Source organism: Ruegeria haliotis (genome assembly GCF_013377785.1).
Classification (GTDB): domain Bacteria; phylum Pseudomonadota; class Alphaproteobacteria; order Rhodobacterales; family Rhodobacteraceae; genus Ruegeria; species Ruegeria haliotis.
In genome coordinates this window covers 1-111,131 of sequence record NZ_JABXWT010000010.1, presented here as the reverse complement: position 1 = coordinate 111,131, position 111,131 = coordinate 1, and the positions used below count along the sequence as shown (strand labels likewise).

The 111,131-nt window shown below is 57.9% G+C and carries 116 protein-coding genes, 2 tRNA genes and 1 pseudogene (1 of these 119 running past the window's edge); 77 read left to right on the top strand and 42 right to left on the bottom strand.

Annotated features, from left to right (window positions below):
- From HW561_RS16010 to HW561_RS15985, 6 genes are all read left to right on the top strand, one after another.
- Window positions 1-448, top strand: partial view of an SURF1 family protein gene (locus HW561_RS16010; RefSeq protein WP_176866347.1) — the 3' portion only. 230 nt of this gene lie to the left of the window's left edge; 448 of the gene's 678 nt are visible here — the last part of the coding sequence; its start codon lies off the left edge, out of view; the stop codon is at window positions 446-448.
- A complete protein-coding gene (gene thrC / locus HW561_RS16005; RefSeq protein WP_176866346.1) occupies window positions 445-1,833 on the top strand; it encodes a threonine synthase in 1,389 nt (462 codons plus the stop codon). Before HW561_RS16010 ends, thrC begins: the two co-directional genes overlap by 4 nt.
- On the top strand, window positions 1,830-3,092 hold the full coding sequence (locus tag HW561_RS16000; protein ID WP_176866345.1) for a M16 family metallopeptidase: 1,263 nt from the start codon (window positions 1,830-1,832) through the stop codon (window positions 3,090-3,092). Before thrC ends, HW561_RS16000 begins: the two co-directional genes overlap by 4 nt.
- Window positions 3,092-3,676, top strand: a complete 585-nt coding sequence (locus HW561_RS15995) for a GNAT family N-acetyltransferase (RefSeq protein ID WP_176866344.1) — start codon at window positions 3,092-3,094, stop codon at window positions 3,674-3,676. The genes HW561_RS16000 and HW561_RS15995 overlap by 1 nt, the downstream gene beginning before the upstream one ends.
- Window positions 3,677-3,780: 104 nt before the next feature.
- Entirely contained in the window at window positions 3,781-4,599 is an 819-nt protein-coding gene (locus HW561_RS15990; RefSeq protein ID WP_176866343.1) for an MBL fold metallo-hydrolase, read from the top strand.
- A gap of 38 nt (window positions 4,600-4,637) precedes the next feature.
- Window positions 4,638-6,053: an FAD-binding oxidoreductase gene (locus HW561_RS15985; RefSeq protein ID WP_176866342.1), complete on the top strand. Its 1,416-nt coding sequence runs from the start codon at window positions 4,638-4,640 to the stop codon at window positions 6,051-6,053.
- Between the two features lie 39 nt (window positions 6,054-6,092).
- On the opposite strand, the gene HW561_RS15980 is transcribed toward HW561_RS15985, so the two are convergent.
- Both HW561_RS15980 and HW561_RS15975 read right to left on the bottom strand, forming a co-directional pair.
- The gene (locus HW561_RS15980) at window positions 6,093-6,575 is read right to left on the bottom strand and encodes a fasciclin domain-containing protein (protein ID WP_176866341.1); all 483 of its coding nucleotides are present in this window, start codon (window positions 6,573-6,575) and stop codon (window positions 6,093-6,095) included.
- Between the two features lie 170 nt (window positions 6,576-6,745).
- Entirely contained in the window at window positions 6,746-7,285 is a 540-nt protein-coding gene (locus tag HW561_RS15975) for an adenine phosphoribosyltransferase (RefSeq protein WP_176866340.1), read from the bottom strand.
- Between the two features lie 323 nt (window positions 7,286-7,608).
- On the opposite strand from HW561_RS15975, the gene HW561_RS15970 reads away from it, so the two are divergent.
- Window positions 7,609-7,782 carry a hypothetical protein gene (locus HW561_RS15970; RefSeq protein ID WP_235962943.1) on the top strand — a complete coding sequence of 58 codons (174 nt, stop codon included), beginning with the start codon at window positions 7,609-7,611 and terminating at the stop codon, window positions 7,780-7,782.
- 7 nt (window positions 7,783-7,789) lie between these two features.
- Here HW561_RS15970 and HW561_RS15965 read toward each other — a convergent pair whose 3' ends face one another.
- Window positions 7,790-8,419: a LysE family translocator gene (locus HW561_RS15965; protein ID WP_176866338.1), complete on the bottom strand. Its 630-nt coding sequence runs from the start codon at window positions 8,417-8,419 to the stop codon at window positions 7,790-7,792.
- Between the two features lie 291 nt (window positions 8,420-8,710).
- Between HW561_RS15965 and HW561_RS15960 the strand changes: the two genes are divergently transcribed.
- Window positions 8,711-9,397 carry a hypothetical protein gene (locus HW561_RS15960; RefSeq protein WP_176866337.1) on the top strand — a complete coding sequence of 229 codons (687 nt, stop codon included), beginning with the start codon at window positions 8,711-8,713 and terminating at the stop codon, window positions 9,395-9,397.
- A 34-nt stretch (window positions 9,398-9,431) separates the two neighbouring features.
- On the opposite strand, the gene HW561_RS15955 is transcribed toward HW561_RS15960, so the two are convergent.
- Window positions 9,432-10,304 carry an S-methyl-5'-thioadenosine phosphorylase gene (locus HW561_RS15955; RefSeq protein ID WP_176866336.1) on the bottom strand — a complete coding sequence of 291 codons (873 nt, stop codon included), beginning with the start codon at window positions 10,302-10,304 and terminating at the stop codon, window positions 9,432-9,434.
- A 66-nt stretch (window positions 10,305-10,370) separates the two neighbouring features.
- Entirely contained in the window at window positions 10,371-10,964 is a 594-nt protein-coding gene (locus HW561_RS15950; protein ID WP_235962939.1) for an invasion associated locus B family protein, read from the bottom strand.
- 134 nt (window positions 10,965-11,098) lie between these two features.
- Here HW561_RS15950 and HW561_RS15945 point away from each other — a divergent pair, with 134 nt between their 5' ends.
- Complete coding sequence (locus HW561_RS15945; RefSeq protein ID WP_176866334.1) at window positions 11,099-12,733, top strand: SulP family inorganic anion transporter; 1,635 nt, start codon at window positions 11,099-11,101, stop codon at window positions 12,731-12,733.
- Between the two features lie 31 nt (window positions 12,734-12,764).
- Here the strand turns inward: HW561_RS15945 and HW561_RS15940 are convergent, their stop codons facing one another.
- Both HW561_RS15940 and HW561_RS15935 read right to left on the bottom strand, forming a co-directional pair.
- Window positions 12,765-13,406 (bottom strand): CatB-related O-acetyltransferase, encoded by a 642-nt coding sequence (locus HW561_RS15940; protein WP_176866333.1) that lies wholly within the window; start codon window positions 13,404-13,406, stop codon window positions 12,765-12,767.
- The gene (locus HW561_RS15935; RefSeq protein WP_176866332.1) at window positions 13,406-14,011 is read right to left on the bottom strand and encodes a flavin reductase family protein; all 606 of its coding nucleotides are present in this window, start codon (window positions 14,009-14,011) and stop codon (window positions 13,406-13,408) included. Before HW561_RS15935 ends, HW561_RS15940 begins: the two co-directional genes overlap by 1 nt.
- Window positions 14,012-14,084: 73 nt before the next feature.
- On the opposite strand from HW561_RS15935, the gene HW561_RS15930 reads away from it, so the two are divergent.
- The 5 genes from HW561_RS15930 to HW561_RS15910 all read left to right on the top strand — a co-directional run bounded on the left by HW561_RS15930 (window position 14,085) and on the right by HW561_RS15910 (window position 17,149).
- Window positions 14,085-14,579, top strand: coding sequence for a GNAT family N-acetyltransferase (locus HW561_RS15930; RefSeq protein ID WP_176866331.1), 495 nt, complete (start codon window positions 14,085-14,087; stop codon window positions 14,577-14,579).
- A gap of 53 nt (window positions 14,580-14,632) precedes the next feature.
- Entirely contained in the window at window positions 14,633-15,376 is a 744-nt protein-coding gene (locus HW561_RS15925) for an EcsC family protein (protein WP_176866330.1), read from the top strand.
- 141 nt (window positions 15,377-15,517) lie between these two features.
- A complete protein-coding gene (locus HW561_RS15920; RefSeq protein WP_176866329.1) occupies window positions 15,518-15,979 on the top strand; it encodes an NUDIX hydrolase in 462 nt (153 codons plus the stop codon).
- A 72-nt stretch (window positions 15,980-16,051) separates the two neighbouring features.
- Window positions 16,052-16,507 (top strand): DUF1178 family protein, encoded by a 456-nt coding sequence (locus HW561_RS15915; RefSeq protein WP_176866328.1) that lies wholly within the window; start codon window positions 16,052-16,054, stop codon window positions 16,505-16,507.
- A 3-nt stretch (window positions 16,508-16,510) separates the two neighbouring features.
- Complete coding sequence (locus HW561_RS15910) at window positions 16,511-17,149, top strand: SDR family NAD(P)-dependent oxidoreductase (protein WP_176866327.1); 639 nt, start codon at window positions 16,511-16,513, stop codon at window positions 17,147-17,149.
- On the opposite strand, the gene HW561_RS15905 is transcribed toward HW561_RS15910, so the two are convergent.
- On the bottom strand, window positions 17,143-17,496 hold the full coding sequence (locus HW561_RS15905; protein ID WP_176866326.1) for a hypothetical protein: 354 nt from the start codon (window positions 17,494-17,496) through the stop codon (window positions 17,143-17,145). The two genes, HW561_RS15910 and HW561_RS15905, sit on opposite strands and share 7 nt — an antisense overlap.
- Window positions 17,497-17,661: 165 nt before the next feature.
- Between HW561_RS15905 and HW561_RS15900 the strand changes: the two genes are divergently transcribed.
- The 6 genes from HW561_RS15900 (at window position 17,662) to HW561_RS15875 (ending at window position 26,495) form a co-directional block, all read left to right on the top strand.
- The gene (locus HW561_RS15900) at window positions 17,662-18,900 is read left to right on the top strand and encodes an aspartate kinase (protein ID WP_176866325.1); all 1,239 of its coding nucleotides are present in this window, start codon (window positions 17,662-17,664) and stop codon (window positions 18,898-18,900) included.
- A gap of 46 nt (window positions 18,901-18,946) precedes the next feature.
- A complete protein-coding gene (gene ptsP, locus HW561_RS15895; protein ID WP_176866324.1) occupies window positions 18,947-21,190 on the top strand; it encodes a phosphoenolpyruvate--protein phosphotransferase in 2,244 nt (747 codons plus the stop codon).
- A 162-nt stretch (window positions 21,191-21,352) separates the two neighbouring features.
- Entirely contained in the window at window positions 21,353-22,798 is a 1,446-nt protein-coding gene (zwf, locus tag HW561_RS15890; RefSeq protein ID WP_176866323.1) for a glucose-6-phosphate dehydrogenase, read from the top strand.
- A gap of 2 nt (window positions 22,799-22,800) precedes the next feature.
- The gene (gene edd, locus HW561_RS15885; RefSeq protein ID WP_176866322.1) at window positions 22,801-24,606 is read left to right on the top strand and encodes a phosphogluconate dehydratase; all 1,806 of its coding nucleotides are present in this window, start codon (window positions 22,801-22,803) and stop codon (window positions 24,604-24,606) included.
- A 5-nt stretch (window positions 24,607-24,611) separates the two neighbouring features.
- Complete coding sequence (locus tag HW561_RS15880) at window positions 24,612-25,247, top strand: bifunctional 4-hydroxy-2-oxoglutarate aldolase/2-dehydro-3-deoxy-phosphogluconate aldolase (protein WP_176866321.1); 636 nt, start codon at window positions 24,612-24,614, stop codon at window positions 25,245-25,247.
- Between the two features lie 51 nt (window positions 25,248-25,298).
- The gene (locus HW561_RS15875) at window positions 25,299-26,495 is read left to right on the top strand and encodes a pyridoxal-phosphate-dependent aminotransferase family protein (RefSeq protein ID WP_176866320.1); all 1,197 of its coding nucleotides are present in this window, start codon (window positions 25,299-25,301) and stop codon (window positions 26,493-26,495) included.
- A gap of 22 nt (window positions 26,496-26,517) precedes the next feature.
- On the opposite strand, the gene HW561_RS15870 is transcribed toward HW561_RS15875, so the two are convergent.
- On the bottom strand, window positions 26,518-27,624 hold the full coding sequence (locus HW561_RS15870) for a pyridoxal phosphate-dependent aminotransferase (RefSeq protein ID WP_176866380.1): 1,107 nt from the start codon (window positions 27,622-27,624) through the stop codon (window positions 26,518-26,520).
- A gap of 93 nt (window positions 27,625-27,717) precedes the next feature.
- Here HW561_RS15870 and HW561_RS15865 point away from each other — a divergent pair, with 93 nt between their 5' ends.
- The 3 genes from HW561_RS15865 (at window position 27,718) to HW561_RS15855 (ending at window position 30,005) form a co-directional block, all read left to right on the top strand.
- Complete coding sequence (locus HW561_RS15865; RefSeq protein WP_176866319.1) at window positions 27,718-28,788, top strand: SMP-30/gluconolactonase/LRE family protein; 1,071 nt, start codon at window positions 27,718-27,720, stop codon at window positions 28,786-28,788.
- A 66-nt stretch (window positions 28,789-28,854) separates the two neighbouring features.
- On the top strand, window positions 28,855-29,637 hold the full coding sequence (locus tag HW561_RS15860; RefSeq protein WP_176866318.1) for a crotonase/enoyl-CoA hydratase family protein: 783 nt from the start codon (window positions 28,855-28,857) through the stop codon (window positions 29,635-29,637).
- Window positions 29,634-30,005, top strand: coding sequence for a VOC family protein (locus HW561_RS15855; RefSeq protein ID WP_176866317.1), 372 nt, complete (start codon window positions 29,634-29,636; stop codon window positions 30,003-30,005). The genes HW561_RS15860 and HW561_RS15855 overlap by 4 nt, the downstream gene beginning before the upstream one ends.
- Here HW561_RS15855 and HW561_RS15850 read toward each other — a convergent pair.
- The 3 genes from HW561_RS15850 to HW561_RS15840 all read right to left on the bottom strand — a co-directional run bounded on the left by HW561_RS15850 (window position 30,002) and on the right by HW561_RS15840 (window position 35,275).
- On the bottom strand, window positions 30,002-31,201 hold the full coding sequence (locus tag HW561_RS15850; RefSeq protein ID WP_235962938.1) for a benzoate/H(+) symporter BenE family transporter: 1,200 nt from the start codon (window positions 31,199-31,201) through the stop codon (window positions 30,002-30,004). The genes HW561_RS15855 and HW561_RS15850 overlap by 4 nt on opposite strands.
- Before the next feature lie 106 nt (window positions 31,202-31,307).
- Entirely contained in the window at window positions 31,308-34,466 is a 3,159-nt protein-coding gene (locus HW561_RS15845) for a valine--tRNA ligase (RefSeq protein ID WP_176866316.1), read from the bottom strand.
- A gap of 80 nt (window positions 34,467-34,546) precedes the next feature.
- Window positions 34,547-35,275, bottom strand: coding sequence for a dienelactone hydrolase family protein (locus HW561_RS15840; RefSeq protein WP_176866315.1), 729 nt, complete (start codon window positions 35,273-35,275; stop codon window positions 34,547-34,549).
- Between the two features lie 115 nt (window positions 35,276-35,390).
- Here HW561_RS15840 and HW561_RS15835 point away from each other — a divergent pair, with 115 nt between their 5' ends.
- Together HW561_RS15835 and HW561_RS15830 are read left to right on the top strand one after the other, a co-directional pair.
- A complete protein-coding gene (locus HW561_RS15835; protein WP_176866314.1) occupies window positions 35,391-37,682 on the top strand; it encodes a xanthine dehydrogenase family protein molybdopterin-binding subunit in 2,292 nt (763 codons plus the stop codon).
- Window positions 37,660-38,736 carry a DUF2235 domain-containing protein gene (locus HW561_RS15830; protein ID WP_176866313.1) on the top strand — a complete coding sequence of 359 codons (1,077 nt, stop codon included), beginning with the start codon at window positions 37,660-37,662 and terminating at the stop codon, window positions 38,734-38,736. The genes HW561_RS15835 and HW561_RS15830 overlap by 23 nt, the downstream gene beginning before the upstream one ends.
- Window positions 38,737-38,745: 9 nt before the next feature.
- On the opposite strand, the gene HW561_RS15825 is transcribed toward HW561_RS15830, so the two are convergent.
- Together HW561_RS15825 and HW561_RS15820 are read right to left on the bottom strand one after the other, a co-directional pair.
- On the bottom strand, window positions 38,746-39,390 hold the full coding sequence (locus HW561_RS15825) for an NUDIX hydrolase (protein WP_211198666.1): 645 nt from the start codon (window positions 39,388-39,390) through the stop codon (window positions 38,746-38,748).
- A 6-nt stretch (window positions 39,391-39,396) separates the two neighbouring features.
- Window positions 39,397-39,966, bottom strand: a complete 570-nt coding sequence (locus HW561_RS15820) for a GcrA family cell cycle regulator (RefSeq protein ID WP_176866312.1) — start codon at window positions 39,964-39,966, stop codon at window positions 39,397-39,399.
- Window positions 39,967-40,093: 127 nt separating this feature from the next.
- Between HW561_RS15820 and HW561_RS15815 the strand changes: the two genes are divergently transcribed.
- Window positions 40,094-40,897, top strand: a complete 804-nt coding sequence (locus tag HW561_RS15815) for an ABC transporter permease (protein WP_176866311.1) — start codon at window positions 40,094-40,096, stop codon at window positions 40,895-40,897.
- Here HW561_RS15815 and HW561_RS15810 read toward each other — a convergent pair.
- Both HW561_RS15810 and HW561_RS15805 read right to left on the bottom strand, forming a co-directional pair.
- A complete protein-coding gene (locus HW561_RS15810; protein ID WP_176866310.1) occupies window positions 40,894-42,129 on the bottom strand; it encodes an MFS transporter in 1,236 nt (411 codons plus the stop codon). The two genes, HW561_RS15815 and HW561_RS15810, sit on opposite strands and share 4 nt — an antisense overlap.
- Window positions 42,130-42,242: 113 nt before the next feature.
- Complete coding sequence (locus tag HW561_RS15805) at window positions 42,243-43,127, bottom strand: DMT family transporter (protein ID WP_176866377.1); 885 nt, start codon at window positions 43,125-43,127, stop codon at window positions 42,243-42,245.
- Between the two features lie 300 nt (window positions 43,128-43,427).
- Here HW561_RS15805 and HW561_RS15800 point away from each other — a divergent pair, with 300 nt between their 5' ends.
- Window positions 43,428-44,615, top strand: a complete 1,188-nt coding sequence (locus tag HW561_RS15800; protein ID WP_176866309.1) for an aspartate aminotransferase family protein — start codon at window positions 43,428-43,430, stop codon at window positions 44,613-44,615.
- A gap of 73 nt (window positions 44,616-44,688) precedes the next feature.
- Complete coding sequence (gene argF, locus HW561_RS15795) at window positions 44,689-45,615, top strand: ornithine carbamoyltransferase (protein WP_176866308.1); 927 nt, start codon at window positions 44,689-44,691, stop codon at window positions 45,613-45,615.
- 6 nt (window positions 45,616-45,621) lie between these two features.
- Here argF and HW561_RS15790 read toward each other — a convergent pair whose 3' ends face one another.
- Together HW561_RS15790 and HW561_RS15785 are read right to left on the bottom strand one after the other, a co-directional pair.
- Window positions 45,622-46,233 carry a ferric reductase-like transmembrane domain-containing protein gene (locus HW561_RS15790; protein WP_176866307.1) on the bottom strand — a complete coding sequence of 204 codons (612 nt, stop codon included), beginning with the start codon at window positions 46,231-46,233 and terminating at the stop codon, window positions 45,622-45,624.
- 19 nt (window positions 46,234-46,252) lie between these two features.
- The gene (locus HW561_RS15785) at window positions 46,253-46,741 is read right to left on the bottom strand and encodes a peptidase associated/transthyretin-like domain-containing protein (RefSeq protein WP_176866306.1); all 489 of its coding nucleotides are present in this window, start codon (window positions 46,739-46,741) and stop codon (window positions 46,253-46,255) included.
- 291 nt (window positions 46,742-47,032) lie between these two features.
- Here HW561_RS15785 and HW561_RS15780 point away from each other — a divergent pair, with 291 nt between their 5' ends.
- A complete protein-coding gene (locus HW561_RS15780) occupies window positions 47,033-47,974 on the top strand; it encodes a pirin family protein (RefSeq protein ID WP_176866305.1) in 942 nt (313 codons plus the stop codon).
- 75 nt (window positions 47,975-48,049) lie between these two features.
- Complete coding sequence (locus HW561_RS15775) at window positions 48,050-49,024, top strand: 2-dehydropantoate 2-reductase (RefSeq protein WP_176866304.1); 975 nt, start codon at window positions 48,050-48,052, stop codon at window positions 49,022-49,024.
- A gap of 49 nt (window positions 49,025-49,073) precedes the next feature.
- Here the strand turns inward: HW561_RS15775 and HW561_RS15770 are convergent, their stop codons facing one another.
- The 3 genes from HW561_RS15770 to hrpB all read right to left on the bottom strand — a co-directional run bounded on the left by HW561_RS15770 (window position 49,074) and on the right by hrpB (window position 53,748).
- On the bottom strand, window positions 49,074-50,552 hold the full coding sequence (locus HW561_RS15770; protein ID WP_176866303.1) for an inorganic phosphate transporter: 1,479 nt from the start codon (window positions 50,550-50,552) through the stop codon (window positions 49,074-49,076).
- A gap of 91 nt (window positions 50,553-50,643) precedes the next feature.
- Entirely contained in the window at window positions 50,644-51,102 is a 459-nt protein-coding gene (locus tag HW561_RS15765; protein WP_176866302.1) for an NUDIX hydrolase, read from the bottom strand.
- Window positions 51,103-51,294: 192 nt separating this feature from the next.
- Complete coding sequence (gene hrpB / locus HW561_RS15760) at window positions 51,295-53,748, bottom strand: ATP-dependent helicase HrpB (RefSeq protein ID WP_176866301.1); 2,454 nt, start codon at window positions 53,746-53,748, stop codon at window positions 51,295-51,297.
- Window positions 53,749-53,925: 177 nt separating this feature from the next.
- On the opposite strand from hrpB, the gene meaB reads away from it, so the two are divergent.
- From meaB to HW561_RS15735, 5 genes are all read left to right on the top strand, one after another.
- Window positions 53,926-54,903, top strand: a complete 978-nt coding sequence (gene meaB / locus HW561_RS15755) for a methylmalonyl Co-A mutase-associated GTPase MeaB (RefSeq protein WP_176866300.1) — start codon at window positions 53,926-53,928, stop codon at window positions 54,901-54,903.
- A 145-nt stretch (window positions 54,904-55,048) separates the two neighbouring features.
- On the top strand, window positions 55,049-56,185 hold the full coding sequence (locus HW561_RS15750; RefSeq protein WP_176866299.1) for a Hint domain-containing protein: 1,137 nt from the start codon (window positions 55,049-55,051) through the stop codon (window positions 56,183-56,185).
- Window positions 56,186-56,376: 191 nt separating this feature from the next.
- Entirely contained in the window at window positions 56,377-56,664 is a 288-nt protein-coding gene (gene rpmB, locus HW561_RS15745) for a 50S ribosomal protein L28 (RefSeq protein ID WP_176866298.1), read from the top strand.
- Between the two features lie 367 nt (window positions 56,665-57,031).
- On the top strand, window positions 57,032-57,421 hold the full coding sequence (locus HW561_RS15740) for a hypothetical protein (protein WP_235962937.1): 390 nt from the start codon (window positions 57,032-57,034) through the stop codon (window positions 57,419-57,421).
- 43 nt (window positions 57,422-57,464) lie between these two features.
- Window positions 57,465-57,938, top strand: coding sequence for a copper chaperone PCu(A)C (locus HW561_RS15735; protein WP_176866297.1), 474 nt, complete (start codon window positions 57,465-57,467; stop codon window positions 57,936-57,938).
- Between the two features lie 109 nt (window positions 57,939-58,047).
- Here the strand turns inward: HW561_RS15735 and HW561_RS15730 are convergent, their stop codons facing one another.
- The gene (locus tag HW561_RS15730) at window positions 58,048-58,656 is read right to left on the bottom strand and encodes an HdeD family acid-resistance protein (RefSeq protein ID WP_176866296.1); all 609 of its coding nucleotides are present in this window, start codon (window positions 58,654-58,656) and stop codon (window positions 58,048-58,050) included.
- Between the two features lie 76 nt (window positions 58,657-58,732).
- Window positions 58,733-59,431 (bottom strand): NAD-dependent deacylase, encoded by a 699-nt coding sequence (locus tag HW561_RS15725; RefSeq protein WP_176866295.1) that lies wholly within the window; start codon window positions 59,429-59,431, stop codon window positions 58,733-58,735.
- Between the two features lie 28 nt (window positions 59,432-59,459).
- On the opposite strand from HW561_RS15725, the gene HW561_RS15720 reads away from it, so the two are divergent.
- Complete coding sequence (locus HW561_RS15720; RefSeq protein ID WP_176866294.1) at window positions 59,460-59,903, top strand: low molecular weight protein-tyrosine-phosphatase; 444 nt, start codon at window positions 59,460-59,462, stop codon at window positions 59,901-59,903.
- Here HW561_RS15720 and HW561_RS15715 read toward each other — a convergent pair.
- On the bottom strand, window positions 59,900-60,853 hold the full coding sequence (locus HW561_RS15715; RefSeq protein WP_176866293.1) for a LysR family transcriptional regulator: 954 nt from the start codon (window positions 60,851-60,853) through the stop codon (window positions 59,900-59,902). The two genes, HW561_RS15720 and HW561_RS15715, sit on opposite strands and share 4 nt — an antisense overlap.
- Window positions 60,854-60,921: 68 nt before the next feature.
- Entirely contained in the window at window positions 60,922-61,233 is a 312-nt protein-coding gene (locus tag HW561_RS15710; protein WP_176866292.1) for a hypothetical protein, read from the bottom strand.
- A 179-nt stretch (window positions 61,234-61,412) separates the two neighbouring features.
- Between HW561_RS15710 and HW561_RS15705 the strand changes: the two genes are divergently transcribed.
- The 6 genes from HW561_RS15705 (at window position 61,413) to HW561_RS15680 (ending at window position 66,552) form a co-directional block, all read left to right on the top strand.
- The gene (locus HW561_RS15705; protein ID WP_176866291.1) at window positions 61,413-62,036 is read left to right on the top strand and encodes an RNA ligase family protein; all 624 of its coding nucleotides are present in this window, start codon (window positions 61,413-61,415) and stop codon (window positions 62,034-62,036) included.
- 138 nt (window positions 62,037-62,174) lie between these two features.
- Complete coding sequence (gene lepA / locus HW561_RS15700; RefSeq protein ID WP_176866290.1) at window positions 62,175-63,974, top strand: translation elongation factor 4; 1,800 nt, start codon at window positions 62,175-62,177, stop codon at window positions 63,972-63,974.
- 122 nt (window positions 63,975-64,096) lie between these two features.
- Complete coding sequence (locus HW561_RS15695; RefSeq protein WP_176866289.1) at window positions 64,097-64,960, top strand: hypothetical protein; 864 nt, start codon at window positions 64,097-64,099, stop codon at window positions 64,958-64,960.
- A gap of 305 nt (window positions 64,961-65,265) precedes the next feature.
- The gene (locus HW561_RS15690) at window positions 65,266-65,508 is read left to right on the top strand and encodes a hypothetical protein (protein ID WP_176866288.1); all 243 of its coding nucleotides are present in this window, start codon (window positions 65,266-65,268) and stop codon (window positions 65,506-65,508) included.
- Between the two features lie 162 nt (window positions 65,509-65,670).
- On the top strand, window positions 65,671-65,991 hold the full coding sequence (locus tag HW561_RS15685; RefSeq protein ID WP_176866287.1) for a hypothetical protein: 321 nt from the start codon (window positions 65,671-65,673) through the stop codon (window positions 65,989-65,991).
- Between the two features lie 111 nt (window positions 65,992-66,102).
- Window positions 66,103-66,552, top strand: a complete 450-nt coding sequence (locus tag HW561_RS15680) for a hypothetical protein (RefSeq protein ID WP_176866286.1) — start codon at window positions 66,103-66,105, stop codon at window positions 66,550-66,552.
- Window positions 66,553-66,650: 98 nt separating this feature from the next.
- Here HW561_RS15680 and HW561_RS15675 read toward each other — a convergent pair whose 3' ends face one another.
- The 3 genes from HW561_RS15675 to HW561_RS15665 all read right to left on the bottom strand — a co-directional run bounded on the left by HW561_RS15675 (window position 66,651) and on the right by HW561_RS15665 (window position 68,511).
- Window positions 66,651-67,067, bottom strand: a complete 417-nt coding sequence (locus HW561_RS15675) for a type II toxin-antitoxin system Phd/YefM family antitoxin (protein WP_176866285.1) — start codon at window positions 67,065-67,067, stop codon at window positions 66,651-66,653.
- An 838-nt stretch (window positions 67,068-67,905) separates the two neighbouring features.
- Complete coding sequence (locus HW561_RS15670) at window positions 67,906-68,043, bottom strand: entericidin A/B family lipoprotein (protein ID WP_176866284.1); 138 nt, start codon at window positions 68,041-68,043, stop codon at window positions 67,906-67,908.
- Window positions 68,044-68,169: 126 nt separating this feature from the next.
- Window positions 68,170-68,511 carry an ArsR/SmtB family transcription factor gene (locus tag HW561_RS15665; protein WP_176866283.1) on the bottom strand — a complete coding sequence of 114 codons (342 nt, stop codon included), beginning with the start codon at window positions 68,509-68,511 and terminating at the stop codon, window positions 68,170-68,172.
- A gap of 368 nt (window positions 68,512-68,879) precedes the next feature.
- On the opposite strand from HW561_RS15665, the gene HW561_RS15660 reads away from it, so the two are divergent.
- From HW561_RS15660 to HW561_RS15635, 6 genes are all read left to right on the top strand, one after another.
- Complete coding sequence (locus tag HW561_RS15660) at window positions 68,880-69,506, top strand: ATP-dependent Clp protease proteolytic subunit (RefSeq protein ID WP_176866282.1); 627 nt, start codon at window positions 68,880-68,882, stop codon at window positions 69,504-69,506.
- 130 nt (window positions 69,507-69,636) lie between these two features.
- Window positions 69,637-70,905: an ATP-dependent Clp protease ATP-binding subunit ClpX gene (clpX, locus tag HW561_RS15655; protein ID WP_176866281.1), complete on the top strand. Its 1,269-nt coding sequence runs from the start codon at window positions 69,637-69,639 to the stop codon at window positions 70,903-70,905.
- 67 nt (window positions 70,906-70,972) lie between these two features.
- Complete coding sequence (locus HW561_RS15650; RefSeq protein ID WP_176866280.1) at window positions 70,973-71,344, top strand: Rid family hydrolase; 372 nt, start codon at window positions 70,973-70,975, stop codon at window positions 71,342-71,344.
- 80 nt (window positions 71,345-71,424) lie between these two features.
- Window positions 71,425-71,808, top strand: coding sequence for an NADH:ubiquinone oxidoreductase subunit NDUFA12 (locus tag HW561_RS15645; protein WP_176866279.1), 384 nt, complete (start codon window positions 71,425-71,427; stop codon window positions 71,806-71,808).
- Window positions 71,809-71,820: 12 nt separating this feature from the next.
- The gene (gene mlaD, locus HW561_RS15640) at window positions 71,821-72,270 is read left to right on the top strand and encodes an outer membrane lipid asymmetry maintenance protein MlaD (protein ID WP_176866278.1); all 450 of its coding nucleotides are present in this window, start codon (window positions 71,821-71,823) and stop codon (window positions 72,268-72,270) included.
- Window positions 72,267-72,635, top strand: coding sequence for a DUF2155 domain-containing protein (locus HW561_RS15635; protein ID WP_176866277.1), 369 nt, complete (start codon window positions 72,267-72,269; stop codon window positions 72,633-72,635). Before mlaD ends, HW561_RS15635 begins: the two co-directional genes overlap by 4 nt.
- Here the strand turns inward: HW561_RS15635 and aat are convergent.
- The 4 genes from aat to HW561_RS15615 all read right to left on the bottom strand — a co-directional run bounded on the left by aat (window position 72,590) and on the right by HW561_RS15615 (window position 75,805).
- Entirely contained in the window at window positions 72,590-73,222 is a 633-nt protein-coding gene (aat, locus tag HW561_RS15630; RefSeq protein ID WP_176866276.1) for a leucyl/phenylalanyl-tRNA--protein transferase, read from the bottom strand. The two genes, HW561_RS15635 and aat, sit on opposite strands and share 46 nt — an antisense overlap.
- 48 nt (window positions 73,223-73,270) lie before the next feature.
- Window positions 73,271-74,620 carry an acetyl-CoA carboxylase biotin carboxylase subunit gene (gene accC, locus HW561_RS15625; RefSeq protein WP_176866275.1) on the bottom strand — a complete coding sequence of 450 codons (1,350 nt, stop codon included), beginning with the start codon at window positions 74,618-74,620 and terminating at the stop codon, window positions 73,271-73,273.
- Between the two features lie 9 nt (window positions 74,621-74,629).
- On the bottom strand, window positions 74,630-75,118 hold the full coding sequence (gene accB, locus HW561_RS15620; protein WP_176866274.1) for an acetyl-CoA carboxylase biotin carboxyl carrier protein: 489 nt from the start codon (window positions 75,116-75,118) through the stop codon (window positions 74,630-74,632).
- A 150-nt stretch (window positions 75,119-75,268) separates the two neighbouring features.
- Complete coding sequence (locus HW561_RS15615; protein WP_176866273.1) at window positions 75,269-75,805, bottom strand: LuxR C-terminal-related transcriptional regulator; 537 nt, start codon at window positions 75,803-75,805, stop codon at window positions 75,269-75,271.
- Window positions 75,806-76,020: 215 nt separating this feature from the next.
- Between HW561_RS15615 and HW561_RS15610 the strand changes: the two genes are divergently transcribed.
- The 5 genes from HW561_RS15610 to HW561_RS15590 all read left to right on the top strand — a co-directional run bounded on the left by HW561_RS15610 (window position 76,021) and on the right by HW561_RS15590 (window position 81,949).
- Window positions 76,021-77,316: a helix-turn-helix transcriptional regulator gene (locus HW561_RS15610; RefSeq protein WP_176866272.1), complete on the top strand. Its 1,296-nt coding sequence runs from the start codon at window positions 76,021-76,023 to the stop codon at window positions 77,314-77,316.
- A gap of 78 nt (window positions 77,317-77,394) precedes the next feature.
- A complete protein-coding gene (locus tag HW561_RS15605; RefSeq protein ID WP_176866271.1) occupies window positions 77,395-77,775 on the top strand; it encodes a response regulator transcription factor in 381 nt (126 codons plus the stop codon).
- A complete protein-coding gene (locus tag HW561_RS15600) occupies window positions 77,772-78,080 on the top strand; it encodes a hypothetical protein (protein WP_176866270.1) in 309 nt (102 codons plus the stop codon). The genes HW561_RS15605 and HW561_RS15600 overlap by 4 nt, the downstream gene beginning before the upstream one ends.
- Window positions 78,080-80,758: a sensor histidine kinase gene (locus HW561_RS15595; RefSeq protein WP_176866269.1), complete on the top strand. Its 2,679-nt coding sequence runs from the start codon at window positions 78,080-78,082 to the stop codon at window positions 80,756-80,758. The genes HW561_RS15600 and HW561_RS15595 overlap by 1 nt, the downstream gene beginning before the upstream one ends.
- A 78-nt stretch (window positions 80,759-80,836) precedes the next feature.
- On the top strand, window positions 80,837-81,949 hold the full coding sequence (locus HW561_RS15590) for a FliM/FliN family flagellar motor switch protein (RefSeq protein ID WP_176866268.1): 1,113 nt from the start codon (window positions 80,837-80,839) through the stop codon (window positions 81,947-81,949).
- 13 nt (window positions 81,950-81,962) lie between these two features.
- On the opposite strand, the gene HW561_RS15585 is transcribed toward HW561_RS15590, so the two are convergent.
- From HW561_RS15585 to HW561_RS15570, 4 genes are read right to left on the bottom strand one after another with little or no spacing between them, the layout of a single operon-like run.
- A complete protein-coding gene (locus tag HW561_RS15585; protein ID WP_176866267.1) occupies window positions 81,963-82,394 on the bottom strand; it encodes a TIGR01244 family sulfur transferase in 432 nt (143 codons plus the stop codon).
- A gap of 9 nt (window positions 82,395-82,403) precedes the next feature.
- Window positions 82,404-82,835, bottom strand: a complete 432-nt coding sequence (locus HW561_RS15580; protein ID WP_176866266.1) for a DUF6691 family protein — start codon at window positions 82,833-82,835, stop codon at window positions 82,404-82,406.
- Window positions 82,835-83,263: a YeeE/YedE family protein gene (locus HW561_RS15575; RefSeq protein ID WP_176866265.1), complete on the bottom strand. Its 429-nt coding sequence runs from the start codon at window positions 83,261-83,263 to the stop codon at window positions 82,835-82,837. Before HW561_RS15575 ends, HW561_RS15580 begins: the two co-directional genes overlap by 1 nt.
- A 34-nt stretch (window positions 83,264-83,297) precedes the next feature.
- Entirely contained in the window at window positions 83,298-84,161 is an 864-nt protein-coding gene (locus HW561_RS15570; RefSeq protein WP_176866264.1) for an MBL fold metallo-hydrolase, read from the bottom strand.
- A gap of 245 nt (window positions 84,162-84,406) precedes the next feature.
- Between HW561_RS15570 and HW561_RS15565 the strand changes: the two genes are divergently transcribed.
- Window positions 84,407-84,622 carry a hypothetical protein gene (locus HW561_RS15565; protein WP_176866263.1) on the top strand — a complete coding sequence of 72 codons (216 nt, stop codon included), beginning with the start codon at window positions 84,407-84,409 and terminating at the stop codon, window positions 84,620-84,622.
- A gap of 9 nt (window positions 84,623-84,631) precedes the next feature.
- On the opposite strand, the gene HW561_RS15560 is transcribed toward HW561_RS15565, so the two are convergent.
- Entirely contained in the window at window positions 84,632-84,850 is a 219-nt protein-coding gene (locus tag HW561_RS15560) for a hypothetical protein (RefSeq protein ID WP_176866262.1), read from the bottom strand.
- A gap of 163 nt (window positions 84,851-85,013) precedes the next feature.
- Between HW561_RS15560 and HW561_RS15555 the strand changes: the two genes are divergently transcribed.
- Window positions 85,014-85,280 (top strand): DUF2312 domain-containing protein, encoded by a 267-nt coding sequence (locus HW561_RS15555; RefSeq protein ID WP_176866261.1) that lies wholly within the window; start codon window positions 85,014-85,016, stop codon window positions 85,278-85,280.
- Window positions 85,281-85,311: 31 nt separating this feature from the next.
- On the opposite strand, the gene HW561_RS15550 is transcribed toward HW561_RS15555, so the two are convergent.
- On the bottom strand, window positions 85,312-86,187 hold the full coding sequence (locus tag HW561_RS15550) for a hypothetical protein (RefSeq protein WP_176866260.1): 876 nt from the start codon (window positions 86,185-86,187) through the stop codon (window positions 85,312-85,314).
- Window positions 86,188-86,362: 175 nt separating this feature from the next.
- Between HW561_RS15550 and HW561_RS15545 the strand changes: the two genes are divergently transcribed.
- The 12 genes from HW561_RS15545 to HW561_RS15490 all read left to right on the top strand — a co-directional run bounded on the left by HW561_RS15545 (window position 86,363) and on the right by HW561_RS15490 (window position 96,967).
- Window positions 86,363-86,438 (top strand) — tRNA-Thr (locus HW561_RS15545).
- A 68-nt stretch (window positions 86,439-86,506) separates the two neighbouring features.
- Complete coding sequence (locus HW561_RS15540) at window positions 86,507-87,790, top strand: tyrosine-type recombinase/integrase (RefSeq protein WP_235962936.1); 1,284 nt, start codon at window positions 86,507-86,509, stop codon at window positions 87,788-87,790.
- 8 nt (window positions 87,791-87,798) lie between these two features.
- Window positions 87,799-88,635, top strand: coding sequence for a hypothetical protein (locus HW561_RS15535; protein WP_176866259.1), 837 nt, complete (start codon window positions 87,799-87,801; stop codon window positions 88,633-88,635).
- An 89-nt stretch (window positions 88,636-88,724) separates the two neighbouring features.
- A complete protein-coding gene (locus HW561_RS15530) occupies window positions 88,725-88,934 on the top strand; it encodes a helix-turn-helix transcriptional regulator (RefSeq protein WP_176866258.1) in 210 nt (69 codons plus the stop codon).
- Window positions 88,927-89,352, top strand: coding sequence for a helix-turn-helix domain-containing protein (locus HW561_RS15525; protein ID WP_176866257.1), 426 nt, complete (start codon window positions 88,927-88,929; stop codon window positions 89,350-89,352). Before HW561_RS15530 ends, HW561_RS15525 begins: the two co-directional genes overlap by 8 nt.
- Before the next feature lie 52 nt (window positions 89,353-89,404).
- The gene (locus HW561_RS15520; RefSeq protein ID WP_176866256.1) at window positions 89,405-90,427 is read left to right on the top strand and encodes a site-specific integrase; all 1,023 of its coding nucleotides are present in this window, start codon (window positions 89,405-89,407) and stop codon (window positions 90,425-90,427) included.
- A gap of 58 nt (window positions 90,428-90,485) precedes the next feature.
- Complete coding sequence (locus HW561_RS15515) at window positions 90,486-91,928, top strand: class I SAM-dependent DNA methyltransferase (RefSeq protein WP_176866255.1); 1,443 nt, start codon at window positions 90,486-90,488, stop codon at window positions 91,926-91,928.
- On the top strand, window positions 91,925-93,157 hold the full coding sequence (locus HW561_RS15510) for a restriction endonuclease subunit S (RefSeq protein ID WP_176866254.1): 1,233 nt from the start codon (window positions 91,925-91,927) through the stop codon (window positions 93,155-93,157). The genes HW561_RS15515 and HW561_RS15510 overlap by 4 nt, the downstream gene beginning before the upstream one ends.
- A gap of 38 nt (window positions 93,158-93,195) precedes the next feature.
- Window positions 93,196-93,516, top strand: a complete 321-nt coding sequence (locus tag HW561_RS15505; RefSeq protein ID WP_176866253.1) for a hypothetical protein — start codon at window positions 93,196-93,198, stop codon at window positions 93,514-93,516.
- Between the two features lie 46 nt (window positions 93,517-93,562).
- On the top strand, window positions 93,563-93,856 hold the full coding sequence (locus HW561_RS15500) for a hypothetical protein (protein ID WP_176866252.1): 294 nt from the start codon (window positions 93,563-93,565) through the stop codon (window positions 93,854-93,856).
- Window positions 93,853-96,180: an EcoAI/FtnUII family type I restriction enzme subunit R gene (hsdR, locus tag HW561_RS15495; protein WP_176866251.1), complete on the top strand. Its 2,328-nt coding sequence runs from the start codon at window positions 93,853-93,855 to the stop codon at window positions 96,178-96,180. The genes HW561_RS15500 and hsdR overlap by 4 nt, the downstream gene beginning before the upstream one ends.
- 701 nt (window positions 96,181-96,881) lie before the next feature.
- Window positions 96,882-96,967, top strand: a tRNA-Leu gene (locus tag HW561_RS15490).
- Window positions 96,968-97,062: 95 nt separating this feature from the next.
- Here HW561_RS15490 and HW561_RS15485 read toward each other — a convergent pair.
- Window positions 97,063-97,560: a hypothetical protein gene (locus tag HW561_RS15485; protein ID WP_235962935.1), complete on the bottom strand. Its 498-nt coding sequence runs from the start codon at window positions 97,558-97,560 to the stop codon at window positions 97,063-97,065.
- Window positions 97,553-98,305, bottom strand: a complete 753-nt coding sequence (locus HW561_RS15480) for a helix-turn-helix transcriptional regulator (protein ID WP_235962934.1) — start codon at window positions 98,303-98,305, stop codon at window positions 97,553-97,555. The genes HW561_RS15485 and HW561_RS15480 overlap by 8 nt, the downstream gene beginning before the upstream one ends.
- Before the next feature lie 599 nt (window positions 98,306-98,904).
- Between HW561_RS15480 and HW561_RS15475 the strand changes: the two genes are divergently transcribed.
- The 6 genes from HW561_RS15475 to HW561_RS15450 all read left to right on the top strand — a co-directional run bounded on the left by HW561_RS15475 (window position 98,905) and on the right by HW561_RS15450 (window position 107,704).
- A complete protein-coding gene (locus HW561_RS15475) occupies window positions 98,905-101,247 on the top strand; it encodes a hypothetical protein (RefSeq protein ID WP_176866249.1) in 2,343 nt (780 codons plus the stop codon).
- 130 nt (window positions 101,248-101,377) lie between these two features.
- On the top strand, window positions 101,378-103,318 hold the full coding sequence (locus HW561_RS15470; protein ID WP_176866248.1) for a type I secretion protein: 1,941 nt from the start codon (window positions 101,378-101,380) through the stop codon (window positions 103,316-103,318).
- Between the two features lie 38 nt (window positions 103,319-103,356).
- Window positions 103,357-105,618 carry a type I secretion system permease/ATPase gene (locus HW561_RS15465; protein WP_176866247.1) on the top strand — a complete coding sequence of 754 codons (2,262 nt, stop codon included), beginning with the start codon at window positions 103,357-103,359 and terminating at the stop codon, window positions 105,616-105,618.
- Between the two features lie 2 nt (window positions 105,619-105,620).
- Entirely contained in the window at window positions 105,621-106,973 is a 1,353-nt protein-coding gene (locus HW561_RS15460) for an HlyD family type I secretion periplasmic adaptor subunit (RefSeq protein WP_176866246.1), read from the top strand.
- A 70-nt stretch (window positions 106,974-107,043) separates the two neighbouring features.
- Window positions 107,044-107,421 carry a rhodanese-like domain-containing protein gene (locus tag HW561_RS15455; protein WP_176866245.1) on the top strand — a complete coding sequence of 126 codons (378 nt, stop codon included), beginning with the start codon at window positions 107,044-107,046 and terminating at the stop codon, window positions 107,419-107,421.
- Between the two features lie 94 nt (window positions 107,422-107,515).
- Window positions 107,516-107,704, top strand: coding sequence for a hypothetical protein (locus tag HW561_RS15450; protein ID WP_176866244.1), 189 nt, complete (start codon window positions 107,516-107,518; stop codon window positions 107,702-107,704).
- On the opposite strand, the gene HW561_RS15445 is transcribed toward HW561_RS15450, so the two are convergent.
- A complete protein-coding gene (locus HW561_RS15445; protein WP_176866243.1) occupies window positions 107,705-108,463 on the bottom strand; it encodes an alpha/beta fold hydrolase in 759 nt (252 codons plus the stop codon).
- A 90-nt stretch (window positions 108,464-108,553) separates the two neighbouring features.
- Here HW561_RS15445 and HW561_RS15440 point away from each other — a divergent pair, with 90 nt between their 5' ends.
- The 4 genes from HW561_RS15440 to HW561_RS15425 all read left to right on the top strand — a co-directional run bounded on the left by HW561_RS15440 (window position 108,554) and on the right by HW561_RS15425 (window position 110,679).
- Entirely contained in the window at window positions 108,554-108,928 is a 375-nt protein-coding gene (locus HW561_RS15440) for a hypothetical protein (protein ID WP_176866242.1), read from the top strand.
- 56 nt (window positions 108,929-108,984) lie between these two features.
- Window positions 108,985-109,575 (top strand): TetR/AcrR family transcriptional regulator, encoded by a 591-nt coding sequence (locus tag HW561_RS15435; RefSeq protein ID WP_176866241.1) that lies wholly within the window; start codon window positions 108,985-108,987, stop codon window positions 109,573-109,575.
- Window positions 109,576-109,667: 92 nt separating this feature from the next.
- Window positions 109,668-110,351, top strand: coding sequence for a PspA/IM30 family protein (locus HW561_RS15430; protein WP_176866240.1), 684 nt, complete (start codon window positions 109,668-109,670; stop codon window positions 110,349-110,351).
- A gap of 43 nt (window positions 110,352-110,394) precedes the next feature.
- On the top strand, window positions 110,395-110,679 hold the full coding sequence (locus HW561_RS15425; RefSeq protein ID WP_176866239.1) for a hypothetical protein: 285 nt from the start codon (window positions 110,395-110,397) through the stop codon (window positions 110,677-110,679).
- Window positions 110,680-110,819: 140 nt separating this feature from the next.
- Here the strand turns inward: HW561_RS15425 and glyA are convergent.
- Window positions 110,820-111,131: pseudogene (gene glyA / locus HW561_RS15420) on the bottom strand (serine hydroxymethyltransferase); the annotation flags it as partial.

The following is a 111,131-nucleotide window of genomic DNA, read 5'->3' as shown; positions in this document are numbered from 1 at the left end:
CCTCGTCTCGGTCAAAAAGGTTGGACCCGGTTACCGGGTCATAGCGCCGTTCAGAACCGGTGGGCGCACGATCCTGATCGACCGGGGGTTCATTCGGACGCCGGACAAATTGTCTGACCGTCAGATTGGCGCAATGGATGTTACCGGTAATCTGCACTGGCCGGATGAAATTGACAGTTACACGCCCGAACCCGATATCGACGATAACATCTGGTTTGCCCGTGATGTGCCTGCGCTGGCGGCTAAACTGGGAACCGAGCCAGTGCTGCTGATCGCACGCTCGCAAACCGATCCCGACATAACCCCTTTGCCGGTCAGTGTGACAGGCATCCCGAATGATCACCTGCAATACGCAGTGACCTGGTTTGGTCTGGCCTTGGTCTGGGCCGCGATGACCGGATATTTCCTGTGGCGCAGTCGCGCCCCGTCTGAGAGTGAAGCGCAATGAAATACATCTCGACCCGTGGGCAAGCGCCCGAACTGAGTTTCGAAGAGGCGATGTTGACCGGGCTGGCCCGAGACGGCGGCCTGTATCTGCCCGCCGAAATCCCGGTGATGTCGCAAGATGACATCGCAGCGCTGGCTGGTCAGCCTTATGAGGAAATCGCCTTTCGCGTGATGTGGCCCTATGTCAGCGGCTCGTTTGCCGAGGACGAATTCAAGGAAATCATCGCGCGCGCCTATGAGGGGTTCGGTCATGATGCCCGCGCGCCGCTGAAACAGCTGAACGAGAACCATTTCCTGTTGGAACTGTTCCATGGGCCGACGCTGGCCTTCAAAGATTTTGCCATGCAACTGATTGGTCAGCTGTTTCAGGTCGCCTTGAAACGGCGCGGCGAACGGGTGACTATCGTGGGCGCGACCAGCGGCGATACCGGATCGGCAGCCATTGATGCGTTCCGTGGGCTGGATGCGGTGGATGTGTTCATCCTGTTTCCGCACGGGCGCGTGTCCGAAGTGCAGCGCCGCCAGATGACCACACCAGCCGACAGTAATGTTCACGCGTTGGCCGTGGATGGCGATTTCGACGATTGCCAAGCTGCCGTGAAGGACATGTTCAACGATTTTGAATTTCGCGACGGGGTGAAACTGGCCGGGGTGAACTCGATCAACTTTGCCCGGGTGCTGGCGCAGGTGGTTTATTACTTCTCGGCTGCGACAAGCCTTGGTGCACCACATCGCAAGGTCAGCTTCACAGTGCCCACCGGCAATTTCGGCGATATCTTCGCGGGTTACATTGCCAAACGTATGGGGCTGCCGATCGACCGTCTGGTGGTGGCAACCAACCAGAACGATATCCTGCATCGCTGCCTGTCAGGGCAGGGGTATTTCAAGGGCGATACCATCCCCTCGATCAGCCCGTCGATGGACATTCAGGTGAGTTCGAACTTTGAGCGCGCGCTGTATTATGCCTATGGCGAAGATGGCAGCGCCGTGGCGCAGCTGATGGATGAACTGAAGCAGGGCGGTTTCAACGTCAGCCAAGGCGCGATGGAGGCGCTGAGCGAGAATTTTGACTCGGGCCGCGTGTCCGAGGATGAAACGCTTGCCACGATCAAAGCCACGCTGGCACACAGTGCCGAGCTGGTCTGCCCGCACACGGCGGTTGGTATCAAGGTGGCCGAAGACCACCGTGTCACCGACGTACCGATGATCACACTGGCCACTGCACATCCGGCGAAATTCCCGGCCGCGGTCGAGAAGGCGAGCGACGTACATCCGCCTCTTCCATCCCGCATGTCTGATCTGTATGAACGTCCGGAACGGGTGACCCGCATTGCAAATGATCTGGGTGCCCTCGAGGATCATATCAAAAGGCATATCGCTGAGTGACTGTCAGACAAGATCAACTGAAGAACGGGTTTCGTATCGTCAGTGAACACATGCCGGGGCTGCAATCAGCAGCGATCGGCATTTGGGTATCCGCCGGTGGGCGGCATGAGCGGGTCGAACAGAACGGCATCGCGCATTTCCTTGAGCATATGGCCTTCAAGGGAACCCAACGCCGTTCCGCTTTGAAAATCGCCGAGGCGATCGAAGATGTGGGCGGGTACATCAACGCCTATACCTCGCGCGAAGTGACGGCCTATTACGCCCGCGTCCTCAAGGACGACGTGGCGCTGGCGATGGATGTCATCGGCGATATCGTCCTGAACCCTGTCTTTGATCCGCGCGAGATTGAGGTCGAGCGTGGTGTGATCCTGCAAGAGATCGGCCAAGCCTACGACACGCCCGACGATGTGATCTTTGACTGGCTGCAAGAGCAGAGCTATCACGATCAACCTCTGGGCCGGACCATTCTTGGCCCCACAGAACGGGTCAGCGCCTTTTCGCGCGAGGATTTGTCCGGGTTCGTGGCCGAGCACTATGGCCCCGAACAGATGATCCTGTCCGCCGCTGGTGCGGTGGATCATGACGCGCTGATGAAAATGGCGGAAGAGATGTTTGGTCACCTGCAGCCGCGCAAGGGCCTGATTGCCGAACCCGCCCGCTTTACCGGTGGTGAGGCGCGTCAGGAGAAAGAGTTGGAGCAGGCTCATTTCGCGCTGGCGCTGGAAAGCCCCGGCTATCGCGACGATGCGATCTATACCGCGCAAATCTACTCGACCGCTTTGGGTGGCGGCATGTCCTCGCGGCTGTTTCAGGAAGTGCGCGAAACGCGCGGGTTATGCTACACGATTTTTGCCCAGACCGGCGCCTATGCCGATACGGGCACAACGACGATCTATGCCGGAACCTCCGCCGATCAGGTCAATGAGCTTGCGGCAATCACCATTGACGAGATGAAGCGCGCGGCCGAAGATATGAGCCCTGAAGAGGTTGCCCGTGCCCGTGCGCAAATGAAGGCCGGGATGCTGATGGGTCTGGAAAGTCCCTCGAACCGGGCGGAACGTCTGGCCCGTCTTGTGCAGATCTGGGACCGGGTGCCCTCACTCGAGGATGCGATTGCCAAGATCGACGCGGTCACCACCGAAGACGTGCGCCTGTTCGCCGAACAGATGGCCGTTCAGGCACCGGCGGCATTGGCGTTGTACGGTCCGGTCTCGGGCGCGCCAACACTGGCCGAATTGCAGGAGAGGCGCGCGGCGTGATGCTGTTGGGCAGACGCAAGCTGAAACTCGAGACCGAGCGCCTGAGCCTGCGCCCGCCCGTTCACTCTGATTTTAACGATTGGGTGGCCCTGCGACGATCGTCCAAGGACTACCTCACCCCGTGGGAACCAATCTGGGCCAAGGATCACCTGAGCCGGAAGTCCTTCACCAACCGCGTCTATTGGGCGCAACGGTCCGTGGGTGGCGGCACGGCGATCCCGTTGTTCCTGTTTCGCCGGACCGACGGAGTGTTGTTGGGCGCGATCACGCTGGACAATATCAGGCGAGGTCCCGCACAGGCCGGGACGCTGGGATACTGGACCGGTCAATCCTTTGCGCGTCAGGGATACATGCGCGAGGCGATTGGGGCGGTCCTCCACCATGCCTTTACCCGCCTCGACCTCAGCCGGATCGAGGCCGCCTGCCTGCCGGAGAACGCAGCCTCACGAGGGTTGTTGGAAAGCTCGGGGTTCAAATATGAGGGCGTGGCGCAGTCTTACCTGCAGATCAACGGACGCTGGCGGACACATGTGTTGTATGCAAGCCTTCGGTCCGACCGGCGCGGTAAGACAGACGCAGGTTAAGGCCCCTGGAGAGCCATTGGGGCGCTGCCCCAAACCCCGGAGTACTTTGAAAAAGATGAAGACGTAACGGGTGACTTGTCGCCGGGTTACGCTACACTTCGTCCATGCGCTGGATTGTTGCGGTACTGATGGTGATCTCGGGCGGGGCTGCGGCGCAAGAGCGGCGCCCGAGCCATTGCATTGCCATCGCAGACGCGGCGCCAGGAATTGAATATCTGCACAAGGCGGCGTGGAGTGACCCGGTTCCCGACTTCTCGGTTCGGATCAGCTATATCGCCCACGCCTCCTTTCTGATCCAAACCCAAGGCGGGCTGAACGCGGTGACTGATTTCACAGGTTTCATCGGCAGCGCAGACATGATCCCTGATGTGGTGACGATGAACCATGCCCACGACACCCATTGGACCGCGAATCCCGATCCGGCGATCCCGTATGCCTTGCCGGGATGGGGCGCGTTTGGGCTTGGGATCGATCATCACCTTGATCTGGGTGAGATGTTGGTGCGCAATGTGTCAACGGACATCCGCTCTGCTTATGGCGGGGTGGAGGAGCGCGGAAACTCGATCTTCGTGTTCGAGGTCGAAGGCCTGTGCATCGGTCATCTTGGACATCTGCATCACGTGCCGTCGGACGAGCAATTCGCGGCGCTGGGGCGGCTGGACGTGGTCATGGCGGCCGTGGATGGCGGCACCACCATGCCGCTGCCTGAGATGATCTCGGTTCTCAAGAGGCTTAAGAGTTCGGTTATCATCCCGATGCACTGGTTCTCGGGGTTTTCGCTGGATCGGTTTTTGGTCGATATCCGGAACGATTTCCCAGTCGAGCGGGAAGGCGTCTCGGAAATCACCGTCTCTTTGCGCAGTTTGCCGGACCGCCCCACTGTTGTGGTGCTGGAACCGCGTTATCTGATCGAACTGGAATAGGGCTTGTGGCGGTGGTGTGCCTTGGGCGATGAAGGGCCATGGATTTAAACCCAGCCGATGACCGTTTTGCCGATTTGATCCGCGCTGATCTGGGCGATGATGTGCTGCGCCCCGCGACCGAACGGTACCTTGAGGAACCGCGCAACCGGTTTGCGGGCCATATTGGCCTGTTAGCCCTGCCACGCACTGTTGAGGAGGTCGCGGGTCTGGTGCGGCATGCCTCGGCTGCGCACGTTCCGGTGGTGCCATATGGCGGTGGGACGGGTCTGGTTGGCGGGCAAGTGATGGCCCATGGGCCAGCTCCTCTGGTTGTTTCGATGGAAAGGATGACCGCCATCCGGGCGGTTTACCCAACCGAAAATGTTCTGATTGCCGAGGCCGGGGCCATTCTGGCCGATGTCCGCGCCGCCGCCGATTCCGCGGATCGATTATTCCCACTGTCGCTGGCGGCGCAGGGGTCCTGCCGGATCGGTGGCAATCTGGCCACCAATGCCGGAGGGGTCAACGTGCTGCGCTATGGCAATGCGCGTGACCTGTGCCTGGGGCTCGAGGCGGTTTTGCCCAACGGTGAAATCTGGCACGGCCTCAGCCGTTTGCGCAAAGACAACACCGGCTATGATCTGCGTAATCTGCTGATCGGAGCCGAAGGCACATTGGGGATCATTACGGCTGCGGCATTGAAACTGTTCCCACGCCCTGCGGCTGTAGGAACGGCGATGTTTCAGGTGCCCTCACCCGAGGCCGCCATCGAGTTGCTGGCCCTCGCGCGTGATCAAGTAGGGGAGACTGTCAGTACATTCGAGCTGATCCACCGGCAGGGCCTTGAATTCCTGACCGAAGTTTTGCCAGACGTCCGCCAGCCCTTCGAGGTTCCCCCCGAGTGGTCTGTTCTTATTGAACTGGGGCTGTCAGCCGGTCAATCTCCGTCCGAGGCGTTGGAAGCCGTTTATCAAAGCGCCGAGTCCCAAGGGTTGGTCAGCGACGGGGTCATTGCCCAAAGCGAAGCACAGCGCAGCGATCTTTGGGCTGTGCGGGAGCGCATCCCCGAGGCCAATCGTTTGATTGGGTCCGTCTCGAGCCACGACATCTCAATCCCGATCTCACTTATCCCGGACTTCATTCGCCAAGGCGCAGATATGGTCAGTGCATTAGGTCCGTATCGGATCAATTGCTTTGGGCATTTGGGGGATGGAAACCTGCACTACAACGTGTTCCCGCCACTTGGTCGGTACAGGGCAGATTTCGAGGATCAGCGTGGCCCGGTCAAGCGGGCAGTCCACGATCTTGTGCATGCGTTCAACGGGTCGGTAAGCGCGGAGCACGGGGTAGGGCGACTTAAAGTCGATGATCTGCAACGTTATGGCGACCCTGCGAAGTTGCATGCCATGCGTGCCATAAAGGCGGCCCTTGACCCGAAAGGCATCATGAACCCCGGTGCGGTTCTAAAGGTGTGAACACGGCCCGGGCGATCCGGGCCGTGTCGTGCAATCTGATCAAGACGCAGGCAAGATAACCTTGTCGATCACGTGAATGACGCCGTTTTCAGCTTCGATATCGGCCTGTACCACGTTGGCGTCGTTGACCATTACGCCCGAGTCCAGATCAATGGTGATATCTCCGCCCTGAACAGTGGCGGCCGTCATGTCATCGGACAGATCGCCTGACATCACTTTGCCGGGGACCACATGATAGGTCAGGATCGCAACCAGCTGATCCTTGTTCTCTGGCTTTAACAGGTTTTCAACGGTGCCTTCAGGCAGTGCAGCAAAAGCGTCATCTGTCGGTGCAAACACGGTGAACGGGCCTTCGCCTTTCAGGGTGTCGACCAGCTCGGCGGCCTGAACCGCGGCAACGAGGGTTTCAAAACTCCCGGCTGCGACGGCAGTGTCCACGATGTCCTTGGCGTGACCATCGGCCATGGCGGATGTGCTGAGAAGGATCGATGCGACACCAGCGGCGGCGAATTTGCGGAACATAACGTAGTCTCCCTAAGTTGAAATGCCTCAAGCAGCATCACCAAGGGTACGGACGATCATCGCAAGAAGATCACCGCGCGTGAGCAGTTATCCCTGTTGAAATAGGGCACAGTTGCCCTAAGCTACCGTTGTTTGGAAATTCCAATCACAGATTTGTGACTTCAAACGGGTTAAAGCCCTTCGAAATCGCACAGGACATGAACATCCATGCCCATACCCTCCAGCACCTTGCGACCACCGAGTTCGGGCAGATCAATGATGAACGCGCACGACACGATCTCGCCCCCCAGCCGTTCGATCAGCTTGATCCCCGCTGCCGCAGTGCCGCCGGTAGCCAGAAGGTCGTCGACAACCAGGATCTTCTCGCCAGGTTGGATGGCATCATCGTGAATTTCCACGATCGCTTCACCATATTCCAGTTTGTAATCCTGACTGATCGTGGTCCCGGGCAATTTACCCTTCTTGCGGATTGGAACAAAGCCGACGCTCAACTGGTGTGCGATGGCACCGCCCAGAATGAATCCCCGTGCTTCGAGGCCCACAACCTTGTCGATCCGTTCGCCCGCATAGGGGTGCAGCATCTGGTCGATGGCCATGCGAAACCCGCGCGGGTCGGCAAATAAGGTCGTCACATCGCGAAACATGATCCCTTCATGGGGGAAATCAACGATGGTCCGAATGTAGTCTTTGACCGTCTTGTTTCTGGACATAAGCCAACCCTTTTGCGCCAAAACACGCCGGGCTGTTTGGCCCATTGGGGTCAGTCATGCAAGGAGAGATTGTCAGCTGCGGCCATTTACACCAACCCGACGCAGTCTTGGGCAATCCGAGATAACGATACGGCGTGGCAGGCAGCCCCGGCAGGTGTGGTTTGCACCTACGGAGTTGATGTCACAAAAGAAGCGCCTGGGCACCATGAAGGTTGATTGCCATAATCCCACTTTCTTTGTGAGGTGGTCATATTTACATTTGAGATACTATGTATATGCATTGCATCGCGATCGGAATCGGAAATTTGATGGGAGCAGGGCGCGTGGTAACGAAAGATGGTAAGGGTTCTACCAAGAAAAACAGTCAGTTGGTCTTGCGCTTGGACAAAGACGAGCGGGACGCCTTTGTTGAATTGTGCAAGGAATTGGATACGTCGGCTGCCAGAGAAATCCGGCGCTTTATTCGTGGGTTCATGAAGGACAACGCCGAAGATTGATGCCCCTTTATGCTGGTCGACGCAGGACGGCGGTGGCCACGCCCATTCCAATCAGAGCCAATCCTCCGAACCGGGTCATCGCCGTGATCACGCCCGCCTGTCCGATCATCAGGCGCAGCCGGTCTGCCAGCAAGGCATAGGCCAGGGAATTTAGCCAAGCCAATCCGACGAATGTGGCGATAACGATAGCGAATTGCGGGCCCAGAGGTTCGGCAGGGCGCAGGAATTGCGGCACGAAGGCGATGAAAAAGGCGATCGATTTCGGGTTCAATGCGGTGACGGCGGCGGCATGGCCAAAGACACTGCGTGCTGTCACGTCACGTCTGGTGTCCACGGTGCTCAGCCCACCCGATGGTGCGCTGCGCAGCAGTTTGATGCCCAGCCAGACCAGATAAGCCGCCCCGACCCATTTCAACACGGAAAACAAGGTGGCCGAGGCCAGAACCAGCGCACCAAGCCCCAGCAAGGACGCGGTCATCGCAACCAGATCACCAACCGCGACCCCCGTGGCAGACGCGACTGCCACGCTGCGCCCTTTGGATAGCGCATAGCTAAGCACCAGCAACACTGTGGGCCCCGGTATCAACAGCAGCGCGGTCGAGGCCGCGACAAAGGTCAGCCAGAGTTCAAAAGACATCCTTCAAGCAACTCCCGGATTCTAAGGCGATTTCCTTCAGCTAGGGCACCAGCTGTTTCAAAGTCAATCAAACAAGGGATCGAATGTCGCTGATGCAGGCTCGTTCGCTCGCTTTTTTCCATGTTTTATGTTAATATTGAGTCCTATTTTAATCGGAGTATTTCTTATGAAGTGTTTAGCAACGGGGCTATTGCTCCTTACATTACTCGTTCCCGCAAGTGTTAACGCCCAAGGATGCCCGGATGGCTATTCGGATTGTGGAGGCGACTTGTGTTGCCCAACGGTGCAGCCATGAAACTTTCTGGTATTGGTGACGCAGTGCGGTCACGCGCGGGCTACCTGCTTGCAGTGGTCGGTGTGATCGCAGTTGTGGCCGTTTGTGCGCCCCTCATTTTGGACGCAGACGAGGCCGATTTGCGCTATGATCGCCACAGCATCCCGGCCCATCGGCTGGACAGCCCAAAACCCGGCGACGCGTATGCCTTTGATCATTCAACTGGCGATTTCTTTCCCATCAAACTGTGCAAGCTTCACATGGCCGACACTTATCCTGTTGCCCGGGTCCAGTTCGCGGGTATCAACGATTGGGGGAAGGGTTTTAACGACGCGATCTCTCAGGTGGGACAGTTTGTCGGTGAAAAGATCCTAGTGAACATGAATCTGGACGATGCAAATGTGGTTTGGGAATACAACAAGATCTACCGCAGTGCCGAGCTGAACTCGAAACTTGAACGCGAGTGTCTGGACCGCGTGATTGAGCGTGTACGCATGCCTGATCAGTCGGTGTACATCGTCGATATGGTCTATTTCCCACCAAACGATCCTGACCGGCCTGATTTGGTGCAGCTGTCACGTTCCAGCATCATTCCCAAAGATTGTGGCGCACAATGTTTGAACCCCACGCCGAAGCATAAGGTCCTCAAAATCGGTTGGCTGACGCGTGTAAAAGCCGACTGGGAATTGGTGCGTATCGAGTAAGCGCACCAATACTTCCAGTGGCGTCACAGGGCGGTTACAAAATCCGCCCTGCCACTGCGTCCAGTTTGGCCAGCAACGCCGGGTCGCGTTTTTCAGGTGCGGTCAGGATCGCGTATTCCAGTGCCTGGTCACAGCCATGCGGACAAGGCGCGCGGTCTGTACCCAGTAAAGCCGGAAGACCCTTGATCATCGCGCGGCCTTTTTCGGCATTGCCGGTCAGGGTGGCGATGATCGCGGACACGTCTACTTCGCCGTGGTCCGGGTGCCAGCTGTCATAATCCGTGACCATAGCGACCGAGGCATAGCAAAGCTCGGCCTCGCGGGCGAGTTTCGCTTCGGGCATGTTGGTCATGCCGATCACGTCACAACCCCACTGTTCGCGGTACATTTTTGACTCGGCCAGCGTGGAAAACTGCGGCCCCTCCATCGCCAGATAGGTGCCGCCGCGATGGATGGTGATCCCTGCGGCCTTGCCGGCGGTTTCGCACGCATCGCTCAGGCGCGGACAGGTGGGATGGGCGACGCTGACATGGGCCACGCAGCCGGTCCCGAAAAAGCTTTTTTCACGCGCAAACGTGCGATCGATGAACTGATCGACGATCACGAAATCCCCCGGTGCCATATGCTCGCGGAACGATCCGCATGCCGAGACCGAGATCACATCTGTCACCCCCAACCGTTTCAGCGCATCGATGTTGGCACGATAGGGCACTTCAGTGGGCGAATGCACGTGTCCGCGACCATGACGCGGCAGAAACGCCATCTCGACGCCCTCCAGCGATCCGGTCAGGATCTGGTCCGAGGGTGCGCCCCATGGCGTCTCAACACTCACCCATTTCGCATTTTCCAGCCCGTCAATGTCGTAAATGCCTGATCCGCCAATAACGGCAATCTTGGTTTGGGTCACTGCTTTGCTCCGCCTGAATCTCTGATGTGGAATTTGTGCGGGCTGTGCCCTGGATTGACAAGGGGCCTATTCGGACCGCGCCAGCAGATTGCGCGCTTGTGATTGCGTCTTGAAATCAGCCCAAGCGGCGTCAAACCCATCCAGCCGCCATGTCAGATCCTGAGATTGCCCATGGCGGTCGCGAAACACAAAGCGATACGCGTCGCCTGTCATCATGGCGCCCACCAGGTCATCGGCGGCCTGACCCTCGAATGTGCAGCTCAATCCGGTCAGACACCCCGGTCGCAAGGTCTGCCAGACGATCTGATCACCGCGTTCGATGCGAAAGCCTGACGGACTGAACAAAGTGCCCGCTTCCATGCCGAATTCGATTTTAATCCCCTCTGGCTCAGGCGTGATGAACACGAATTGCGCGCCAAATTTCGGGCGCGGGGAAAAGACATCGACCCGCCGGATGTAACAGCGCTGCTTCGATGCTCCACCTTCTTCACGCTCGTCGCAAATCGTGTTCCAGATCCCGAAAATCTCATGATGCACCACACGCCAGTTTCCGGGCGTGTCATTGCCCTGCAAATCCTGGGCGAACGCAGGCAGAGCGGCAAACAAAATAGGTATGACCCAACGCATGAAACCACAGTTGGCCGCACCCGCGGCGACCATCAAGTCACGTTGTTGCGAGAAAGCCGCTATGCGCACTGCGCATGACTGTATCCCGTCACGTGTAGTGGCTAAACAGCTCGGCGACCGGTAGAAGGTCCCTTTCGCGCGAACATACCGACCCATAGGACTGTCCAATGCCCCGAGCCTTGCTGGCAAGCTTTGCCAATCGCCTAGCCATACCCGATCTGCGTTGGATGCCAGACGAAGGTCTGACTCTGTCCCGCCTGCGGATCGAGCTTCTTTCGGGCCTGACAGTTGCGCTGGCACTGGTGCCCGAGGCTGTGGCCTTTGCCTTTGTGGCCGGCGTGCACCCTCTGGTCGGTCTTTATGCTGCGTTTCTGGTCGGTCTGATCACGGCGTTAATCGGTGGCCGCCCCGGCATGATCTCGGGTGCAACAGGCGCGTTGGCCGTGGTGATGGTGGCACTGGTGGCGCAGCACGGGGTTGAATACTTGTTCGCGACCGTTGTTTTGATGGGCATCCTGCAAGTGATTGCAGGTGCCATGCACTGGGGCCGGTTCATCCGCCTGGTGCCGCATCCGGTGATGCTGGGCTTTGTGAACGGTCTGGCCATCGTGATCTTTCTGGCCCAGATGGGGCAGTTTAAAGTTCCCGGCACCATGGAAAATACCGGCCACGGCATGAGCGGTGGTGAATGGCTTTCGGGCATGCAGATGTACACCATGCTGGGCCTTGTGGCGCTGACCATGGCAGTAATCTGGGTTATGCCGCGTATCACCCGCATTGTGCCAGCGCCGCTGGCCGGCATATTCGTTGTGGCCGCGCTGGTGATTGGTTTTGGTTTGGATGTGCCGCGCGTCGGAGATCTGGCCTCGATCGAAGGTGGGTTGCCTGCATTCCACATCCCGATGGTGCCACTGAACTGGGAAACCTTTGAGATTATCCTGCCCTACGCGGTCATTTTGGCGGCCATTGGCCTGATCGAATCCCTGCTGACCCTGAACCTTGTGGGTGAAATCACCGGCAAGCGCGGTGGTGCTTCGCAGGAATGTATCGCGCAGGGTGTTGCCAACGTAGCCACCGGGTTCTTCGGTGGCATGGGCGGTTGCGCCATGATTGGCCAGTCGATGATCAACGTGAAATCCGGCGGACGGACCCGCGTTGCCGGGATCGCGGCGGCGATGTTCCTGTTGATCTTTATCCTGTTTGCATCTCCGCTGATCGAAAAGATCCCGCTGGCAGCACTTGTGGGTGTGATGTTCATGGTGGTGATCGGTACCTTTGCCTGGAACTCGTTCAACATCATGCGCAAGGTGCCGCTGACCGATGCGTTCGTCATCGTTCTGGTCACCGTCGTGACCGTGATGGAAGATCTGGCCGTTGCCGTGGTTGTGGGTGTGATTGTCTCGGCGCTGGCCTATGCCTGGAACAACGCCAAGCGCATTCACGCAGTGACCCGCGAGTCTGAAACGGAAGAGGGCGCAAAAGTCTATGAAATCGAAGGCCCCCTGTTCTTTGGATCGTCCGAGGGCTTTGTGGAATTGTTCGATGTGCCGAATGACCCCGAAACCGTGATCGTGGACTTCGCCAATAGCCGCGTTGTGGACCAATCCGCCTTACAGGCCATCGAGAATATTGCGGGGAAATACGAAGCTGCAGGTAAGCGCGTAATGCTGCGCCACCTGAGCCGGGATTGTCACAAGCTGCTGAACAAGGCCGGACACTTGATGGTCGATAGCGATGATGACCCGGATTACGAACTGGCCGTCGATTATTCGGTCAAAACCGGCATTCTGGGCGGGCACTGATAGTAGAAGGCGGCTGGTTTGGCCGCCTTTTTTATTCCGCTGCGATGCGTTCAAGCGCGTCGATATCTCCGGACACCAGCGGGGCTTCTGCCGCGGCAATCGTCTCGGCGGGCCAATCCCACCATTGTAAGGCCAGCAATCGGTCGATCACTTCGGTCGGGAACCGAAATCGCTGCACCTCTGCCGGGTTGCCTGTGACGACAGCATAAGGCGGGATGGTTCCACGAACGACAGAACCGGCACCGATGATTGCTCCGGTACCGATCTGTGACCCCGGCAGGATCAGCGCGCCATACCCGATCCAAACATCATGCCCAACAATGGTGTCGCGGATATCGGGCTGAAAGCCTGTCATGCGGTCCGGATTGAACACCTGAAACGGAAAGCAGGTCAGCCCGTCCATCGCGTGATTGGCCGAGGCAGTGATGAACCGCACCCCATGCGCGATCTGGCAGAATTTACCCAGAACAAGCCGCTCTCGGGAGAAGGGAAACAGATACGGCGCAAGCCGCGCTGCCCAATCTTCGGGCGGGTCGAAATCCGAGGCATAGCTATATGCCCCAGCCTTGAAACGCGGATGATCCACCGTCTGTGACAGAAAAACCGTGCCCTTGTGATCTGTCCCATCGGGCAGCGTGATCGGGTAGCGGCGCGTTGGATCGGGCAGGGGCATCAGTCGTCCGGTCTCGACAGACTGAACAGGTTATTCACCACCGAATAATCCCGATACCCCAATCGCGCCAGAGGCCGGAACGAGGTGACATCGAATTTGCCGTCGCGCATGTGGTCGTCATGCAGGTGCACGCCGGTAACCTCGCCGAACACCACTCGATTGGCCTCGCCCGGTAATGTGACAATCTGAGTCAGCTTGCATTCCAGCGCAGCCGGGGCGCCTTGGATACGCGCGCAGGGAATGGTCTCGCATTCCACGGGGACCAGACCTGCGTGATCGAATTCGTCGACATGCTTGGCCAAGCCTTCGGAACTGGCGTTCATCGCGTCCCGATGCGCATGTGCCACGACGTTGACGCAAAAGAAACCTGTCGCCTCGATATTGGCGATACTGTCTTTGCCGCGGTCCTGATCGTGCTTTGTGCCGGTCGAGGCAAACATCACCTGCGGTGGCGTGTAAGCAACCCCGTTAAAAAAAGAATACGGCGCCAGATTATTGACCCCGTTCGCGTCGCGGGACGAAATCCAGCCAATCGGTCGTGGTGTGATAATGGCGTTGAACGGGTTGTGCGGCAATCCGTGACCGTCTTCGGGGCGATAGAACATCCATATCTCCAAGCGTTTGCCCAAGGCGTACCGAAGTGCTAGGGCGAATTCCAGCAAGGAAAAGAGGGCAGGCGTGCAGCAGTTCGGAATCAGGCCGGAAGAGCCGGACGATTGGTGGGAGGTCGAAGCCCTCTATGACCTGTGCTTTGCGCCGGGGCGCGAGGCGCTGTCCTCGTATCGTTTGCGCGATGATGTACCGCCGGTGGTAGGCTTGTCTCTGGTGGCGCGCGACGGGCAGGGTATTCTGGCCGGTGCAATCCGGTTCTGGCCGGTCCATGTTGGCGAGCATGATGCATTGTTGCTGGGTCCGGTCGCGGTTCACCCCACCCATCAGGGCGAAGGGTTGGGCGGCTACCTGATCCACGCCGGTGTCGAAGCCGGGCGGACCAAGGGCTGGGAACGGGTCATGCTGGTCGGTGATGCGCCTTATTATGCGCGGTTTGGCTTTTTGCCGTTACAAGGGGTCGAGATGCCGCCACCTACCAACCCGGACCGCGTTCTGGGACTGGAGTTAACCTCGGGTGTCTGGGCTGACGTCCATGGTCCGGTTACGCGCTGGACACGCTGACCTATTGAAACCATCCTGTTAAATGCCGATGTCTTACAGGCAGGAGGGCGCAGATGCAGAACGTGGTTCTAGTCGAAAAAGTGGACACCGAGGCCGAATTGGATCGGTTGGCTGAACATTATCGCACAGCCGGAGGAGCAGGGATCAAACTGCTGAACCGGATGGGTGGATCGGCGGAATCCCTGCTCGAACAACTGCCCGAACCGGTGCGCCAAGGCCTGACCGGGGCAACCGAGCAAGCGCTCTGGGTCGCTATGCATGCGGCCCAAGGGTCTCGGCGGGCAGTGCCGGACCAACAACCTTGGGTGAATACCGCACTGACAACGGCGCTGGGCGCGGCTGGCGGATTGGGTGGTGTGTCCACTGCTTTGATGGAGCTGCCTGCGACGACAACCATGTTGTTGCGCTCGATTCAGGGGGCAGCGGCACGCGAAGGGTTTGATCCTGCTGAGGAAAACGTGAAATTCGACTGTGTGCGGGTTTTGTCGGCTGCTGGGCCGCTGTCGCACGATGACGGGGCTGATCTGGGATTTTTCTCTGTGCGGCTCACCCTAACTGGACCTGCGATGCAACGCCTGATCGCAGCCGTCGCTCCACGCCTTTCAATTGTTCTGGGGCAAAAGCTGGCGGCACAATCCGTTCCCGTGTTGGGCGCGCTGGCCGGGGGCGGAACCAACTACGTCTATACGCGCTATTACCAACAGATTGCCCGCGTCCATTTCGGCCTGCGTCGGTTGGCGATCGATGCGGATATTCCGCCCGAAGAACTGGTGCGCAAACTGTCTGCACGTATGTAGCTTGTCCTTACTCGTTGCACTGACAGCCTTGGCTTGAACCGCATCATGTGGTATTCTAAGTGTGTTCAACCGCAAAATAACATCAAAACTCAGCGGCTTGGCGGACAGGCATGACTCCCATTCGAAAGGCATCACAACGTGATGGATGCAAGGCTTTCGCCCGATCAGTTGCGTGGCACCGGGAAGCTTCCCATTCTGCCGCAGGCGGCTGCCTTGTGCTATCGGATCCAGCGGGGCCAGCCCGAAGTTCTATTGATCACAACCCGACGGGCGCGTCGTTGGAGCATTCCCAAAGGCTGGTTGATCGGCGGGCTGACTACGGCCCAAACCGCCGCACAGGAAGCGTGGGAAGAAGCCGGTGTCGTTGGACATTGCAACGCAGACAGGTTGGGCCAGTTCTGCTATCTCAAGCATCGCACGGAACGCGGTTCTGCGCTGTGTCTGGTGGATGTTTTCCCACTGCAGGTGCAGTCTTTGGTTTCAAGTTACCCCGAAAAAGGTGAACGCAAGCGCAAGTGGTATTCGCCTGAAAAAGCAGCACTCAAGGTTGCATCACCTGATCTGGCCGAAATGTTGCGCAGTTTTGGGCCCTATCCGCATTGAAGGGGCTTTAGAAAGACTTGATATTACTATTCCGGTCGGTATCTATTCGCCTACCGATATTTTGGACGAAACATGATTCAGTACGCGTTAAAATGCAGCGAAGGTCACACATTCGATAGCTGGTTCCAATCGGCCGAAGCCTTCGACAAGCTGTCAGCATCAAGTATGGTGACATGCATGGTCTGCGGATGTGCGCAGGTGGAAAAGGCGATCATGACACCGCGCGTTCGCCCCGCCCGCAAGGCGCAATCACAGCCCGAGCCCAAACCGCTTGCAGCAGGCGATATCGACGTTGCGACTCCGGCGCCTAACGTTGAAAAGGCGTTGACCGAGTTGCGGCGCAAGGTCGAAGAAAACTCGGATTACGTTGGCAAGGATTTCGCCAGCGAGGCGCGGAAAATCCATCTGGGTGAGGCACCGGATCGCGCCATATATGGCGAGGCTAAACTGGATGAGGCCAAAGCCCTGGTCGAGGACGGCGTGCCGGTCGCGCCTCTTCCATTCGTTCCCAGCAGAAAGACGAACTGAACCATGCATATCTTGATCACCGGGGCCAATCGCGGAATCGGGCAGGCCCTGGCGGATCGATACCGCGACCGGGGTGAGGCTGTCACCGGAACCACCCGCGATAACAGCGCTCAGGTTCGCCTTGATGTGTCAAACCCCGCACAGCAGGCGGCAATGGCCCGGCAGCTTCAGGGACAACCCATAGATCTGTTGATCTGCAATGCGGGTGTTTATCTGGACAAAGGCCAAGGCATCGACGGATACCCCGCCGATATGTGGGCGCAAAGCTTTGCAACCAACGTGACCGGTGTGTTTCTGACGGTTCAGTCGCTTTTGCCGAACCTGCGTGCCGCGCAGGGCAAGATTGCGATCATGTCCTCGCAAATGGCCTCGCACACGCGGGCGCCCGGTGGCAGCTATATCTATCGTGCGTCCAAGGCGGCCGCGTTGAATCTGGGGCGCAACTTGGCCACCGACCTCAAAGGCGACGGCATCGCCGTGGGTATCTATCACCCCGGGTGGGTGCAGACGGACATGGGCGGATCAGGGGCTGATATCGATGCGGATCAGGCCACGACAGGCCTGATTGATCGATTTGATGCGTTGTCACTGGCCACCACGGGCTGTTTTGAAACCTATGACGGCGAAACCCACGCTTACTGAGCCAGCGCGGCTTTGGGAATTTCGTACACCTCGCCGGGATCAATGAAGATCACCAGAAGATCGCCGCGCGTCTCATAGGTCAGTTTCGCGGCAGAGCTGCTGGACTCCGGCACTCCATCGGTAAAATAGATGCTGCGTACTTCACCGTTCCCTAGTCCAACGGCCAGCGTTATGGTGCCGTCGTCCCGGCGACGCAGCTCTGCGTTGCAGCTTTTCAGCGGATCACCGGCATTTACTGCACAAGGCACGGTGCCCAGACCGCTTTGGCCGTCGGTTCCAACAACACTTGCGACCTGCGCAAGGGCAGGGGACGACAGAAGGGCAAAGGCAATGGTAAAGCGGAGCATGAATAACCTCTTGGAATAGCAGCTAACCCTAGGCTGACACTGCAGCTTGGCATTGTAAAGCTGCCCTGCGCCGCAGGTGAAACTTCTTTGCGGTCTTGCCCTTGCGGCCCCCCTCGCATATGAGGCACGGAAGTATAAATCCAAGGCGCGGAGACACTTGCCCCCATGCCCGTACTCGTGATGAAATTTGGTGGCACATCGGTTGCCAATCTCGACCGCATCCGCCGCGCGGCGAAACGCGTGGGCGTCGAAGTGGCCAAGGGCTATGACGTGATCGTCATCGTCTCGGCCATGTCCGGTAAGACCAATGAACTGGTGGGCTGGGTCAACGAAACATCGCCCATGTTCGATGCACGCGAATATGATGCGGTTGTGTCCTCGGGCGAGAATGTCACTGCCGGTTTGATGGCGTTGACGCTGCAGGAAATGGACGTGCCCGCGCGCAGCTGGCAGGGCTGGCAAGTGCCGCTGCTGACCACCAGCGCCCACAGTCAGGCCCGGATCGAAGACATCCCGCCCGAGAACATCACCCAGAAATTCGACGAAGGCATGAAGGTTGCCGTCGTCGCAGGCTTTCAGGGGCTGAGCCCCGAGGGTCGTATCACCACGCTGGGCCGAGGTGGCTCGGACACGACTGCCGTGGCCTTTGCTGCCGCCTTTGGTGCCGAACGGTGTGACATCTACACCGATGTGGACGGCGTCTATACCACCGACCCGCGCATCTGTGAAAAGGCGCGCAAACTGGACAGGATCGCGTTCGAGGAAATGCTCGAACTGGCCTCGCTGGGGGCCAAGGTGCTGCAAACCCGTTCCGTGGAACTGGCGATGCGCTACAAAGTGAAACTGCGCGTTCTTTCAAGCTTTGAGGAACAATCCGACGAGGCCGGCACGCTGGTCTGCGACGAGGAGGATATCATGGAATCCAATGTTGTGGCCGGTGTGGCCTATTCCCGCGACGAAGCCAAGATGACCGTCGTTTCGGTGGCGGACCGTCCCGGCATCGCCTCGATCATCTTCACTGCACTCAGCGAAGAGGGCGTGAATGTCGACATGATCGTGCAGAACATCTCGGACGAGGGGCGCACGGACATGACCTTTTCGTGCCCCACCGATCAGGTGGCGCGGGCTGAAAAGGCGTTGCTGGCGATCAAGGGCAAAGGTGAGATCAACTACGCCGAACTGGTTGCGGACGAAGACGTCTGCAAGGTCTCGGTCGTAGGCATCGGCATGCGGTCGCAATCCGGTGTTGCGGCCAAAATGTTCAAGGTACTCTCGGATGAGGGGATCAACATCAAGGTCATTACAACCTCTGAGATAAAAATTTCCGTTCTTGTTGATCGGAAATACATGGAACTTGCTGTTCAGGCACTGCATGATGCCTTTGAACTGGACAAGGCGGCCTGAGCATTTTAGCCAAGGGTTTTGCCTGACACCAAAAAGCGGTTAGGCCATGGCGGACGGCACTGAAACAGAATCCCGCAAGCTGCTGGGGCGGCTGCGCGAAGAGATGGCGAGCGAAGCCGCCGGTCAAGAGCGTCTTGACCGGATCACGCATCTGATTGCGGACAGCATTCACCGTGAGGTCTGCTCGATTTACCTGTTCCGTGACGATGAGACATTGGAACTTTGCGCGACGGAAGGTTTGTCACCGGAATCGGTGCACAAGACCCGTCTTCGTCTGGGCGAAGGGCTTGTCGGGCGTGTTGCCAAATCCGGCAAGGTTGTGAACACAGCAGACGCGCCCTCGTCCAAAGGGTTCCGGTTTATGCCGGAAACGGGCGAAGAAAAGTACTCGTCTTTTCTGGGTGTCCCTGTGCAACGTCTGGGCGAGAAACTGGGCGTTCTGGTAGTGCAGTCCCGTGATGCGCGCGAGTTTTCGGCCGATGAGGTCTATGCGTTGGAAGTCGTCGCAATGGTTCTGGCCGAAATGGCAGAGCTTGGCGCCTTTGTCGGCGAAGGTGCGGCCCTGTCGCCCCTGCACCAACAATCCGTGCTGTTGCGCGGTGGTCCGGCGCAAGAAGGCTCGGCCGAAGGCCATGTCTGGCTGCACGAACCGCGCGTCGTAGTCACCAATCCCATTGCCGAAGATCCGCATAGTGAGCGCGAGCGCCTGACCGAAGCGGTCGAGGAACTGCGCGTGGGTGTCGACAAGATGCTCGAGATTTCGCAAGGCGGTGACAAGGACCAGCTCAAGGTTCTTGAGGCCTACCGGATGTTTGCCAATTCCAAAGGCTGGATGCGCCGGATGGAAGAGGACATTGCCCTTGGCCTCAGCGCCGAGGCAGCAGTGGAAAAAGAGCAATCGCAGGCCCGCGCCCGCATGGAGCAGGTCACCGATCCGTATCTGCGCGAACGGCTGGCTGATCTGGACGACCTCAGCAACCGCCTGCTGCGTATCCTGACAGGGCAGGGCAAGACCGATAGCGCCGATCTGCCGCCTGATCCGATTCTGGTTGCGCGCAATATTGGCCCCGGTGATCTGCTGGAATATGGCCGGTCGCTCAAGGGCATCGTGCTCGAAGAAGGGTCTGTTGGCAGCCACGCTACCATCGTGGCACGTGCGCTGGCGATCCCATTGGTGGTGCATGTGGGCCGCATCACGACCGAGGCGTTGAACGGTGACCATGTTCTGGTGGACGGTGATCATGGCGTGGTACATTTGCGCCCCGAAGATACCGTCGTCAGTGCCTTCCGCGACAAGATCGCCATGCAGGCCAAGGCGCAGGAACGCTATACTTCGATCCGTGAAACGCCGACGGTGACGCAGGACGGGGCGCGGATCAATCTGGTGATGAATGCCGGGTTGATGGCCGATCTGCCATCCCTTGAAACATCTGGTGCCGAAGGTGTGGGCCTATTTCGGACGGAACTGCAATTCCTGGTGCGCAACAAGATGCCCAAACGTCTGGAGCTGGTCACACAGTACCAGCGTGTTCTGGACGCGGCAGGCGACAAGCGCGTGGTGTTCCGGACCCTGGATATCGGGTCGGACAAGGTTCTGCCCTATATGAAACACGTGGCCGAGCCGAACCCGGCGCTGGGCTGGCGCGCCATCCGCGTCGGTCTGGACAAGCGTGGCGTGATGCGGATGCAGCTTCAGGCACTGATCCGCGCCGCCAATGGTCGGCCTTTGACGGTTATGTTCCCCTTCGTGGCGCAGGCCGAAGAATACCGCGAAGCCCGTTGGGAAGTGAACAAGACCATCGAGCGTGAAAAACGCCTGGGTCATGCGCTGCCCGAAACGCTCGAAGTGGGCGCGATGCTGGAAACGCCATCACTGGCTTTTGCGCCGCAGAAGTTCTTTGACGAAGTGGATTTCATTTCCATCGGCGGTAATGACCTCAAGCAGTTCTTCTTCGCCGCGGACCGCGAGAACGAGCTGGTGCGCCGTCGCTACGACTCGCTCAATGTCAGTTTTCTCACCTTCATCGAGAGCATAGTCGAGCGCTGTGATATCTCGGAAACACCGCTCAGTTTCTGCGGCGAGGATGCGGGCCGTCCGGTTGAGGCATTGTGCCTTGCGGCGATGGGTTTGCGGACCCTGTCCATGCGTCCCGCCTCGATCGGTCCGGTCAAAAGTCTGCTGCTGCGCTCGAACCTGCAGGAGGTGCGCAAGATCATTGCCGATGCCCGCCATCGTGGCGACCAATCCGTGCGCCCGGCGGTTATGGAGTGGTTGCGCAATCAGGCATAGGCCGGAAATCAGCGGTTTTCACTGATTATGTGCTTGATTTTTGCGCAGTCTCTTTCTATTCACACGGTGAATGTTAGCGATAACATGGCGCGTATTGCGTGTTTCGCACTTGTACCAAGCGCCGTGTTTAGCTGACTGTGGGAACTCGAAAGGAGCCTGCTGATGGTTTCACGCGTAATTCCGGTAGAACCGTTCGATCTGGTGTTGTTCGGCGCGACTGGCGATCTGGCGCAACGTAAGATCCTGCCGGGCCTGTATCACCGTTTTGAAGTGGGGCAGATGCCCGAAGATGCACGGATCATCGGTACCGCGCGGTCGGATATGGACAGTGATGCGTTCCGCGAACAGCTGCGCGCGTCAATGCAGGAATTCGCGCCGGGGTTCGAAAAGGACACTTTGGATCGGTTTCTGACCCATGTGGATTACGTGCCGGTTGATGCGTTGGGCGCGGCAGGTTGGGATACGCTCAGCAAGTCCTTGCGCGACGATGTTGTCCGGGCCTTCTACCTCTCGGTTGGTCCGAAACTGTTTTCCGGCATCGCGCAACGCCTGCATGAAAACGGGCTGGCCACGCCCGACAGCCGTATTGTGGTTGAAAAACCCTTCGGCAATGACCTCGCCTCGGCCAAGGCTCTGAACGAAGGGCTGCGCGCCTGTTTTGAGGAACATCAGATCTATCGGATCGATCATTATCTGGGCAAGGAAACAGTGCAAAATCTGATGGCGCTGCGCTTTGCCAATTCCCTGTTCGAGCCGCTGTGGAACTCAACCCATGTCGATCATGTGCAGATCACTGTGGCGGAAACTGTTGGTGTCGAAGGGCGTGGCGCCTACTACGATCAGTCCGGCGCGATGCGGGATATGATTCAAAACCATCTGGTGCAGCTTTTGTGCCTGACCGCGATGGAGCCGCCCTCGAAATTTGCACCCAACGCGGTGCGTGATGAGAAGGTCAAGGTGATCGAAGCATTGGAGCCGGTGGTACAGGCCGATATTGCGCGTGGTCAATACCGCGCCGAAAAAGGTGAGAGTGGCTATGTCGATCATGTCGGCAACCCCGCCAGCCGAACCGAGAGTTTCATTGCGCTCAAGGCCCATATCGGCAACTGGCGCTGGGCCGGGGTGCCGTTTTATCTGCGTACCGGAAAACGCCTGCGGGCGCGCGAATCCGAGATCGCGGTGTTCTTCCGCGACCCACCGCACACAATCTTTCCCAATGTTGGCCCTTTGCACGGCAACGTGCTGGTGATCCGGTTGCAACCGGACGAAGGCATCACTCTGCGCACCACCATCAAGGATCCCGGCCCGGGTGGTTTCCGCTTGTCCGACGTCGCGCTGGACATGAGCTTTGCTGATGCGCTGGGCGCGGATGTCCGGGCACAGGACGCCTATGAACGGCTGATCATGGATGTCATTCGCGGTGACCAGACCCTGTTCATGCGCGGCGATGAGGCAGAGGCCGCCTGGGCCTGGGTCGATCCCATCATTCACGGCTGGGAGGAACGCGGTGACCGCCCCTCGCGCTATGATCAGGGCAGTTCGGGTCCCGAAGAAGCACTGATGCTGATGCATCGCGACGGCCGCCGCTGGCGCCAGATCGGAGGTTAACCATGGTTAACAGCGTTATCACCGACGTCACCCAACGGATCATCGACCGCAGCGCACCCCTGCGCGGCCCCCATCTGGACCGCATGGAACAGGCCCGGTCAAAAGGCCCGGCGCGCGCGCATCTGTCCTGTAGCGGACAGGCCCATGCCTATGCCGGTGCGGGCGAAGACCAGCAGTCGATGGCCATCGGAACAGCCGGAAATCTGGGCATTGTCACTGCCTATAACGACATGCTCTCGGCCCATCAGCCGTTCGAACGCTATCCGGACCTGATCCGCCGCACTATCCGTACCGCTGGTGGAACCGCGCAAGTTGCAGGTGGCGTGCCTGCCATGTGTGATGGCGTCACGCAGGGCGAGGCCGGGATGGAGCTGTCGTTGTTCTCTCGCGACGTGATTGCGCTGGCTGCGGGCGTGGCGCTCAGCCACAACACCTATGATGCCGCCGTGTTCCTCGGAGTGTGCGACAAGATCGTTCCGGGACTGGTAATCGCCGCGCAGAGCTTTGGCCATATACCGGCCGTTTTCCTGCCGGCAGGTCCGATGACCAGCGGCTTGCCGAACGACGAAAAGGCCAAGATCCGTCAGAAATTCGCCGCCGGAGAAATTGGCCGCGAGGAACTGATGGCCGCCGAAATGGCTGCTTATCACGGTCCCGGTACCTGTACATTCTACGGCACCGCCAACACCAACCAGATGTTGATGGAGTTCATGGGCCTGCACCTGCCGGGCTCCAGCTTCATCAACCCCAACACGCCGTTGCGCGATGCCCTGACAGAGGAAGGCGCACGCCGCGCCCTGTCTCTCAGCGCGCTGGGCAACAGTTACACTCCTGTCTATCAGGTCCTCGACGAACGGGCATTTGTGAACGGGATCGTAGGATTGATGGCGACGGGCGGCTCGACCAATCTGTTGATTCACCTGATCGCCATGGCGCGAGCAGGCGGCATCGTTCTGGATTGGGAAGATTTCTCGGACATTTCGGCTGTCGTACCGCTGGTCGCGCGGGTCTATCCCAACGGTCTTGCGGACGTGAACCATTTTCACGCCGCCGGAGGGCTCGGATACACAATCGGCACGCTGCTCGAAAGCGGCCTTCTGCATCCCGATACGCTGACCGTCGCCGGGCAAGGCCTGCATCACTACACGCAGGAACCGAAACTGATTGATGGCGACTTGATTTGGCAGAACGGCGCAGGTCACAGTTTGAACGAAAAGATCGTACGCCCTGCCAAAGACCCGTTCCAGCCCACCGGCGGCCTCTCGCGCCTGACCGGCAATCTGGGCACAGGCGTCATGAAAGTCTCTGCAGTAGCCCCCGAACATCAGGTGGTCGAAGCCCCCGTGCGCGTGTTCCACACGCAGGACGCAGTCAAAGCCGCGTTCAAGGCCGGAGAGTTCACTGGTGACGTCATCGTGGTCGTTCGCTTTCAGGGACCCAAAGCCAACGGTATGCCGGAACTGCATTCGCTGACCCCGATCCTGTCGATCCTGCAAGGGCGTGGGCAAAAGGTGGCGCTGGTCACTGATGGCCGCATGTCGGGTGCGTCCGGCAAAGTCCCCGCCGCGATCCACATCTGCCCAGAGGCACTGGATGGCGGCCCCATCGCCTGTTTGCAAGACGGTGACCTGCTGCGTGTCGACGCCGTGAAGGGCGAGCTGGAAATCCTCACCGAGGGTGTCCTGGATCGCCAACCCGTCATTGCCGATCTTTCGGCCAATCAATATGGCCTCGGGCGCGACCTGTTCGGCGCGTTCCGCAACGCTGTCGGCACCGCCGATACCGGTGCTAGTATATTCGGAGCCTGAAACTTATGTCTGTGAAAACTCAACGCACCCGCGAAATCTGCGCCCTCGCGCCGATCGTGCCGGTTCTGGTCATCGACGACGCCGCACAGGCACGGCCCTTGGCCGAAGCACTGGTTGCAGGCGGCTTGCCCGCGCTCGAAGTCACACTGCGCACACCGGCGGCGCTGGACGCGATCCGCGCCATGGCGGATGTCCCCGGTGGTGTTGTCGGCGCTGGCACGCTGGTCACACCTGAAGATGTCCGCGCCGCAAAAGAGGCGGGTGCGCAGTTTGGCGTTTCACCCGGTGCCACCGACATCCTGATTGCCGCGTGCGAGGCCGAAGGTCTTCCTCTGCTACCCGGTGCCGCCACCGCCAGCGAGGCGATGCGCCTGCTGGAACAGGGCTATGACATGCTGAAATTCTTCCCGGCCGAGGCTTCAGGGGGCGCACCCGCGCTGAAAGCCATCGGTGCGCCCTTGCCGCAAATCACCTTCTGTCCGACCGGTGGTGTGTCGCCCGGCAATGCACGCGATTACCTGTCACTGTCGAACGTGATTTGTGCTGGTGGCAGCTGGGTCGCACCGAAACAGATGGTGGTGGATGGCGATTGGGCTGGCATTGAAACCCTCGCGCGCGATGCAGCCAAGCTGATGGATTGACGCCCAACAAACCTGCGCTAAGGTGGGCGTCAATTCACGTAGGTGGACCTCATGACAAACCAAGTATCTCTCGCGCAGGGGCGCGAGTATCTGGCCATTCCCGGTCCGTCGGTCATGCCCGACGCAGTCTTGCGGGCCATGCACCGCCCGTCGCCCAACATCTATGACGGCGAGCTGATCGAGATGATGCCCACACTGACCGATGATCTGCGTCGCGTCGCGCGCACCCGCCACAACGTTGCCATCTATATCGCCAACGGCCACGGCACGTGGGAGGCGGCGTTATCCAATGTCATCGCCCCGGGCGAAACCGTTCTGGCCCCGGCCTCGGGCCGTTTTACCCATGGCTGGGCGGAGATGGCAGAAGGGATCGGCGCGCAGGTTGAAATGCTGGATTTCGGAACAGCGTCGCCATGGGGTTTTGATCGTATCGCCGAGGCGTTGAGCGCGGATACCGAACACCGGATCAAGGCGGTATTGGCGGTGCACGTGGACACCTCCAGCTCGGTTCGCAACGACATTCCGACGCTGCGGGCACTGCTCGACGATCTGGGTCACCCGGCGCTGCTGATGGCGGACTGCATCGCCTCGCTGGGCTGTGACCGGTTTGAGATGGACGCATGGGGTGTAGACGTCACCGTCACGGCCTGCCAGAAGGGTTTGATGACCCCGGCGGGCGTCGGATTTGTCTTTTTCAACGATAAGGCGCAGGCCAAACGCGCAGCGATGCCGCGTGTGTCGCAATATTGGGACTGGCAACCACGTGCCAACCCTGAGATGTTCTACCAGTATTTCAACGGCACCGCGCCGACGCATCACCTGTACGGCCTACGTGCCGCACTGGACATGATCCATGCCGAAGGGATCGAGAATGTCTGGGCGCGGCATGAACACCTGGCCACAGCGGTCTGGACGGCCTGCGAGATTTGGTCAGAAGGTGGTGCCCTGCACTTGAACGTCGCCGACCGCGCCCATCGCAGCCGCGCCGTCACCGCCCTGCGGCTAACCGACGGCCTTGGTACGCCCCTGCGCAGCTATACCGAAACCCAGCTGGGCCTGACGCTGGGCATCGGCCTTGGAATGGCAGATACTGACGGCTGTTTCCGTCTGGGCCACATGGGCCATGTGAACGGGCAGATGATCATGGGCATGCTGGGGGGTGTTGAAACGGCCATGGCCGCGCTGAACATCCCGCGCGGCAAAGGCGCGTTGGAGGCAGCCGCCGCCGTGTTGGCCGGGCAGGGCTAAGCCCGGTTCGCGCCGGGGGGTATCACCCCTGCGCCGAGGCCAATGCCTTGGGCAAGGCGGCGGCAAAAGCATCCAGATCCGCATCGTTGCCGCAGCTCACCCGGATGCAGCGGTTTTGCGGCGGCGCAAAGGGCATTCGGACGAAAATGCCCTGTTCCACAAGGCTATCAAGAACCACCCTGGCAAACGCCCCGTCCTGCCCGCAGTCAATCGCCACAAAGTTGGTGGCCGAGGGCAGGGGCTCCAGCCCATGTTCCCGGACAATCTGCCCAATACGCTCGCGGGCGTGTTTGATCTGCGCCTGAACCTGTTCCAACCACAGATCATCCTTCAAGGCGGCCAAAGCACCCGCCTGCGCCGCCCGGTTCATCCCAAAATGGTTGCGCACCTTGTTGAAGGCCGAAATCAGCTCTGGCGCGCCCATCGCATACCCGACCCGAGCGCCCGCCATGCCGTAGACTTTTGAGAACGTCCGCATCCGGATTACGCGCGGATCATCCACGGCAATCGGCGCCGCTGTCCCCTCGGGCGCGCATTCCACATAGGCTTCGTCAAGCACCAGCAGGCAACCATCCGGCAACGTCCCCATCGCCGCTAGGATGTCTGCGCCGGGATGCCAGCTGCCCATGGGATTGTCGGGGTTGGCCAGATACACCAGCTTGGCCCCGACCTCTGCCGCTTTTGCAAACAAGGCCGCCGGGTCTTCATGGTCGCCGGAATACGGGACCTTGTGCAGAACCCCGCCAAACCCCGACACATGGTAATTGAAGGTCGGATATGCCCCGTCCGAGGTCACAACGGTATCCCCCGGCTCAACCAGCAGTCGCACCAGATAGCCCAGCAACCCGTCAATGCCTTCGCCTACCACGATGTTTTCGGGCGCGACCCCGTGATGATCGGCCAGAGCATTGCGCAGATCGTGGTTTTCCGGGTCACCATACATCCAGATTTCCCCGGCTGCCTGTTGCATCGCTTCGATTGCACGAGGCGAGGGGCCAAAGACGCTCTCATTCGCGCCCAGCCGCGCCTTGAACGCCGCGCCGCGCTGGCGCTCTTGCGTTTCGGGACCCACGAAAGGAACGGTTGCGGGCAGGGATTGGGCAAGCGGGGTGTATCTGGGACCAGTCATGGTCGCAGATAAGCGCAACAGCTTGATCTGGGCAAGCCTTGCACTGCGCCGCATTCACCGCCAGTCTGCCTACATCTGAAGAAAGAAGATTTCATGCGCTATTTTATTGGTCTCATCCTCATCGGTCTTGCCTATCTGCTGTTCTGGCCCGTCCCAGTCGAACCGGTTGCTCATAAAATGCCAGAAGACCAAGGGTTCACTGGCGATTTTGCCGAAAATAACGCGCTGGATACCCTCGACCTCATTGCTTTGCCTGACGGTCAGATCGGGCCCGAAGATATCGCGGTATTGCCCGACGGAGCGATCTATACCACTAGCCTGTCCGGAAACCTGTACCGGATCGACGGGGCAGAACCGGTTGAGATCGACCAGTTGGGCGGGCGTCCATTAGGTCTCAAGGCGGGCCCAGATGGTGTGCTCTATATTGCCGACAGTTTCCGCGGCTTAATGCGCTGGACCGGGCCGGGCACGTTGGAAAGCGTGGTTTCAGATATCGACGGCGCCCCGGTGATCTATGCCAATCAGTTGGATGTCGCGCAGGACGGCACAGTCTATTTCTCAAACTCATCTGATCGGTTCGATCCTGAAACCATGGGCGGAACCAAGCCGACCTCGGTTCTGACAATCTGGGAACAATCCGATACCGGCTATGTCACCAAACACAGCCCTGATGGAGTGACGAAAAAAATCGCTGATGGCTTTGTCTACACCAACGGCGTTGCGCTTTCACCGGATGAAGATTTTCTGTTGATTGCCGAAACTGGTCGCGCCCGTATCCACAAGCTGTGGTTGTCAGGCCCCAAAGCGGGACGGCGCGAGGTGCTGTTGGACAACTTGCCCGGTTATCCCGACAATATCGAAGCGCAGGGCGATGGGACATATTGGGTTGCCTTTGCTAGCCCACGCGTTCCGGCTGAGGCTTTGATGCCCTATCCATTGCTGCGCAAACTGATCTGGCGCCTCGGACCAATGGTTCGTCCTAAGCCAATCCATCGCGGAATGATGGTGCAGTTTGATGGCGACGGTGACATTTTGCGAAGCCTGCAGGACCCGGATGGTCGTTTGGGCATTACAACGGGGGGCAAGATCGTCGGGGATCAGTTCTACGTCATGACGCTCGACTCGCCATGGTTCGGTCGGATGGCCGTGACACAGATGCCCTGACGTCGCAGTGGAACTGCGCCAACCTTTCGGGGCATGGTTGACGAAACAAGCTTCAGGAGACCCCGCATGGCGCGCGTATCTGTCGAGTACAAAGACCACATTGCCCACATCACTCTGACGCGCGGTGACAAGATGAACGCGCTGGACGATGCGATGATCAAGGCGATCCTGTCGGCCGGGCAAGAGGTTGCCGCCTCGGACGCGCGTGCCGTGGTGCTGTCGGGGGAGGGCAAAAGCTTTTGCGCCGGGCTCGACATGGCCAGTTTTGCGACGCTGGCGCAAAAAGACCCGAGCGAGTGGCTGATGTCACGCAGCCACGAGGACGCCAACGAGATGCAAGAGGTCGCCCTGATTTGGCGGCGCGTGCCGGTTCCGGTGATCTGCGCCATTCAGGGCGTAGCCTATGGCGGAGGATTGCAGATCGCGCTGGGCGCCGATATCCGCATTGCTCATCCTGAAAGCAAACTGGCAGTGATGGAAATGAAATGGGGCCTGATCCCCGATATGGGCGGCATGGCCCTGCTGCCAAAACTGGTTCGCTCGGACGTTTTGCGGTTGCTGACCTATACCGCCCGTCCAATCGGCGCGCAGCAAGCCGCCGATTGGGGGCTAGTGACCAAACTCTCGGACGATCCACTGACCGAGGCGTTGGCCTTGGCCGAGAACATCGCGAACCAAAGCCCCTCGGCCATCCGCGCCGCCAAACGTCTGATCGACGTGGCCGAGGCCCAATCCCGCGCCGACGTTTTGCTGGCCGAATCCGCAGAACAGGTCGAACTGATCGGCAAGCCGGACCAGATGGAAGTCATCACCGCGCAGATGCAGGGCCGTACACCCGAATTCAAATGACCTCGCCAGCCATAACGCGTTTGATTTTGTACACCAAACGTATCGACGAAATGGTGCGCTTTTACGAAACTCATTTCGGGTATACAGCGCACCGGATCGAAGGTGACAGGATCATAGAATTGAAGCCCTGTTCAGGCGGTGTGCATCTATTGTTGCATCCCGCAGGCAAAGCTGCGCGCGAAGGTCAGGCCGTTGTAAAGCTGGTGTTTGACGTTCCGGACGTGCCAGCCTTTTGCGCCCAGGCGCTGAAGCAAGGTTTGGTATTCGGGGCAATCCACAAAGCGGACGGCTATCAATTTGCCAATGCAAAGGACCCGTCAAGGAATTCGATTTCCGTTTCAAGCCGGGCTTTCGTCCACCGCGACTAGCGCACCCGGTTCGTCACCAGATAGGCAATGCCGCCTGCGAGCAAGCCCCAGACTGCTGCCCCAAGACCAAACACAGTGATCCCGGATGCAGTGATGGCGAACGTCAGGATCGCGGCCTCACGCTCTGCCGGAACTTCAAGCGCGGCAAAGGTTGCATTGGCCATCACGCCGATCAGCGCGACGCCCGTCAGCGTGCCCATCAACAGCGGATCGGCATGCGCAGCAAAGCCGGTGATAGCCACTGCAAACACGCCGAACACACAGTAGAAGACGCCCGCCATGATGGCGGACCAATAGCGTTGATCCCGGTCCGGATGGCTGTCCTCGTTCGAACACATCGCGGCGGTGATGGCGGCAAGGCAGGTTGCAGGCGCGCCGAAGGGTGCGGAAAGAAGACTGGCGCCGCCGACGGATGAGAACAGCTTGCCCGGATTGGGTGTGTAGCCAAAGCTGCGCATGACCGCGACACCGGGGATGTTCTGCGTTGCCATGGTGACGATGAACAGCGGGATGCCAATTCCGATTGCAGACGCCAACGACAGGCTGGGCATGGTCCAGACCGGCGCCGCCAGATACTGTTCCGGGCGCACCGAAGCATCACCAGCGCAAAGGACTACAACTAGACCCGCAGCGACTACGGCGGCTGGCACCGCAAACAACTTGTTCAGCCGACCTGCAATGAACCATGTCAGGATGACGGGCAACGCTTGCCATGGCACTTCGACCGCAGCCTTGAACGGAACGATACACAGCGGCAACAAGACCCCTCCAAGCATGGCTTGTGCCAGCGTCGTTGGGATCGCTGCGGCCAGGCGCCCAAGGGGTCGCCACAGACCGGCCAACACAGTCAGGGCGCCGGCGCACAGAAACGCACCAATCGCGCCCGAGAACCCTTCGACCGGGGTTGCAGACACTGCCAAAACGGCGGCTCCCGGGGTGGACCAGGCCACGCTTATCGGTTGTCGGTACCAGAAGCTGAGCACAATTGCGGCCAACCCCATGGCGATGGCCGCGCTCATCAGCCCCGAGGCTGCCTCGGGTCCGGAAGCGCCCATTGCGGACAATCCCTGCAGCACAATCGGGAAAGAGCTGAAGAACCCGACAATGGCCACCACCAGCCCGGTTGATACGGTTTGCATCGGAGGGAAGTTCTGCACCATTGCGTCCTCGGGGTTACCACCCGCAATTGCTAACAATCGCAAACTGCTGTGAACAGGGCCAAAAGGGGTTGAGGCAAAGGAAAACCCCGCCGTTGCATACGCGGCGGGGTTCGGGATTTGAGTATTTTCGAAAAGGTGAAGGTCAGGCGATCTCGGCCAGACGGGCCAGCGCCTCGTTCAGTTTCGCTTCTTCCTCTTCGCGGGCGGCGAGGTTGGCTTTGGCCTCTGCGACAACCTCTTCCGGGGCCGAGGCCACGAATTTGGGGTTGTTCAGACGCCCGCGCAGGCCGCCTAGTTCTTTGGCCAGCTTGCCTTTGGCTTTCTCCAACCTTTCCTTTTCAGCGTCGATGTCGATGATATCCGCCAACGGCAGGCCAAAGCTGGCGCCGGGGGCAGCAATCGAGATGGTACCTTTGGGCAGCTCATCCGACTCGGTGAGGCTGTCGATCCGAGCCAGACGTTTGATCAGTGCTTCATTGCGGTCCCATGCGGCCTGCCCATGCGCGTCGATTTTCGTCACCAACATCGGCACGTAAAGACCTGCCGGAACTCGCATCTGCGCGCGAGCCGAGCGGGTATTTTCGATCACGGAGATCACCCAGTTCATCTCGCGTTCCGCTTCGGCGTCGATCAAGTCGCTGCCATAAGTGGGCCAATCGGCATGGACAATCATCTTGGCGCGGTCGCCCGTCAAGCTCCATAGTTCCTCGGTGACGAAGGGCATGATTGGGTGCAACAGAACCATGCACTGATCCAGAACCCAGCGCATGGTGGCGCGGGTCTCGGCCTGTGCCTCGGCGTCATCGCCCTGCAGCAGCGGTTTGGACAGCTCCACATACCAGTCGCAGACCTTGCCCCAGACGAAGGCGTAAAGCCCGTTGGCGGCGTCGTTGAAACGATAGCTTTCCAGCGCCGCGTCGACCTCTTCGCGCACGCGGGCGGTTTCGCCGATGATCCAACGGTTCACTGCGGCTTTGGGTTTCAGGTCAGCCACATCCAGTCGCGGAACTGCGTCGGTAAAGACCTCGTTCATCTCGGCAAAGCGCACCGCGTTCCACAGCTTGGTGCCGAAGTTGCGATAACCGGTGATGCGTTCGCGGGACAGTTTCAGCACGCCGCCAATTGCCGCCATCGAGGCGTTGGTAAACCGCAGCGCGTCGGCGCCGAACTCGTCCACGATTTCCAGCGGATCGATGACGTTGCCTGTCGTCTTGGACATCTTCTTGCCCTTCTCGTCACGGACGAGCGTGTGCAGGTAGACGGTGTGGAATGGGATTTCGTTCACCACCGCCAGTTGCATCATCATCATCCGGGCAACCCAGAAGAACAGGATATCCGCGCCGGTGATCAGTACATCGGTGGGGAAGTAGCGCTCCAATTCCTCGGTCTGTTCGGGCCAGCCCAGCGTGCCGATAGGCCAGAGGCCGGACGAGAACCAAGTGTCGAGGACGTCAGGGTCGCGCCAAACCGGATAGACCAGTTTGGTTGGATCTTGCTCTACGGCATACTGGGCGAGACTCTCAGCGAACTGATGGATCGCCTCATGTTTGTCAGCAACTTCAACAACGGTTGCATGGCTCAGCGGGCTGGGGATGTTTGCATTGTCATCAAGGAATTTTTCGACAACAGCGTCAAAGCTCGACGCGCATTCCATGACATTGCCACGGTGCAACATGCCGCCTTCGTTCAACAAACGACCGAGTTCGACCAGGTCAAGGTCGCCGTCGTTCTCATCATCCATGAAATTGTCTGCGGAAAGATCGAGACCGTACCAAACCGGAATCTGATGTCCCCACCACAGCTGGCGCGAGATGCACCAGGGCTCGATATTTTCCAGCCAGTGGTAATAGGTTTTCTCGCCCGACTCGGGGATGATCTTGACCGTGCCGTCCTTGACCGCGTCCAGCGCGGGGCCGACGACCTTCTCGGCGTCGACGAACCACTGGTCGGTAAACATCGGCTCGATGACCACTTTCGAGCGGTCGCCGAAGGGCTGCATGATCGGTTTACTCTCGACCAGTGGGACCTGCTTATCGGCCCCTTCGTGATCCGGCTTCAAAGCGGTCGAGCCCAGACGTGGATCATCCGCGCGGGTCATGACGGCCAGACCATCCGCAGTGATCTCTTCCACGACTTTCGCTCGCGCCTCGAACCGGTCGAGCCCACGCAGGTGATCGGGGATCAGGTTGATCGCGTCGATCTCATTCTCGGTGAACTCACGCCCACGCGCGTATTCCTGCGCCTTGCCTGCCTCTTCGGCATAGGGCGCGCCATCGGCCCGCATCGCGCCGCGCGTGTCCATCAGGCGGTACATCGGAATGCCGCCGCGCTTGGCGACCATGTTGTCGTTGAAGTCATGCGCCCCGGTGATCTTCACCGCACCCGAGCCAAAGTCTGGGTCCGGGTACTCATCGGTGATGATCGGGATCTGACGGCGATGCTCTTTCGGTCCAACCGGAATTTCGCAAAGTTTCCCAATGATTGGCGCGTAGCGTTCATCCGACGGATGAACCGCCACCGCACCGTCGCCCAGCATGGTTTCAGGGCGCGTCGTCGCAATGGAAATATAATCCCGCTCTTCGCGGAAGATCACATTCCCATCTTCATCTTTTTCCAAATACTCATATGTCTCACCGCCCGCCAATGGGTATTTGAAGTGCCACATGTGGCCCGGTGTTTCGATATTCTCGACCTCAAGGTCCGAGATAGCGGTCTCGAAATGCGGGTCCCAATTGACCAACCGCTTGCCACGATAGATCAAACCCTTGTTGTACATCTCAACAAAGACCTTGATCACCGCATCATGGAAGTTTGCGGAATTCTCGTGGCCCGTGCGCGGATCACGCGGCGCGCCTGCCATGGTGAAGGCATTGCGATCCCAATCACAGCTTGAACCCAGACGTTTCAGCTGTTCAATGATGGTGCCGCCATATTCGCCCTTCCACTCCCAGACCTTGTCCAGAAACGCTTCGCGCCCCAGTTCACGCCGGCCTGGCTGCTGGGTCGCGGCCAGCATCTTTTCCACCTGCATCTGCGTGGCGATGCCTGCATGGTCCTGACCGGGCTGCCACAGTGTGTCAAAGCCGCGCATGCGGTGCCATCGGATCAGGATGTCCTGCAGCGTGTTGTTGAACGCGTGGCCCACATGCAGCGCGCCCGTCACGTTGGGTGGCGGGATCATGATGGTAAAGCTTTCCTCGCGCGATCTGTTCGCGCCTGCTTTGAAGGCTCCGGTCTGTTCCCAGGCCTCATAGATACGGGCCTCGGCCTCGGCCGCGTTGAATGTCTTTTCCATCGCCATGGGTGCGTCCTGCGTCATCAAATTCGGGTCAGCGACTGCAATAGCGAATGGATGAAGGAAGGGGAAGGGTGCCCGTGCGATCAGGTCATGTCAAAGCGCGCTTTGAAATAGGCATCCACGCGCTGATAAGCCGGATCGTGGAAATCCAGCGTTAGCAGGGAATGGCCCTTGCCCGGAAATTCGGCGGTTTGCAAAAGCCCGCCAAAGGCGTTCTCCAGAGATTGCATCAGCCGCTCCGGGGACATCTTGTCTTCGGCAAACCGCATAGCCAGACCGGGCCCTTTTGCGGCCATGCCAAGCGAGGCTTCTCCGATGTCCTGCTTGCTCATGTGCAACCTGTCACCGCCCAGTATCGGCAAGGCAGGCTGGCTGGCCACACCACCTAATACCGCGTCCTCGGCCATCAGTGTCAGGGCAAAACTGCCAGTGAGGCACATGCCGATGACGCCGACGCCCGCGCTGTCTTCGCGGGTTTTGATTTCACGCGCCAGGGCGCGCATCCAGCCTGCAACCGGGCTCTGTTTACCTCGGGCGAATATGTTGAATTCGCGCCGGACACAGAACAGCCGGGCAAAGTTCTTTCCGGTCTCTGTCTCGCCAAAGGTGCCAAACAGATGCGGCAGGTAAATGCGAAACCCCGATGCGTTAAGCCGTTGCGCCAGTTCCAGCGTTTCCGGCCCGATCCCCGGCAATTCCTGCATGATCATGATCGGCGGCCCGTCGCCTCCGACGTATACGTCATGGGTGGTCTCATGCCCGGTGGTCAATGGGGCGGTGAAGGGGAAAACGGTCTCATGCGTCCATGTCATAGCGCTAAGGCTAACCGAACAGCGCCGTCAGTAAAATTCAAATTTTCCGCGACCTTCTGGACTTCCCTAACGCACGGGCTACGGTCGCCCACGAGATCGCGCAGGAGGAACCCCCATGGAAAAGTTCGGCAAAAGCCAGCCCGTCAAACGGACCGAGGATCAAAGGTTTCTGACCGGGCAGGGGCGCTACATGGACGATACCGTGCCTGAAAGCGCGTTATTTGCGGCCTTCTTCCGCAGTCCCGTGGCACATGGAGAGATCACATCGCTGGATCTTGATGCCGCGCGTAAGGCCGAAGGGGTGCATCTGGTCATGACGTTGGAGGATCTGGCGGCTTCGGGCATCGACACGGTGATGAACGCGGCCACGGTTCCCAACCGGGACGGGACGCAAGGCGCCGCGCCTGCGCGCCATATGCTGGCCAAAGATCGCGTCCGCTTTGTTGGCGAGCCGGTGGCCGTCGTGATCGCCGAAACGCTGATGCAGGCGCGCGACGCGGTTGAGCTGATCTGGTTGGACACGGACGATCTGCCCGCCAAAATCGACCTCGCCCCGGGCGGCGAGACCCTACATGCCGAGGCCCCCGACAACCGTGCCTTTGACTGGGGGCTGGGCGACGAGGCCGCGACCGAGACCGCCTTTCAGACCGCGGCCCATACCGTATCGCTGAATGTGCGCGATAACCGGGTGATCATCAGCTCGATTGAACCGCGCGGGTGTCAGGCCATATGGTCCGACGGACGGTTGCAATTCGCCTATGGCGGGCAGGGTGTTTGGGCAATGAAGGCGCAACTGGCGCAGAAACTGAAATTGGAGCCCGATACCATCCGCGTCACCACCCCGGATGTCGGTGGCGGGTTTGGGATGAAGGTGATGCCATACCCAGAGTACTTTTCGGTTGCCGTCGCCGCGATGAAACTGGGCCAGCCGGTCCACTGGATGTCGGATCGGTCCGAGGCGATGCTGTCCGACCACCATGGCCGTGACCTGACTTCGCTGGCGGAACTGGCCTTTGACAAGAACCATAAGATCACCGCTTACCGGGTGCATTCCAAATGCAATCTGGGCGCCTACAACAGCCACTTTGGGCAGGCGATCCAGACCGATTTGTTCAGCAAAGTTCTGATGGGTGTCTACGACGTTCAAACCACTTACCTGCGCGTCGAAGGTTTTTATACCAACACCACGCAGGTCGACGCCTATCGTGGCGCAGGCCGCCCCGAGGCGATCTATGTCCTCGAACGTGTCATGGACCGCGCCGCGCGCGAGCTCGGCGTTGATCCGTGGGAATTGCGCCGCAAGAACTTCATTTGCCCCGATAATTTCCCCTACAAGACTGCCACAGACGAAACCTATGACGTTGGCGATTTCGACATGGTTCTTAGCCGTGCGGTGCAACAGACAGCAGGCTTTGCCGCCCGTAAAGCCGAAGATGCGAGGCGTGGTCTGATCCGGGGGCAGGGGCTCTGTTACTATATCGAAAGTATTTTGGGGGACCCTTCCGAAAACGCCAAGGTGGAGTTTTGCGAGGATGGCACGGTGAACCTTTATGTCGGCACCCAGTCGAACGGGCAGGGTCATGAAACGGTCTATGCCCAGTTCTTGTCCGATCAGGCGGGCATTCCGGCAGATCGCATCACCGTGGTGCAGGGCGATACCGACCGGCTGGCACATGGTGGCGGCACCGGCGGGTCTCGGTCCGTGACAGTGCAAAGTACCGCAACTCTGGTGACGATCGACAAAATGATCGCCGCATTCGTGCCCTACCTTGCTGATAAGATGGGGGTCGAGGACAGCGATGTGACATTTGACCATGAAACCTTCCGTGCGCCGGGGTCGAACCTGACACCAACCCTGACCGAGGCTGCGGATATGGCGCGCACCGATGGTCGCACGGATCTTTTGCAGCACGAGGCGCGTGCCAATCTGGATGCGCGCAGCTATCCAAACGGTGCACATGTTGCCGAAGTCGTGATCGATTCCTTCACCGGTGAAACTTGGGTCGACAGCTACACCGTGGTTGATGATTTCGGTAACCTTATCAACCCTGTACTGGCCGAGGGGCAGGTGCATGGCGGTGTGGTTCAAGGCATCGGTCAGGCACTGAATGAACATGTTGTGCATGATGCCGAGGGGCAACTGCTCACGGCTTCGTTCATGGATTACGCCTTGCCCCGCGCGGCTGACATACCCATGATTAAGTTTACCTCGGCACCGGTTCCGTCTACGGCCAACCCGATGGGCATGAAAGGCTGTGGCGAGGCTGGAACCGTGGGCGCGCTGGCCGCTGTTGCAAATGCGGTTCAGGATGCGCTCTGGGATTATGGGGTGCGGCAGGCAGATATGCCTTTCACACCTCACAAAGTATGGGAATTGCTGAACGATGGTTCTGTCGCGGCTGAGTAAAAAGGTACTGGGATGGCTCGGACGGCCTCTGCGGTCCGAGCATTCCGCCGAAACGCGCCACCGCGAACCCATCAGCCATGTCATCATCCTTGATGGCACCATGTCCACGCTAGAGCCGGGGTTGGAGACCCACGCAGGCCAGACTTTTAGGCTGTGCTGCGAAGCGGGTAGCAAGGTCTCGGTGTTCTATGAGGCGGGCGTACAGTGGGAAAATTGGAAATCCTCGCTGGATGTGATGATGGGGCGTGGCATCAACCGCCAGATCCGCCGCGCCTATGGCTATCTCGCGTCACGATACAAACCCGGCGACCGGATCTTTTTCATTGGATATTCAAGGGGCGCTTACGGCGTGCGCAGCCTTGCGGGCGTGATCGACATGATCGGACTGCTCAAAGCCGAACACGCGACCGAACGCAACATCAAGCAGGCTTATCGCCACTACGAATGCAACCCCAGCGGCAAGGCGGCCCGTGATTTCCGCCGCCAGTTCTGCCACGAAGACGTCGCCGTCGAAATGATCGGGGTCTGGGATACGGTCAAGGCGCTGGGCCTGCGCCTGCCGCTGCTGTGGCGCTGGGCTGAAGACCGCCATGCCTTTCACAACCATCAGCTTGGCCCATCGACCCGCCACGGCTATCACGCCATAGCGCTGGACGAAACGCGCGAGGTGTACGAGCCGGTGTTGTGGACTTGTACGCCTGACTTCAAAGGCCATGTCGAACAGGTCTGGTTCCGAGGCACCCATGGCGATATCGGCGGGCAATTGAACGGTTATGATCAAGCCCGCCCCCTCAGCAACATTCCCTTGATCTGGATGCTGGACAAAGCTGAGCTGCACGGCTTGCCCCTGCCTGAAGGCTGGCGCGATCGTTTTCCCACCGACGCGCATGCGACATCGGTTGGAACATGGCGAGGTTGGGGTAAGATTTTCCTGCTGCGCAAGCATCGCAAGGTTGGTCGGGACCAGTCTGAATGCCTGCATGTTTCGGTCTCACCTGATGATCTGCCCGGGTGGGTGCCGTCGCCGGAATTTCCCTCGCATCCGGCACAGTAAGTCGGGGTTTCAGTCGAATAGAACCGTGGCCGGACCAGGGGCGGCCTTATGGAATGCCGCTTCTACGTCCTGTCTGAGATTACGTGTCAGGGATAACTCAGGCAGGGCATCCGAAGCAAAGAACGCAGCCTCGTGGGTTTCGGCGCCAGGTTTCGGGGCACCTGAGTCGATGTCGTCGCAAATGAAGAACAGTTTGTAGAAATCCCGCACGTCCGCTGGGTAAGGATGCCGCGCCTTGTGGCGCAACGCATACAGATACCGGGCCCGGACCCGCAATCCAGCTTCTTCCCACACCTCACGTTCGATGTTCTCCGCCGGAGAGCTACCGATATCCGCAAATCCGCCCGGCATGGCCCACAGTCCGTCGCTGCGCTCGCGCACCAGCAGAATGCGACCGTCGCGGATCACCGCGCCACGAATATCAATGCTGGGGGTGGCGTATCCGCCCGCATGATCCGAAATCAGCCCCTCGATCCGTGACAGCGGCACTTGGCCCAGATCTGCCAACATGGCCCGAGCTATCTGGGCAATCTCGTCATAGCGTTCGCGGTCAAAGGGATCGTGCGTAAAGTGCTGGCCGGTTTCGGCCAGCGCCAGCAGTCGTTTTGCCCGGGCCAGCCAGGTATCCTCCATTGCTGTCGGAACCTGGCGCATCGGTTCTTACCGCCGCCGGTCGCGGCGCGAGCTCATGGGCTGGAATGCGACGCCAACATGCGCCTCGCAATAAGGTTTTCCGGCCTCAACAGGCAGGCCGCAGAACCAGAAATCCTCGGTCGCGGGGTCACCCACGGGCCATTTGCAGGTCTTCTCGGTCAGTTCCATCAGCGTCAGCTTCTTGGCCTTCTTCTCGATCTCGTTGACCTTGGCCAGCGCCTCGGGGCTGATTTCATTGGCCGACGGCTGCGGAGGCAGTGGTTGACCGGCTGGAATGATCTGACGGCGCGCCGGTATGGCCGGTTTCGCCTCTGCCGCAGGGGCAGGGCGTGCCGGTTCGGTCTTGGGTGCCGGTTTGGGCTTGGCCTCGGCCTTGGGTGCGGGGGCCGGTTTTTCCTTGGGCTCGGCTTTGGCCGGGCTTGCGCCGGTTGCGCGGTTTGACAGGCCCAGGCGATGTACCTTGCCGATCACGGCGTTGCGGGTCACACCGCCCAGTTCTTTGGCGATCTGGCTGGCCGATTGGCCCTCTCCCCACATCTTCTTCAGCAGCTCAACACGCTCGTCGGTCCAGGACATGCGCTTCCTTTCAAAAAACGGGAAAGCGGCCCCGGATTCGGGCCGCCTTGGGAATTCGTCTCAGCGCCCTATTCTAATCACTGCAGCCCGAGTTACAAGCTGTCTTCGAATCAGTCAGGGGTAGGTGATGCAGAATCTCACGGATCAGGACGCGCGTCGTTTCGGAACGGTCAACTGGATGGGTCTCTATACGTTGGCACAACGCGAAACCCTGCGCTTTCTGGCGGTCTGGACCCAGACCTTGCTGGCGCCACTGGCCACGGCGGGATTGTTCCTGCTGATCTTCAATATTGCCATCGGGCCCAGCAGGCCGGATGTGATGGGTGTGCCGTTCCTGACCTTTCTGGCGCCGGGTATCATGATGATGACGGTGATCCAGAATGCATTTGCCAATACGTCATCCTCGGTGGTGATCGCCAAGGTGCAGGGGAACATTGTCGATACGCTTATGCCGCCGCTGTCGCCGCTGGAAATCCTGCTGGGGTACGTCGCGGGTGGGATTGCCCGCGGTGTTCTGATCGCCTTGGTTGTCGCGAGCGCGCTGGCATTGGTGCTGGGGCTGGTGCCGCAGAACCCGTTCTTCGCCCTGATCTTCGTTGTTCTCGGTGGGGCCTTCATGGGTACGCTGGGCCTGTTTGCCGGGATTTTTGCCAATAAATTCGACCAGATGGCCGCGATCACCAACTTCATCGTGACACCGCTGGCCTTCCTGTCGGGCACGTTCTACTCGGTCGAGGCGCTGCCGCCGCTGCTGAACCGCATCAGCCACGCCAATCCGGTGTTCTATCTGATCGATGGGTTGCGTTATGGCATGATCGGCGTGTCCGACAGCTCGCCCTATCTGGGCCTGCTGGTCTGTAGCGGTGCAACCTTGCTGGTGGGCGCGCTGACCTGGCAGATGTTGCGCACGGGCTACAGACTGAAGGCCTAGGCCGCTTGGGCCAGGACTCCGGGTTGCAACGGCACTTTTGGCCGCCCCAGCCGGGGATGCATCTGCGCAGCCACGGCCCAAGCCCCAAACAGGGCCAACCCACCTGCCGCAAACACGCCCGCAATCGGCGTCACCAACAACACCAGCGAGGCAACACCCGGTGTCAGAATGCCTGATACATCACGATAACTGGAATAAATTGCCGACATCTCGGTCCGCTCAGACGGTTTGACCGCCATCAGGAACGGCAATCCCGCGCAGATATCCAGCACGATCAGCCAGACCGACCCCAACACCAGTGCCACGACCGAGGCAACGGGCCACCCAGCCAAGGCCGCCGCGATGATAAAACAGATGCCACATGCGGCAAACCCGGCGCGCACCGCCGTCCGTAACGACCGCCCCTGTACCCAACGCAGGATCAGCGGCGCCCCGAACAGCATCGCGTTGGTGGTGGACAGCAGGATGCCGCCCAATTGTTCGCCCAATCCGTTCTGGATGGCAAAGATCGGCAGGTAGACAACGTAAATCCACCATCCGCAGGACCGGATCATCGCAAACAGGTAACCCGCCACCAATCTGGATTGCGAAAAGAAGCGCGGCAAAAACGCCAGTGGATTCCGTGCCGTTCCGCGCGCCTTGGTGATCAGCTTGCCGTCGCCCAGCCGCATGCTCCAGAACAGGATCAGCATGGCGACGGCGGCAACCGCGCTGATGACAAACGGCGCAGGCGCCCAAACCTCCATCAACAGCACCCCGGCCATCGGGCCACCGGCCCAGCCCAACGCGCTGTAGAACATGCGGCTGGTTTCGCACCGGCCCAGCTCGATCTTGTTGATGTAATCCAACACGTAGGCGTTGAAACAGACAAAGGTCACAACCGTTGCCACCGTATTCAGCGCCAGCGCTGCAACAACGGCCGACGGGCTGCCTTCGATGGCCAGAACGGCCCCCAGGACGAACAGTACGCAGCCAATGGTGTAAGCCCATCGTCGGGGAACATAACGGATGATGAATGGCACCATCAACCCGGCAATCAGCGACACGATCCCGACCAGAAAATACACAAATGACACCGAGGACGCATCGCCCAAGGCGCGATACATCACCAGCGGAAAGACCGAAATCAGGATGCCGCGAACGATGGCCTCGAACCCGGCAAGAATACCGAAATCGCGGACGGACGGGGCAGGGGCATGGCGGACCCATTCGGGAATACGACGTTCATGCATGGCGCAAACTCTCTAATCAACCGCGATCAGGTTGCACTCCGCACGGATGAATTCATGAGGATTTGCGACATGGTGGTCGCGCCCGGACATTGTGTTGATAACTTTTTGGCGACTTATGCGCGCCTGGACCGCGCCTCACGCCAGACCAGGATCAAGGCTCCGGTCAGGATAATGCTGGACCCGGTGACGCTGACCGCGTCGGGAATCACGCCAAAAATTGCAAAGTCATAGAAGGCAGCGAAAATCAGCGTCGCATAGCTGATCGGTGCGACAAAGGACGCATCCGCCCGCGCCATGCCATTAACGAAACAGGCCTGAGCGCAGGCCATCAATACGCCGATTCCGGCCAGCGCTGCCCACTGCGCCTGCGTCGGTGGTTCCCAAACCGCGATCACGGCGACAGAGGCAATGACCAGACCCATCGAATTGTTCACCAGTAAGATCTGGATCGGAATTTCGCGCCCAGACAGTTTTTTGATGAATATAAGCTCCATCCCGATAATCGCCGCCGCTGTTAATGCCAGCAGGGCAGCAGGCTGGAAGCTGGCCGGAGTGGGCCGCAACAGAATGAGCGCCCCGGCCAATGCCACTGCGGCCGCCAGCCATCGCCAGGGGCCGACACCCTCTTTCAACAGCGGAATGGCAAGAACCATCGCAAAGACGGGGTTCAGAAAGGAAATCGCGGTCGCATCGGTAATCGGGATATAGGCGACCGAGGCAAACATGAGTGTAATACCCAGCCATCCGAAGCTTGTTCGACCCACATGCAGTCCCCAATGCGGGCGCGCCAGATGCGGTCGTAAAACCCCGACCGCACTGATGATGGCAATGAACGCAAACAGAAAGCGCCCATGGCTGATCTGCATCGGATGCAGCGCCGGGCCCAGCGTCTCGGTCCCCAGCGCCTTGGCCAACAACGTTGTGGCGGCGATCAATGCGCTTGCGGCAAAGATCAGCAGGGCCGCAAGCGGTGGGTTATGAGATTTGGCGACGAACATGGTCCAGCGGTGCGCCAGCACAGGGCAAATGGCAAGCGGGAATTGCACGGATACAGTCTCAGGGTGAAATTTGACGCCTGTGCAATTTCGGGGTTTTCAGACCGGCGTGGCCCCGCTATACGGCCAAACATGATCAAAACCGCACATATCCTGCGCCTCCGACGCCGACGCCTGACTGCGTAACCGGCCCGTTGATCTATTTGCGCTGTCCAAATTGGCGCAAACCCCACCAAATCAGTTGACGAACCCGGCCTCTGTGTATCACTCACGGGGCTCAACCTACCCGAAAAGGATGATCCGATGATCCCGTCCGTTCTGCCGACCTATAACCGCGCGCCCCTGACTTTCGTAAAGGGCGAAGGCACCTGGCTGACCGAGGCGGACGGCCGACGTTTTCTGGACCTCGGGGCAGGGATCGCAGTGAACGCGCTGGGCCATGCGCATCCCGCACTGGTGGCGGCATTGACAGAACAGGCCCACGCTCTGTGGCATGTCTCGAACCTCTACAACATCCCACAACAGCAGGCACTGGCGGACAAGCTGGTGGAACATACCTTTGCTGACACGGTATTTTTCACCAACTCAGGCACAGAATCCTGCGAACTGGCCGTGAAGATGGCCCGCAAGTATTTCTTTGACAAAGACCAACCCGAACGGGTCGAGATCATCACCTTCGACGGCTCTTTCCATGGCCGGTCCTCGGCAGGTATCGCCGCTGCCGGGTCCGAGAAGATGACCAAAGGGTTTGGCCCGCTGCTGCCCGGCTTCGTCCACCTGACGTTCGGCGATCTCGACGGCGTCACCAATGCCATCACCGAAAACACCGCGGCAATCTTGATCGAACCGATCCAGGGAGAAGGCGGTATCCGTCCCGTGCCCGACGCCGAACTCAAGGCCTTGCGCCAGATCTGTGACGACAACGGTCTGCTGCTGATCCTGGACGAGGTCCAATGCGGCGTCGGTCGCACCGGTAGGCTTTTCGCTCATGAATGGGCAGGTATCACGCCCGATATCATGATGGTGGCCAAAGGCATCGGCGGAGGCTTCCCATTGGGGGCCGTACTGGCGACCGAAGACGCAGCATCTGGCATGACCGCAGGCACGCATGGTTCCACCTATGGCGGCAACCCGCTGGGCTGCGCAGTGGGCTGCGCCGTGTTGGATCAGGTCGCCACGCCCGCCTTCCTCGAAGGCGTCAATCGCAAGGCAGGCCTGCTGCGTCAAAAACTCGAAGGCCTGATCGCCGATCACCCCGAGGTGTTCGAAGACGTGCGCGGCGCAGGCCTGATGCTGGGCCTCAAGTGCAAGGCACCTAATCTCGACGTGGTGAACGCGGGCTATGACAATCTGGTCATCACAGTCCCCGCCGCCGATAACGTCATCCGCCTGTTGCCGCCGCTGACCCTGACCGAAGACGACATCGCGCAGGCCATGATCCGCCTCGACAAGACCGCCGCGCAGGTCGAGGCCACCCTCGCGACTGCCTGATTTCATCTTTTCCCAAATACTCCGGGGGTGTGGGGGCTGGCCCCCGCCCACCACCAGCTAAAAGCGAACCGATATGAACCATTTTCTCGACATCCACAAAACCGATGCCGCCGACCTGCGGGGCATGATCGACAACGCAGACGCGATGAAACAGGCCCGCCTGGGTCGTCCCAAAGCCGCGCCCGATGACGAACAACCACTGGCAGGCCGCATGGTCGCGCTGATCTTCGAAAAACCTTCGACCCGGACCCGCGTGTCCTTTGACGTCGGTGTGCGCCAGATGGGTGGTCAGACGATGGTTCTGTCGGGTAAGGACATGCAACTGGGCCATGGCGAAACCATCGCCGACACCGCCCGCGTCCTGTCGCGCTATGTCGACATGATCATGATCCGGACGTTCGATGAAACCATCCTGACCGAGATGTCAGAATATTCGGATGTACCCGTGATTAACGGCCTGACCGACCGCACTCATCCCTGCCAGATCATGGCTGACGTGCTGACGTTTGAAGAACACCGTGGCCCCATCGCAGGCAAAAAGGTGGTCTGGGCCGGCGACGGCAACAACGTTTGCGCCTCGTTCTTGCACGCAGCAGGTCAGTTTGGCTTTGATCTGACTTTCACCGGGCCTGCCCAACTTGACCCCGAAGAAGAATTCATGGGTCTCGCCCGTCAAAAGGGTTCCAGAATTGTTGTTGAACGCGACGCGTACAAGGCCGTCGAGGGCGCCGACCTTGTGGTCGCCGACACCTGGGTTTCGATGCACGATTCCCAATCAGCCAAGGAACGTCGCCACAACCTGCTGCGCCCTTATCAGGTCAATGCCGATCTGATGAGCCACGCCAAACCCGACGCGCTGTTCATGCACTGCCTGCCTGCGCACCGTGAAGAGGAAGCAACGTCCGAAGTCATGGATGGACCCAATTCAGTCATCTTCGATGAGGCTGAAAACCGCCTGCACGCGCAAAAGGCCGTCATGCGCTGGTGTCTGGGGGTCTGAACCCGATCACGAGCCGCGACCCGGCTGGATCGCCCAGACACGCATATCGGCGAGCGTCTTTGCGCTCGCCAGCAGCACCAGAATACACAGCGCCGTCTTCGACATGATCTCCATCGTGCCTTCGATGAGCATGACGTGAACCACGCTGCCGACAACGGTCACCAGGGCCAGTGTCGCGTGGCCAAGGCGCCAGGGTCTGAACCGCACGCGCAACCGCCGTCGCAAAAGCGCCAGCAGGGCGGCGGCAAACATTGCCCACATCGCGATGACGCCCCATGCTGAAAACGGGGTCGGCGATACGAACAGCAATGCGTCGACGACATCCGGGGGGCTGGTGATCCACAGGCCAAGCACATGGATCACAACCGCAGCCACCAACGCCGCCCCAACGCAGCGATGCAAATAGCGGCTGCGCGCGGTGGACAGGCCCGGCAGGTAACCGCCCGCCAGCAAGGGCTGCACCAACAACAGACCCATTCCGACAATTCCCGCAAACCCGGCCAGGATGTAAATCGGATCCCGCCAAGCCAAGTAAGGACTGGCTGCCGCTGCAAGGACGGGCACAGCGACAGCGCAGGTCAAAGCGACCCATATCAGGATCATACGGGTCAGACTCATCGCCAGAATCCCAAAGCGATCAGGCGGGTTGCAGCACGAAATGCGCGCTGAGCGTCTTGTCTTTCGCGTTGGCCATGATCGGACGTAGAAACACGGTTTCAAACTCGCCGCTGTCATAGGCCAGATGCCCGTGTGGCTGACCAAAGGCGGGCACAATCTGCGGCATCTCCAATCGAAACTCTCCGTTGGCGTCGGTCAATGTTGCGCCGTGGCTCTGTGGGTCCCGCTCGTGCCCTTCGGTCGTGTGGGCCCAGATCTGGATGCGTTGCCCGGCCAGAGGCGCGCCATCCCCGGCGTGCCGCACTGTCCCTGTCATCCAGAATCCGCCCCCGCCGATGCGATCCACAATGGGTGCGTTTGGACGATAGTTGTTGGACCCGCCGCGCATCGAAAGCGTCGCCTCAACACCTTTGGCCCGGGCCGGCGTAATCAAGCCAGAGATACCGGTCGCGACCGTGCCAGCACCCGTGACGATAAGGGACCGGCGGGTCATCTGAAGGCGCGTCATCCAATGCTCTCCTGTCAATCGTGCCAGACGTGTTACCGATCTTGAAGGACCGGCATAATCGAAGTCTAAGAATAGCACGTTCATCGTGGAATCCGAGATCGGGCAGGCAAAAGAAACGTGGCCACCCTTCACGGCTTCGTGAGTTTGGATGCCGTCCTTCGACATATGCTCGCCCTGTATTGCACGACCACTGTGCACAGATGCGCTTTTCGCAGGTTATTTTGATACTATTCTTCGCACAGGTGAACATGGCGTCACCTTTTGGCAAAGGTCTATCATTGGAGCCGGGGAATGAGCTGGAACCCAAATCAAAACACGGCCCTCGACACGCTGATCATCCCGCGCGCCCGCGATCTGGGCGGGTTCGAGGTGCGGCGCGCACTGCCCTCGGTCAACCGCCAGCTAGTTGGTCCGTTTATCTTTTTCGACCAGGTCGGCCCTGCCGAGTTCATCACCCAAGGCGGTATCGATGTCCGTCCGCACCCCCATATCGGGCTGGGCACCGTCACCTACCTGTATCAGGGTGAATTCGAACACCGCGACAGCCTCGGTACCCACCAGATGATCCATCCGGGTGAGGTGAACTGGATGGTCGCCGGTCGCGGTGTCACCCATTCCGAACGCACCAGCGCCGAAACCCGCAGCAAGAAACACAGCCTGTTTGGCATCCAGACCTGGATCGCCCTGCCTGAAACGCACGAAGATATGGCTCCGGATTTTGAACACCATAAACAGGTCGCGCTGCCCCATATTCAGGACGCGGGTGTCAGCGCACGTCTGATTCTGGGCTCGGCTTATGGTGAAACCAGTCCCGTAACGATGCTGTCGGAAACCTTTTATCTGGATATGCAGCTAGAACCCGGCGCGGCCTTCCCGCTGCCTGACGATCACGAAGACCGGGGCGTCTATGTCACCGAAGGCTCGGTCAAGATTGCGGGCGATACATTCGATTCCGGCCGGATGATGGTGTTCCGCCCCGGCGACCGGCTGTCGGTCAAGGCTGGACCCATGGGTGCGCGCCTGATGCTTCTGGGTGGCGCGACCCTGAACGAGGATCGTTACATCTGGTGGAATTTCGTTTCATCTTCAAAAGAAAAGATTCAGGCCGCGACGCGCGAATGGAAATCCGCCGACTGGGCCAACGGAGCCTTCCACCTGCCACCCGGAGATGATCAGGAGTTCACTCCGATATCGCCAGATCTGGAACGGACGCGCCCGAGACTTGCGCGCTAAACGCGACGTCACCGGGCAGACCGCTTGCCCAACAGGCATTTCCCGGCAATCCTTCCTGAAATACGGGAGGGCATAATGAAACTCGTCATCGCAGGCGCGGGCAGCATCGGCTGCTTTTGCGGGGGATTGCTGGCCGATGCCGGGCATGACGTGACGCTGCTGGGCCGTGCCCGCGTGCTGGATCCGATCCGGGCGCAGGGGCTGACGATGACCGATTTCTCGGGCCTTCGCTGCACAATCCCGGCCAGTAATCTGACCCTCACCGAAGATCCCGCCAGCCTTGCATCCGCCGACCTGATCATCGTGACGGTCAAATCGGGCGCGACGATGGGTATGGCGGATTTGATTGCAACACATGCCCCCCAGCCCGCACCGATCCTTTCCTGGCAAAACGGTATCGAGAACGCCCGAGCCTTGCGCGTTGCACTGCCCGACCGTGATGTCCGTGCCGGTATGGTACCATTCAACGTGGTGCCGACGGATCCCGCCACATACCATCGTGCCACATCCGGTGATATCGTCATCCAAGGCGGCTCCGGAACGCTGGCCGAGCACCTCAGCAGCCCGAACCTGCCGGTTGTTTCAAGCGATCAGATCGAAGCGGTGCAATGGGGCAAGCTGGTCATCAACCTCAATAATGCGCTGAATGCGCTTTCGGGTCAGACGTTGGTTGACCAGCTTATGGACCGCAACTGGCGCACCCTGATGGCGGATCAGATGGCTGAGGCGCTAACCGTCCTCAAGGCAGCGGGACACCCCGTCGGCTCGACGATGCCGCTGCCTGCGTGGATGACACCTCATATCCTGCGACTGCCGACGCCGCTGTTCACGCGTATTGCCGCGCGTATGCTGACCATCGACCCCAGCGCGCGCACCTCAATGGCGTATGATTTGATGGCGGGCCGTCCAACGGAAATTGACAGCCTTCAGGGCGAGATCATCTCTCTTGGTAAGCAAACCGGCATACCAACCCCGATCTGTACCCGTGTATCTGAGTTGATCAAGCAATCCCCAGACACATCGCTGTCCCCGGCCCAGATCAAACCCTGATTAGGTTGCGTTCACTTCAAATGTGGCAGTGGATGAAACTGGCGCCGGATCAGGCGAAGGCCGTCAGCACCCAGAAGATCGTGGCCGACATGAGCGCAGCCGCCGGGACGGTGATCACCCATGCCGCGACGATTGTCATGAAATGCGACCGCCGTACCAGCTTGCGCCGCTGACGTTCCTCGCGTGCCAAACGTAGGTCCGCCGGGCGTTGCAGGTTCGAATGCTTCCAGCGCCGGTCCGTATGCCATTCCCGATAGAACCCCACTCCAAACACCGCGCCCACCGCAATATGCGTCGAGCTGACAGGCAGGCCCAGCCAGCTTGCCACGATCACGGTGATGGCCGCAGACAACGCCACGCAAAAGGCGCGCATCGGGTTCAGCTTGGTGATCTGACTGCCGACCATGCGGATCAGCTTGGGTCCGAACAGGAACAAACCGAAAGAAATACCAAACGCCCCGATGACCATGACCCAGGTCGGAATGGACACTTTTGAGGAAAAATCACCAAACTCGGTGGCGTGCACGATCGCGGCCAGCGGCCCGACTGCATTGGCCACATCATTGGCGCCGTGGGCAAAGCTCAGGAATGTGGCCGAGACGACCAGCGGCAGTCCGAACAGTGTTTTCAGCGACCGTGTGCGGTTCTCCAGCCCTTCGGATTTGCGCCGTACCCAAGGCACCGTTGCGGCCCAGACCAGACCCCCCGAGGCCAAACCGATCAGCAATGCCATCTGCAGGTCGATCTTGACGATCCGCTTCAGGCCTTTGACCGCCAGATAGGTGGCAAAGGCACCAGCCATCACCGCAACCAGAATGGGAACCCAGCGTCGTGCGGCGGCGATCTTGTCGTCCTGATACTGGATCTTATGTTTGATCAGCGCCAGAAACCCGGCTGCGACGACACCGCCCAGCACGGGCGAGATCACCCAACTGGCGGCAATCGCACCCATTGTGCCCCAGCTTACGGCACTCAGGCCTGCAGCTGCGATGCCAGCGCCCATCACGCCGCCCACGACGGAATGTGTGGTCGAGACCGGCGCGCCAACCCATGTCGCCAGATTGACCCACATCGCGGACGAGATCAGTGCCGCCATCATCGCCCAGATGAACACATCGCTGTTCTGGACCGAATTCGGATCGATGATCCCTTTGGAAATGGTCGAAACCACATCGCCACCGGCCAGCAAAGCGCCCGCGCTTTCGGCGATTGCGGCAATCAGGATCGCGCCTCCCATGGTCAGGGCATTTGCCCCCACCGCCGGGCCCATGTTGTTGGCGACGTCATTGGCGCCAATATTGACCGCCATATAGGCCCCAAACGCCGCTGCGGCCGCAACGATCAGCCCTCCATCGGCCTGACCAAACAAGACGGCTGCGGTCAGCCCCGCCAGCGCGATAAAGGCCAGCGCAATGCCAGGCGCCAGCAATGGGCGGACGACATGGGCATTGGCATACTCAACGCGCGAGATGCGGTGAAGGTCGGTATCCAGCGCGTGCCAACGGGATTTGGGCGGTAAGTCTGACATCAGTTCACTAGGGCTGTACGGTTTGAGGCCCGCCGCTACCTGTTTCCACGCTCTGCGGCAACCTTGATGTCATCAAAATTTGGTAATTTTGCTATAATTGCAGCAATAGATCCCGCAATTCGGGTTCCTGCACCCGTTCTGCGGCGACTTGGGGCGAGACCCAGCACCGCTTGCGCTGATCGGCTTCGGGATAGTCATCCGCCAGATCGGTTACCTGAATGTGGTATACGCTGGTCACGACCTGCTGCGCCGAACCGTCGTCCAGCGTCTTGTCGAATGAATATTGACCAACCGGTTCTTTCTGCACGCCCGACGCCTGCACGCCAGCCTCTTCCCAGGCTTCCTGAACAGCGGTTTCCGGTCCGTTGAGCCCATCGATGGGCCAGCCTTTGGGGATAATCCAGCGTCCTGTGCCACGGCTTGTGATCAGCAAGACGTCTTTGCCGTCGCCCGCAATTCGGGTGCACAGCGCCGCAACCTGCACCCGCTTTGGACGCCGGAACATTGGTAGCGCGACTTCTTCCCAGATATTACTTAGCCATTTAGTCATGTTTCGCCTGCCCGGACGTTTTTATTATTTCTCAATAAAGTAACATAATCATGTATGGCAGGTTTAACAATATACCTGCTGGAAAATGAGTAATTGTGACCGATTCTTAATAATTATGAGCGATCTTGTGGTCTTTTGTCTGATTGAAAGGTGATCTTCATGGAAAATTGCCGGTCATAAAACGGCTCAGGTTCAGCTTTTCCGCCGTTTCGCCCGCAGGGTCGGGTCGGCTTGTGTCGGGTCTTCGGGCCACGGGTGCTTGGGGTATTGCGCCCGCATGTCCTTACGCACATCGGCATAAGATCCAGTCCAGAACCCGGGCAAATCACGGGTAATTTGAATCGGTCGCCGAGCCGGGGACAACAGCGTGACTTTCAACGGCGTGCCGCCGACAACCGGATGTCGGGTCACTCCGAACATCTCCTGCAGACGCACGGCGATTTCAGGAACCGCACCACCATAGTCAATCGGCACCTTGCGTCCCAGAGGCGTGACAAACGACCCCGGCGCGCGCCGGTCCAACTCTTGCGTCTGGCTCCAGTCCAATCGCGCCCGCAGCGCTGGCAGCAAATCGAACCGTTTCCATTCTTCGGCATTGCGCACACCCGACAGCATCGGCAGCAACCAACCCTCCTGATCTGCAACCAACCCCTGTTCCGAGAAATCCGGCAGGTCCAGCCCGTCGGCGCGCAACAATTCCACCCGTGCGGCCAACCGCGCCGCCGCACCAGTCAACCGCAGACCCAGTTCCCGCACCCCGTCCAGCATGGCCCGGGCCACCGCGTCCTCGGACACGTCTTTCCAGATGCGATCGCCCAGAGTGATCGCGCCAAGTCGCTCTTGCCGCCGGGCGACAACGCGCCTGTCCCGTTTTGACCATTCACAGCTGTCGACCCAGATGATCTGATCCGCAAACTGGTCGCGAATCTCCCGTTCCGAGATCTGGGTGGCCATGCGCACCCGTGCTTCACGCGGATTTCCGTCCGTATCCAAAACAACCAGATACGGCGCAGCGGCCAATGTGTCTCCACTGTCGAGGATAACCCCTTTGCCGCCTGACAAGACATAGCGCGGCTCATCGCCCTTGCGGCGTTGGCCAATCCGGTCGGGATAGGCCAGCGCTGCCATGACTGCTGGGCTCAGACCCTCCGACGTGGCGGCGGTCTGTGCCCGCAGCCGTTTGGTCTCAGTCTTGATACGATCCAATACGCCCGCGTTCACCTGCCACGGCTTGTTGCGCTGAAACGCCCGCGCATCCCGCAATGCCTCCAACCGCAACGTCAGATCCACGGGCGCTCCCCGCAACGGGTCCCGCTCGGCCAGCAGCGCGGCCAGCGGGGCGGCTTGTGCGCCTGCCGTCACCAGCATATGCCCGAGCCGCGGGTGAACTGGCAGTGCCGCCAGGGCTCGTCCATGCCCGGTAATCCGTCCGTTGCCATCCAGCGCCCCCAGCATTGCCAGCAAGGCCCGCGCCTCGGTCAGTGCGCCCTCAGGGGGCGGGGTCAGAAAGGCCAGATCACCGGGCTTGGTGCCCCACAATGCCAATTCCAACGCCAGTCCGGTCAGATCCGCCGCCTCGATCTCGGCGGGCGGATAGGCGGCCAGCGCGCCTTCTTCACCCTTGGACCACAATCGGTAGCAAACCCCTTCGGCCACGCGCCCGGCGCGGCCCATGCGTTGTGTGGCCTCGGCCCGCGTCACTCGCTCGGTCACCAGTCGCGACATGCCCGATCCCGGATCAAACCGCGCCCGCCGCGCCTGTCCCATGTCCACAACCACCCGAATATCCGGGATGGTCAGCGAGGTTTCTGCGATCGACGTCGCAAGAACCACCTTGCGCCCTTTTTCGACCGGTGCAATCGCCGCGCGTTGGGCTGCAAAGGGCAGGGCGCCAAACAGCGGGCGAACCACACAGTCCCCCGGCAACCGTCCGGTCAATGCCCCCTCGGCCCGTCGGATTTCACCCTCACCGGGCAAAAACACCAACATTCCGCCGCCACTCGCACGCGTGTCGCGCTCGGCCTGTACCACCAGATCAATCAAAGCATCCAGCCGCCGTGCCTGCCCGCCCAATGGTCGATCCAGCCAGCGCGTTTCCACCGGATAGCTGCGCCCCTCGGATGTCACCAGCGGCGCGTCCATCAACTGTCCCACGGGTTCCGCATCCAGCGTCGCCGACATCGCCAACAGGATCAAATCGTCTCGTAGCGCGCCCGTCACCTCCAGACACAAGGCCAGACCCAGATCAGCGTTTAACGAGCGTTCGTGGAATTCGTCGAAAATCACGGCGCCGACGCCGGGCAGATCGGGGTCGGATTGCAGCATCCGGGTCAGAATGCCCTCGGTCACCACTTCGATCCGTGTCGCCTTGGATACCTTGGCGTCACCGCGCACGCGGTAACCTACGGTCTGGCCTGCGCGTTCGCCCAGTGTTTCGGCCATACGTTCTGCCGCCGCACGGGCCGCCAACCGGCGCGGCTCCAGCATCAGGATTTTTCCCGGGCACATTCCCGCCCGCAACATTTCCAACGGAACGCGCGTGGTCTTACCCGCACCGGGCGGCGCTTGCAGTACGGCGCGGCCGTGGCTTTGCAGGGCCTGCAACAGGTCGGGAATGGCGTCGTCGATGGGCAGGCGTGTGGTCATTCGGCCCTTATCCGCCATCGCGCGGGTGCCGTCCAGTTCCCGCCATTGCGCGGAACGCTTTCTTCCACCACACAAATTCCGGCAAAATCCGCACCGTTTGCATTTCCTGTCCGCTACGGGCTGGACAAAAGGCCCCGGAAAACGGCAACTATCCGTGCCGCAAGGATCGGGATGAGAATGCAGACAGACAGCCTTGGTGACAGGATTTTGAACGGTGAACGCAGGGCGCTGGCCCGCGCGATCACTCTGGTCGAAAGCAACCGCGCCGATCATCGGGCGCAGGCTGCGGAACTGCTGGGGCAATTGGCTGGCGCTGGCCGGCAATCGCTGCGGATTGGCATGTCCGGAACGCCGGGTGTGGGAAAATCCACCTTCATCGAAAGCTTCGGCATGATGCTGACAGCGCAGGGGCTACGCGTGGCGGTTCTGGCCGTCGATCCCAGCTCGGCCCGGTCCGGAGGCTCGATTCTGGGCGACAAGACCCGGATGGAACGTCTGAGCCGTGACAAGAACGCCTTTATCAGGCCGTCCCCAAGTCAAAGCCACCTTGGCGGCGTTGCCCGCCGCACGCGCGAGGCCATCGCCCTGTGCGAAGCGGCCGCATATGATGTGGTGCTGATCGAAACCGTGGGGGTGGGGCAATCCGAAACGGTGGTCTCGGAACTGTCCGATCTGTTCCTGTTGCTGCTGGCTCCGGCGGGCGGTGACGAGTTGCAGGGCGTCAAGCGCGGCATCATGGAGATGGCTGATATCATCTTGGTCAACAAGGCGGATGGAGACCTCAAGGCCACCGCAACCCGCACCTGTGCCGACTATGCCGGAGCCCTGCGCCTGCTGCGCAAACGTCCGCAAGACCCCGAAGGCTATCCCAGGGCGATGACGGTTTCGGCGGTTGAAGAACATGGCCTGGAGCAAGCCTGGGAAGAGATGCAGACACTCACGCAATGGCGACGCGACTCGGGGCATTGGGACACCAACCGGGCGACACAGGCCCGCTATTGGTTCGAGCAAGAGGTCCGCCACGCCTTGCTGGCCCGGCTCGAAACCCCAACGGCACGCGCCGAGATGGAACAAATGAGCGCCAAGGTCGGCGCCGGAGATCTCAGCCCCTCGGCCGCGGCAGAACATATGCTGGCGTCTCTGGGTGTCGACTGAAGCCGGTGCCTGAGAGGGCGCTGAAGGGTATTCTGTAGGAGACAGAGTTTATCACCCTTGGGTTGTGCGTCGGGCTGACGCAGAGACAAACCTATGATATGGTCGAACGTCAGGCACAGGGCCTGAGGTCCGGGAACCGTCACGTATGCCCAACATCGTCGGGACAAACGGCAACGACAATATCGATGTCAGCAATGACACCGGCACCCTGAATGGCGCGCCGCAGGGAACGCCAATCGACAATGTTCGGGGGCGGCAGGGCGATGACACCATCGACGTCACAAACAGTACCATTACCGGTAATGTCGTCGGTAATGCAGGTGCCGACACGATCACTGTCACCAACAGTACGATCGGCGGCAGGCTTGCTGGCGGATCGAGTGCCGACACTATTAATGTCAGCGGTTCATCCGTTCGCACCATCAGTATGGGCAGTGGCAATGACACGCTGAATTTCAGCAGCACGAGTGTCACCGAAGATATTCGCGGCGGCAACGGCGTAGACACGCTGAACCTGCCTGTTGGAACCGTCATTACCGATGCCACCTTTGGCACCATCACGGTCGAGGACGGTGTTGGCTATTCCCTGTCCAGCGGAACGTTTACGCTGCCATCTGGTTTGACGGTCACGTATACGACCTTCGAAAACGGTTCGGGGGTTCCGTGTTTTACCCGCGACACACGCATCTTGTCGCAGAACGGATTGTCCCGTATCCAAACTTTGCGCGTTGGCGATTTGATACCGACCCTGGGGCAAGGGCCGCAGCCGATACGCTGGATTGGTCGCCGCCACTTTGACAAATCCGCGCTGCTGGCCAATCCCCGGTTGTTACCGGTGCGCATCCTTGCGGGTGCATTGGGCGAGGGGCTGCCACATCGCGACCTGCTGGTATCTCGCCAACACCGCATGCTGGTGCAATCCAGAATCGCAGAACGCATGTTTGGCGCAGCCGAGGTTCTGATCCCGGCGATCAAACTGATCGCACTGCCCGGGGTGTTCATCGACGAGCAGGTCGAAAGCGTCGAGTATTTCCACCTGCTGTTCGACCGGCACGAGATCATCTTTGCCGAGGATGCCCCGACCGAAAGTCTGTTTACCGGCCCCGAAGCGCTCAAATCGCTGGGTGCCGAGGCGCAGCAGGAGATTTTCGACATATTCCCCGAACTGGTGAACAGGCCTCATGCAGCCGATCTGGCGCGTCATGTCCCCAAAGGGCGGCAACAGGTGCAGCTGATCGCGCGCCACGTCAAGAACAACAAACCGGTGTTGCAGGCGGTCTAGTCTTATGGCTTGATTGCGGGCAGTGCGGTCTATTTGAGAGTGATGGAAAGAATTCACGCGGCCCGTCTTGACCCTCCTAATGATTCCCACTACACGCATCCAACCAGTTTTCGGGCGCGACTTCGGGTTGTGCCCCTTGTGATTTGGCCGCTGGCATTTTGCCCCGGCCTCCAGAAACAAAGGAAGAAACCATGTCGCGCCGTTGCGAACTGACCGGAAAAGGCCCGATGACTGGCAACAATGTCAGCCACGCCAAAAACAGAACTCGTCGTCGTTTTCTGCCCAACCTGAACGACGTCACCCTGCAGTCGGAAACCCTGGGTCGTGGCGTCAAGCTGCGCATCTCGGCGGCTGCCCTGCGTACGGTCGACCACCGTGGTGGTCTGGACGCGTTCCTGGCCAAAGCCAAGGACGATGAACTGTCCGACACCGCGCTGAAAGTGAAGAAGGAAATCGCCAAGGCACAAGCCTCGGCCTGATCCAGATCACTTGCTAAGATTTTAGCCCTGTACCTCTGCGGTGCAGGGCTTTTTCTTTTCTCTCACAGTCAGATCGAACGGATTGTCCGCAAATTCGAAACAAAATTTCTGATTGGTGACATGGTTCACATACAGGATGTGACACCCGAATTAGTGTTGATCTCATTCAACTGATGGGGGGCCATCTTATGTCATTAAAGAGTTTTTATGTTTTTCTGTTTCTGGGGTCCGTAATTGGCAAAACGATTTCCGCATGTTCCCGAATGCAGCGTTGGGTGAACCGATCTCATACCAGCCTCACCAAGGGAACCGTCAAGCGGCCCGAAGTAGACCACTGAGCTAGGCTTCAAGCGCGACCCTTTGGCGCTTGAAGCTGATCCGGGCACTGGCCTATACCCGGATCACGATGAGACCCACTCTGAAAAAAGTTCTGCCGTTTGTGCTGTCTCTGCTCTTGGTTCTGACCGGGCAGGCCGTTGCAGCATCGCGTGGAATGGAGCAGGCGGTGGGTCAGATGGTGCTGTGCACCGGCACCGGACCTGTTGTCGTCTATATGGACGAGAATGGGCAACCGACCTCTTCTCCGCAGTATTGCCCTGATTATGCGCAGATATTGCTGGGCGCTGTTGCGGTCGCACATACCCCCGTACCGCAAGCGCCTCAGCGCGCAACGCCCACGCCGCAACGCCGTGTTGGCAACCTGATTGCCTTGCCCGTACCCCGGCAACCGGCCCGGGCGCCTCCTGCCTTTATCTGATCCGATTTCCAAACTTTTCAGACTTTTAGACAGGAGAGGCACGATGTCCCTCAAAACAACTCTGCTTGCAACTCTGGCCGCCACTGCGCTGGCTTTCCCCGCTCTGGCCGAAGGCACCATCAAGGTCGGTGACGCCTACGCGCGGTCTTCGGGTAAATCGGCCAAGGCCGGCGCCGCGTTCATGATGATCGAAAATCAGGGCGACGCCGATGATCGCCTGATCGGCGCGACCTCGGACGTTGCAGCCCGGGTCGAACTGCACACCCATCTGATTGATGATAACGGCGTGGCCAAGATGGTCCATGTCGAAGAAGGTTTTGCCATCCCGGCAGGTGAGACCCACATGCTCCAGCGTGGCGGGGACCACGTGATGTTCATGGGTCTGACAGGACCATTCGAGCAGGATGCTGTCGTTCCCGTCACCTTGATCTTTGAACAGGCTGGCGAAGTGAACGTGGAGATCCCGGTTGATCTTGAACGTCAGGACAAAGGTGGCCACGGGTCGCACTCGAACTAAAATCACGCCTGTCTTCGGGCCGCGTTGCGGCCGTCATCCATGCGTCAGGCCGGGCGTTGCCCGGCCTGTTGCCGTTGCGCCTGTTTGAGCCGGGGCAGACGCGCTAGCGCTATTCGTCGATGGTTTTCATGACAACCCGGTTGCTTGCATGTCGAAAACGCGCGGCCAGCCAGAGCATGACAACGGCTAAAGCCAGCGCAAAGAATGCAATCGCCCAGCCAAGTGCAACAAGGCCACTACCGGGCCAGAAAATCAGCACCAACCCGATAACCAGTGCGACGATAGCAGAATTGCGCATTGTTGCGCGCTGCGGGTCCATTTCGTGCATTTGTCGCCCGGCCATTAGTGAGCCGATACCGATGATCAGTACCCATGCGCCCAACAGGAAAAAGGCCAGTCTGGCGGCACCTTCCGGCCATATCAGTAGAATTAGCCCGATCAGGACCGCAGCTATACCGGCGCCTCCGACAAGGCCCCGACGTCCAAAGCCCAGCAGTGTCAGGCCGCCATCCAAAATCAGCAGCACACCAACCAGTCGCAGCAGCAGGGCGATGCTGTTGGTGGGCCAGAACAGGGCGGCAAGTCCGACCGCTGCGGCCAGAACGCCGCGCAGCAGAAAGGTCCACCACAGGCTGGACAGCTTTTCGCCAAGCAGGTCCCGGTTATCCATGCTGCCGTCATCAATGATTTCGCCGGTTTGCGGATCTTGGTCTGTCATGGATCGCCCTCGCGTTGCTTTTCTGGCAGAATAAGCAAGAAAACCCAATCTTGTCTGCAATATTTGTGGTTAGAACTCAGATCCTTTGCAGCAACAGGTGGTCAACCCATTGCGGAACCGCTTTGGTGGCCTTGCCTGTAATCCTGTCGTCAAATCCAGCAGTTGCGCAGGACGGTTCCAGATTGATCTCGACTGTGCGTGCCCCAGCGGCCTGTGCCTCGTGCACAAAGGCGGCAGCCGGGTAGACTTGGCCGGATGTGCCTATTGCCGCGAAGATCGAGGCGCCCGCCAGATGGTCGTAGATTTCATCCATGCGATAGGGCATTTCGCCGAACCAGACCACATCTGGCCGCGCCGTCGGAGCGTCGCAGGCGGGGCAGGGCTCACCCACCGCCATTTCTGGCGGTGCCGTCCAGCGGTGCCCGCACGCGGCGCAGAGCGCCCCGTCCAGACTCCCGTGCATATGGATCACATCCACTGCACCGCCTGCCGCGTGCAGGTTATCGATGTTCTGGGTGACAATGATCACGTCGCCGGACCAGTCCCGTTGCAGTCGGGCCAGCGCCTGATGCGCCGCATTGGGCTGCACCTTGGCCGCCTGCACGCGCCTTGCATTGTAGAACCCTTGAACCAGTGCCGGATCGCGCGCGAATGCTTCGGGCGTGGCGACGTCTTCGATCCGGTGCTGCGCCCACAACCCGCCTTCATCACGAAACGTGCTCAGCCCGCTTTCCGCAGAAATTCCGGCCCCGGTCAGTATGACGATCTTTTCCATATGCCCTCCGCGCGCTACACCTTGGCCCATGACCCACCGTATCCTCTTTGTCTGCCTCGGCAACATCTGCCGCTCTCCGGCTGCCGAGGGCGTCTTTCGCGCCCGCGCCCCGCATCATTCCAGCGACAGCGCCGGAACTATGGGCTGGCATGCAGGCAACCCGCCCTACGGCCCGATGCAATCCGCCGCGCGCAGCCGAGGGCTAGACCTCAGCGATCTGCGCGCCCGGCAGTTCACCGCCGCCGATTTCAACCGGTTCGACCTGATCATCGGTATGGACGACACCAACATCGCCGATATCGAATCTTTGCGCCCGCCCGGCAATGAAACCCCGGTCCGTCTGTTGACGGATTTCGCTCCGGAAACCGGCGCGAACCATGTCCCCGATCCATATTACACAAGAGATTTCGACGGTGCCCTGGACCTGATCGAAGCGGCAATCGATGGCCTCAGCAGCCACCTGGATCGCTAACCACCCGTCACCTTCAACTGCCCGTTCAGCCACGGCAGTTTTGCGGTGGCCGGGTCAATGATCTGGCTCTGCATCAATCGCCGCATCATGCCGGCCACTTCCTGCGGCACCTGATCAGACCAATCGGTGCGGGTAAACAGCGATATGGTGCGTGAAAACGCGCCGAACGGGGCGGGGTAGGCCTCCAACCCGTCATGAAACCGCGCCGCGCGCATGAACCCGAGCGGCGTGGTGATCGCCCAGCCCAGCCCCCGGGCCACCATCGCCATCAACGCGAGGTGCGAGCCGATCTCGAATCGTTCCTCGAACTCCAGCTGCTGCCGCGCCAGATGCGCTTCGATCTGGCGGCTGATCAACTGCTCGCGCGCGTAACGCAGAAACGGTAGGTTCTGTATGGCCGATTCAACACCATCTACCCCTTTTGGGGCCACCAGAATGAACGGATCTTGTACCAGAGGGTACTCGACCACGCCCTCCAGAACCTCGCCAGTATGGGCTGAGACCGCCAAATGCAGGCGCTGCGCGTCCAGCGCCTCAAACAGATCAAGACTGGACAGCGTGATCAGCTTGAACTTCGACCGGGTCAGACTGTCGGCCAACAAGGTGGCCAGCCGTGGCGTCAGGTCATTGTCGAAATCGTCGATCAGCCCGATGGACAGCGTCGTCAAATGACCCAGATCCATCACGGTCAGTTCGCTTTGCGCCATCTGCAACTCGGCCAGAACCGCCTCGGTACGTGCCAGAAAGCTACGCCCGGCCTGGGTCAACCGCATCGGACGCCGGCCGTGATCCACCAGATCGGTGCCCACGGCCTTTTCCAAATTGCGCAATTGCTGCGACACCGATGGCTGGCTGAGCCCCGTGATCTCGGCCGCCTGCGCCACCGATCCGGTCCGCGCCAGCGCCTCGAACACTTCGAGCCCGCGCAGAGTCAGCCCTTTCATCACCATGCGAAATCCTTCCGTTGCGCCTTTTCTGGGGCGCAGCGGGGATCAGGTCAAGGGTTTGAGATTGCGGTTTAGCTGCAGATCGCCTTCGCCATCTGACCAAAGGCCTGATACCGATCCCACAGCGCATCATCGCGCGCGGTCTGCGACATCTTCAGCTCTTGCGCCTGATGCGGGTCGCTGAACCATTTGGACACGGTCTTCTGATCGGTACGGGTCAACGCCTGATCGGCGACCCGTTGAATGCAGCTGCACCGCTGCCGCGTCGCCGCCGATCGGTCCGACGCCAGACACGCCCGTTTGATCTGTGCCGCCTCACTGGGTAGCGGGGCCGCTGCCGTCAACGATGTGGCGCAGAATGCGATTAAGAGGAACTGTTTCATGCTCATGCCTCGTGTTTGCCTGCCAGGAGAGATCTGACGCCCCTCTCAGTCTGCGGCGGAGTATGAATCAAATGGGTGGGCGGATCAATCACACGTTGCGAAAAAGTGATTGCGCGGGGTGGAATTGTCGCGTTTGGTGTGCGGACTGATTTATCCGTTCAAAGTTGTTGATACTGAAAATGCTCAAGAAATACGGCCGCACATTTCATCTACCACAATCGCCGGGTGCAACGAGCGATGACAAGATCATGTCCGATGTTGGGGCTCTGGTTGCCGCAGACGAAGTAATCTTTACCGAGAAAATGGACGGTGAAAACACCACAATTCACAGTGACGGATGTCACCCTCGCAGCATCGACGCGCGATATCACTCGTCACGCGACTGGATGAAAGCCTTTGCAGCGGGCATCTCACCTCAGCTTGCAGAGGATGAGCGGATCGTCGGGGAGTACCTTTTTGCACGCCACTCTATCGCATATTCTGAGTTGCCCACATATTTTCTGGGTTTTGCGTGGATCAAGAGGGATGTGGTCCAACCTTGGGATGCGACCCTGTCCCGCTTTGCAGACCTCAACATCGCACCAGTACCTGTGCTGTATCGCGGGCTTTTTTCGGAAGACGCCGTTTCTGATGTGATAAGTGATTTGGATCTTTCATCGCAGGAAGGGTTCGTCGTGCGAGTAACTACGGCCTTTGCCGACAAGGATATGCCCACTCATCTGGCAAAGTATGTTCGCGAAGGCCATGTGCAAAGCGAAACGCATTGGATGAGTGCTGAACTGGTAAAGAATGGGCTGCTTTAATCAGCAGCCATTTCCGGTCTCCTGAAGCCTGGGCTTGACTGGATTGCCGAACCGTCCGACGAGCCCACCAAACAAAGGGTTTCGCATGGTACCGTCCCACCTTGACCAGCGCCCGTTTTCGAACCATATCCCGTCGCTATGACAGACCTCGCTCATATCCGCAATTTCTCCATCGTCGCGCATATCGACCATGGCAAATCCACCCTTGCTGACCGGCTCATCCAAGAGACCGGAACGGTCAAGGACCGAGACATGAAGGAACAGCTGCTCGACAGCATGGATATCGAGCGCGAGCGCGGCATCACCATCAAGGCCAACACGGTCCGCATCGATTATACCGCCGACAATGGCGAGAAATACGTGCTGAACTTGATCGACACCCCCGGCCACGTGGACTTTGCCTATGAGGTCTCGCGGTCCATGCGCGCGGTCGAAGGCTCGCTACTGGTTGTGGACTCGACGCAGGGCGTCGAGGCGCAGACGCTGGCGAATGTCTATCAAGCCATCGACGCCGATCATGACATCGTTCCGGTGCTGAACAAGATCGATCTGCCTGCGTCCGATTGTGACCGCGTGGCGGAACAGATCGAGGATGTGATCGGCATCGACGCGTCCGAGGCGATTCAGGTCAGCGCCAAGACCGGGCAGGGCATCCACGAGACGTTGGAATCCATCGTCACCCATCTGCCCGCGCCCAAAGGCACGCTCGACGCGCCGCTCAAGGCGATGCTGGTGGATTCGTGGTACGATGCCTATCTCGGCGTCATCGTGCTGGTCCGCATCATGGACGGCACGCTGAAAAAGGGGATGCGGGTCAAGTTCATGTCGAACAACACCCTGCACCACGTCGACCGCGTTGGCGTCTTCCGGCCCGAGATGGAAATGGTGGACTCGCTTGGCCCCGGTGAGATCGGCTTTCTCACCGCCTCGATCAAACAGGTCCGCGACACCCGCGTCGGTGACACCATCACCAATGACCGTAACGGCACCGAAATCGCTTTGGACGGCTTCAAACCCGCGCAGCCGGTGGTGTTCTGTGGCCTGTTCCCCGTCGACAGTTCCGAATTCGAAGACCTGCGCGATGCGATCGACAAACTGGCCCTGAACGACGCCAGCTTCAGCTTTGAAATGGAAACCTCGGCAGCACTTGGCTTTGGCTTCCGCTGCGGCTTCCTTGGCCTTTTGCACCTCGAGGTCATCCGCGACCGTATCGAACGCGAATATGATATCGAGCTCATCACCACCGCGCCGTCGGTGATCTATCACGTCTACATGAAAGACGGCGAGATGATCGAGTTGCACAACCCCGCAGATATGCCCGACCCCTCCAAGGTCGACCATATCGAGGAACCGCGCATCAAGGCGACCATCTTGGTACCGGACGAATTCCTCGGCGACGTGCTGAAACTCTGCCAGGACCGCCGTGGCATCCAGCTGGACCTGACCTATGCGGGCAGCCGCGCCATGGTCGTCTATGACCTGCCGCTGAACGAGGTCGTCTTTGACTTCTACGACCGCCTGAAATCGGTGACCAAGGGCTATGCCTCGTTTGATTACCAGATGACCGGCTATACCGAGGACGCGCTGGTCAAGATGTCGGTGCTGGTGAATGACGAACCGGTCGATGCGCTGTCAACCATGGTTCACCGCGACCGGGCCGAGATGCGGGGCCGGGCGATGTGCGAAAAGCTCAAGGACCTGATCCCGCGCCACATGTTCAAAATCCCGATCCAGGCCGCCATCGGAGGCAAGGTCATCGCCCGCGAGACCCTCTCGGCGCTGCGCAAGGACGTGACCGCGAAATGCTACGGAGGCGACGCCACGCGGAAACGCAAACTGCTGGACAAGCAGAAGGCGGGTAAGAAAAAGATGCGCCAGTTCGGGAAGGTGGATATTCCGCAGGAGGCGTTTATTTCAGCGTTGAAGATGGATAGTTAGCAAGTGACATTGGGTTGCTAACGACAGCTGATCAAATTGTGTTTAACGGGCAAAGCGCAAAGAGGGAAGAAATTGACCTCAACACATTGGCTGATCAAGGCATGACATTGAAAAAGTTTTGAATGGCTATAATGCCGTGTTCTTTCTCAAACACTAAAACTAAAAACCTAGATATGGGCTTGGCAAGAATGTACTACGGGGCAGTAGAGGTTTCAGATTTTGAGAACCCGCCAAACTTAGATCTTACTTGGGCTAGCATCACAAAGATTGAGGTAATCCTAGACTGGGTTAGAAAAGAATATCAGCAGTTTAGCGATTTCGATCTAGAAAATTTGGAAGTCGATTCCGAGCCGTTGGACGTTCCATTGGAAAACTTCGACGACTTGTCTGATGAGTTGACCCGACATGCTGTCTCGACGCGAGAAATTCTATTAGAGAATTTCGTAAATTCAATTCTTTCCGAACAGTTGGACGAAATAGTTGACGCTATCGAGAAGGAGTATTCCGAAGACTGGATGCCTTCTAATCATCGAGTAAAACTGAATGTTTTCGAGGAACAAGAGCCATTTGTTTTAGAAGAGGAATACGAACAGTCTTCCAAAGAGCTTAAACAAGAGCTGATCAAGGAGATTCCTGACCTAATTGACTTGTTAGCCGCAATTAGAGCTGACCTCCCTTCCACGTTCGGGCACAATCAAGGGAGCGAATTTCCGCTTCACCCCGAAAAAATTCAGGAAGTCGAAAGCAAGCTCCGCTCAGTGCAGGTTGCGTTAAAGGAGGCAGATGCATCTAGCGACAAGTTGATTATAGATGCGGGAAACGCGCTCCTTAATTTGGGTGTTGCTCTGACTAGCCATATTGGGGAAATGACGAAGGTCTCGACCCTAAAGTTCGCAGAAAAGTTTGGTGAAACAACCGGGACCTGGGCAGGTAGAGCAGCGATTTTAGCGTTCTTCGGTGAGAAGTTGATTCAAGTATTTTCGTGAATACGTGGCTTCTTTTATCTCTCGAAATTCCTTCACGTTAAATCAGTTTCACCCGCCCGGCGGCACCACCGGGCCGCGGACCCGCTCCCATGGGGCGGAGCGTTTGCGCCTCCCCTCGGGCTGGTCGTAGTCCTCAACTTTTGTGATTACTCAATGTGTCTGCGTTTGCGCCCCGGAGTTCCGCCGCTCGAAAGCTCCCGCATCAGCCATCCCCCGCCGATCCTCCGCGTCGGGCGCTGACGCTCACCGAACCTGACCCGTTTCATGGTATCCTCACCGCACCCAAAAAACGGGAGGATAAACCAATGAAACATCTGACTCTGGCCGCTGCCTTCTGCCTGTTCGCCGCGCCCGCCTTTGCCTTCCAATGCCCCACCGACATTGCTGCAATCGATGCCGCTCTGGCCGCAGGTCCCGACCTGTCCGCTGAACAGGTCGCACAGGTTGAGGCATGGCGTGACGAAGGCGCTGCGCTGCATGATGCGGGCGACCATGACGCGTCGGTCGCGACTCTGGCTCAGGCCAAGGACCTGCTCGGCCTGAACTAGCGCCAGATCGCCGATCTGGTTCGGCAAAGCGGGCGGTGCGTCTGGTCATCGCCCGTGAAGTAGGTGTTCACTTCCATCCCAACCACTGTGACCAACCTCACATCCCCAATTCCACTAACCCGCTAATGTTGACGCACCGGAACCATTCCGAGGAAGCGTCCAATGTCCACATCCATGATCCCCATCATCGCCCTCGGGTCAGCGGGTCTCTATTCCGTGGCCATGATCGCGATGAAGTTCTGGTGGAAACTCCCCGGCGTCGGGCTGGGCATGTTGATCGTCGCGACCCTGTTGGCCGGGGCGACGCTGGAACTTGCTGCTCTGCGCGACGAACGTCTGGGCATCATCTATACCGGCATTCTGGGGGCCGAGGTTGTTCTGATCGCCATCGCCTCGTTCTTTCTGTTCGGCGAAAATTTCTCGCATCGTGAGGCGTTAGGCATCGGTCTGGTTGTGATCGGTACCGCGCTGGCCTGGGCGTGATCTGAACATGAAGCAAACATTAAGCCTCGTTCAGAAAACTTGTATGCCCTCTGACCTCTCCCAATCTGTTCAACAAGGCCACACCGGCCCACGCCGAAAAGGAGGACGCCCATGACCAGATACCTGACTGCCAGCGCTGCCGCTCTGGCCACAAGCCTCAGCCTTGGAACCGCTGCGCTGGCCGATACGACGCCAGACCTGCGGGGCAAGTGGACCGGTACGTACAACACCGTCCAGCCCAGCCATTACTACAAGGGCGACGAGCCCCGCTTTAATCAGGCGGAATGGGTCGTTGATATCCAGAAGCAAGAGGACAACGTGTTCTGGGGCCCGTCCAAATGGCGCAGTCAGGACAATGATCTGTGGCATGAATACGAGGTGACCGGGTCGATCAGTCTGGATGGGTCCGGCAAGATAGGGATCGTTGAAACCTCGCCTCTGGTGATCGGTGCCAACGCCCTGATCGATGCCCAGTACAAGGATGGTATGATTTATGCGGATTTCCGTAGCCTGCGTAACGGCACGACGTACAGCGTCGTACTGGAGCGACAGGTGAACTGAAGCGTTTCCGACCCGCTCGGATGTAGGGGGTAAGTACCGCTGCTGTATTTAGACTGTGGCGGAGAGTAGTAGGTTACTCGATCGGGTCGGAACGCTTCTCAAAATCGGAACCAGCGTCTCCACAAGGCGGAGACGGGCCGGGCGGCCAGTTCACCGCCTGCGACAGGGTCCAGACCACCGCGTGCAAGAATGCGGCGTTCCTCGGCACGGGTCATCTGGATCTCGCGAACCTTCAGCGCGGCTTCGCGCGCGGTGACATAGGTGCCGTCCGGCCCAGGTTCCATCCCCGGTATGGTTGGTCTTTTTGACCACCACCCGCGCATCCCGCACAGCGGATGTTTCCAGCCGATCCGCTCATCCGCTTCCAGATCCCAGATCCGTTGCGCCTCGGTGATCGAGACAAGCGCGGCCAGCGGCTTGCCACGCCGGGCCAGCACGATCACCTCGCGCGGGTCTTGCACGTGGGTGACCAACTGCCCCAGATGATCGCGCGCGTATGAGATTGAACAGCGCATTTTGCCCCTTTTCCGTTTGGTACGATTCGTACAATTAGGGGTCAGAGTTTCGTACGAAACGTACAATTCGGGCCTAAACGACCGTGCGCAGGCCTTTGCGCTTGCAGCATCGGGCGCATTCGAGGTTGATTTTCACGGCTCGAACTTTTCCATCATCAACCCTGCGCAGAATCTCGAATTCTCGATTTATCCACATCGTTGTCCCGTCAGATATCAACATTTTATCCCCGTCTAATTTTCATGCTGCAGTGCTATTTTCTTGTCGGATACAGGGCGCGATGTAACAGTCCAGATACCGCACAGGTTCTTCGGGACCGAAGGTGGGACGCAAAGGTCAGGGGGTCTGAGCAGAGAGCGCGAGTTCTAGGATTAGCGTTGATATGCAAAGACTTACCGGTAGATGGTCAATCGAAAATGGGCTTCGTGCCTGTGCTCGAATGGTCAGCTTCTCAGACGGCCAATGCATGCTGTGAGGACCCTCAGGGTTCAAAGCGGCGGCTGCAGTCTTTTACGAGGCTGGGGCGACTGGATCGGAGTACCCTTGTGGTGCGTCGACCCGGTAAGGCGTCAGGAGTGTCCGAAAGGGTACATGCAAAGACCGCGTCTGCGCACCTGACGCCTTTTCTTATGTCGGCTCACGGTTTCATACAGGCTACCACTCATCACCCCTGCTGCAAGGGAAAGGGGCTCTTCTGCATGTGCAAAAGAGCCCCGATTTAGCGTCAGATTATGCAATGCCGCGTCTATGCACCTGTGTGGATAGGTTAATGCGTTTGCGGGATTGTATCAACCAGATATTGGGTCGGGATGTGAACGTCCCGCAATATAAGGCGCTGAATCAGATGTTTTCTTGAACGTCAGTGGCAGCGCCCTGGATGGCATCGCCGGCCTTTTCAATATCTTTACCGGCGCCTTTTGCGGTTTCGCAGGCGGTTAGTGCAAATAGGCTCAGGCCAATCAGAATTACGCGGATCATGCTTGTCTCCTTGGTGCTCGATCTTCTTTTCGGTAGCACCTTATGTTCTGTTGGGCCAGTGCTTTAGCCGCAAATCAACGGAGTCCAATTCACGAGGCATTAAGTACACGGGGCAGATTGCCAAGGTTAAGATTTGCCGCCATCGCAGAACAATTCATAGACAACTTCAAGCATGCGGCGGGGACGATCATCCGCCAATCGATAGTAAATAGCCTTGCCTTCGCGTCGGGGGGTAACCAACCCCTCCAGCCGGAGACGTGACAATTGCTGCGAGACGGCGGCCTGCCGCGCAGACAGAAGTTCTTCCAACTCGGTCACGGATTTTTCGCCGGAAACCAGGTGGCACAGGATCATCAACCGACCTTCGTGACTGATTGCCTTGAGGAAATTTGATGCGCGGGTCGCATTGTAGACCATGCGATCAAGGTCATCCTGCGACATGTCTTGGGACAGCTGGGGAAGTGCCATCATTTGTATTCCTTGCAAGCCTGTTGGCCAGGCGTTGTTTCCTTTACGTCAAGCGCCCCGAGGGCGAGCCACTTCACTACATGTTTCGAACATTTATTGCTATATGTATGAATCAAAATCCTGTGATGAGAGACGGGGAATTTGATGTCGAAATTGCCCCGCATTATCGGGCTGTCATTTTGACCTGCCAGAACTCTGGATGATTATACGCCGAAGCTGAATTGAGATTGCTGTGACGCAAGCGAGTTCTGACTATACCTGATTGTTCTGGGTTGCCCCCCCTTGCAGCCCCTCGGTGGCAACACTAAGACTCGGGTAACTCTTGTTGGGATAATCTCCCGAACCACAGCAAAGCAGGCAGGTTCCGAATGTTCGATCCAGTAGATACCTACATGAATACGCTCGTTCCCATGGTCGTCGAGCAGACCAGCCGGGGCGAACGCGCCTATGATATCTTCTCGCGTCTTCTGAAAGAGCGGATCATTTTCATAAACGGGCCGATCCATGATGGCATGAGCCATCTGATCGTCGCGCAGCTGCTGCACCTTGAGGCGGAAAATCCAAACAAAGAAATCTCAATGTACATCAACTCACCCGGTGGTGTGGTGACCAGCGGGTTGTCGATTTATGACACAATGCAGTACATCAAGCCGAAATGTTCCACGTTGGTGATCGGTCAGGCCGCCTCGATGGGGTCGGTTTTGTTGGCCGGTGGTGAGAAGGGGATGCGCTTTTCCCTGCCCAACAGCCGCATCATGGTGCACCAGCCCAGCGGTGGCTATCAGGGGCAGGCCAGCGATATCATGATTCACGCTGCTGAGACGCAAAAGCTGAAGGATCGGCTGTATGACATCTACGTGCGTCATACCGGTCAGACCAAAAAGGCGGTTGAAAAAGCGTTGGATCGTGACAATTTCATGAGCCCGGAAGAGGCAAAAGACTGGGGTCACATCGATGAGATTGTCGAGAATCGCGCCAAAATGGACGAGGCCTGAGGCCAATACCCCGCGTCACCGGCGCGGGGGTCATTTTGAGATTGTAGCCGCCACAGTGCTGGCCTAAGCTGCAGGAACAGGCGAAAGCGCCCCGGTAAGGGGCGTAGGGATGAAGCCCGAAAGGTAGATCATGGCGACGAATTCAGGCGGAGACGGCAAAAACACGCTCTACTGTAGCTTTTGTGGCAAAAGCCAGCACGAGGTGCGAAAGCTGATCGCGGGTCCGACCGTTTTCATCTGTGATGAATGTGTCGAACTGTGCATGGACATCATCCGCGAAGAGACCAAGGCCAGCGGGCTGAAATCTTCGGACGGTGTGCCGACGCCGAAGGATATTTGCGAAGTTCTGGATGATTATGTAATCGGCCAGGCCACCGCCAAGCGGGTCCTGTCGGTCGCGGTTCACAATCACTACAAACGCCTGAACCACGCACAGAAGGCCGGTAGCGATATTGAGCTGGCAAAATCCAACATCCTGCTGATTGGACCTACTGGTTGCGGCAAGACCCTGCTGGCGCAAACGCTGGCGCGGATTCTGGATGTGCCATTTACCATGGCGGACGCCACCACACTGACTGAAGCCGGTTACGTGGGCGAGGATGTCGAGAACATCATCCTCAAACTGTTGCAGTCCAGTGAATACAATGTCGAACGCGCGCAGCGCGGCATCGTCTATATAGACGAGGTCGACAAGATCACCCGCAAATCAGAAAACCCCTCGATCACCCGCGATGTGTCAGGCGAGGGTGTTCAGCAGGCGCTGCTGAAGCTGATGGAAGGCACTGTAGCCAGTGTTCCGCCGCAAGGTGGCCGCAAGCATCCGCAGCAGGAATTCCTGCAGGTGGACACGACCAATATCCTGTTCATTTGTGGCGGTGCGTTCGCAGGATTGGACAAGATTATTGCGCAGCGCGGCAAGGGTTCGGCCATGGGCTTTGGTGCCGATGTGCGGGACAATGACGACCGCGGTGTGGGCGAGATTTTCAAAGAGCTCGAGCCCGAAGATCTGCTGAGATTCGGTCTGATCCCGGAATTTGTCGGTCGTCTGCCGGTTCTGGCGACGCTTGAAGATTTGGATGAGGAGGCTCTGGTCACGATCCTGACTAAGCCCAAAAACGCATTGGTCAAACAGTATCAGCGTCTGTTCGAACTGGAAGACGCCGAGCTGGGTTTCACCGATGATGCGCTTAAGGCCATTTCCAAAAAGGCCATCGAGCGCAAAACCGGCGCGCGCGGACTGCGGTCAATCCTCGAAGATATCTTGCTGGATACGATGTTCGAACTGCCCGGCATGAAGAACGTGACCGAGGTGGTGGTGAACGAAGAGGCGGTAATCTCTGAGGCACAACCCCTGATCATCTACGCAGACCCGGCACAGGAATCGGCGTCGGCTGGTTGAGTATTCGCAAGTTTTTCGAAAAGCGGCGCGGTAATTTCCGCGCCGTTTCTGTTTGAGGAGTAGCCAAATGATCAAACGAATTCACTCCGGCGGAGAGTATGAAAAGAAGGTCGGTTATTGCCGTGCTGTCGTGGCAAATGGCTTCGTTTTCGTTGCCGGAACTTGCGCTCAGGGCGATGAAATTCCTTCAGATATTGTTGGTCAGTGTAAATCGTCCCTTGATGCAATTGGAAAAGCTTTGGCCGAGGCTGGAGCGGGTTTCAAAGATGTGGTCCGTGTGAATTACTATTTGCCGGATATGAGTGAATTCAAACTTTGCTGGCCATTGTTGCAGGGCGCATTCGGAGAAAATCCGCCGGCGGCTACGGTGGTCGAATGCAATCTTATTACACCGGAAGACCGGATCGAAATTGAAGTCACCGCAGTTCTGCCGGAATAGCGTTGATACTGTGCCGGGCACTGGACCTTGGCGTGCCTTTGGTCCATACCTTTCCTCGACCGAAATGCCGGAGGCAGCCGATGGGAATCCTGAACACTCTTTTGCGGGCCGTGACTTGGTGGAACGGGGCGACCCTGAACACGCAAATCTTTACTGCGCGCAAAGGCGTCAAAGTTGGCGAAGACAATGAAGGCAATGTGTTTTACCGCACCGCTGATGACAGCAAGCGTTGGGTGATGTTCAGCGGTGAAGTCGAAGCCAGCCGGATTGACGCTGACTGGCACGGATGGCTGCACCGGACCTGGGATGAGCCGCCGACGGACAAACCGCTGCCGCATAAATCCTGGGAAAAGCCGCATCAGGAAAACCTGACAGGAACCGCGCTGGCCTATGCGCCCGCCGGATCGTTGCGCCGGGCCGACCCGGTCGAGCGTACGGACTACGAGGCCTGGACCCCGGAATAAACGAGGCGAGCAATGTCGCATAATTGGACCGAAGTTTTCGTCGGCGGCGCCGTGTTGGCCTGCGCCGTAGCATTTGGCGTTTATGCCAGCCAATCCACCGGCCTGTCGCAAAATCGTGCGGGCTATGAGCTTGGCGCGTCTTTCCGCTCGCTCGAAGGGGTAGGGGTTGGTACTGATGTGCGTCTTGCGGGCGTCAAGATTGGCACAGTGACGGATGTCAGCCTGAACGCGGACACCTACCGCGCGGATACAACGTTTTCGATTGCTGATGGCATCCTCGTCCCGGATGACAGCGCCATAGTGATCTCTTCCGAGGGGCTGTTGGGCGGCAATTTTGTCGAGGTGATGCCCGGTGGCTCGCCCTTTTTCTTCGAGGCCGGAGATGAGATTGAAGATACACAAGGCGCCGTCAGCCTGATTTCCCTGCTGGTCAAGTTTGTGGCCGGAGATGGCGGCGAATGATACGTCCATTCCTGATTGCCTTAACGTTGATTGGAACAAGTGCGGCTGCGCAGCAGAAGGTTCAGATCGGACCCGGTGCGATGTTGCGCGGTCTGGACAAGGTCAACGGGCAAACCGTTGATATCCAGTTGCAAAACGGTGAGACAAAGGTCGTTTTTGGGCTGGATGTCGCGTTGGGCGAATGTCGCTACCCTGCGGATAACCCAACCGGCGACGCCTTTGCCTATCTGACCATTTGGGAAAAAAGCAAGGCGGACCAGCTGTTTGATGGTTGGATGATCGCGACCTCGCCGGCGCTGAACGCATTGGATCACGCACGCTATGACGTCTGGGTGATCCGCTGTATCACGCCTGCGGCGGACTGAAGGATTGGCGCGGTAAAGTCCGCGCTGGTGTTGGTCGCTTCTTCCAAGTTTCTTCGGTACTGACCGCGCGGTATCTCGATGGCCCCGAGTGAGGCGAGGTGTGCCGTCAGGAACTGGGTGTCGAACAGTTGGAATCCTGTTTGCCTCAGACGATCCACCAGATAGGCCAGCGCGATTTTGGAGGCGTCTCTGCGGCGCGAGAACATGCTCTCGCCAAAAAATGCGGCCCCCAATACCACACCGTAAACACCCCCGATCAATTCGCCCTGTTCCCGGACTTCAAGTGAGTGCGCATGACCCGATTGGTGCAGCTTCTGGTACAGATCACGCAGTTCGGCGTTGATCCAGGTATCCGCGCGGGCTGCGCAACCGTCGACCACACCGATGAAGTCCTGATCGATGGTCACGTCGAACCCGCAAGTCCGGATGCGCCGCGCGAGGCTGCGGGAAATGTGAAACCCATCCAGTGGAAAGACACCGCGAAACTTGGGATCGACCCAAAACAATTCGGGATCATCACGATTTTCGGCCATCGGGAATATGCCGATGGAGTATCCATGTAACAAAAGTTCCGGGGATAGGCTCATGCGAGTTGTCCGAGGGCCGGAAGGTGATTGCCAACCGGCCCTACGTTTTTAATCAGCCATATTCTCCGCAAGCCAGCGCTCCAGCCAGTGGATGTTATAATCGCCGCTATGGATGTCAGGTTCCTGAAGAAGCTTGTGGAAAAGCGGCACAGTGGTATCGATGCCATCCACAATCAATTCCCCCAGCGCCCGGCTCAGGCGCGCCAACGCCTCATCCCGGTCTCGGCCCTGAACGATCAGCTTGCCAATGAGTGAGTCGTAATAGGGTGGGATCGAGTATCCGTCATACAGCGCCGAATCCATCCGCACGCCCAGACCGCCGGGGGCATGGTATGCCGTGATCTTGCCTGGGCAGGGCGAGAAGTTTGGCAGTTTTTCAGCATTGATCCGAACTTCGATGGCATGGCCGTTGATCACAAGATCATCCTGGCCAAACGACATCGGTTCACCCGCAGCGACAAGAATTTGTTCACGAACCAGATCGACGCCAAAGATTCCTTCGGTCACCGGATGTTCCACCTGCAAGCGGGTGTTCATTTCGATGAAGTAGAACTCGCCATTTTCATACAGGAATTCGATGGTGCCGGCGCCGATATAGTTGATCTTGGCGACAGCATCCGCGCAGACCTTGCCGATCCTGGCGCGCTCTTCGGGGGTGATGCTGGGGCCGGGGGCCTCTTCGAACACTTTCTGGTGGCGGCGTTGCAGGGAACAATCGCGTTCGCCCAGATGCACCGCTTTGCCCTTACCGTCCCCAAAGACCTGAATCTCGATATGGCGGGGCGTGGTCAGGTATTTCTCGATATAGACTTCGTCATTGCCAAAGGCGGCTTTGCCTTCGGCGCGCGCGGTCATGAAGGCGCTTTCCATCTCGTTGGCGTTCATCGCGACTTTCATGCCGCGCCCGCCGCCACCGGCGGTGGCTTTGATGATGACTGGATAGCCGAATTCTTCGCCGATGCGCTTGGCCGCGGCCACATCAGGCACACCCCCATCCGAGCCGGGAACGCAGGGCACGCCCAATGCCTTCATCGTGTCTTTGGCAGTGATTTTATCACCCATCACCCGGATATGTTCGGCGGTGGGGCCGATAAAGGTGATGCCGTGATCTTCTACGATCTGCACGAACTCGGCATTTTCGGACAGAAAGCCATAGCCGGGATGGATCGCCTGCGCGCCGGTGATTTCACAGGCCGAGATGATCGCGGGCACCGACAGATAGCTTTGCGGGCTGGGTGGGGGGCCGATGCAGACCGATTCGTCCGCCATGCGTACATGCATCGCGTCGCTGTCGGCGGTGGAATGCACGGCAACCGTGGCAATCCCCATCTCGCGCGCGGCGCGGATGACGCGCAGGGCGATCTCGCCTCGGTTGGCAATCAGGATCTTGTCGAACATGGGCCCGCCTTACTCGATGATGACCAGAGGAGTGCCGAATTCAACGGCGTCGCCATCACCGACCAGAACGCGCTTGATCGTGCCCGACTTGGGGGCGTGGATGTGGTTCATGGTTTTCATCGCCTCGACGATCAGCAGGGTGTCCCCTTCGGAAATCGATGCGCCCACAGAGATGAACGATGGCGCGCCCGGCTCTGGCTGCATGTAGACAGTGCCGACCATCGGCGAGGTCACGGCACCAGGGTGGCTTGCAGGATCATCCGAGGCGGTCGGTGCTTCGACCGGGGCAGAGGCGGTCGGGGCAGCAGCAGGTGCGGCAGGCATAGCCACCTGAACCGGAGCGGGCGCGACCTGAATCTTACGGCTGACCCGAACATTCAGACTGTCTTCTTCGCCGTATTCGCGTTTGACCTGCAACTCGGTCAGATCATTTTCGCGCAGCAATTCGGCCAGTGCCTTGATGAACGCCACGTCCTCTTCGTGTTTGGTATCTGTCATGAGTGTCCTCGACGGTTCCCCTTTGACCCGTCTGTTTCTGCGGGCCTTGGTGTAATTACGCAGCGTTATAAGGCATGAGGTCGGTCATGGAAAGCGCAGTCTCAGCCCAACAATTGGGTCTGAGACGCTCAATTTGGGGAGCCGGGGAATTCAAAGTGGCATTCCTGACATTTTAGCCACCAGCTCGGGTAATTTCCGGGCGTCGAATTTCTCCAGCAATCTCGCCCGGTACGCTTCGATCGTGCGGTAGCTCAGCCCAAGTTCCACGCCGATTTCCTTGGCAGAAAGCCCCCGGCAGGACAGGATCGCCACTTCGCGTTCGCGGACTGTCAGTTCGACCAGCGGTCGTTCCTCGGAAATATCCGAAAAGCTCCAGATTCCATGGCGAAACGGGTCATCTGGTGTAAGCGATCGACCACGCGCACGGCACCAGAACAAATCGCCACTGCGACGTCGCATAACCCGTTCGTCCGTGTAATACCCGGTGTCACGCATGACCTGCAGGCTGCGTTGGCCGATCCGCTCCCAATCGGCGACCGAGGGGTAGAGATGCAACAAAGGCATGTTGCGATACTCGGGCTCTTCACCGCCGAACGTTCGGGCAAACTGAAGATTACAGCGCCGAATGATCCGGTTTTCCAGCTCGACGAGCCCTATAGGCGCATATTCAAAGGCGGGGTCACTCATCTGCGTATGGTGCAGGTAATCTGGCCGGAATTGAAGGGGCGATGCAAACTCTTGCGCTGAGTAAGGTTGAGTTCCGGTGGGGGGGTATTCAATTGAGGTCTGTCAATATTGTAAATATGGCGTGAAAATAGGTGTATAAGTAGCGGAAATTGATAGACTGTTCTGAAAATGAATACCCAGAGCATAAACCAAACTGGTCGGAGAGGACGCAGGTCATGCGCGATACGCTGACTGGAAGCCGGATACGGGAAAGGCGCCAGATTGCAGGGTTGCGGCAGGCTGAGCTGGCGCGCCAGGTCGGGATTTCGGCGTCATATCTGAACCTGATCGAACATAATCGCCGTCGTATCGGGGGCAAACTGCTGGTTGATATTGCCGGTGCTTTGTCGGTCGAGCCCTCGCTTTTGACGCAGGGAATCGAAGCAACACTGATATCTGCTCTGCGTGAGGCTGCGGTCGACGCGGTTGGGCAACAGGCTGAAGTGGATGGGTTGGAAGAGTTTGCCGGACGGTTTCCGGGGTGGGCTGGGGTGCTGGCCCAAATGCACCGACGCGTGGTGTCATTGGAGCGCACTGTGGAAACGTTGTCGGACCGACTGACTCATGACCCCCATTTGGCGGCATCGATGCACGAAGTGTTGTCCACAGCAGCTGCGATTCGCTCGACTGCGGCCATTCTGGCAGACACGCAGGACATTGATGCCGAATGGCAGGATCGCTTCCACCGAAATTTGCACCAGGATGCCGAACGTTTGGCGGACAGTTCCAAAGCGCTTGTGACCTTTTTGGATGACAGTGACTCGGCGGCTGATCCGCGCGGTGTCCCGCTGGAAGAGGTTGAGGCTTTCCTTGAAGCGCGCGGGCATTTCTTCCCCGAACTCGAAGCGGGCGGTGAGGTCAAGGCCGTTGAATTGGATGGCCTGAACACGGCGGCGGCCCGGACGGTAGCCCGGGATATGTTGGAGATCTGCGCATCCGACGCCCGTGCCATGCCGTTGGACAAGATCAAAGCCGCATTGGAAAAGGCCGAGCCTGATCCGGTTGAACTGGCTCAGCGGTTTTCAGTTGATGTTTCCACGGTTCTGCGACGGCTGGCTTTCCTGCCCGAAGAGGTTCTGGCGCGTCCGGCTGGGCTGGTGGTGTGTGACGCATCGGGAAGTATCCTGTTTTTCAAACCGGTTCCCGGTTTTGCCTTGCCGCGTCATGGCGAGGCCTGCCCTTTATGGCCACTCTTTACGGCATTGAACCGGCCATTGGTGCCGATTCGAAAGCGCATCGTGCAATTGGGTCGGGCGGCTGCAGAGTTCGAGTGCCATGCATTTGCCTGGGTGCATTCCACTCCGGGGTATGAATTGGAACCGGTTTACCGTTCGGTGATGCTGGTTCGACCTGCAGGGGAGGTCGCACAAGGAACAGGAACTGTTGCGCAAGTGGGGCCGAATTGCCGCGTGTGTCCCAGCAGCGACTGCGGGTCGCGGCGCGAACCTTCGATTTTGAGCGAAGGTTTTTGACAGTTTCCTGACAGAGCGCTTAATCTGGTCTTGGCAGATAGACAGATGTGCGATCCGCCACGGGGAGGAAGTGAAAGTATGAGCCGAAAGGTTCTGTTGATTGAGGATGAGCCGAATATTGCTGAAGCGATCCGGTTTCTGCTGACCCGCGAGGGATGGCAGGTTGAAACGCATGGTGATGGGATGGATGCAGTGCAGGTGATTCAGGATGCAAAGCCTGATCTTGTCATTCTGGATGTCATGTTGCCGGGAAAAAATGGCATGGATATTCTGCGCGACCTGCGAGAGCTGGAAGACATGCAGAATCTTCCCGTGTTGATGCTGACGGCGCGCGGCCAGTCCCGTGATCGCGAAATGGCCGAGAACGCCGGGGTCAGCCGATTCATGACTAAGCCGTTTTCCAATGCCGAGGTGCTGACAGCTGTGCGCGATTTGCATGCTCAGGCATCACGATTATGACGGACGCAGGGGATTCGGCACGTAAACCGCTGGGTTCAAAGCCCTCACTGTTTCTGGAGCGACAAAGCTATCGTCGTCGTAGGATGACCGACGCCGCGCGACTGCTGCCGTTTTTGGGCGCTGCGCTGCTGGTAATCCCCTTGCTGTGGCCGGATGAAACGGTTGAAAGTCAGGCGGTGCCGTTGTCGTCGGCCATTTTTTACATATTCGCCTGTTGGGGCCTGCTGATATTGGTCAGTTTGTTTTTCGGCCTGACCGCGCGCCGCTTGGGTAGGCGTGAAAGCCCCGAAGCGGACGCTGACTGATGGCGACACTGAACGTCCTGATCCTTGTCTGTCTAGGTTATGTCGTTTTGCTGTTTGGGGTCGCTTTTGCGGCAGATCGCATGGCTGCGGCCGGGCGAGGCAAATGGCTGCGATCTCCGCTGATCTACACGCTGTCCCTGTCGATCTATTGCACGGCCTGGACATTTTATGGCGCGGTTGGAAATGCTGCGCGGTCGGGGCTGGAATTCGTCACCATCTATCTGGGGCCAACTCTGGTTATGGTCAGTTGGTGGTGGGGCCTGCGCAAGCTGGTGCGTATCGGGCGCAGTCAGCGGGTGACATCAATCGCTGATCTGATTTCGTCCCGGTACGGCAAGTCGAACACGTTGGCGGTGTGTGTCACCATTTTGGCCGTGCTTGGGGGCACGCCGTATATCGCGCTGCAATTGCAATCGATTACCCTGTCCTTTTCGATCTTCGCCGAAGCTGACCCATCCGGGTTATACCGCGAAGGGTCCAGCGTTTTCTGGGTGGCGGCGGGCTTGGCCATGTTTGCCATTCTGTTTGGTACGCGCAATCTGGATGCCAATGAGCGCCACCACGGTGTTGTCACAGCCATCGCGCTGGAATCGGTCGTCAAACTATTCGCATTGCTGGCGGTAGGGATCTTTGTCGTCTGGGGTGTGGCGGGTGGTATCGGTCCAATGATGGACCGCATCGACGCCTCGGAAATCGGTCAGTGGAACGTGGATGCCGGGCGATGGACAACTTTCATCTTCCTGTCTGCCGCGGCCTTTGTCTGTTTGCCGCGCATGTTTCAGGTCATGGTGGTTGAAAATGACGACGAGGGCCATCTGAGGACCGCTGCCTGGGCTTTTCCCCTGTATCTGCTGCTGATGAGCCTGTTTGTGGTTCCGATCGCCGTCATTGGTCTGGATTTGATGCCAGAGGGATCCAATCCTGACTTGTTTGTCCTGACAGTGCCCTTGTCGCAGGGCAATGACTGGTTGGCGATGCTGTCCTTTATCGGTGGGTTTTCCTCGGCGACGTCGATGGTCATTGTGACGGCTATGGCCTTGTCAACGATGGTATCGAACCACTTGGTCATGCCCATCTGGCTAAACATGCAGGAAGGTTCCGGATCGGTTTCCGGAGACGTCCGCAATATCGTTCTTTTGGCGCGCCGGGTGTCGATCGCGGTCATCATGGCGCTGGGCTATTTCTATTACAGCCTGTCGGGCGGCGGGACTGCACTTGCGTCTATCGGATTGGTTGCCTTTGCCGGAATCTCTCAGATCCTGCCCGCGTTGGTTGGGGGATTGTTCTGGCGTGGGGCAACGCGGACCGGTGCTTTGGTCGGACTGTCAGTAGGCTTTGTCCTGTGGATTTATACGCTGCTTTTGCCGGGCATGGGTGCTGCCTGGATGCCCGAGACGGTCCTGCAGAATGGCCCTTTCGGTCTGGGTTGGCTGCGCCCGCAGGCCCTGTTCGGGATCGAGGGAATCGACCCGATGGTGCACACGGTCATGTGGTCGATGTCTTTGAACACGATCGCCTTTTGCGTGGCATCCCTGCTGAGTTTTCCAAGTCCGCTGGAGCGGTTGCAGGGTGCCCAGTTTGTCAATGTATTCGATCATTCCGCCGCGCCGCGCGGCTGGACCGGTTCGGTGGCGCAAAGCGAAGATCTGATGATCATGACACAAAGAATCCTGGGCGCCGGACCCGCGCAGGAGTTCTTTCAGTCTGAGGCCGAACAGCAGGGAGGGCGGTCGCGACTTCCTGAGCCGACGCCGGGCTTTCTGGAGCGTCTCGAGCGTGAGCTGAGCGGCTCGGTCGGGGCGGCCACTGCACATGCTATGATTGGTCAGATTGTGGGAGGGTCATCCGTCTCGGTCGAAGACCTGCTGGCTGTGGCGGACGAATCTGCCCAGATGTTGGAATATTCCAGCCAGCTGGAAGTGAAGTCTGCCGAACTGAGCAGAACGGCGCGTCAATTACGCGAGGCCAACACCAAGCTCACGCAAGTGTCTGAACAAAAAGACAGCTTCCTTAGTCAGGTTAGCCATGAGTTGCGCACGCCCATGACCTCGATCCGGGCGTTTTCCGAGATCATGCGAGACACTCAGGGACTGAGCGCGGAAGAACAGACGCGCTATGCTGCGATCATCCATGATGAAGCTTTGCGCCTGACGCGCTTGTTGGATGACCTGCTGGATCTGAGCGTTCTGGAAAGCGGGCAGGTCAATCTGAACATGGGTGATGACAGTCTGCGCTCGGTTCTGGATCGGGCTGTGTCCAGCGCCCTGGCGGGGACTGATCAGCAATTGAGCGTGCGGCGCAGCCTGATTTCGGAGCGTATTCCGCTTCATACGGATCTGGATCGTCTGGGGCAGGTGTTCATCAACTTGATCTCCAACGCGCAGAAGTATTGTGATGCGGCTGAGCCGGTGCTGACCATTTCGGCCCATGATGTCGGGGGGCAGGTGGTAATAGATTTCACCGACAATGGCAGCGGCATTCCCCCCGAGGCGCAGTCCATGGTGTTCGAAAAATTCGCCCGCGTCGGCGTCGACAAGGTGGGCGGGGCGGGGCTGGGTCTGGCAATCTGCCGCGAGATCATGCAGCGCCTCGGCGGCGAGATCAGCTATCTGCCGGGGCAGGGCGGGGCTGCCTTCCGTATAAGTCTGCCGCTGGCCTACCGGCAGGCGGCGCAGTGACGGCGATTTAAAGGACTTCGTAACCGTCGCCGGGTTAGACCGAAGATCAATTGCAGGAACAATTGGTGATTTGGGGCCATGGGACAAACTGTCAGCGCTGCTTTGGCGCGCAAGCTTTCAGTTGGGAAAGACGACCTGCGGGATCGTCCCCGCTCGGTCCTGCGCGCGTTACGACTGGGTTTTGCACGGGCAGCCGGGGATCGTCTGAACCTGCCGCTTGCGGTAATCGGGGTAAAGCAATCCAACCGTTCCCAAGATGATCTTGTGCAGATGATCGGTGAGGATTGGCTGTTGCTTTTGTTCAATGGCACCGAGGGGGTTGCAGCGGCTTGTCTGGATCCTGGTTTCGTATCCGCCATAGTTCAGACCCAGACAATTGGTGAGGTGACCGCCGATCCCTCGGAAGCTCGTGCATTTACCGACACGGACGCTGCGATGGTGGCACCACTGATTGAAGAGGCTTTGATCCGGGCCGTCGCCTTGGTTGAGGCGGCAGCGGATCAGGTTTGTCTGTCGGGATATGAATTTGCGTCTCGGGCTGCGGATTTACGGTCCATGTCTTTGGGGTTGGTCGACGACACTTACCGTATTTTCGACCTGACCGTAGATCTGGCGGGTGGATTGCGGCAGGGGCAAATCTCTATTCTCTTGCCTGATCTGCCAGTAATGTCAGCACCGGTCGAAGATGCTCAGGTAGATACGGGCCCATGTCTTGAACAATCTTCGGGGGTTCTGCGGGCGGAATTGAACGCTGTGCTGTGCAAGATGACCTTGCCATTGGCTGGTTTGTCCGGGCTGGAGGTAGGAGGTTTGCTGCCCTTGGCCAGCGCCCGGCTGGATCGAACGGAAATCCTGACCATAGATCGCACGAGCGCAGCGGTTGGGCGACTTGGCCAGTGCGGAGGGTTGCGGGCCATTCGCCTGAACGAACAGGCCCCACTGCCAGCTTTGACAGAGCCGGGTGTGCCGGAGTTTGTCGAAAACAGGTCAGTGAGGGCTCGGCAAGAACCCCTTGATCCATCAGCGTTGGCTGCAGATGTCTTGGACGTGACGCCCGATGGCGGTTCACATCATGGGCTGAATCCGTTGGATAGCGATCTGAGCTTTGCCAATTCGGATCAGATGGTTGCGGAAATCACGCAATTGGCCGGTCTGACCAGCCCCGAAGACGGACCGGATCGTATCGACTAACCGGACGGGTTGTTCAATCTGTTGTGTTTCGTATCTGTTCCAGAGCCGGGCGCAGGTTTTCCAGCTGGTATCCTGCACTGGTGGTCGCTGTGAGAATATCGTCCGTGCTCATCCGGTCGCATTGCCCCAGTGCCCACACCACTGAACACCGCGTGCCCGAGGCGCAATAGGCCAGAACCGGTCCACTGCACCCTTCGGCCATATCCCGCTGACGTGCGACGTTTTCCGGAGTCATGGTTTGATGCGTCAGCTCGAGTATTTCGTACTCCATCCCTGCAGCGCGCACAGCTTCGCCAATTGCGTCCGATTGCATGTCTGCGGGAACCTCGGTGTTGGGTCGATTGCAGATCACCTTGACGAAACCGGCCTTGGCGATGGCTGGCACGTCTTCGACCGTGATTTGCGGTGAGACGGCGTAGCGGGGGGTAATTGGTCGAATCTCCATGGTGATTTCTTAGGCTGCGTTTGCGGGCCTGTCCAGTTGTGCCCCCAATGCCGGTGCCATGAGCATTCCTGTAATCATTGCGGCCAGAAACACCACACCTCCAAACCCGCCATATGTCAGCGACGCCATGGCAGGGCCAGGGCACAATCCCGCCAGTCCCCAGCCCATCCCGAACAACGCAGATCCGATGATCAGCCGACGATCCAGTTCAGGTTTTGGCGGGGCTGGAAACTGCCCTCCGGTCAGGGGTGTGTGTCCTGCGGTCAACCTCCAGGCCACCAGCATTGGCAGGATGGCCCCGCCCATGACAAAGGCCAGGGTAGGATCCCAATCCCCGAACACATCCAGCCAGCCCTGAACCTTGGTTGTATCCGTCATGCCTGAGATCAGCAGGCCAGCGCCAAATAGTGACCCAGCAATCAATGAGATGATGATGCGCATCAGATCAGCCCCCAAGCATGCCGCAGCAGAACCAGCGTCAGCCCGCCGACGGCAATGTAGATGATAGTTGCCACGATCCCGCGCAAAGAAAACCGCGAGATACCGCAGACTCCGTGCCCGGAGGTGCAGCCATTGGCGATGCGTGTCCCAATCCCGACCAAAAGCCCGGCTGCGATAACGATCCCCAGATTGCCCGTCAGGTGGGTTTCAGTCTGAGGCGCGATCAAGGGGCGTACCAAAAATGGCATCCCTACGACCCCAGCAATAAACGCCAATCGCTCGGCCGTGTTCCTGCGCGCACTGCCATCGACCAGACCGCCCAGAATTCCGCTGGCTCCCATGATCCGGCCATTGCCAAGCAGATATACTGCTGCGCCAAGACCAATCAGAACCCCACCGAATAGGCCCCACATCCAAGCTGCGTTCATGTTGTGTTAGTCCCTTTGGTCCGCGCTGGTCGTGTCAGAGTTTATTGACGGGCAGTTTCAGAAAAACATCACCTTCTTCGTCCGCAGGCGGCATCTGCCCGGCGCGCATGTTGACCTGAAGCGAGGGCAGGATCAGGCGGGGCATGGCCAGCGTTTCATCCCGTGCGTCGCGCATTTCCACGAAATTTTCGATGCTACGCCCCTGGCCGATATGGATGTTCAATGCCTTTTGTTCACCCACGGTTGTTTCCCAAGCGTATTCGTCTCGCCCAGGCGCTTTGTAATCGTGTCCGACATAGACCCGGGTTTCGTCGGGCAGGGCCAGTATCTTCTGGATTGATTCATAAAGGGTGGCCGAAGACCCGCCAGGAAAATCGCATCGCGCAGTCCCGAAATCCGGCATGAACAGCGTATCGCCGACAAAAGCCGCATCGCCGATCACATAGGTCAGACAGGCCGGAGTATGGCCGGGGGTATGTAGGACGTCCCCGCGCATCTGACCAATATGAAAGCTGTCGCCTTCTGAAAACAGAGCGTCAAACTGGCTGCCATCGCGTTGGAATTCCGTGCCTTCGTTGAAGACCTTGCCAAACGTGTCCTGTACCGCAACGATCTGTGCGCCGATGCCAATTTTACCACCCAGTTCCTGCTGTAGATAGGGTGCCGCGGACAGGTGATCCGCGTGAACATGGCTTTCCAGTATCCATTCAGCCTTCAGGTTCTGAGACCGTACATAGTCGATAATCAAATCTGCCGATGCGGTAGTCGTTCGCCCCGAGGCATGATCAAAATCGAGGACACTGTCGATGATCGCACAGGCCCTGCTTTGGGGTTCATGCACGACGTAAGAAACCGTGAAGGTCTGGTCGTCAAAAAACGCTTTCACTACTGGTGTCATCGTACCCTCCGTTTCTGAGCTTCATTCATATATGCATTTTGGAATGTGAGGCAACAACCAATTCAAGTATTGATGTCTGTCAAGGCGATGCCGATTAAACTTGAATAATATATAGACCAACTGTGCCATATTGCCGAACCTGTCGGATTGGCGGGCAAGATTCCGCACAGTGCCAAGGTAACGTCTGCGGGTCTTCTTCCCGTTACCTATATATGGCATACTGGCATCACGTGGGAGGATGGATTATGACAGCGACAAATCTCTATTCCGAAGCTGAACAACTTGAACAAGAGCTTCAGAACGCCTGTTTGGACACGCGTTTGGCCCTTCAGCCGAGCGTAAGCAAAGTGATTGATCGAATGCGCCAGCAGGGCATGCATGTCCCGTCGCGTTTACGCCGTCTGGATGCAGCGTTGTGCGAAGACGCTATGGAAGCGCGGTTTGATAACTTACCGGTTTAATCCGGGTGGTCATCCGAAGGCTATCCCGAGGATGACCAGCATCAGGCCAATGACCGACAGAAATAAAGACGCCAGATTCCAGGGCAAAACGCCCTGAACGACCCTGCGCAGTTCATCATCCGATAACCCGGCCTTGCGCGCTTTCATCACACGCAGAATGCACCAGACCAGTCCGGCAAGCCCGGCCAATGACAGGGCGGCACCGCCCCAGGTGATGAATTCGAACATGGTTCCCCACATTTGCCCGTGATTTGTACCCGCGCTTAACGGATCGGGTCACCCGGTACAAGTCCGGTAGCGGATTGGGTGCTTGCGACCCGGGCGACAGCGATGTATCCGGCGTATTGCCCGATGTCACAGCATCAGAATTCAGCCTCTGGGAGAGACGCACATGGAAGATATGACCGAAGATCAGGCCACCGCCAATTACCGGGTTACGGCAGGCGAGCTGCGCCAGTTCATCGAGCGGTTCGAACGCCTGGACGCAGAAAAGAAAGACCTCGCCGAACAGCAAAAAGAAGTGATGGCCGAAGCCAAAGCGCGCGGCTATGACACCAAGGTCATGCGGAAGGTCGTCGCTCTGCGCAAGCGGGACAAGGACGATATTGCCGAGGAAGAGGCCGTGTTGGAAATGTATAAAGAAGCTCTGGGCATGTAAGCGCGATCGGGCTGTAGCCTTCGCGAGTATTTCAGGGCCTTAGTATGCGCACATTCGGCATGGTTTCGATTTTAGCCAGATCTTGCTCATAAAGCTCTGAAAACGCACTTACGATTTCTGAATTCCAACCCGGCAGATCCAGTTCTTCTTCGATCTCGTCGGGTTGGGCGTGAGCTTCGAAAATTGTCACGAGATTATCGCGAAAGGTATTCCGGTCCTGCGCGTTCTGTTGTTGGACAAGCTCCAGAAGGTGCTGTTTCCCGGTCTCCGTCAGAAGTGACAAAAGCAGAGCATGTTCGTCCTGCAGGGCGACATCATCTGGCACCCCGGCCATTGCGCGCATGATGTCGCCCCAGATCAGTGGCGTATCCTCGTTTTCCCAAAGAGTGAGCTGTACCTCCGGGGCCAGATCACCAAGATCTTCGATCATGCTCACCCAGTTCAAACAGCTCAGATCGGTGCTGTCGAGGATTGCTTGCCGGTGTTGTTCGTGAAGGGACATCAGAATTTTGGGGATAAAGCTGCCTGGATTTACCAACCCGACAAAGAGCTCGACTTTGGCGTTTTCGAGTAACTGATCGGTAAACGCCATTCGCTTGCCGGCAAAAGGGTAAATCTGCCCATGCTGAAGCGCGGTTCTTCTTGGCCCAAAGAACTTGTCGCTGGATAGAATCACGCGCTCGGCATCCGGTTCGGAGGGCAGAACGGCAGTCAGGCTTTTTCGTGCATCCAACAGCGGTTCGTCCTGAGAAAGTGCGTCAGATATCACTTTGACGAAATGTCGACACCGACGCGGGCCAAGCGGCATAATCTGCCCTTGGGCCAGAGTGGATTTGTTTGCCAGCAGCGAGCCCAACAGTTGCCCGTCGTCTGTAAAAGCTGCGCCAGCGTGGATAACAACCTGCATTTTTTCTAGTACCCTGAGGCTTTGCCAAGCGTGTTACAGCCTGCATCATTGACGGTAAACTCTGCATTCATGGCAGAATGGTTTTCTGCACTGTCTCAGAAAAACGGGCAATCCCCAAGTTCGAGTGAAAATGAGGCTTGCAGTCCTTTGCGAGAGACAGTAATCGACGGCCAGTGCCCCTATAGCTCAGCTGGTAGAGCAACTGATTTGTAATCAGTAGGTCCGCGGTTCGAGTCCGTGTGGGGGCACCACTTTCCAATTCAATATGGTCCAGAGACATCCAAAAATCCATATGATATATGGGTTTTAGCGATGTTCTTTGTCCGATGCCGTCTTATGGCGTTTGGTGGAATGCCTCCAGATTGGGGGGCTTTTTGGGGGCTTCGCAACTTCGGTGAAAAGGCGAGGCCCCCAGATGCCGCTCAGTGACGTTCAGATTCGAAATCTCAAACCAAGTGGCAAACCCTATAAGGTTTCCGACTTTGAAGGGCTTTACCTGCTTGTGTCTCCGTCCGGCTCTAAGCTTTGGAACGTGAAGTATCGGTTGCATGGCAAAGAGAAGAAACTGTCGCTGGGTGCATATCCTGCCATCTCTTTGGCACAGGCGCGAATGCTCAAAGAAGAAGCCCGAGTGAAAATTGCTCAAGGCATAGATCCATCCGAAGCTAAGCAGGAAGCCAAGCGCGAAACCCGAGAGGCACAGAGCCACACGTTCGCCAAGATCGGCGATGCTTTTCTGGACAAACAACGCAAAGAGGGCAAAACCAAAGCCACTCTCGACAAAACGATTTATCATTTGAAGCTCGCGAATTCGGACTTTGGATGTAAGCCCATTACCGAAATCACCGCGCCGATGATCCTGACGTGCCTGCGCAAAGTCGAAGCCAGGGGGAACTACGAGACCGCTCACCGGCTGCGCGCACGGATTGGTTCCGTATTTCGTTTTGCCGTTGCGAGCGGGTTAGCCGAAACAGATCCCACCTATGCGCTTAAAGATGCGCTGATACGTCCGAACCGGAAACACCGCGCCGCAATCACTGATCCAGTTAAGCTTGGAGCGCTCATGACCGCTATCGATGGCTTCGACGGGCAAACAACCACCCGAATTGCTCTGCAATTGCTGGCAATGTTGGCCCAAAGGCCGGGTGAGATCCGACAAGCAAAATGGCAGGAGATCGATTTCGAGAAAAAGGTTTGGTCAATCCCTGCCGCAAAAATGAAGATGCGCCGCGACCACATTGTGCCCTTGCCAAACCAAGCCGTTGAACTCTTGAAGGATTTGCGTGAGATTTCAGGCGAGGCAGAATTTCTTTTCCCTTCGCTGCGGTCCTGGCATCGCCCGATGTCGGATAATACATTGAACGCTGCCTTGCGTCGCATGGGGTATTCTGGCGACGAAATGACTGCTCATGGGTTTCGCGCGAGTTTTTCTACGCTGGCGAATGAAAGCGGGCAATGGAACCCTGACGCAATTGAAGCGGCGCTTGCGCATGTCGAGCGCAATGAAGTGCGCAAGGCCTACAATCGTGGGGAATACTGGGATGATCGTGTAAGACTTGCGGATTGGTGGGCGACGATGTTGGATAGTATCAGACCAACCTGAGCATTGATTTGAAAAAAATCTATAAACTTAAACAGTGGTATTCCATTGAGGATGCAGCGAGCAGACTTTCTCTGACGCTTGGAGAAGATGTGAATTCAGCTGAGATTTTGGAGCTCGCTCTTGATGGCCATATATGCCTTCATTGGTTCATGCGATACGTTTCTGCCCAAGAAGTTGAATTTCAAATCCGCTCGATTTGGGTATCGCCCGATGAGGATAAAGAACTTTTTGGACTAGCGGTGGAGGGTAAGGACGCCGTGGAGATTAAGTTTTCCAATTTTTTCCCACTAGAAAGTCGAACGAGCGTTTCCGTTTTGGACGGTCCGCATCGCTTAAGGTTGGACCTTTGTGGTGCATTGGAGGATTACCTTCGCGCGCGTTTGACTAATACCGGGGGAGAGCTGACTTCCCTAGACGGTTTCTTTGTAGAAGACGACAATGGTCGTGTGTTTCAAGTTCTGGAGGCTTTTGGCGGGTCATATTTAAAGAATATGTACCCAGAGGAACGGGTGAAATTTCATGACGTGCGTGGATACTTTCCTTCCGTGGATTGGCCAGCCTTCACGGAGCTGGGTTTCACAAAGCAAGAAATTGAGAGCTTTGAGAGCACGCTTCAAAACAATGAAGAAAAAGTGGTTGCCAGCCGAGAACGCCACACGCTGTACAAAATGCTGATCGCCATGGCTGTGGATGGCTATGGGTTTGACAGTTCAGCTTTAAAAAGCCCGTTCCCAAAGGATCTAGAAGGAATTTTGGACCGCCTCGGCCTGCCTGTTAGTGACGACACTATCCGCCAAAAACTGAAGGAAGCTTCAGAGCTGTTGGATCAGAACGCCGGAAAATAACCTAATTCGGTTTCAACCAAACCTAGTTCGGCCAGTTCCATTCCTGACCAAGATAGACCTGTTACATCTTCAACAAACGAGATGAAACAATGTCTGATATTGGTAACTTCCCCCTCACGGGGTTTGTCCGCCTCTCCCAAATCCTGGCACCGTCTGGCCCGATCCCTGTTTCCAAATCGACGTGGTGGCAAGGCGTCAAAGACGGACGTTTTCCGCAGCCGCAAAAGCTTGGACCGCGTACGACAGTTTGGAAGGTTGAGCACATTCGAGCGCTCTTTGAGGATCGGGAGGATGGGTAAGCGCGCCAACCCAATGGCGGTTAAGGCAGTCCTTACATACGACATCAAAGAGGCTGCGGCGGCTTTGGGCAAAACGCCCGCAACAATTCGCAGTTGGATCAAAGACGGCCTCCCAGTGATGAGTTCTCGCAAGCCTTACCTGATTTCTGGTGAGGCAATCCGTTTCTACCTTCGGGCAAAGTACAAGGCCGCCAAGCGTCCACTTAGGCCGAGTGATTTCTTTTGTCCGGGTTGTGGAGGTGCCCGCCAGCCTGTCGGGATGACCGCAACAGTTTGGCCGATGAAAAATCGAACGGTCCTCCTCAAGGGAGTTTGCACCAAATGCGGCGGCACTTGCACCCGCATGATTTCCAAGTCGCGGCTTGGGGAATTCGCTCACCGGTTCCAGTTGTCAAACAAGGCAGACAGCGAACCCTAAGTGACACCGCTTCCACTCCCTTAAACTTTCACAATCTCTAAGGAGGAACCCCATGAGGAAATTCAACGAGGAAAATGAGCGGATCAAACGCCGTTACTTGCAATATCTTAAGACCGCAAAGCGGAAGGACGCGGGAACTGTTCTCAAAGCGGCGGAGGGTGTATTGCGGTTTGAAGCCAGCACCAACTACGCGAACTTCAAACGGTTTCACATCGAGCAGGCGATCAAGTTTCACGACCGTATCAATGCTGAAATCAGCAAGGCAACCGGCAAGCCCTTTTCAAAATCGACAATTGCCTCGGTACTGGCAGCAAACAAGGCGTTCATCTTTTGGCTGGCTGATCAGCCCGGCTACAAGAGCCGTATCCGGCATTCCGATGCGGATTACTTCAACATGGATGCAAAAGGCCAACGGGTGGCGAGGGCCACGCGAGAAACGCCATATCCCTCCATGGAGATGGCCCGTCACGCCTTCAACTATATGCCGGAAACCACGGACGTTGACCTGCGCAACAAAGCTCTGTTTGCGTTTCTGATGCTCACTGGCGCGCGCGATGGGGCGGTTGCCTCTTTGCGGCTCAAACACATCAACATGTTCGATGGGTGCGTGTATCAGGATGCGCGCGAGGTCAGGACAAAAAATGCCAAGACCTTCACGACATACTTCTTGCCGGTCGATGCCGCGTATCAGGCCTGTTTTGATCAGTGGGTGAACTATCTAAAACAGGTAAAGCTGTTTGGGCCAGACGATCCGCTGTTTCCACCTGCGGAGATCAAGCCGGTTGACGGCGAATTCAAAGTGGTCGGCCTAAAGCGCGAAACCTACAAAAATGCCAATGCTATCCGCACGGCGATCAAAGAAGCTTTTGTGCGGGCCGATCTGCCGCCTTTCACGCCCCATGCGTTTCGCAAAACTTTGGTGAAATGGGCTGACTCGCGTTACCAAACCCGCGAAGCCTTTAAGGCCTTTTCCCAGAATATCGGCCATTCCAATATTGTCACAACCATAAGTGCCTATTGCCCGGTTGGTATTGAACGTCAGGCTGAGCTGATTAAGACGGCAAGAAGCGGCTGAGAGGCGTTGTTTCCTGCGCCGCCCCGGCATAACTTGGCGAAAAATCAAGGAACCAACCGTGTTTGAAAACGCCTTCAACAGCATCGACAAAGAACTCCGCAACGAAGATGGGCTGGCGTCTGAGCTGGACTACGCAGAACAGACCTCATGGATTTTGTTCCTGAAATACCTCGATGACATAGAGCAAGAGCGTCAGGACGAAGCCGAGCTGGAGGGCAGGGAGTATGCGCCGACGTTGCCAACCGAGATGCGCTGGAAAACATGGGCGTCGGGCAAAAATGACGATGGCACGGATCGCAAAGACGTGCTTACCGGCGAAGACCTGATTGCCTTTGTGAACGCCGAACTGTTCCCGACACTAAAGAAATATCGTGAGAACGCGACCAGCCCGGACACTATCGAATATAAGATCGGCGAGATCTTCTCAGAACTTACCAACAAATTCCGATCCGGCTATTCTCTGCGCGACGTGTTGGACATCGTGGACGGGTTGGAATTTGGCACCCAAGAGGCCAAGCACGAGCTATCTGACCTCTATGAGAGTCGCATCAAGCGTATGGGCAATGCCGGGCGCAATGGTGGGGAATACTACACACCGCGTCCGCTGATCCGCGCGATGATCAAAGTCACGGACCCCAAGATCGGCGAAACCATCTACGACGGGGCCTGCGGCTCTGCGGGGTTCTTGTGCGAAGCCTATGAACAACTGCTGACACCTGACATCTCCGCCACTGATTTCAACACGCTCCAGACCAAAACTTTCTATGGTCAGGAAAAGAAATCACTCGCCTATATCATCGCCATCATGAATATGATTCTGCATGGCATCACCGCCCCCAATATCCGGCGCACCAATACGCTCAATGAAAACGTCATGGATATTCAGGAGAAGGACCGTCACGACGTGATCCTTGCCAATCCGCCGTTTGGATCGGGCGAGCGGGCCGAGGTGCAGCAGAACTTTCCGATCAAATCGGGCGAGATGGCCTATCTGTTCATGCAGCATTTCATTCGCAAGCTAAAGGCAGGCGGGCGGGCGGCTGTGGTGATCAAGAACACGTTTCTCAGCAATGGCGACGCCGCCGCGTTGCGTCGTGAATTGCTGGAATCCTGTAATCTGCACACGGTGCTGGATTGCCCTGCCAAAGTGTTTCAGGGCGCAGGAGTGAAAACCGTGGTGCTGTTCTTTGAAAAGGGCCGCAAGACGCGGTCCACATGGTACTACGCGCTTGATCCGGAACGGTCGTTGGGCAAATCATCCCCCCTGCGGGATGATGAACTGGCCGAGTTTGTGGCGCTGCAAAAGACGCGCAGCGATAGTGCCAAAAGCTGGAGCGTTGCGCGCGACGACATTGACGAAGACACTATGGATATGTCGGTTAAAAACCCCTTTGCCCCCGAAGAAGCCCCCCTGCGAGCGCCCGCTGAGATTATCGACGACATGTTGGCGAGGGATGCTGAGACAGTAGAGATACTGGCGCAGATCAGGGGTATGCTGTGAAGACGGCGTGGGAGGTAAGGCCGCTTGGTGAAGTTTGCACGCTCGCTACAGGTGGGACGCCAAAACGTTCTGAAAGTAGCTATTTTGAGGGAGGCAAAATCAAGTGGTTGGTTTCTGGCGACATCCACCAAAAAGAGATTCACGATTGCGAAGGCCGCATAACTGAACTTGGGTTAGCGACCTCAAACGCACGTTATCTTCCCAAAAACTCTGTCATGATTGCTCTGAACGGGCAGGGTAAAACGCGGGGAGCTGTGGCACTGCTCAGAACCAAGGCCACTTGCAACCAGTCGCTTGTAAGCATTATGCCGAACAATTCTGAGAAATTGCTGCCAGAGTTTCTGTTTGCGAACCTTCATGGTCGGTATGAAGAAATCCGCAAGATGACCGGTGATAGTGGCAATGATCGTCGTGGCCTCAACATGCCGCTAATCCGGTCAATAGAAATCCCAATCCCCCCCCTCGAAGAACAAAAACAAATCGTGGCGGTTTTGGATGCGGCGTTCGAGGGGCTGACCCGCGCCAAAGAGAACGCCGAAACCAACCTCCAAAACGCGCGGGAGTTGTTTGAGAGTTATATCTCCGACCGCCTGAAAGAAATGAACGCGACGGAAATCTCGTTGTCCGAGATGATTGACGCCGGATGGATAACGAGCCATTTGGATGGCAATCATGGTAGCAACTACCCAAAGAAAGCTGAGTTTACTGAAAGTGGTGTGCCTTATGCATCGGCAAACTGCATTGTCGATGGTGAAATAGATTTAAGCCTTGCCAAGCACTTGCCCGCTGAACGGGCCGATACCCTTGTCAAAGGCACGGCGCACAACCTCGACGTAATTTTTGCGCACAACGCCACAGTTGGACCTGTTGCTGTTCTAGAGACAGACGAAGAGCGTGTATTGTTGGGAACTTCCGTTACCCATTATCGCTGCGATCCTCAGTTTCTTAATCCATATTTTTTGTGCTTCGAAATGCGTGGATCTGAATTTGTGAGGCAGTACCAATCCGTGATGGGGCAAGCCACACGAAATCAAGTGCCTATCACCATTCAGCGCAAGTTTACGCATCGTATTCCCGATCTCCAAAGCCAGCTGAAGCTTGCGACGGATGCGCGGTCGGTAGAAGCCTACTCAAAAAACCTTGTCAGCAACTATCAAGCCAAACTCCAAGACATCGCGGACCTGCGGCAATCGCTCTTGCAAAAGGCCTTTGCGGGGGAGCTGACATAGGGCTAAGCTCGCCTCATGATTGATTTTAGGAATTTTGAATGACCAATCCCATAAATGCCAAGCGCGTAAAGCTTCTGGCCGACCTAGAGTATTTGGTTGGCAACAATTGCTACAATCCAAAGATTCAGAACTATGGGGCGCATGGGATTTACCAAGGGGAGGGGCGATCAATTCGCTATCCTCTCACCGTGCTAGATGGCGAAAACGAGCCAAAAAAGTCTCGCGGCAAGGCTTCTGTGGCTGACGCCAAAGAACTTTCAACCGGCTACTATGCGTTTGGTGTAAACAGGCTCCATATTATCAAGGCACTGGACGAAGTGCTGCGGCATCTCGAAGACAATCACGGCCTGAAGCTATGAGGTTGTTCTTGGCTCTGTGTCCCAGTTGGTTCCTTTGGGAGGTGCTATGAGCAAAGGCGGCTACAACGGCGGTTCCACAATTCTTCACCCTGGGTCTGACTGGTTTAGCCAGCCCAAAGGGAAGTCGAAGAAAAAGAAGCCAGCCAGTAAGGGACTGAAACTGACGCCTGAACAAAAAGAGGCGCAGCTTCAATACCGGATACGCTTGGCCGCTGAAAGGCTTGCTAAAACACAGGCTGACTTTGATGCGGGTGGGCTGAAGCCTTCAGAAATATCGTTGGGGAAGAAGCCTTCCAAAAAAAGAAGGCAAGCCAAAAAGAAGAATAGATCGAAGAAATGACCACCGCTGGAGAAACCGAAGCAGATACCCGCGCTGACCGGATAGATCCTGCTCTTGCGGCGCAGGGTTGGTCTGGCCCCAATCAGGTAGATGGCGCGCGCGTTAGTCGGGAAGAAATGCTCTGGCCCGGTCGCATCATGTCTGGTGGTGGACTGAACGCTCCTAAGCCAGCCGACTATGTCTTGCGCATGAATGGCCATGTGCTGGCTGTGATGGAAGCCAAGAAAGCCGCGCTGCCCTACACCGAGGGGCGGGGGCAGGCGCTTGACTATGCCACGCGGATCGACGCGCGCTTCGCCTATTGCACTAATGGCATTGGGTATTACGAGATCGACCGCCACACGGGCGTCGAGCGCGATGTTGACGCGGTGCCAAGCCCGACCGAGTTATGGAACCGCTGCTATCCCACCGGCAACGCGTGGCGTGATCGGTTCGGGCAGGTGCCCTTTGAGACCGATGGCGGCAAGTGGCAACCGCGCTACTATCAAGCCGCTGCGGTCAACGCGGTGCTGGAGGCGATGTCAGATGGGGAGCGGCGCATTCTGTTGACGCTGGCGACCGGCACCGGCAAGACCTCCATCGCGTTTCAGATTGCATGGAAGCTGTTCCAATCACGCTGGAGCCTTTCGGGGGAGCCCACCCGCCGCCCGCGCATTCTGTTTCTGGCGGATCGAAACATTTTGGCAGATCAGGCATATAATTCCTTCTCGGCTTTTGAGCAGGATGCGTTGAGCCGCATCAATCCGAAAGAGATCAGCAAAAAAGGCAAGATGCCGCGCAATGCGTCGGTGTTCTTCACAATCTTTCAGACCTTTATGACGGAAAACAAATCGGGTGACGCTGAGTTCAACTTTCGCGAATACGAGACTGATTTCTTTGATTTTATCATCATTGATGAATGTCACAGGGGCGGGGCCAAGGACGAAAGCACGTGGCGTGGAATCTTGGAGTATTTCGAACCCGCTGTGCAACTTGGCCTGACCGCGACACCAAAGCGCAAAACCAACGCCGACACCTATTCGTATTTTGGTGAGCCGGTGTATACCTACGCGCTGCGCGACGGGATCGATGATGGTTTCCTGACCCCGTTCAAAGTGCGCCAGATGGCCAGCACGATTGATACCTATGTGTATAATCCTGAAGATGAGGTGGTCAGTGGCGAGATTGATCCCGACCACGTCTATACCGAGGATGAGATCAACGCGAAGATTGTGATCCCAGAACGCGAGCAAAGCCGCATTCACGAGTTCATGGATCAGATCAATCCACGCCAGAAAACTTTGGTGTTCTGCGCGACCCAAAACCACGCCGCCGCCGTGCGTGACTACATCAACCAGATCAAAGACATCGATGATCCACATTATTGCGAGCGGGTGACTGCGAACGATGGGGCGCTAGGTGAACAGAATTTGCGCGAATTTCAGGACAACGAGCGCAGCATTCCGACGATCCTGACCACGTCGCAAAAGCTATCGACGGGTGTGGATGCGCGAAATGTGCGCAATATCGTTTTGATGCGGCCTGTTAAATCGATGATTGAGTTTAAACAAATCGTTGGTAGAGGAACGCGGACCTTTGAGGGAAAGGATTTTTTCACGGTCTATGATTTTGTGAAAGCCTATGAGCATTTCAACGATCCGGAGTGGGACGGGGAGCCGTTGCCGCCTGAAGCGCCTGGTCCCAAGCGTCCTGCAATAACCGGCGGAGGGACAGGCGAACCTCCTGAAACCGGACCGGAGCCTGAAGCGAAGATTGTGGTCAAGCTTGCCGATGGCAAAGAGCGCAAGATCAAATACATCGCGACAACCAGTTACTATTCACACGATGGCAAACTGATTTCCGGTCAAGAGTTCATGGATCAGCTTTTTGGTGATCTTGGCGATTTGGTGAATGGTGAGGATGAGTTGCGTGGCATCTGGAGCAATCCAGAAACGAGGGTGCAGTTTTTGAAAGTGCTTGCTGACCGTGGATATGATGCCGGGCGTCTGGAAGACATGAAACGGCTGATCGACGCGCCGAACAGCGATGTTTTCGACGTTCTGGCCTATGTTCGGTTCACGCTAGAGCCGCAATTGAGGTCACAACGTGCTGAGGCCGCGAGAAATCAGGGGCTGGCCAATTTCGAAGGCGAAATGCGCGCATTCTTGGAAGCTGTGCTTGCAGCCTATGAGACCCATGGGGTTGATGAGTTGGCATTGACTAAGATTGGCGACTTCTTGAAGGTGAAGTATGGCGGCACCAACGGTGCGAAGCGGGTGCTCGGTGAAATTCCAACGATCCGGCAAGCCTTCATGGATATTCAGGCGCATCTGTATGCGTCGTGAGCCTGTCTAAAGCGCCCTTTGCAGTGTTGATTGGGGGCTTTATTGGGGGCCTTCACTCTACATCGAATTTATTTACCGAATTTGTTCAATGACTTCACGAGTCAATGGGGAGTCGTGTGGGCACCATCTCATCTTGTAAATCGCCATATTTCAGAAAAACAAGTCGATAGATGCCTCCTTGGGTCCACCTTCAGGTCCACAATAGGCCTGATGATGAAACTGAATGGTCTCAAGGAAGCGGCCGAGAGAGGGCAGATAGGTGACGTTGGCGCACCAGACCCGGCTGAGCCAATTCATCCGCTGGCCTCTTAGCGGGTTAAGGTGAAACTTGTGGCCCTGCGCCGCCTTGCTGGTCTTATGTTTTGGTAGATTGGCATGAGGCCCGTCAGCCGCATTAAATCGAGGCTCTTCTCACCCTCACCTTTGGGCTCGTAATGAAACGATGACCGCAAGATTGGCAGCAACGCGTATTGCATACCCACTGACAGCCCCCCGGCAGGTTTCGATGTCGTCGATCTCCTTGGTGTTGAAGATCAACAGAAAACAAACTGCAGCTTGCGTCAGTGTCCGAATTTCGGGGTAGCTCATACAGCCGCAAACGTGCCGGTGAAAAATCCCAAATTACGATCGCAAGGCGCATTGTTTTCATGATCTTGTGATTGTAATGAAGTCTCAGGCCCCGATTGGGTCCGGCATGTCATGCGGGCGTGATGGAATGGTAGACATACCAGACTTAAAATCTGGAGGCCGTATGGCCGTGTGGGTTCGAGTCCCACCGCCCGCACCACCCTCAAAGTTCAAGGCGTAACGAGTCGGCGCAGCATTTCCCTTCGGCTCGATGCCTGACGTCGAGAAAAATGTATTAGGAAATTCCAAACGGGTTCAAACCGGGTACCCTAACTTGGCAATCAGGCGCCAGATATCCCGGTTCGCGACTGATAACTGCGCCACTACGGCTTCAATGTCGTGGATTGCATTGTCATCGACAGTGTCTTCTCGCCCTAGTTTAATATCGGTTTTGCGATCTGCGATGCGCATGAGGATTGTTTTGGGATTCCCGGTCTCCTGATCGAAGGAGTAGATGCAATGATTGTATTTGTTGCGGATCCCCGAAAGTTTGCTGAGACGTTGCGTATGCTCCAGGATCGGGTCGCGTATGTTTGCGGGTCGCCCCTCCATCTTGGCAAGCCGCTCAACCAAATCAATCCGTGCCCGGGTCGTGTTCAGGGTCAGGAAAATGATCACCGCGACGTTCTTGTCGGCACCAGTCAGTCCAGCGATCAGATGGATCAACAGGCTTTCCGTGTTGGTCCACATATAGTTCAACCTGCCGACCAAAAGGATCAGGCGATCGAACCGGGCTTCGAAATTGTCAGTCAACTGAGACCCTCTGCGCCTCTTGTGGCGCGACCTCATAATAAAAATGAGCCGCCGCCGTTCGGTTGCTGACCCCGATCTTGCCCACGACGTTATGCATGTGCAGCTTGACCGTGTGTTCCGTTATTCCCAGCTTGGCTGCGATCAGCTTGTTGCTTTTGCCCTGTGAAACCAGGCGTAGAACCTGTTTTTCCCGGCGCGTCAGTTTCGAATAAAGTGGATGTCGGGCCGGGCTGGAGCGCCGGGGTTCCGGAGATCGCGTTATTGTCTTGCAAGGGGATTTTTGGGTGCCGGACACGCAATCTGCAAGAAAACAGGGCAGATACAGTTCTTCGTGCATCAGCAGCCTCAGGATGGCGCGCCAGACGTCAGGAGCGACATTCATGGGAAGAAAGCCGATGTCGCCGAATAGCGACCGGTCCCATCGTTCGAACAGAAAGCGGGCCGATTCTTCTTTGCGGTACGCAAAGGCCAAGCAACCTGATGCTGCGCGATGGGTGTATTCCTTTGATCGGGTCAGAAGATCATCAAGCATCATCTGGTCGACGACCACAACTTTACCATTTTCTGTCGACCGACTGGCCAACGCGTCAAGCGTTTCGTGACGCAGCGCCTGAACGCCGAATTCACTTTGAACGCTTCTTAAGGTCTGATTTGAATAGAATAATTCCTTGCCTATGAAATTGATTGAAAAATCCTCATACCGCGCGTCTTGGCTGGCGGATTCATTCTGAAAAGAACCACTCATTATTCCCCCCTCCACAAAAAAGCGACGCTAAACCTAATGAATATCAGGTGGAAATTGGCATCGCAAAAACTTAACAATTCAATAAAATTACGTGTGGACTATAGCCGAAAGTAACAATTTCATCAATATGACGTGAACTCAATAGTGAGGTTTATAGAACTTTTGAGTAAGTTTTTCTGATGGTAAATCGTATAAGCAATGGAAACAATTGAATTTATTTGGCGGTATTAAATATCACGAATTTCAAGCGCTCTACTTGTTTGGATGATGCTGATTTCAATAAATATCAAATAAAAATAACTACTTGAGAGATTTACTACTTTCAGTCAGCTAGGCGCACGCATGCAGTGCTGCAACCATGGGCTTGCTTCAATTGATGAGGCGTTTTGTTCCTGACGTGCCCGCGCCCAGCGCATTTTCGCGATTATTCATGCGGTCACGATTTCGGCTAAGCCGAGAAAGGAGGTGACCACGCAACAATGACATCCGACCATGTGCAGCTTGGTCTTATGACTGTATGTGGATTTTTTGTTTCAATCGCGCCGAATACCGCTTTGTAGATGAATGGCGGTCTGGTGCATCAGAAATGGATTTTTGTTATGCGACGCAATGTTAATAATACCAATGTCACGACCGTCGACGAAATTAATGTCGAAAATCTGGACGCTCCGGTAGATATTGAAATTCCTGTTGAAGAAGCGACAATCGAAGCGAACCTGAATGCGCAGCAGCAGGGTCAGTCGACCGAAAACACCAACAACAACGAAGATGAACAAAACCAGGCTCAGGCTCAGGCGACCGAGGTTGCAAACGAGCAGGGTCAGGGCCAGGATCAGGGCCAAGCCCAAGGGCAACTTCAAGGTCAGCAGCAAGCCAATACCAATGGCGGTGATGACAGCAACGACAACTCAAACAGCAACTCGATCAATATCGACTTCGGCGGCGGCGAGTGGATTCCGCGCGACGATGACCAGGTGGATCTGGATATTGGTGATTCCGCGACCGTGGGTGATGTGATCACTGCCGGTCGGGATCTGACTTATGATCCGGGCGATGACATGAACCTGGATATTTCGCTGAATGGTGCTGGCAATGACATGTCGTCCGTCAACAATCAACTGGCCAACCTGAGCGATGATGACACGCTGGATTCTCCGACTGTTTCCAACAATGCCGACTTTAACCAGAACGGAAGCGCATACGGCGGTACTGCGCATGCCGAAGAAGGTATCGGGTCATCCGCAGATGGCGGTAACTCGGGTCAGGGCGGAACCAGCTACGGCGGTTCGGCCAGCGGCTCAACGTATGGCAGCAACGCGCTAGCCTCTGGTGGTCACACTGGTAATGCTGGTGCAAGCGCACAGGGCGGTGCCGGTGCAGCGTCAGGTGACGCGACCAATGTCAGCCTGGGTCTGGGTTTGTCCGGCGCCGAGGCCAGCGGTGAAAGTACCGCAGGCGACGGCGGCAATGCCGACAGCAACTCAAACGCCAATAACACTGGTAGTTCGAATGCGAATGGTCAGGGTACCGGCGGAGAAGGCGGTAGCGCTGATTCCTTCGGATTGGGTCTGGGTCTCGGTTTGTCCGGTGCGGGCGCCCATGGTAACGCGAACGGCGGCGACAATGGTTCGCTCTCGGGCGCGCTTGGTGCTGGTCTGGCTGGCAACGACTCGTCTGCTGAAGGCGCGGATGGCGGCAACGGCAACGCATCGAACAACGGGTCTGCCTCGAACAACAGCACGGGCACCAACGAAGCCAATGAAGCCACCGCAGGCAGCAATAATGCAGCCGGCGCGGCAGGTAGTGCTGCTGGTAGCGGCGCTGACGGGACCGGTGGTCCGGGCTCTGGTGGTTCCGGATCTGGTGGTTCCGGATCTGGCGGTGAAGGCGCTGGCGGCGCGGGCACTGGTGGTGAAGGCGCAGGTGGTTTCTCGGCCATGGTCGACGCAGCCATCGCAGCCCTGAATCAGGAAATCGGTGGTCTTGGCGTGAATGCCGGTGATCCCGATGCGACAACTGGTGGTGGCGGAACCACGGGCAACAACCCGGGTACCGGTGGTGCCGGTAGCGGTGGTGCAGGGACCGGTGGAGCCGGAACCGGTGGAGCCGGATCTGGTGGCGAAGGCGCAGGTGGTGCCGGAACCGGTGGATCGTCGGCAGCAAGCTCTGGTGCACAGGGTGTGGGCGATCAGGCGGCCAGTGGCCCGAATATCAGCCAGAACCCCGGTGATATCAACGGCGCGGCCAGTAACCCACAAACCGCAAATGGTCCTGGTGGAGCCGGTGGCTCGAACGGAACCAACGGTTCGGCCAATGGATCTGGCACGGGTACGTCGACAGCCGAGGGTGAAGGTGGTGCCGGTGGCTCGACCACGCCAACAGCCAACTCGTCCGGTAGCGGCGCGGGTTCTGCGGATGCGGCCAACACGGCTGGCGCAGGTGGCGCAGCCGAGGTGTTCGCAGAGTCGGACACGGATGGCACTGCCGACAGTCTCGCCGAGGCGATTGCCGGTTATGGTGGTGAATCCTACACCGACAACGACGCAACATCGACCGGATCGGGCAGCGCGACTGGCGCGGCCAGTTCGGGTGCCGGTGGTGCTGGCGGTGCAGCAGCTGCGAATGGCGGAACCAGCGGATCCTCGATGGGGACCGCGATGTCCGGCGACACCATGGGTGGCACGATCACCGGTGGCAGCGCAGCAGGCGCCTATTCCGGCGACGGCGGCGGTGGCGGCAATGGCGGCATGTGGGGTTCGAACAACGGTGGCGATGGTATCGTGACCGGAGAATCCTATGCGTCGGCAGCAGCTGTGGTCGATACCTCGGCCTTCAACCAGTCGATCGTCATGGGTGCCAACGTGCTTGGCAACTCGGTCGATACGACCATGGTTGGCGGTTCGATGACCTCGTCCTACGCAAGCGACGATACCGAAGCGTAAAAACAAAGCGGGGTTCGCATTTTCGGACCCCGGGCTTTTAATGAAAACGCCGAGGCCGTGACATGCGGCCTCGGCCCAACTGAACCCAAGGCGGATATTTTTGGCCGGCGCGGGTGAAAGGATAACCGACATGGCCCTTGACAGTATTACCGAAACGATTGCGCATTTTGTTGGAACTTTTGAGATTACGATGGAGCAGGCCCGGCTGAGAGATCAGTACGAGGAATTTACCGCCCTGAAGCGAAAAGCCGAACTTGAAGACATTGAGGGGCCAACGACGATCCGGATCAAAGCAGATCTTGAGCTTGCGCCGGGCGACTACAAACCACTTCCTTACAAATTCAGTCCAGAACAACCCGATCTTCCGTTTCCGCCAGCACCTAGCGGGCCCATTTCGGAAACCGTGATTTACCTTGACGGCGTGCCTGTTTCTGAACGTTTCATTCCTGATTCAGCTATTGGAGGACCGTCAGCATCAGCTGAACTCATAATTTTGCGACCGGACACCGAACCCCTCGGGTCGGCTGTAACCTACACGTTGCAGACGCTGTTCATGCGCGACAATGATACCGTGGGCGAGGGTGATTTTCGCGACACCGAGGCCCTGATGGCAACGGGCGAAGAGATGTTGGATATGGCCCTTTCCCTGCATGCAGTGGCGGCCCCGTCTTTTTCGCTGGCGGAATACAAATCGATCGACGCGGTCGAAGCATTGGCCGAACAGATGCTGAACCCGATGAATTCGGATGTCGAGGGCGTCACGGTACATCAATTCCATGGTGAAGACGCATTGGGTGTGATCGTGAACGGCGAACACATGTCCGAAGCACCAGTCTGGAACGATCTTCTCCCAACCTATCACCAGCCGGAAGAAGAGACCGAAAACGAATTGTCCAATCTGTTGCCCGCGGAATGGGATCAGTCGGATGATCCCGAGTTCGACGCGGGCCATACGGTTGTTGCGGGTGGCAATCTGGCCATCAACGCGGTGTCCGCTACGGTTGCCTGGGTCGATGCGCCCTTTATCGCCGTGGGTGGTCAATCGATCAGCTTGACGATGATCTCTCAGGTGGCGCTCGTGTCTGATTGGGATCAGGGCCAAGCGGGTACCGGAAGTGGTACCAACATCGTGCAATCCTCGCAGATCGAGGTCGAGGCCAACGCGGCGCCCTGGTTGGTCGAGAGCACGGGCGAGCCGGGACAACCCTCATTCCTGACAGTGGACTGGGTCCATGGTGATCTGGTGGTGGCAAATTTCATCAAACAGGTCATTGATGCCACGGATATTGATCACATTCAGACAGAGATTTCTGCCGCCTCGACGCTCTATGCGATGGGCGACAATGAAATGTTCAACGTGACCGACATCATTCAGCTGGGCAGTTTCTATGACTTGATCATGATTGGCGGCAACATGGTCTCGGTCGACATGTTGTTCCAGACCATCGCGTTGATGGATGACGATATCGTCACTGGTGGCATGTCTGGCACCATGGCAGGCGAGGACGAAAACCTTGTCATGAACCAAGCCTCGGTCAACACTATTGGCGAGGATTTCCACGAGGAATTACAGCAAAACATCTCCAGCGCCATGGCCATGCAGGAAATGGACATGGCTGCGTTGGAAGAGGCGTTGCTGAACGACCCGATGTTCGCCGGGATGGAGCAGATGCGTGTCCTCAAGATTGATGGCGATCTGTTGCAGGTCAATATCATCGAACAGGTCACCATGATGCTGGATCAGGATGACATCTTCCTGTCCGGTCCCAATGCCGCCCAAACCCAGGTGATTGCGGGCAGCAACGCCATGCTGAATGCGGCAAGCATCACCAAATTGGGTGTCGATTCAACCGTCATGGCCGGGGGTGGGTCCTACTCGGATCTGCTGCTGCATCAGGCCAGCCTGATCGAGATGCAGGAAAGCGAAGATATTGCCGAGCTGACCAACGAGGCGATTGCGATCCTGATGGAAGAAGCTGCTGGCGGACAAATGGGTGCCCCAAGCGGGCCGCAATTGTCGCCTGCGGAACAGCTAAACGCCGATGATGGCCTGCAAACCATGCTGGCCTGATTTCCCTTTTTTGTAACGAGTGACCAGAAGGTTTGTAGATGTCGATCATTTTTTCGTCGCGCCGAACCCTTTATGCCAGCCCTTTGGACCGACAGGGCGGCGTGGGTTCGATGACTCTGAAATCCAGTGACGAGGGCGCACGCCCAACCAGGGTCACACAACACTCTCGCCACTTGAACCTGACCGAGGAGATGCGCGTGCCCGACCCGGATCAAAGTCAGGTGGCAGACGACGAAGCAAAGCACGCAGAAACTGCTGGTTCGGTTCAGGACGCTGTCCCGCCTCAGCAATCCAGTGAATACACAGAGACGCAGAGACGACGTGCCGTTCCTCCCCAACGGTGCGAACAGCCACAGCCCGCAGAAGACGAAGACTCAGCGGGTGGTGGCGCAGGGGTGGCCGATGCCGATGACCCTGAGTCAGAAACCGTCAGTGACACGACAGCGCGCAAGACCCCCTCAGCGCGCACGTCCGACGGGGATCGCATAGGCACCACGATCGAGGCCAAGGCAAACCAGCCATTGCTTCGGACCAAGTCCGGCGGCGGTGACGGGAACGGGCCACCCCATACTTTCCACAAGCGCACCCCGCCCGAGGATTTCAAGCGCACGTTGCGCAATTCGATGCGGGCAATCTGGCGCAATCTCGCGTTTGTGCTGGTGCTGACTTGTGCGACCAATATTCTGATCCTGGCAATTCCGATCTACCTGTTTCAGATCAGTGATCGGGTGTTGACCAGCCGGTCCCTGGACACGCTGATCATGCTGACAGCGATTGTGGCGGGTGCAGTGATTTTCCAATCGGCCTTCGATGCGATACGCCGGTTCATGCTGATGCGCACGGCGGTCGAAGTGGCCGCCCGTCTCGGTGCGCCAGTTCTGAGCGCCGCCGCGCATGCCTCGTTGCATGGAAACGGGCGTGAATATCAGACGCTGGGTGACTTGCAGCAGGTGCGGGGTTTTCTGGTGTCGGGGACGTTGATTTCGTTCCTTGATGTCCCTTTTGCGCCGCTGTTCATCCTGATGATCTTTTTAGTGCATCCGCAGCTGGGGATGATCGTCGTCGTTACGGCGTTGCTGTTGATGACCATTGCGCTGGTTAACCAGAAAATGACGGCCAAACCTTTTGCCGAGGCGAACAGGGCGCAATCCATGGCCAACCAGCATCTGGATTCGATGTCACGCAACAGCCAGATTATCAACGCGCTGGCGATGATCCCAGAGGCGGTGCGGATCTGGGGGCAGGACACCGCCCAATCCCTGACATGGCAAGTGAAGGCGCAGGATCGCAACGTGATCTTCGCTGCCATCTCGCGTGGGGTGCGTTTGTTAACGCAGATTGGCATTCTGGGCTGGGGCGCGTTTCTGGCCCTGCAAGGTGAGATTACCGGCGGTATGGTCATTGCCGCGTCGATCATCGCAGGTCGGGCATTCGCGCCAATTGAAGGGTCAATCGAAGGGTGGAACACTTTTCTTCTGACCCGAGGCGCCTATGGCCGGATCAACGCGTTGCTGTCGAATTCGGCGTTACAATTTGAAAAGCTGCGTTTGCCACGCCCGGAAGGTCGGTTGGATGTCGAACGGCTGCTCTATGTTCCGAGCGGTACGAAAAGCGTGGTACTGAACGGTATCAGCTTCTCGCTCAGCCCAGGTGAGACACTGGCGATTATCGGCAACTCAGGTGCTGGAAAGACCACGCTAGGCAAAACGCTGGTTGGCTCCGTCATGCCCACATCGGGCAGCGTCCGGCTGGACCTGATGGACATCCGAAATTGGGATCCACGCCAGTTTGGTGAAAGCATCGGGTATCTGCCGCAGGACGTGCAGCTGTTTCCGGGCACGATCAAGGACAACATTGGTCGGATGCGGGCCGACGCCACAGATGAGCAGATTCACGATGCGGCAGTATTGGCCGATGTTCACAACATGATCGCCACGCTGCCACAAGGATATGAGACGGTGGTGGCCGCAGACGGGGCGCCTCTGTCCGGGGGACAGAAACAACGGATTGCGCTTGCTCGTGCGTTCTTTGGAAACCCACGCATGGTGGTCTTGGACGAGCCGAATTCGAACCTCGACGTCGCGGGCGATCAGGCGCTGGCATGCGCAATCGCTCAGGCCAAGGAAAGCAAGATTACCGTTGTGGTCATCACGCAGAAACCCACGCTGCTGAATGTGGTCGATAAGATCATGCTGTTGACCGACGGGCGTGTTGCTCTGTTTGGTCAGCGTGAACAGGTTCTGCAACAGCTGAACGGACCACGTAAACAACCCGGAATTGAAGGCCAGCAGGGGGGCTGACCATGACTGATCTCATACCCATCGACAAAACACCCAAGGATCCAACCGTTTGGTATGCCGAGGTTCCACGCTCGATCAATCGATTCATTGTGATCGGAATCGTCATGCTGGTTGTGTGTTTTGGCGGCTTTGGTGTCTGGTCCTTCAGTGCGCCGCTGGCGGCCGCCGTGATTGCGCAAGGCAGCTTTGTCGCAACAGGCCGCAACAAGATCGTGCAGCATCTGGAAGGCGGGATCATCGAAAACATCCAAGTCGCGGAAGGTGAAACCGTACAGGCCGGTCAGGTCTTGATGACATTGGACCAGACGTTGGCCCAGGCGAATGAGCGGGAGTTGTTTATCCGCAAAATCCGCCTGCAAGCCATGACCGAACGGTTGCTTGCGGAATATCGCGAAAAAGAGCGGCTGTCCTTTCCCCCGGACCTGATCGAAGCCACGGAGGATATCGAAGTGATGGCAATTCTCGACGGTCAGAAACTCAGCTTTGATGTCTCACGCAAGACGATGCTGAACGATGTCGCCCTGTTGGAACGTAATATGGAGGCGCTGAAGATCCGCGCAAGCGGGTTCGAGGCCCAGTTGGACAGCATGAGGCGGCGCGCGGACATCTTGCAGGAAGAATATGAGACCAAGAAATCGTTGTTTGAGAAAGGTTTGGTGCGCAAAGGGGAACTGAACACAATTCGGCGCGTTCAGGCCGAGGCTGAGGGCCAACAAGCCCGGTTGCAGGCCGAGACTGCCGAAATCAATCAGATGCTGCTGAAGTACGAAGAACAGATCACGCGCACCCGATCAGCCTATCGCGAGGCCGCGCTGGATGAGCTGGGCGTGATCGAGGCGGATTTGGAAAGTGTTCGTGAGAAATCCCGGCAAGCCCGCAGCGTTCTGGCCCGTGCGGTGGTGCGCGCGCCGGTGACGGGTACGGTCGTACGGCTGCATTATCACACGCCCGGTGGTGTGATTGAAACCGGCGAACCCATCGCTGAAATTCTACCCGCCGACGCGCCTCTGATCATCGAAGCACAGATCCCACGCACCGAAATTGACAGTGTCGTGACCGGGCAGTTCGCAACGGTGCGCCTGGTTGGTCTAAACCAACGGACAACCCCGGTTCTGAGTGGCGAAGTGTTCTATGTTTCTGCCGATGCTTTGGTCGAAGATTCAACGGGCGTCCCACAAGAGGTTTATCTGGCCCGGATTTCGCTGACGCCTGATGAATTAAAGCGTGTGCGGGGATTCATCCCGACACCGGGTATGCCTGCGGAAATCATGATCCAGACCGAAGAAAGAACTTTCGCGGCCTACATCGCCAAACCCGTCTCGGACAGCATGTCCCGCGCCTTTCGCGAGCACTGACCCCGACGCGGCTACATCTTCCGTTTTCCGCATGTTAGCATCCGCGCAAATCATTCAAGGAGAGCTGTGCATGCCGATGACGGTCAAGGACATGATGCAGGCGGCCAACGCGGCGGTCGAGCGTATTGATACTGCCGAGGCCAGGACCTTGTTGGAGCAAGGAGGTTTGCTGCTGGATATTCGCGATACGACTGAGCTACAGCAAACGGGCCGCGCGGTGGGCGCGCATCATATTCCACGTGGCATGCTTGAATTCCGTGCGGATGATACGCTTCAGTCCCATGACCCGGAACTGCGCAAGGACCGGCCTATCGTGCTTTATTGCGTCTCGGGCGGACGGTCCGCTTTGGCGGGTAAGCTGCTGAGGGATATGGGCTATGCGCGGGTGTATAATCTGGGTGGTCTGATTGACTGGGCGAATGGAGGAGGCGAAATCGTCGATTCCTAAACCTGATGACGGTTTGATCTGACCCATGTCAAAGTCGATCATATTCAGGGCGTGTAATGTGGCGATCAAGGTTCAACCAAAAGGAAGATTGGCCATGTTTCGCCTTGCCGCCATGCTGTACTCATTGATCGCAACCGCGCTGGCCGGATCGGCCGTCGTTGCCGTACTGGCAGCTGGGTTGGTGTCCGTAAGCGCAATCGTATCGGCCGCCGCCGCAGGCGCTGTTATTGGCGTACCGGCGTCGTGGTTGGTGGCGAAACGGTTGTATCAGGGTTCAGCTTGATCAGGCGTTCAGGAACGCTCTGACCGCGGCTTCGAATTCACGTGGTTTTTCGGCGTGCAGCCAATGACCCGCACCAGGGATTCTGGCAAAGCGCGCGCGCGGAAACAACGCGCGAATCTTGTCACGATGTTCCGGCAGCACATAGTCCGATGCGCCGCCTGACAAGAAAAGGGCAGGGCCATCCCACGGCCCGTCCAGCTGTGGAAAGGCCATGATCTTGGGCATCTCAGCTGCCAATACGTCCAAGTTCAAAAGCCAGCGTTTTCCTGCAACATCGAGGGATTGCGTGAAAAAGCTCTGCAAGGCTTTTTCAACACCCTGCTCAGCAAGCTGTTGTTCCGCGTCCGAGCGGCGACCAACCTGTGAAAAATCGACAGCGCGCATGGCTTCGATGAACTGTATCTGGCTGTGGCCGTAAGCGACTGGCGCGATATCGGCCACGACAAGTTTGCGCACAAGCGCACCGTGTTGCAGGGCCAGCGTCATCGCGGCCTTGCCGCCCATCGAGTGCCCGAGAACATCCGCCGACCCGCCAATTTGTTCGATCGCTTCGGCGAGATCCTGCGCAAGGTGAGTATAATCATGCTGAGGATCCCACTTGCTATAAGCGTGGTTGCGCATGTCCACGGCCACAACTTGCCGCTCATCCGAGAGCCTGCGCGCGATCACGCCCCAATTTCGGGCCGATCCATACAGGCCATGGGCAATAACAAGAGGCGGGTGCGCGGTCGGTTCACCATGTACAATCATGTTCAGCATATTCGCGTGATACAAGCCAGCGCATGGAACGGCCAGCCCCATTGTGGCCTGCGCTGGCTGAGGTTAGATTGCCGTGTCAGGAGGCCACGCATGTCGCAGGACACAGACATTCAAACCCGGATCGCGCAGACGATTGCGCTGCTGCGCACCAAACTGGGGGTGCGGGGCAAAACGCTGACGGCCTCTGTGCAGCGCGCAAAGCGTCGTTTGCCACGTCGGGTTTACAAGCAGGCTTTGGTTTTGGCCCGGGCAGAACAGATGGCGGCGCATCCAAAACTACGGCAAGTGTTGGATAATCCGAAACTCGTTCAGGCCTCTGAGGACGTGCAGGCGCATCTGGGCTCGATCAATCTGGCGGATCGCAGGATGGGATGGTTTTTGGGCCTGCTCGGAGGGTTGGCCTTTAACATGTTGGCCCTGACGGCGCTGGTTTTGCTGTTTCTTTGGTGGCGCGACTTGATCTGATCCGGGGTTCTGGCCTATGCGCTGTGTCATGAACGCGGTTCAAGGCTGAGGACGCCATGTCAACGAAATCCCAACTCCGGCGCGAACAACTGCGCGAAAGGCTAATCGAGGCTGCGGAGATTCGCATTGATCGAGATGGTCTGAGTGACCTGAGAGCGCGGGATCTGGCTAAGGATGCGGGTTGCGCGCTGGGCGCGATCTACAATGTGTTTGAAGACCTGAATGCCATTGCGATGGCCGTAAACGGGCGCACATTTCGGCTTTTGGGGCAGGCGGTTGGCACCTCGTTCGACGGTGGCGAACCCCCAGTGCAGCGGCTGATCGTCATGAGCACGGCCTATCTGCATTTTGCCGACAGCAATACTAACCTCTGGCGCGCGCTGTTTGATCTGAAAATGACCGATGATGGCCCAGTGCCCGACTGGTATCGAAACGCGCTGAAAGGGTTGTTTTCCTATATTGCCGAACCTGTCGAGCAGCTCTTCCCCGATCTCGACCGTGCCGAGATGGATTTGATGACACGGGCCTTGTTTTCGTCGGTGCATGGAATTGTGACACTTGGTCTGGAAAACCGTATCTCGGGCGTGCCCCCCGAGCAGATCGAGCGGATGATCACACAGGTTCTTTCACGGATTGGAAACAAATAGTTTCCTGAACGCTGTTCACAAAAATACTTGAACGGCGTTCATGGTGTCGTTATATCAAATTTGTGAACGATGTTCATGAATTGGAGAAACACATGTTCGGTACTCTGAGAACTTTGATAAACGGTGCAAATGCACGGGCCGAGGGCAGCCTGCGCGATACCTATTCAATCGAATTGATCGACCAGAAAATTCGTGAAGCAGACCAAAACCTGAAAGCGGCAAAGCTAACGCTGGCAAGCTTGATCCAGAAGCAGCGCAACGAAAACCGCCAGATCGAAGGGCTACAAAGCCGGGTTGATGATCTGATGACCCGGGCCCGACAGGCACTGGCTGATGACCGTCAGGATCTGGTCGAAAGTGCTGCGCAGGCCGTAGCTGATCTGGAAAACGAACTGGCGTTGCGAACGCAGACTGTTGACCGGCTCGAGGCGCGCATTTTGCAATTGCGTCATTCGGTTCAGGCTGCCAGCCGTCGTATCCTGGACCTTAAACAGGGGGCAATTTCTGCCCGTGCTGTCAAACGGGAACAAAGCCTGCAAAAGCGGCTGAACCGGCATCTCGGCGGCGACAGCCCCATTGATGAGGCCGAGTCCCTGATCGCGCGTGTGATGAGCCAGGATGATCCCTTTGAGCAATCGGAAATCTTGCGCGAAATCGACGCCGGGATGGACCACACAAACCTCGCCGCCCGGATGGAAGAGGCCGGGTATGGCCCCAAAACCCGGGCAACCGCATCGGACGTTCTGAACCGCCTCAAGGCGCAGTCCGACACTTGAACTTCAATCAATCTGAATGTGTTTTGAAAATAGGAGACTTCCAATGAACAATCGTAATGAAAATGGCCTGATCATGATGCTGAACGGTGCAGGCGTTGCTGTGGCTTACGCCTTGCTGGGTATTTCGCTGTATCTGTCGACCGATGTTCCGCTGGCGACCAAAGGCTACTGGGGTATGGGCATTGTTCTGCTGACGCTCAGTCTGATCAATGTGGTCAAATACCGCTTCGACACCCGTTCGGCCGAAGATCGCATCAACCGGATCGAAGAAGCCCGCAATGAAAAGCTGTTGGAGGATGTGCTGAAAGAGCCGTCATCCGAGGTCTAACACCAACCGTGCCGCGCCCCTTAGGCGCGGCGCTCGGCCTGATGCTTTCAGCGCATCTGTGATGCGCCCAAAACCGGTGAGAGATCGACGAAAAAAAACGGCGCCACAGGGGCGCCGTTTTCTATTCGATACCGCACCGATTACAGGTTCGGGTAGATAGGGAATTTGGCGCAGAGGTCTGCGACTTCGGCTTTGACCTTGGCTTCGACGGCGGCGTTGCCGTCCTCGCCATTGGCGGCCAGACCGTCGACCACTTCAATGATCCAGTCGGCGATCTGGCGGAACTCGGCCTCGCCAAAGCCGCGGGTGGTGCCGGCGGGCGAACCCAGGCGGATGCCGCTGGTGATGGTCGGCTTCTCGGGGTCGAACGGCACACCGTTCTTGTTGCAGGTGATATGCGCCCGGCCCAGAGCCTTGTCGACGATATTGCCGGTCACGCCTTTGGGCCGCAG

What these genes read in the sequence shown, in the direction of transcription:
- thrC (WP_176866346.1), top strand. Translation starts at nt 445, where the DNA reads ATGAAATACATCTCGACCCGTGGGCAAGCGCCCGAACTGAGTTTCGAA.
- HW561_RS15995 (WP_176866344.1), top strand. Translation starts at nt 3,092, where the DNA reads ATGCTGTTGGGCAGACGCAAGCTGAAACTCGAGACCGAGCGCCTGAGC.
- HW561_RS15990 (WP_176866343.1), top strand. Translation starts at nt 3,781, where the DNA reads ATGCGCTGGATTGTTGCGGTACTGATGGTGATCTCGGGCGGGGCTGCG.
- HW561_RS15985 (WP_176866342.1), top strand. Translation starts at nt 4,638, where the DNA reads ATGGATTTAAACCCAGCCGATGACCGTTTTGCCGATTTGATCCGCGCT.
- HW561_RS15980 (WP_176866341.1), bottom strand. Translation starts at nt 6,575, where the DNA reads ATGTTCCGCAAATTCGCCGCCGCTGGTGTCGCATCGATCCTTCTCAGC.
- HW561_RS15975 (WP_176866340.1), bottom strand. Translation starts at nt 7,285, where the DNA reads ATGTCCAGAAACAAGACGGTCAAAGACTACATTCGGACCATCGTTGAT.
- HW561_RS15965 (WP_176866338.1), bottom strand. Translation starts at nt 8,419, where the DNA reads ATGTCTTTTGAACTCTGGCTGACCTTTGTCGCGGCCTCGACCGCGCTG.
- HW561_RS15960 (WP_176866337.1), top strand. Translation starts at nt 8,711, where the DNA reads ATGAAACTTTCTGGTATTGGTGACGCAGTGCGGTCACGCGCGGGCTAC.
- HW561_RS15950 (WP_235962939.1), bottom strand. Translation starts at nt 10,964, where the DNA reads ATGGTCGCCGCGGGTGCGGCCAACTGTGGTTTCATGCGTTGGGTCATA.
- HW561_RS15945 (WP_176866334.1), top strand. Translation starts at nt 11,099, where the DNA reads ATGCCCCGAGCCTTGCTGGCAAGCTTTGCCAATCGCCTAGCCATACCC.
- HW561_RS15940 (WP_176866333.1), bottom strand. Translation starts at nt 13,406, where the DNA reads ATGCCCCTGCCCGATCCAACGCGCCGCTACCCGATCACGCTGCCCGAT.
- HW561_RS15935 (WP_176866332.1), bottom strand. Translation starts at nt 14,011, where the DNA reads ATGTTCTATCGCCCCGAAGACGGTCACGGATTGCCGCACAACCCGTTC.
- HW561_RS15925 (WP_176866330.1), top strand. Translation starts at nt 14,633, where the DNA reads ATGCAGAACGTGGTTCTAGTCGAAAAAGTGGACACCGAGGCCGAATTG.
- HW561_RS15920 (WP_176866329.1), top strand. Translation starts at nt 15,518, where the DNA reads ATGGATGCAAGGCTTTCGCCCGATCAGTTGCGTGGCACCGGGAAGCTT.
- HW561_RS15915 (WP_176866328.1), top strand. Translation starts at nt 16,052, where the DNA reads ATGATTCAGTACGCGTTAAAATGCAGCGAAGGTCACACATTCGATAGC.
- HW561_RS15910 (WP_176866327.1), top strand. Translation starts at nt 16,511, where the DNA reads ATGCATATCTTGATCACCGGGGCCAATCGCGGAATCGGGCAGGCCCTG.
- HW561_RS15905 (WP_176866326.1), bottom strand. Translation starts at nt 17,496, where the DNA reads ATGCTCCGCTTTACCATTGCCTTTGCCCTTCTGTCGTCCCCTGCCCTT.
- HW561_RS15900 (WP_176866325.1), top strand. Translation starts at nt 17,662, where the DNA reads ATGCCCGTACTCGTGATGAAATTTGGTGGCACATCGGTTGCCAATCTC.
- ptsP (WP_176866324.1), top strand. Translation starts at nt 18,947, where the DNA reads ATGGCGGACGGCACTGAAACAGAATCCCGCAAGCTGCTGGGGCGGCTG.
- zwf (WP_176866323.1), top strand. Translation starts at nt 21,353, where the DNA reads ATGGTTTCACGCGTAATTCCGGTAGAACCGTTCGATCTGGTGTTGTTC.
- edd (WP_176866322.1), top strand. Translation starts at nt 22,801, where the DNA reads ATGGTTAACAGCGTTATCACCGACGTCACCCAACGGATCATCGACCGC.
- HW561_RS15880 (WP_176866321.1), top strand. Translation starts at nt 24,612, where the DNA reads ATGTCTGTGAAAACTCAACGCACCCGCGAAATCTGCGCCCTCGCGCCG.
- HW561_RS15875 (WP_176866320.1), top strand. Translation starts at nt 25,299, where the DNA reads ATGACAAACCAAGTATCTCTCGCGCAGGGGCGCGAGTATCTGGCCATT.
- HW561_RS15870 (WP_176866380.1), bottom strand. Translation starts at nt 27,624, where the DNA reads ATGACTGGTCCCAGATACACCCCGCTTGCCCAATCCCTGCCCGCAACC.
- HW561_RS15865 (WP_176866319.1), top strand. Translation starts at nt 27,718, where the DNA reads ATGCGCTATTTTATTGGTCTCATCCTCATCGGTCTTGCCTATCTGCTG.
- HW561_RS15860 (WP_176866318.1), top strand. Translation starts at nt 28,855, where the DNA reads ATGGCGCGCGTATCTGTCGAGTACAAAGACCACATTGCCCACATCACT.
- HW561_RS15855 (WP_176866317.1), top strand. Translation starts at nt 29,634, where the DNA reads ATGACCTCGCCAGCCATAACGCGTTTGATTTTGTACACCAAACGTATC.
- HW561_RS15845 (WP_176866316.1), bottom strand. Translation starts at nt 34,466, where the DNA reads ATGGCGATGGAAAAGACATTCAACGCGGCCGAGGCCGAGGCCCGTATC.
- HW561_RS15840 (WP_176866315.1), bottom strand. Translation starts at nt 35,275, where the DNA reads ATGACATGGACGCATGAGACCGTTTTCCCCTTCACCGCCCCATTGACC.
- HW561_RS15835 (WP_176866314.1), top strand. Translation starts at nt 35,391, where the DNA reads ATGGAAAAGTTCGGCAAAAGCCAGCCCGTCAAACGGACCGAGGATCAA.
- HW561_RS15830 (WP_176866313.1), top strand. Translation starts at nt 37,660, where the DNA reads ATGGTTCTGTCGCGGCTGAGTAAAAAGGTACTGGGATGGCTCGGACGG.
- HW561_RS15825 (WP_211198666.1), bottom strand. Translation starts at nt 39,390, where the DNA reads ATGCGCCAGGTTCCGACAGCAATGGAGGATACCTGGCTGGCCCGGGCA.
- HW561_RS15820 (WP_176866312.1), bottom strand. Translation starts at nt 39,966, where the DNA reads ATGTCCTGGACCGACGAGCGTGTTGAGCTGCTGAAGAAGATGTGGGGA.
- HW561_RS15815 (WP_176866311.1), top strand. Translation starts at nt 40,094, where the DNA reads ATGCAGAATCTCACGGATCAGGACGCGCGTCGTTTCGGAACGGTCAAC.
- HW561_RS15810 (WP_176866310.1), bottom strand. Translation starts at nt 42,129, where the DNA reads ATGCATGAACGTCGTATTCCCGAATGGGTCCGCCATGCCCCTGCCCCG.
- HW561_RS15805 (WP_176866377.1), bottom strand. Translation starts at nt 43,127, where the DNA reads ATGTTCGTCGCCAAATCTCATAACCCACCGCTTGCGGCCCTGCTGATC.
- HW561_RS15800 (WP_176866309.1), top strand. Translation starts at nt 43,428, where the DNA reads ATGATCCCGTCCGTTCTGCCGACCTATAACCGCGCGCCCCTGACTTTC.
- argF (WP_176866308.1), top strand. Translation starts at nt 44,689, where the DNA reads ATGAACCATTTTCTCGACATCCACAAAACCGATGCCGCCGACCTGCGG.
- HW561_RS15790 (WP_176866307.1), bottom strand. Translation starts at nt 46,233, where the DNA reads ATGAGTCTGACCCGTATGATCCTGATATGGGTCGCTTTGACCTGCGCT.
- HW561_RS15785 (WP_176866306.1), bottom strand. Translation starts at nt 46,741, where the DNA reads ATGACGCGCCTTCAGATGACCCGCCGGTCCCTTATCGTCACGGGTGCT.
- HW561_RS15780 (WP_176866305.1), top strand. Translation starts at nt 47,033, where the DNA reads ATGAGCTGGAACCCAAATCAAAACACGGCCCTCGACACGCTGATCATC.
- HW561_RS15775 (WP_176866304.1), top strand. Translation starts at nt 48,050, where the DNA reads ATGAAACTCGTCATCGCAGGCGCGGGCAGCATCGGCTGCTTTTGCGGG.
- HW561_RS15770 (WP_176866303.1), bottom strand. Translation starts at nt 50,552, where the DNA reads ATGTCAGACTTACCGCCCAAATCCCGTTGGCACGCGCTGGATACCGAC.
- HW561_RS15765 (WP_176866302.1), bottom strand. Translation starts at nt 51,102, where the DNA reads ATGACTAAATGGCTAAGTAATATCTGGGAAGAAGTCGCGCTACCAATG.
- hrpB (WP_176866301.1), bottom strand. Translation starts at nt 53,748, where the DNA reads ATGACCACACGCCTGCCCATCGACGACGCCATTCCCGACCTGTTGCAG.
- meaB (WP_176866300.1), top strand. Translation starts at nt 53,926, where the DNA reads ATGCAGACAGACAGCCTTGGTGACAGGATTTTGAACGGTGAACGCAGG.
- HW561_RS15750 (WP_176866299.1), top strand. Translation starts at nt 55,049, where the DNA reads ATGCCCAACATCGTCGGGACAAACGGCAACGACAATATCGATGTCAGC.
- rpmB (WP_176866298.1), top strand. Translation starts at nt 56,377, where the DNA reads ATGTCGCGCCGTTGCGAACTGACCGGAAAAGGCCCGATGACTGGCAAC.
- HW561_RS15735 (WP_176866297.1), top strand. Translation starts at nt 57,465, where the DNA reads ATGTCCCTCAAAACAACTCTGCTTGCAACTCTGGCCGCCACTGCGCTG.
- HW561_RS15730 (WP_176866296.1), bottom strand. Translation starts at nt 58,656, where the DNA reads ATGACAGACCAAGATCCGCAAACCGGCGAAATCATTGATGACGGCAGC.
- HW561_RS15725 (WP_176866295.1), bottom strand. Translation starts at nt 59,431, where the DNA reads ATGGAAAAGATCGTCATACTGACCGGGGCCGGAATTTCTGCGGAAAGC.
- HW561_RS15720 (WP_176866294.1), top strand. Translation starts at nt 59,460, where the DNA reads ATGACCCACCGTATCCTCTTTGTCTGCCTCGGCAACATCTGCCGCTCT.
- HW561_RS15715 (WP_176866293.1), bottom strand. Translation starts at nt 60,853, where the DNA reads ATGGTGATGAAAGGGCTGACTCTGCGCGGGCTCGAAGTGTTCGAGGCG.
- HW561_RS15710 (WP_176866292.1), bottom strand. Translation starts at nt 61,233, where the DNA reads ATGAAACAGTTCCTCTTAATCGCATTCTGCGCCACATCGTTGACGGCA.
- HW561_RS15705 (WP_176866291.1), top strand. Translation starts at nt 61,413, where the DNA reads ATGCTCAAGAAATACGGCCGCACATTTCATCTACCACAATCGCCGGGT.
- lepA (WP_176866290.1), top strand. Translation starts at nt 62,175, where the DNA reads ATGACAGACCTCGCTCATATCCGCAATTTCTCCATCGTCGCGCATATC.
- HW561_RS15695 (WP_176866289.1), top strand. Translation starts at nt 64,097, where the DNA reads ATGGCTATAATGCCGTGTTCTTTCTCAAACACTAAAACTAAAAACCTA.
- HW561_RS15690 (WP_176866288.1), top strand. Translation starts at nt 65,266, where the DNA reads ATGAAACATCTGACTCTGGCCGCTGCCTTCTGCCTGTTCGCCGCGCCC.
- HW561_RS15685 (WP_176866287.1), top strand. Translation starts at nt 65,671, where the DNA reads ATGTCCACATCCATGATCCCCATCATCGCCCTCGGGTCAGCGGGTCTC.
- HW561_RS15680 (WP_176866286.1), top strand. Translation starts at nt 66,103, where the DNA reads ATGACCAGATACCTGACTGCCAGCGCTGCCGCTCTGGCCACAAGCCTC.
- HW561_RS15675 (WP_176866285.1), bottom strand. Translation starts at nt 67,067, where the DNA reads ATGCGCTGTTCAATCTCATACGCGCGCGATCATCTGGGGCAGTTGGTC.
- HW561_RS15670 (WP_176866284.1), bottom strand. Translation starts at nt 68,043, where the DNA reads ATGATCCGCGTAATTCTGATTGGCCTGAGCCTATTTGCACTAACCGCC.
- HW561_RS15665 (WP_176866283.1), bottom strand. Translation starts at nt 68,511, where the DNA reads ATGGCACTTCCCCAGCTGTCCCAAGACATGTCGCAGGATGACCTTGAT.
- HW561_RS15660 (WP_176866282.1), top strand. Translation starts at nt 68,880, where the DNA reads ATGTTCGATCCAGTAGATACCTACATGAATACGCTCGTTCCCATGGTC.
- clpX (WP_176866281.1), top strand. Translation starts at nt 69,637, where the DNA reads ATGGCGACGAATTCAGGCGGAGACGGCAAAAACACGCTCTACTGTAGC.
- HW561_RS15650 (WP_176866280.1), top strand. Translation starts at nt 70,973, where the DNA reads ATGATCAAACGAATTCACTCCGGCGGAGAGTATGAAAAGAAGGTCGGT.
- HW561_RS15645 (WP_176866279.1), top strand. Translation starts at nt 71,425, where the DNA reads ATGGGAATCCTGAACACTCTTTTGCGGGCCGTGACTTGGTGGAACGGG.
- mlaD (WP_176866278.1), top strand. Translation starts at nt 71,821, where the DNA reads ATGTCGCATAATTGGACCGAAGTTTTCGTCGGCGGCGCCGTGTTGGCC.
- HW561_RS15635 (WP_176866277.1), top strand. Translation starts at nt 72,267, where the DNA reads ATGATACGTCCATTCCTGATTGCCTTAACGTTGATTGGAACAAGTGCG.
- aat (WP_176866276.1), bottom strand. Translation starts at nt 73,222, where the DNA reads ATGAGCCTATCCCCGGAACTTTTGTTACATGGATACTCCATCGGCATA.
- accC (WP_176866275.1), bottom strand. Translation starts at nt 74,620, where the DNA reads ATGTTCGACAAGATCCTGATTGCCAACCGAGGCGAGATCGCCCTGCGC.
- accB (WP_176866274.1), bottom strand. Translation starts at nt 75,118, where the DNA reads ATGACAGATACCAAACACGAAGAGGACGTGGCGTTCATCAAGGCACTG.
- HW561_RS15615 (WP_176866273.1), bottom strand. Translation starts at nt 75,805, where the DNA reads ATGAGTGACCCCGCCTTTGAATATGCGCCTATAGGGCTCGTCGAGCTG.
- HW561_RS15610 (WP_176866272.1), top strand. Translation starts at nt 76,021, where the DNA reads ATGCGCGATACGCTGACTGGAAGCCGGATACGGGAAAGGCGCCAGATT.
- HW561_RS15605 (WP_176866271.1), top strand. Translation starts at nt 77,395, where the DNA reads ATGAGCCGAAAGGTTCTGTTGATTGAGGATGAGCCGAATATTGCTGAA.
- HW561_RS15600 (WP_176866270.1), top strand. Translation starts at nt 77,772, where the DNA reads ATGACGGACGCAGGGGATTCGGCACGTAAACCGCTGGGTTCAAAGCCC.
- HW561_RS15595 (WP_176866269.1), top strand. Translation starts at nt 78,080, where the DNA reads ATGGCGACACTGAACGTCCTGATCCTTGTCTGTCTAGGTTATGTCGTT.
- HW561_RS15590 (WP_176866268.1), top strand. Translation starts at nt 80,837, where the DNA reads ATGGGACAAACTGTCAGCGCTGCTTTGGCGCGCAAGCTTTCAGTTGGG.
- HW561_RS15585 (WP_176866267.1), bottom strand. Translation starts at nt 82,394, where the DNA reads ATGGAGATTCGACCAATTACCCCCCGCTACGCCGTCTCACCGCAAATC.
- HW561_RS15580 (WP_176866266.1), bottom strand. Translation starts at nt 82,835, where the DNA reads ATGCGCATCATCATCTCATTGATTGCTGGGTCACTATTTGGCGCTGGC.
- HW561_RS15575 (WP_176866265.1), bottom strand. Translation starts at nt 83,263, where the DNA reads ATGAACGCAGCTTGGATGTGGGGCCTATTCGGTGGGGTTCTGATTGGT.
- HW561_RS15570 (WP_176866264.1), bottom strand. Translation starts at nt 84,161, where the DNA reads ATGACACCAGTAGTGAAAGCGTTTTTTGACGACCAGACCTTCACGGTT.
- HW561_RS15565 (WP_176866263.1), top strand. Translation starts at nt 84,407, where the DNA reads ATGACAGCGACAAATCTCTATTCCGAAGCTGAACAACTTGAACAAGAG.
- HW561_RS15560 (WP_176866262.1), bottom strand. Translation starts at nt 84,850, where the DNA reads ATGTTCGAATTCATCACCTGGGGCGGTGCCGCCCTGTCATTGGCCGGG.
- HW561_RS15555 (WP_176866261.1), top strand. Translation starts at nt 85,014, where the DNA reads ATGGAAGATATGACCGAAGATCAGGCCACCGCCAATTACCGGGTTACG.
- HW561_RS15550 (WP_176866260.1), bottom strand. Translation starts at nt 86,187, where the DNA reads ATGCAGGTTGTTATCCACGCTGGCGCAGCTTTTACAGACGACGGGCAA.
- HW561_RS15530 (WP_176866258.1), top strand. Translation starts at nt 88,725, where the DNA reads ATGTCTGATATTGGTAACTTCCCCCTCACGGGGTTTGTCCGCCTCTCC.
- HW561_RS15525 (WP_176866257.1), top strand. Translation starts at nt 88,927, where the DNA reads ATGGGTAAGCGCGCCAACCCAATGGCGGTTAAGGCAGTCCTTACATAC.
- HW561_RS15520 (WP_176866256.1), top strand. Translation starts at nt 89,405, where the DNA reads ATGAGGAAATTCAACGAGGAAAATGAGCGGATCAAACGCCGTTACTTG.
- HW561_RS15505 (WP_176866253.1), top strand. Translation starts at nt 93,196, where the DNA reads ATGACCAATCCCATAAATGCCAAGCGCGTAAAGCTTCTGGCCGACCTA.
- HW561_RS15500 (WP_176866252.1), top strand. Translation starts at nt 93,563, where the DNA reads ATGAGCAAAGGCGGCTACAACGGCGGTTCCACAATTCTTCACCCTGGG.
- hsdR (WP_176866251.1), top strand. Translation starts at nt 93,853, where the DNA reads ATGACCACCGCTGGAGAAACCGAAGCAGATACCCGCGCTGACCGGATA.
- HW561_RS15480 (WP_235962934.1), bottom strand. Translation starts at nt 98,305, where the DNA reads ATGAGTGGTTCTTTTCAGAATGAATCCGCCAGCCAAGACGCGCGGTAT.
- HW561_RS15475 (WP_176866249.1), top strand. Translation starts at nt 98,905, where the DNA reads ATGCGACGCAATGTTAATAATACCAATGTCACGACCGTCGACGAAATT.
- HW561_RS15470 (WP_176866248.1), top strand. Translation starts at nt 101,378, where the DNA reads ATGGCCCTTGACAGTATTACCGAAACGATTGCGCATTTTGTTGGAACT.
- HW561_RS15465 (WP_176866247.1), top strand. Translation starts at nt 103,357, where the DNA reads ATGTCGATCATTTTTTCGTCGCGCCGAACCCTTTATGCCAGCCCTTTG.
- HW561_RS15460 (WP_176866246.1), top strand. Translation starts at nt 105,621, where the DNA reads ATGACTGATCTCATACCCATCGACAAAACACCCAAGGATCCAACCGTT.
- HW561_RS15455 (WP_176866245.1), top strand. Translation starts at nt 107,044, where the DNA reads ATGCCGATGACGGTCAAGGACATGATGCAGGCGGCCAACGCGGCGGTC.
- HW561_RS15450 (WP_176866244.1), top strand. Translation starts at nt 107,516, where the DNA reads ATGTTTCGCCTTGCCGCCATGCTGTACTCATTGATCGCAACCGCGCTG.
- HW561_RS15445 (WP_176866243.1), bottom strand. Translation starts at nt 108,463, where the DNA reads ATGCTGAACATGATTGTACATGGTGAACCGACCGCGCACCCGCCTCTT.
- HW561_RS15440 (WP_176866242.1), top strand. Translation starts at nt 108,554, where the DNA reads ATGTCGCAGGACACAGACATTCAAACCCGGATCGCGCAGACGATTGCG.
- HW561_RS15435 (WP_176866241.1), top strand. Translation starts at nt 108,985, where the DNA reads ATGTCAACGAAATCCCAACTCCGGCGCGAACAACTGCGCGAAAGGCTA.
- HW561_RS15430 (WP_176866240.1), top strand. Translation starts at nt 109,668, where the DNA reads ATGTTCGGTACTCTGAGAACTTTGATAAACGGTGCAAATGCACGGGCC.
- HW561_RS15425 (WP_176866239.1), top strand. Translation starts at nt 110,395, where the DNA reads ATGAACAATCGTAATGAAAATGGCCTGATCATGATGCTGAACGGTGCA.